Annotated in this window: 76 protein-coding genes and 1 riboswitch (2 of these 77 running past the window's edge); of the genes, 38 read left to right on the top strand and 38 right to left on the bottom strand. The window is 36.6% G+C overall.

All coding sequences use genetic code 11. The features are described 5' to 3' along the window. Both K4L44_08525 and K4L44_08530 read right to left on the bottom strand, forming a co-directional pair. Positions 1 to 384, bottom strand: the start of a protein-coding gene (locus tag K4L44_08525; protein ID QZE15861.1) for an HYR domain-containing protein. The gene continues 4,572 nt to the left of window position 1, outside the view; 384 of the gene's 4,956 nt are visible here — the first part of the coding sequence; the start codon lies at positions 382 to 384; its stop codon lies beyond the left edge, outside the window. An 878-nt stretch (positions 385 to 1,262) separates the two neighbouring features. Further along, entirely contained in the window at positions 1,263 to 3,488 is a 2,226-nt protein-coding gene (locus K4L44_08530) for a hypothetical protein (protein QZE15862.1), read from the bottom strand. A gap of 52 nt (positions 3,489 to 3,540) precedes the next feature. On the opposite strand from K4L44_08530, the gene K4L44_08535 reads away from it, so the two are divergent. Then, a complete protein-coding gene (locus tag K4L44_08535; protein ID QZE15863.1) occupies positions 3,541 to 3,978 on the top strand; it encodes a hypothetical protein in 438 nt (145 codons plus the stop codon). After that, positions 3,921 to 4,532, top strand: a complete 612-nt coding sequence (locus K4L44_08540; GenBank protein ID QZE15984.1) for an IS630 family transposase — start codon at positions 3,921 to 3,923, stop codon at positions 4,530 to 4,532. Before K4L44_08535 ends, K4L44_08540 begins: the two co-directional genes overlap by 58 nt. Before the next feature lie 531 nt (positions 4,533 to 5,063). Here the strand turns inward: K4L44_08540 and K4L44_08545 are convergent. Then, the gene (locus K4L44_08545; protein QZE15864.1) at positions 5,064 to 5,513 is read right to left on the bottom strand and encodes a hypothetical protein; all 450 of its coding nucleotides are present in this window, start codon (positions 5,511 to 5,513) and stop codon (positions 5,064 to 5,066) included. Positions 5,514 to 5,640: 127 nt separating this feature from the next. Next, positions 5,641 to 10,653: an HYR domain-containing protein gene (locus tag K4L44_08550; GenBank protein ID QZE15865.1), complete on the bottom strand. Its 5,013-nt coding sequence runs from the start codon at positions 10,651 to 10,653 to the stop codon at positions 5,641 to 5,643. 299 nt (positions 10,654 to 10,952) lie between these two features. Next, positions 10,953 to 11,197: riboswitch (cobalamin riboswitch) on the top strand. A 169-nt stretch (positions 11,198 to 11,366) separates the two neighbouring features. Here K4L44_08550 and K4L44_08555 point away from each other — a divergent pair. Genes K4L44_08555 through K4L44_08595 form a run of 9 tightly spaced genes read left to right on the top strand, consistent with a single transcriptional unit; the run spans position 11,367 to position 19,648 of the window. Next, positions 11,367 to 12,842 (top strand): cobyric acid synthase, encoded by a 1,476-nt coding sequence (locus tag K4L44_08555; protein QZE15866.1) that lies wholly within the window; start codon positions 11,367 to 11,369, stop codon positions 12,840 to 12,842. Between the two features lie 6 nt (positions 12,843 to 12,848). Further along, on the top strand, positions 12,849 to 13,877 hold the full coding sequence (locus tag K4L44_08560; GenBank protein QZE15867.1) for an aminotransferase class I/II-fold pyridoxal phosphate-dependent enzyme: 1,029 nt from the start codon (positions 12,849 to 12,851) through the stop codon (positions 13,875 to 13,877). Then, positions 13,864 to 14,814, top strand: a complete 951-nt coding sequence (gene cbiB / locus K4L44_08565; GenBank protein QZE15868.1) for an adenosylcobinamide-phosphate synthase CbiB — start codon at positions 13,864 to 13,866, stop codon at positions 14,812 to 14,814. Before K4L44_08560 ends, cbiB begins: the two co-directional genes overlap by 14 nt. Continuing rightward, complete coding sequence (gene cobT, locus K4L44_08570) at positions 14,811 to 15,884, top strand: nicotinate-nucleotide--dimethylbenzimidazole phosphoribosyltransferase (GenBank protein QZE15869.1); 1,074 nt, start codon at positions 14,811 to 14,813, stop codon at positions 15,882 to 15,884. Before cbiB ends, cobT begins: the two co-directional genes overlap by 4 nt. Before the next feature lie 11 nt (positions 15,885 to 15,895). After that, positions 15,896 to 16,660 (top strand): adenosylcobinamide-GDP ribazoletransferase, encoded by a 765-nt coding sequence (locus K4L44_08575; GenBank protein QZE15870.1) that lies wholly within the window; start codon positions 15,896 to 15,898, stop codon positions 16,658 to 16,660. Between the two features lie 12 nt (positions 16,661 to 16,672). Then, positions 16,673 to 17,260 carry an alpha-ribazole phosphatase family protein gene (locus K4L44_08580; protein ID QZE15871.1) on the top strand — a complete coding sequence of 196 codons (588 nt, stop codon included), beginning with the start codon at positions 16,673 to 16,675 and terminating at the stop codon, positions 17,258 to 17,260. Between the two features lie 8 nt (positions 17,261 to 17,268). Continuing rightward, on the top strand, positions 17,269 to 17,778 hold the full coding sequence (locus tag K4L44_08585) for a bifunctional adenosylcobinamide kinase/adenosylcobinamide-phosphate guanylyltransferase (protein QZE15872.1): 510 nt from the start codon (positions 17,269 to 17,271) through the stop codon (positions 17,776 to 17,778). 6 nt (positions 17,779 to 17,784) lie between these two features. Further along, positions 17,785 to 18,348, top strand: a complete 564-nt coding sequence (locus tag K4L44_08590; GenBank protein ID QZE15873.1) for a cob(I)yrinic acid a,c-diamide adenosyltransferase — start codon at positions 17,785 to 17,787, stop codon at positions 18,346 to 18,348. A gap of 4 nt (positions 18,349 to 18,352) precedes the next feature. Next, on the top strand, positions 18,353 to 19,648 hold the full coding sequence (locus K4L44_08595; GenBank protein QZE15874.1) for a cobyrinate a,c-diamide synthase: 1,296 nt from the start codon (positions 18,353 to 18,355) through the stop codon (positions 19,646 to 19,648). A gap of 296 nt (positions 19,649 to 19,944) precedes the next feature. On the opposite strand, the gene K4L44_08600 is transcribed toward K4L44_08595, so the two are convergent. The 3 genes from K4L44_08600 to K4L44_08610 form a co-directional block, all read right to left on the bottom strand. Beyond that, positions 19,945 to 20,445 (bottom strand): sigma-70 family RNA polymerase sigma factor, encoded by a 501-nt coding sequence (locus K4L44_08600; GenBank protein QZE15875.1) that lies wholly within the window; start codon positions 20,443 to 20,445, stop codon positions 19,945 to 19,947. 1,582 nt (positions 20,446 to 22,027) lie between these two features. Beyond that, on the bottom strand, positions 22,028 to 22,480 hold the full coding sequence (locus K4L44_08605) for a DUF4293 domain-containing protein (protein ID QZE15876.1): 453 nt from the start codon (positions 22,478 to 22,480) through the stop codon (positions 22,028 to 22,030). Positions 22,481 to 22,593: 113 nt separating this feature from the next. Next, positions 22,594 to 23,406, bottom strand: coding sequence for a prohibitin family protein (locus K4L44_08610; protein QZE15877.1), 813 nt, complete (start codon positions 23,404 to 23,406; stop codon positions 22,594 to 22,596). A 185-nt stretch (positions 23,407 to 23,591) separates the two neighbouring features. Here K4L44_08610 and K4L44_08615 point away from each other — a divergent pair, with 185 nt between their 5' ends. Further along, entirely contained in the window at positions 23,592 to 24,467 is an 876-nt protein-coding gene (locus K4L44_08615; protein ID QZE15878.1) for a nucleoside phosphorylase, read from the top strand. Between the two features lie 129 nt (positions 24,468 to 24,596). On the opposite strand, the gene K4L44_08620 is transcribed toward K4L44_08615, so the two are convergent. Then, positions 24,597 to 25,325, bottom strand: a complete 729-nt coding sequence (locus tag K4L44_08620; GenBank protein QZE15879.1) for a sulfatase-like hydrolase/transferase — start codon at positions 25,323 to 25,325, stop codon at positions 24,597 to 24,599. A gap of 50 nt (positions 25,326 to 25,375) precedes the next feature. Between K4L44_08620 and K4L44_08625 the strand changes: the two genes are divergently transcribed. Further along, entirely contained in the window at positions 25,376 to 28,363 is a 2,988-nt protein-coding gene (locus K4L44_08625) for a pyruvate, phosphate dikinase (protein QZE15880.1), read from the top strand. Between the two features lie 150 nt (positions 28,364 to 28,513). On the opposite strand, the gene K4L44_08630 is transcribed toward K4L44_08625, so the two are convergent. After that, positions 28,514 to 28,720, bottom strand: a complete 207-nt coding sequence (locus tag K4L44_08630; protein QZE15881.1) for a hypothetical protein — start codon at positions 28,718 to 28,720, stop codon at positions 28,514 to 28,516. 479 nt (positions 28,721 to 29,199) lie between these two features. On the opposite strand from K4L44_08630, the gene K4L44_08635 reads away from it, so the two are divergent. The 11 genes from K4L44_08635 (at position 29,200) to K4L44_08685 (ending at position 47,638) form a co-directional block, all read left to right on the top strand. Then, complete coding sequence (locus K4L44_08635; protein ID QZE15882.1) at positions 29,200 to 29,667, top strand: hypothetical protein; 468 nt, start codon at positions 29,200 to 29,202, stop codon at positions 29,665 to 29,667. 265 nt (positions 29,668 to 29,932) lie between these two features. Then, the gene (locus K4L44_08640; GenBank protein QZE15883.1) at positions 29,933 to 32,467 is read left to right on the top strand and encodes an AAA family ATPase; all 2,535 of its coding nucleotides are present in this window, start codon (positions 29,933 to 29,935) and stop codon (positions 32,465 to 32,467) included. A 35-nt stretch (positions 32,468 to 32,502) separates the two neighbouring features. Continuing rightward, the gene (locus K4L44_08645; GenBank protein QZE15884.1) at positions 32,503 to 36,030 is read left to right on the top strand and encodes a DEAD/DEAH box helicase; all 3,528 of its coding nucleotides are present in this window, start codon (positions 32,503 to 32,505) and stop codon (positions 36,028 to 36,030) included. Positions 36,031 to 37,635: 1,605 nt separating this feature from the next. Then, positions 37,636 to 38,043 (top strand): helix-turn-helix domain-containing protein, encoded by a 408-nt coding sequence (locus K4L44_08650; GenBank protein QZE15885.1) that lies wholly within the window; start codon positions 37,636 to 37,638, stop codon positions 38,041 to 38,043. 237 nt (positions 38,044 to 38,280) lie between these two features. Continuing rightward, positions 38,281 to 39,285 carry a hypothetical protein gene (locus K4L44_08655; GenBank protein ID QZE15886.1) on the top strand — a complete coding sequence of 335 codons (1,005 nt, stop codon included), beginning with the start codon at positions 38,281 to 38,283 and terminating at the stop codon, positions 39,283 to 39,285. Positions 39,286 to 39,478: 193 nt separating this feature from the next. Beyond that, on the top strand, positions 39,479 to 39,781 hold the full coding sequence (locus tag K4L44_08660) for a helix-turn-helix domain-containing protein (protein QZE15887.1): 303 nt from the start codon (positions 39,479 to 39,481) through the stop codon (positions 39,779 to 39,781). Positions 39,782 to 39,788: 7 nt separating this feature from the next. Continuing rightward, positions 39,789 to 41,096, top strand: a complete 1,308-nt coding sequence (locus tag K4L44_08665) for an AAA family ATPase (GenBank protein ID QZE15888.1) — start codon at positions 39,789 to 39,791, stop codon at positions 41,094 to 41,096. Beyond that, positions 41,080 to 41,757 carry an HNH endonuclease gene (locus K4L44_08670; protein ID QZE15889.1) on the top strand — a complete coding sequence of 226 codons (678 nt, stop codon included), beginning with the start codon at positions 41,080 to 41,082 and terminating at the stop codon, positions 41,755 to 41,757. The genes K4L44_08665 and K4L44_08670 overlap by 17 nt, the downstream gene beginning before the upstream one ends. 574 nt (positions 41,758 to 42,331) lie before the next feature. Beyond that, positions 42,332 to 43,237 carry a DUF4007 family protein gene (locus K4L44_08675; GenBank protein QZE15890.1) on the top strand — a complete coding sequence of 302 codons (906 nt, stop codon included), beginning with the start codon at positions 42,332 to 42,334 and terminating at the stop codon, positions 43,235 to 43,237. After that, entirely contained in the window at positions 43,224 to 46,466 is a 3,243-nt protein-coding gene (locus K4L44_08680) for a hypothetical protein (GenBank protein ID QZE15891.1), read from the top strand. The genes K4L44_08675 and K4L44_08680 overlap by 14 nt, the downstream gene beginning before the upstream one ends. 2 nt (positions 46,467 to 46,468) lie before the next feature. Further along, positions 46,469 to 47,638, top strand: a complete 1,170-nt coding sequence (locus K4L44_08685) for a phosphoadenosine phosphosulfate reductase family protein (GenBank protein ID QZE15892.1) — start codon at positions 46,469 to 46,471, stop codon at positions 47,636 to 47,638. A gap of 398 nt (positions 47,639 to 48,036) precedes the next feature. On the opposite strand, the gene K4L44_08690 is transcribed toward K4L44_08685, so the two are convergent. The 8 genes from K4L44_08690 to K4L44_08725 all read right to left on the bottom strand — a co-directional run bounded on the left by K4L44_08690 (position 48,037) and on the right by K4L44_08725 (position 55,987). Continuing rightward, positions 48,037 to 48,573, bottom strand: coding sequence for a hypothetical protein (locus K4L44_08690; GenBank protein QZE15893.1), 537 nt, complete (start codon positions 48,571 to 48,573; stop codon positions 48,037 to 48,039). Positions 48,574 to 48,577: 4 nt separating this feature from the next. After that, positions 48,578 to 48,826: a hypothetical protein gene (locus K4L44_08695; protein QZE15894.1), complete on the bottom strand. Its 249-nt coding sequence runs from the start codon at positions 48,824 to 48,826 to the stop codon at positions 48,578 to 48,580. Positions 48,827 to 48,862: 36 nt separating this feature from the next. After that, positions 48,863 to 50,758 carry an AAA family ATPase gene (locus tag K4L44_08700; protein ID QZE15895.1) on the bottom strand — a complete coding sequence of 632 codons (1,896 nt, stop codon included), beginning with the start codon at positions 50,756 to 50,758 and terminating at the stop codon, positions 48,863 to 48,865. 4 nt (positions 50,759 to 50,762) lie between these two features. Continuing rightward, a complete protein-coding gene (locus K4L44_08705; GenBank protein ID QZE15896.1) occupies positions 50,763 to 51,038 on the bottom strand; it encodes a hypothetical protein in 276 nt (91 codons plus the stop codon). A 3-nt stretch (positions 51,039 to 51,041) separates the two neighbouring features. Beyond that, positions 51,042 to 53,279, bottom strand: coding sequence for a DEAD/DEAH box helicase family protein (locus K4L44_08710; protein QZE15897.1), 2,238 nt, complete (start codon positions 53,277 to 53,279; stop codon positions 51,042 to 51,044). A 403-nt stretch (positions 53,280 to 53,682) separates the two neighbouring features. After that, positions 53,683 to 54,597 carry an IS3 family transposase gene (locus K4L44_08715; protein QZE15985.1) on the bottom strand — a complete coding sequence of 305 codons (915 nt, stop codon included), beginning with the start codon at positions 54,595 to 54,597 and terminating at the stop codon, positions 53,683 to 53,685. Continuing rightward, positions 54,540 to 54,857, bottom strand: coding sequence for a transposase (locus K4L44_08720; GenBank protein QZE15898.1), 318 nt, complete (start codon positions 54,855 to 54,857; stop codon positions 54,540 to 54,542). Before K4L44_08720 ends, K4L44_08715 begins: the two co-directional genes overlap by 58 nt. A gap of 353 nt (positions 54,858 to 55,210) precedes the next feature. Beyond that, entirely contained in the window at positions 55,211 to 55,987 is a 777-nt protein-coding gene (locus K4L44_08725) for a transposase (GenBank protein QZE15899.1), read from the bottom strand. Positions 55,988 to 57,284: 1,297 nt separating this feature from the next. On the opposite strand from K4L44_08725, the gene K4L44_08730 reads away from it, so the two are divergent. Together K4L44_08730 and K4L44_08735 are read left to right on the top strand one after the other, a co-directional pair. Next, complete coding sequence (locus K4L44_08730; GenBank protein QZE15900.1) at positions 57,285 to 58,037, top strand: hypothetical protein; 753 nt, start codon at positions 57,285 to 57,287, stop codon at positions 58,035 to 58,037. Continuing rightward, positions 58,030 to 58,800 carry a DNA/RNA non-specific endonuclease gene (locus K4L44_08735; protein ID QZE15901.1) on the top strand — a complete coding sequence of 257 codons (771 nt, stop codon included), beginning with the start codon at positions 58,030 to 58,032 and terminating at the stop codon, positions 58,798 to 58,800. Before K4L44_08730 ends, K4L44_08735 begins: the two co-directional genes overlap by 8 nt. Positions 58,801 to 59,414: 614 nt before the next feature. Here the strand turns inward: K4L44_08735 and K4L44_08740 are convergent. The 6 genes from K4L44_08740 to K4L44_08765 form a co-directional block, all read right to left on the bottom strand. Then, a complete protein-coding gene (locus tag K4L44_08740; GenBank protein QZE15902.1) occupies positions 59,415 to 59,606 on the bottom strand; it encodes a hypothetical protein in 192 nt (63 codons plus the stop codon). Positions 59,607 to 59,822: 216 nt separating this feature from the next. After that, positions 59,823 to 60,941: a cysteine desulfurase gene (locus K4L44_08745; GenBank protein QZE15903.1), complete on the bottom strand. Its 1,119-nt coding sequence runs from the start codon at positions 60,939 to 60,941 to the stop codon at positions 59,823 to 59,825. 287 nt (positions 60,942 to 61,228) lie between these two features. After that, on the bottom strand, positions 61,229 to 61,822 hold the full coding sequence (locus tag K4L44_08750) for a hypothetical protein (GenBank protein ID QZE15904.1): 594 nt from the start codon (positions 61,820 to 61,822) through the stop codon (positions 61,229 to 61,231). 1,023 nt (positions 61,823 to 62,845) lie between these two features. After that, entirely contained in the window at positions 62,846 to 63,394 is a 549-nt protein-coding gene (gene yfcE / locus K4L44_08755) for a phosphodiesterase (GenBank protein ID QZE15905.1), read from the bottom strand. Positions 63,395 to 63,414: 20 nt separating this feature from the next. Further along, positions 63,415 to 64,119, bottom strand: a complete 705-nt coding sequence (locus tag K4L44_08760) for an SAM-dependent methyltransferase (GenBank protein QZE15906.1) — start codon at positions 64,117 to 64,119, stop codon at positions 63,415 to 63,417. A 154-nt stretch (positions 64,120 to 64,273) separates the two neighbouring features. Continuing rightward, positions 64,274 to 65,446: an MFS transporter gene (locus K4L44_08765; protein ID QZE15907.1), complete on the bottom strand. Its 1,173-nt coding sequence runs from the start codon at positions 65,444 to 65,446 to the stop codon at positions 64,274 to 64,276. A 288-nt stretch (positions 65,447 to 65,734) separates the two neighbouring features. Here K4L44_08765 and K4L44_08770 point away from each other — a divergent pair, with 288 nt between their 5' ends. Further along, complete coding sequence (locus K4L44_08770; GenBank protein ID QZE15908.1) at positions 65,735 to 66,979, top strand: permease; 1,245 nt, start codon at positions 65,735 to 65,737, stop codon at positions 66,977 to 66,979. A gap of 1,200 nt (positions 66,980 to 68,179) precedes the next feature. On the opposite strand, the gene K4L44_08775 is transcribed toward K4L44_08770, so the two are convergent. From K4L44_08775 to K4L44_08785, 3 genes are all read right to left on the bottom strand, one after another. Then, positions 68,180 to 68,557, bottom strand: a complete 378-nt coding sequence (locus K4L44_08775) for a pyridoxamine 5'-phosphate oxidase family protein (protein QZE15909.1) — start codon at positions 68,555 to 68,557, stop codon at positions 68,180 to 68,182. A gap of 15 nt (positions 68,558 to 68,572) precedes the next feature. Next, entirely contained in the window at positions 68,573 to 69,031 is a 459-nt protein-coding gene (locus tag K4L44_08780) for a DUF1847 domain-containing protein (GenBank protein QZE15910.1), read from the bottom strand. A gap of 320 nt (positions 69,032 to 69,351) precedes the next feature. Next, entirely contained in the window at positions 69,352 to 69,567 is a 216-nt protein-coding gene (locus K4L44_08785; protein ID QZE15911.1) for a DUF5320 domain-containing protein, read from the bottom strand. Between the two features lie 282 nt (positions 69,568 to 69,849). Here K4L44_08785 and K4L44_08790 point away from each other — a divergent pair, with 282 nt between their 5' ends. The 5 genes from K4L44_08790 to K4L44_08810 all read left to right on the top strand — a co-directional run bounded on the left by K4L44_08790 (position 69,850) and on the right by K4L44_08810 (position 76,373). Beyond that, positions 69,850 to 70,053 carry a hypothetical protein gene (locus K4L44_08790; protein ID QZE15912.1) on the top strand — a complete coding sequence of 68 codons (204 nt, stop codon included), beginning with the start codon at positions 69,850 to 69,852 and terminating at the stop codon, positions 70,051 to 70,053. 441 nt (positions 70,054 to 70,494) lie between these two features. Then, complete coding sequence (locus K4L44_08795; GenBank protein ID QZE15913.1) at positions 70,495 to 71,805, top strand: TolC family protein; 1,311 nt, start codon at positions 70,495 to 70,497, stop codon at positions 71,803 to 71,805. Between the two features lie 5 nt (positions 71,806 to 71,810). After that, positions 71,811 to 73,064, top strand: coding sequence for an efflux RND transporter periplasmic adaptor subunit (locus K4L44_08800; GenBank protein ID QZE15914.1), 1,254 nt, complete (start codon positions 71,811 to 71,813; stop codon positions 73,062 to 73,064). A 12-nt stretch (positions 73,065 to 73,076) separates the two neighbouring features. Beyond that, positions 73,077 to 73,757, top strand: a complete 681-nt coding sequence (locus K4L44_08805) for an ABC transporter ATP-binding protein (protein ID QZE15915.1) — start codon at positions 73,077 to 73,079, stop codon at positions 73,755 to 73,757. A gap of 276 nt (positions 73,758 to 74,033) precedes the next feature. Further along, the gene (locus K4L44_08810; GenBank protein QZE15916.1) at positions 74,034 to 76,373 is read left to right on the top strand and encodes an ABC transporter permease; all 2,340 of its coding nucleotides are present in this window, start codon (positions 74,034 to 74,036) and stop codon (positions 76,371 to 76,373) included. A gap of 179 nt (positions 76,374 to 76,552) precedes the next feature. Here the strand turns inward: K4L44_08810 and K4L44_08815 are convergent, their stop codons facing one another. From K4L44_08815 to K4L44_08830, 4 genes are all read right to left on the bottom strand, one after another. Continuing rightward, positions 76,553 to 77,209 (bottom strand): hypothetical protein, encoded by a 657-nt coding sequence (locus K4L44_08815; protein QZE15917.1) that lies wholly within the window; start codon positions 77,207 to 77,209, stop codon positions 76,553 to 76,555. A 265-nt stretch (positions 77,210 to 77,474) separates the two neighbouring features. Further along, positions 77,475 to 78,101 carry a hypothetical protein gene (locus K4L44_08820; GenBank protein QZE15918.1) on the bottom strand — a complete coding sequence of 209 codons (627 nt, stop codon included), beginning with the start codon at positions 78,099 to 78,101 and terminating at the stop codon, positions 77,475 to 77,477. Between the two features lie 10 nt (positions 78,102 to 78,111). Next, positions 78,112 to 78,939, bottom strand: coding sequence for a hypothetical protein (locus tag K4L44_08825; GenBank protein QZE15919.1), 828 nt, complete (start codon positions 78,937 to 78,939; stop codon positions 78,112 to 78,114). A 154-nt stretch (positions 78,940 to 79,093) separates the two neighbouring features. Continuing rightward, a complete protein-coding gene (locus tag K4L44_08830; GenBank protein ID QZE15920.1) occupies positions 79,094 to 80,335 on the bottom strand; it encodes a hypothetical protein in 1,242 nt (413 codons plus the stop codon). Between the two features lie 781 nt (positions 80,336 to 81,116). Here K4L44_08830 and K4L44_08835 point away from each other — a divergent pair. Next, positions 81,117 to 91,442 (top strand): T9SS type A sorting domain-containing protein, encoded by a 10,326-nt coding sequence (locus K4L44_08835; protein QZE15921.1) that lies wholly within the window; start codon positions 81,117 to 81,119, stop codon positions 91,440 to 91,442. Between the two features lie 6 nt (positions 91,443 to 91,448). After that, the gene (locus tag K4L44_08840; protein ID QZE15922.1) at positions 91,449 to 92,123 is read left to right on the top strand and encodes a T9SS type A sorting domain-containing protein; all 675 of its coding nucleotides are present in this window, start codon (positions 91,449 to 91,451) and stop codon (positions 92,121 to 92,123) included. A 417-nt stretch (positions 92,124 to 92,540) separates the two neighbouring features. Here K4L44_08840 and K4L44_08845 read toward each other — a convergent pair whose 3' ends face one another. The 7 genes from K4L44_08845 to K4L44_08875 all read right to left on the bottom strand — a co-directional run bounded on the left by K4L44_08845 (position 92,541) and on the right by K4L44_08875 (position 101,762). Continuing rightward, positions 92,541 to 92,711: a hypothetical protein gene (locus K4L44_08845; protein QZE15923.1), complete on the bottom strand. Its 171-nt coding sequence runs from the start codon at positions 92,709 to 92,711 to the stop codon at positions 92,541 to 92,543. 326 nt (positions 92,712 to 93,037) lie between these two features. Then, positions 93,038 to 94,021, bottom strand: coding sequence for a transposase (locus K4L44_08850; protein ID QZE15924.1), 984 nt, complete (start codon positions 94,019 to 94,021; stop codon positions 93,038 to 93,040). 1,214 nt (positions 94,022 to 95,235) lie between these two features. Beyond that, complete coding sequence (locus K4L44_08855; protein ID QZE15925.1) at positions 95,236 to 96,831, bottom strand: alpha-L-fucosidase; 1,596 nt, start codon at positions 96,829 to 96,831, stop codon at positions 95,236 to 95,238. A 529-nt stretch (positions 96,832 to 97,360) separates the two neighbouring features. Continuing rightward, a complete protein-coding gene (locus tag K4L44_08860; protein QZE15986.1) occupies positions 97,361 to 98,605 on the bottom strand; it encodes an IS66 family transposase in 1,245 nt (414 codons plus the stop codon). 3 nt (positions 98,606 to 98,608) lie between these two features. After that, positions 98,609 to 99,523, bottom strand: coding sequence for an IS3 family transposase (locus K4L44_08865; GenBank protein QZE15987.1), 915 nt, complete (start codon positions 99,521 to 99,523; stop codon positions 98,609 to 98,611). After that, on the bottom strand, positions 99,466 to 99,783 hold the full coding sequence (locus K4L44_08870) for a transposase (GenBank protein ID QZE12701.1): 318 nt from the start codon (positions 99,781 to 99,783) through the stop codon (positions 99,466 to 99,468). The genes K4L44_08865 and K4L44_08870 overlap by 58 nt, the downstream gene beginning before the upstream one ends. A 269-nt stretch (positions 99,784 to 100,052) precedes the next feature. Then, a complete protein-coding gene (locus K4L44_08875) occupies positions 100,053 to 101,762 on the bottom strand; it encodes a sulfatase-like hydrolase/transferase (GenBank protein ID QZE12702.1) in 1,710 nt (569 codons plus the stop codon). Positions 101,763 to 103,202: 1,440 nt separating this feature from the next. Here K4L44_08875 and K4L44_08880 point away from each other — a divergent pair. After that, positions 103,203 to 110,657, top strand: coding sequence for a T9SS type A sorting domain-containing protein (locus K4L44_08880; protein QZE12703.1), 7,455 nt, complete (start codon positions 103,203 to 103,205; stop codon positions 110,655 to 110,657). Between the two features lie 247 nt (positions 110,658 to 110,904). Here K4L44_08880 and K4L44_08885 read toward each other — a convergent pair whose 3' ends face one another. Beyond that, on the bottom strand, positions 110,905 to 112,170 hold the full coding sequence (locus tag K4L44_08885; GenBank protein QZE12704.1) for a transposase: 1,266 nt from the start codon (positions 112,168 to 112,170) through the stop codon (positions 110,905 to 110,907). A 440-nt stretch (positions 112,171 to 112,610) separates the two neighbouring features. On the opposite strand from K4L44_08885, the gene K4L44_08890 reads away from it, so the two are divergent. The 3 genes from K4L44_08890 to K4L44_08900 form a co-directional block, all read left to right on the top strand. After that, on the top strand, positions 112,611 to 113,750 hold the full coding sequence (locus K4L44_08890) for a universal stress protein (GenBank protein QZE12705.1): 1,140 nt from the start codon (positions 112,611 to 112,613) through the stop codon (positions 113,748 to 113,750). A gap of 198 nt (positions 113,751 to 113,948) precedes the next feature. Continuing rightward, positions 113,949 to 114,779 carry a prephenate dehydratase gene (locus K4L44_08895; protein QZE12706.1) on the top strand — a complete coding sequence of 277 codons (831 nt, stop codon included), beginning with the start codon at positions 113,949 to 113,951 and terminating at the stop codon, positions 114,777 to 114,779. A 49-nt stretch (positions 114,780 to 114,828) separates the two neighbouring features. Beyond that, positions 114,829 to 115,343, top strand: partial view of a flavodoxin gene (locus K4L44_08900; protein ID QZE12707.1) — the 5' portion only. 10 nt of this gene lie beyond the right edge of the window; the window shows 515 of its 525 coding nt (coding positions 1–515); its start codon is at positions 114,829 to 114,831; the stop codon falls past the right edge of the window.

Here is a 115,343-nt window from a genome sequence, read left to right on the forward strand (position 1 = left end):
AAAGTCACTCTCTGCGGTTAGCACAACTCCTTTATTCGAAAGGACTTTCCCTCGATTTCCAGGCTTTACAAACAGAGGATATTCTCCTGTTCCATACACAAAGTCTTTGATATAGGTATCAAATTTATACAAGCCAGAAGTACTACTAGAGAGTCCTACCACCGTATCAATAGGAGTTCCATCACCCCGTTTTATCAATACATCGAAAGGAGTAGGATTGTTGGTGGAGAGATATAAAGTAAAATAACCTTCCACATCTCGTTTGTATTTGGTTACGTTTCCATAAAATGGAGGTATATAATGAACTTTAGAGAGCTGGCATAGCCCTAAAAAAGTATTAAACAAAAAAAACAAAACAAAGGAAATCTTAATCGATCTTCTCATACAATAAAATAATTAGACAACTTTTAAACCAATAACCTATAAGTATAAGAAGTATTAATGGAATAATAAACAGGAGTACTGTTATTTAGAATCCCACATATCTTGTGGAGAAATATACAAGGAGATACAAACCACACAAATAATTATATATCAAACCATTACAATAACAACATATCCTACACAACACTCTTGCTAATCTCAAACACAGATGGAGAACAGGTAACATAAAGGCAGATACACCGAAGAACTATTTTTTAAAATATATTCTTTCTTTTTTGAATAAAACAGCAACAAATAACTCCTATACTTTCACCCATCATGAACAAGTAATCATTCATCAAATCATTAAATATAGATAAATACAAATAGTTAATTCAAAGAATATATAAATGTAATCAAACGTTATAACATCGAGTTAAACATAGTACTAGTTGTGAAAAAAGAATAAATAACAATACTCTCAATAAAGGGTATGACCTAAATTCACCTCCATATTTATCATTTTTTCAATAGGATTCATTGAATAAAAATCACAACGCAAACTTTCAATGAAAAGAACTTTTCGTCACGAATTGATTCAATGCATTTAGATCTCTAAACAACTGTACTTAGAAATAGATAAGAAGACAAAGATTTTGTTTAGCTCCCCCCTTTTGACTAAAAACTAGATATTTCATTCCTAGACTATTGGTACGAGTATCTTGACCGATTGTTGTTTGATAGGAGTAAATCGAATCATCCCAGGTATCGCATGAAACACGATAAAGATAACAGACGAAGACTAGAAACAGTCATAATCACATAATGATCAAGCATGTACTTTTTTGAAACAACACTTGAGAACAGACAGTATAAAATTACCAGTCCTTTGATAATCGTTAAAACATAATCCTTAAAGGGCGTGGTTTCCCTTTTACATGATATTGGATTACATTAGACTCAAAGGTTGTGGGCACTGCATCCGTTCCTTTAACTTGGACTTGATACGTCCCTGCACTCATTTCAGGAAAAACGGCACTATAATAGGGGTTTTCTGTCGTTGGGGCAGTAAATAAAATATCGCTTCTTTCGACAGAGTTAACAAAACAAAGAAGAGAAAGAGAGGGACTTCCATCCGTGATATTTAAGACTAACTCTCGACTATTTCCTTCACAATAAGAGGCCTCAGTGGCTCCACTACCATCAGATAAATTTAAAACCACAGGATCATTATCGACAATAGAGATCACACTACTAGCAATACTTAGTTTGGCAAGACTGTTATTGGCAATACGTACGGTGAAAGACTCTGGTGCTTCGTGTGTCGCATCATCTAACAGATCGATTTGAATGGTTTTCTTTATCGAACCACTAGGAATCACAAGATGAACCAATGATTCTGCAAACTGAAAATCATTCCCTTCTATCGCTGCCCCCTCTCCAACTATTGGCTCCAGAATTAGATCGAACGACAAATCACTCGAAAGAGATTCAGACAATACCACGTCAAAATCAATAGTGGTTCCCTCTACCCCACTGAGGGTACTAGAAGTTCCCAAGCAAGCCGACAGAAATACCTTATCAGACTGATAGATCTTTGGTGTTTCACCATCACACCCATAGGCAGCATCTACATAGTAAAGGCCACTCGATGACGGGGTAAAACTAGATGCAGTTTCCCCAACAATTGGATTGTCATCTTGATACCATGTGTAACTCCAACCATGATGAGGATTTTGAATCACTAAATCGACATTATCAGCACAAGCCTCTACAGCCCCTTCCAATTTAATATAAGGGTTTAAAATAGGACGAATACCGAATCCTGAAAAATAACCAGCAGCACCTATATTGCCACTCACGATGTAAAGAGCGACATTCACAGGATCTTGATTGCTATTTTCAACTAGAAAATTATCATTCGTTGTCACCTCATAAGAAAAAGTGTACCATCCACTAGTGCCTACAGAAACATAATCGGCATCAACTAAAGGGACTCCATTAATCTCGACAAACTTACTTCTCGTCGCCCCTTTGATCATGGCATTGATCGTACTAGTATTCGGATTTTCAAGCTCTTTCGCAGAAGGAATCGTCACCTTCCATCCTGTAGAACATTTCAGTGGAGGAATAAAGCTCATTCCTGTTGTTTGGGATTTATCGGGAGCTCCCGATATAGTTTGATAGGCATATATTGGCTTGGATGAAGTAAGATAGATCGCAGGAAGCAGCGTGGTTATTGCACCATGTTGCTCATATATTTCAGAACCTAATCGCAAATAGTCCCCCTTCTTAGAAATGGTATGGTGCACAGTTGTTCCATTTGACTCATATTCGACGACCGTATTATCCTCTGTTGCAATTAAAATAACACTCTCCCCCTTTGCAGTATTTGATCCATAAATCCCCTGCCCTTTGATAAAGATATACTTGTCTCCGATCACTTCTGCAGGGACAATTTGGTCGAAACCAATATCTCTCGCTTTTCCACTGTGAGGACTCGCAGACCATGAACCACTATTCACTACAACAGGTTTGGAAGAGGTAACCTCTGTTCCACTAGGCGAATCAAAATCATCCCCTAGAGACAACGAAGTACTGGCAATATTATAACCTAAGGTCACCGTCTGACCACTATTTAATGTACATTGATATCCAGAAGTCATATCACCGGTCCATTCAGTTTTCTTATTTTCTGAACCACTAAACCAATCAAAAGTGTCATTATGTACTCTAACAACAGTACCGTCTTCGGTAGCCATAATGGAAAAAAAGTTTGAATTATTGTCCTTATGACCGGAAAATACATTTCTCATAAAACCTAAAAAGAATTGTTTTCCAATTCCAACCTCTCCTTTGGAAGTCAAACTTGCTCCTTGATTATTGGTCTCAATACGAACATTGACAAAGAACTCATGATCTCCCTCCACAAATAAACCTTTATTGTCCTTCACGACACCTCTATCCTCTTGTAAAACAAATAAACGTTGTTTCAAAGAGTGATCTTGAAGATACTGTAGGACGGTATTGGGAACGGTATAGGATTTTGACTCCGTGGAAGACAAATCATGAATCGTAATAATTTCGTTTCTCTGACCATCACGAATAGTTAAGTAAGTCCACATAATTACAGATAGTTTTTTTTCATGATTAAAATAGATGTTGTTTCTTTGAGACATGCGATATATAAAGTTAACACAGGATGCAGTTCTAAAACTAACTGCTCTATATGAACATTCAGACAACAAGGTGGAAAGAATGCGTTCACATTGCCTATTACTGTCCAATAGTCACTATTCTATGGTTGATATTTCAAGGATAATGGGAATATCTGTCATTACAGTATCACGTCTATTTGACAAGTGGTTAGAATATAATTTTGATGCACTTAGGATTAAACAAGGAAGAGGAGCAAAGTGTAAATTAGCTGGATTCGATGATATAATCAAAGATTTAGTAAAAACAAATAATCGTAATCTATCTTATATACTTCATCATTTGAAAGAACATTATAATCTTACCATTTCAAAAGAGACTTTAATACGTTTTTTAAAAAGATCGGGTATGTATGGAAACGAGTCCGGCGATCACTCAAGACAAAACGGAATGATATAGACTTCCAACTAAAGCAACATCAACTAACAGAATTACGTAAGTGTGAGGATTCAGGATACTTAGATTTATATTTCGTTGATGAAAGTCACTTTAGTCTAACTCCTTATGTTCCATATGCATGGCAGGACAAGAAGAGTCAAATATTACTTCCGTCATCAAGAAGTAAAGCTCTTAATGTTATAGGAGCAATGAATCGTAAAAATGAGATATTTTATGAAGTACATGAAACAACAATTAATAGTGATATTTTGATCTCATTTATAGATAAGTTATGTAATCAGATAACAAAGAAAACAATACTAGTCCTTGATAATGCGCCTATTCATAGATCCAAAAAATTTAAAGCAAAAATAGAAGAATGGAATGCTTTAGATCTTTATATCTATTTTATTCCTCCATATTCTCCAGAACTTAATATCATAGAAATACTTTGGAAACACATCAAATACTTTTGGCTTGAGTTTAAAGCATATGAAAGCTACAATTCTCTGAAAAAATGTCTATTGGAAACACTAGGAGCATTTGGTTTAGAACATACCATTAATTTTGCATGAGTACTTACATCAAAAGGAGTCGATTCATTGGTAGAAAAATATAGCGTAAAGTGTCCTTCGGAATCTGAATTACCATAAACAGTTCCGTAAAAAGGAGGAATATAGTGTATCTTCGACTGCTGCCCTTTCACTAGATAAGAAAAGAGAGATAGGATAAGCAAGATCTTTACTTTTAAGGTCATATTTCCACTAACATTAATTGCCACAAATCAAAGATATTAAATCTAACAATACTATTTTATTGTTAAATACAATAAAAGATTATTTATATATATTTCACAAACTAACCTTAGAGTAATAAGAATGTTTAACTTTAAGTTAACATAAAAACAAACCGCTTTTTGAATTAAATAGAGCAATCATATGGAAACCAATTAGTAAGCCCAACATAGCAGTATACTAGCAAATAAAAACACATATAAACCATAACATACCAACACATTAACTATCTCATAGAGATAAATTTGAATACATTCAATACAGACGTTTTCATTTGGGATTTATCTCTTTTACAGGGCTTGTTCATGAAATTTAAGCAGCGAAGACATCGTGTATTTTATCAGTATTGTGCACAAGTTCTTCTCTTAAAATATTTAAGTTGTTGTAACTATTTATTTCCATTAACTTACTGCATATAAATAACATAATAGAGGATATCGATTTTTGCAATCCATGATCTAAAGACTTTAATTTGTCTTCTCCAAAATTAACATCACGAATACGATTCATTATTTCTATTTTCCAATGACCTCTAATAGCTCCAGCAATTTCATCGATTTTCCCATTATAATTTGTGATATAATATCGTGTTTCTGTACTCCTTTTATCTCTCTTTACATTATAACTCTCTCTTGTCACTTTAATCATATTACATATGCCACTATTACACCATCTAGGATCTAACATTTCTGTATTTATTGGGTATATTTCGTACTTCCTAGAGTCTATTCTTCCATGTGACTTGTCTATTTCTGTCATCATATCATCTACTTTTATATGATTGGATGGAACAATAATGATATAAAATCTCTCATTGAGAATCAAAAAGAGGAGGTGTCTATCGTTATCCAATAAACACCTCCTCTTTAAAAAACAGGAAGAAGCCCCCTTAGTCTTCTTTAATTTTAAGGCTATTTGGCTTCCCTTTCACATCGATTGGCAAGGAGTCTGATTCAGAAATAGTGCCACTCTCATCGGTCACTTTAACCTTTATTTGATGATCTCCTTTCGGAAGATGAAGCCAAAGCGCACTATAAACTCCTTTCGCATTCTTGCTAAATATGACATCGGGGAACAACAGCCCATCCAAATAAAAAGCAATGGTAGTGTTTCCGATACCTCCTTTAATATCCACTCCTAGCTCGCAACTTTCGCCCTCACATAACACCCTTGAACTCTTTTCTATAGATAGTTTTGGGGTTAACTCCATAATATGAATCGTAAAACTTATCTCTTTTCCTCTATTACCAGAAGCATCCGATGCTTCAAAAAGTATTAAGTGGGATCCGATACCGAAGCTACTTCCACTAGCAGCTCCAGAAGTTCTTGTCGGTAGTATTCGACCACCACAATTATCTAAATACATTGGGGTATTATAGAAAACTTCCCTTGCAGTGGCCCCTTTGGGAATACTATAGGTAAGATCCTCTTGTACAAACCCATCTAATTTTGGGGTAATGGTATCCTTAACAGTAATATGAGTAGAGCAACGACTACTTGCTCCGTTGGTATCAGTGACAACCAAGGTAACAGGAATATCCACTCCCAAATAGTCACAATTTAATACCACACTGCTTTGCGATCCCCATAGACTAGATTCTATCTTAAAGTCAAGGTCATCTCCATCCGGATCAGTAGAACCATTATCTAACAACCTTGCCTCTAAGACAGGATTTCCGCTTTTCGATAAATAGAAATCACGGACAGTCCCACAAACAGCCACAGGGATTCTATTGGTTCTACTAATAACAATCGTTATCCTTCCTACATTAGAGGTTTTAGATAGCTGTCCATCGAAAGCCAAGTCTTTAATTTGATATTCCACAACCACAGTCTCTTCGACACCATCTACAGGGGTTATCTTCAACAGTCCTTTTTCATAAGATACAGCTGCAGCACCACTTTTGGACACAATTGCAAAACTCTCTTTATCTATTGTAACCACTCCATCTCGATCTATATCATTTTGTAGAGGATCGATGGAAACTGGTGTCTTGTCATTTGTACTTATATGATCATCCACCACCTTTGGTCTAAAGTTATTATAATAACGCACAGAGACCTGACACTTGGCTGTCGAAGTTTGGTTGGACTGTTTTTGATCGGTTATTTTGTAGGTAAAGTTTTCATGTGGGATTGTAGGACTCAAAGCATATGTAGAAAAAAACTGTGCATCTGGTTCATATTCAAAAGTTCCATCTGAATTTAATTTTAAAGTCCCATGACGAACATCCTCCACCAAGGATACTGTCACCCCATCCCCAGTTTCTTCATCATTAGCTAAAACATTTGCAGATAATTTATGATAATCTAGTGAAGTTCGTTCTGAAATAGTATACATATCATCAATAGCTACAGGAACATCATCGACTTCTTTTACTGTAACAGTTACTGTAGCATTGCGAGTGCGATCCCCATCCGCATCAAAGAAATAGTACGTCAAAGTGTGGGTACCAGAATAGTGAGCTGAAGGGGTATACTTGAAATTTCCAGTCTTCCGATCAAATTCTATTTCAGAATCAGGGAAATCATAGCTTACAATTTTATAACCCTGAATTGGGATATCTCCTGGAGAATCATTTTCAGCAAAGGAGAAGCTTAGACTTTTTCCCTCATCTATACTTTTATAATCATCACGCGCGACAGGTGTCGAATCGTCATCTTCAATGACGGTTGTAAAGTTTGCATTGGGTAGTTCAACCAAAGAACTTGTGGTTGCAACACTTGCATAAAACATCTCATCACCCTCCTCTTCTGTATCCTGTATTGTTGGAATCGTAAAAGTGGCAGAAGTAGTCCCTCTAGGAATCGTTAATGAGGTGGTAGAAACTCTATAATCCTCACCTTTTTTGGCTGTGCCATCTAAATATCGAACTTGTACTGCCACATCTTGATCTACAGCGGAAGTTAAAGTGAGAGTCACTGTAATAATATCCCCCTCTTTTCCCTTCACTTCGGAGGCAAAAGTTAATTGCGGTTTGGCATCTGTATCAATAATAAACAGTGACACTTTACGATCATTCACTTGGGCCAAAGGACTGTCATCAAAAGTAAAATATAGCTTCTCCTGCGGCTCTTTTAGGCCATCTTCAAGAGTTGTTACTTCTGCAGTTCCTTCCGTGGCACCCTTAGGAATTGTAAAGGATCTTCTCGCAATGGCAACATAATCAGCGCCAGCGGTTGCAAAACCCTCGTCCGAAGAGGTCTCTGTTGCATAATGGCTAATATAGGTCGTATCCATCGGATATTCTAGGCGATATCTAATTTGTAAAGGTTCTCCCTCCCTTGCAGTCAGCACACTACTTGATGTCACATAAAACTGAGGTTTTCTTTCATCATCGACAATAGAAACCTGCTTTTCTCTCATCGCAGACAAAGAAGCTTCTACCACATTAGATAGACGTATTCCAAACGTCTCAGAAGACTCCACATCATAAAGCGCATCATTTAATACTCTGAAGTGAATCTCTTTCTCTTGTTCTTCTGGAGCAAAAGAGAGTGTCCCATCTATCGCTTGGTAGTCTTCTCCACGTTTTGCAGTTTTGTCTACAAAGGCATAGTCTACTGATATAGCATACCCACTCTTCTCTGCAAGCCGTATTTTCACAGTAATATCTTTACCTTCTGAGCCATCTTCATTAATCCCATCTTTCCAAGCATCATCCTCTAATTCCATCGTAAAAGTGGGTCTATTTAGATCATTATCTTTGATGGTCACCAAACAGGTTCCAATATTAACCTTGGCAACAGAGCATCGGGTAACACGTATGGCAAAAGTCTCATCAGGCTCTCGCATTGCGTCGTCTATCAAGTCAAATGAGATGGTCTTGGTTGTTTGATTTGCAGGAATCGTTAGCCCAGTAAGCGTTCCGATCACTTGAAAATCTTTTGTTCTTTGAGCAGATCCCTCTCCGGTAGTAGTCACCAACTCTAAGTCATAAGAGACATCTACAGGAATCGACTCAGAAAGAGAGACATGGACATCCAACCGCTCCCCCTCTTGTGCACTCTTAGAGGCCTCAACACTCAAACAAGGAGACAAAAATATAGGATCTGAAGGATATGTTTTAGAAGCCTTCCCATCACAATCTAAGATAGCCTCTACAGCATAGAAGCCACTCCCCGTGGTTGTATAACTAGGATCTTCAGCTCCAGCAATAACAGACTCATTCTTATACCAACGATAACGCCATCCAGGCTGGTTGTTTGCAACGACAATGCGTGTATTGGTACCACAGCTTTCCACCGCCCCATCTACTGCAAGTTCTGGCACCGTAAGGGGGCGTGTACCAAATCCAGAATAATAACCGGCAGAACCAACATTCCCACTCTCCCCATATAGTGCCACATTAATAGGATCCATATTAATATTCTCGATTACATAATCGTCATTCTTGTCGATATTATAAGAGAAAGCAAACCAATTGTCTACCCCCCCAATATTATAATACGTGATATCCGCAGGATCCACCTCTGAAGAGGAATTACGAATACGCAAGGATTTACTTTTTGTGGAACCTTTAATTACAGTATTTAGTCTTTGATCCTTATTTCTTCCTTCTCCTTCTGCCGCTCGGGCAAGTGGGATAGTAACTTTATAGTCAGAAGTACACTTTAATGGCGGGATAAAACTCATTCCATTGGTCTGTGGAGCCGTACTAGACCCTGTCATCGTTTGGTATACATATACAGGTTTGGTGGATGTGAAGTAGACTGATTGTCTTAAACTTGTCTTTTTTCTTCCATATATCTCAAAATCGAAAAAACAGGCATCTCCTTTATTATCAAAATGATGTGTTTTAAAAGGTTTCCCTTTATTATTATAGAATTTTACTTCAGTATTGGCTTCCGTGGCTATAACCATCACGTTTTCACCATGTTTTGTTTTATCCCCAAGCTCTCTATCTTTCCAATTCAATCTTTTATCTGTACATACATTCCCCTGGCCACGAACCAAGATATACTCAGATCCAACAATATTAGATGGAACAATTTGGTCAAATCCGATATCTCGTCGTGTATCATTATAGGTACTAGATGCCCATGATCCGGTATTCACGACAATAGGCTTGGTACTCTCAATCTCTGTTCCATTGGGAGCATCAAACTCATCACCATAATTGTAACTACCACGATAATTACTGGCATCATACCCCAAAGTAATGGTCTCTCCTTTATTAAAAAGGCGAGAATACTTATTTCCCCCTAAATTTGTCCAACCATCTAAACTGTTTTGATTTCTAGTAAACCAATTAAAATCTCTATCAGATATTGTCAATTCGGTGTTATTCTCCAATGCAATCATGGAGATAAAATGAGAGTTATTATTGTTATATGGAGAAAAGACAGATCTCATAAAACCTGCAAAGAAATGAGTTCCTGCTGCAATCATTCCTTTTGAAGTAAGACTTGCTCCTTGAGCTCTAGTAACAATACGCAAGTTCACAAAAAACTCATGATCCCCTTCTAGAATCAACCCTTTATTTTGTAATACCTTTCCACGATCGTTTTTCTTGACAAAAAGAGGCTGACTTAGAGATTCTTTTTTCAAAAACTCATATATCAAGGTAGGCACCTTATAAATATCAGAATTACTAGAAGAAAGTCCTTTAATTGTTTTTAAAACGGTTCCATCTCCACCACGAATGATTACATCAAATGGAGTAGTCTCGTTAGTAGATAAATAGATGGTAAAGTACCCCATAGAATCATATCCATCTGCAATATTCTTTTTAGCGAACTCTTTATCATATCTAGCTTTTTCGTTAAATCTAACATGATCATCAATAGAAACATTACCATAAAAAGGAGGAATATAGTGTTTTTTAGACAGTTGTGCTTTCCCTTCAAAATGAAAACATAGAAGTAGTATCAATAAAAGTGAACGAAATATAGTCTTCATGAATATATAATATGTTAATAAACCTCGACAAATATACATATTTTAATTAATTGATCTTGAAGGGCAAAAAAATCATAACAAATAGATCATGATAAACAGAAAAACAACAAACATTCGCATAACAGTTTTTTGATATGCATTAAGATAGTGACATGATGTAGTCAAGGCTATTTCCATCGATAAACAATGACTAAAATACAATAGAAACAAAAGAGCTTCTCTATTAAAGATTTCATTCAGGAGAAAGAGAACTGCAAACCTCTATTTGGCAATCATTTTAAAATTATGAATATAAAATGAAATATCTTTCAAAATAATTTTACCATCTTTGCAAGCAAGATAAAGGGAATTTGGAGTCAATACAGTTTTAACCGATTGATAAGCCAAAGCTGTTCCCGCAGCCGTAAATCTCAAAGATATCTGTGGACATTTCACCATAGATAGACACTTTCCTTGTTACATTCACGCCACTGTCCAAAGAGATGGGAAGGCAACAGGAAAAAGAGAGAAAGCCGGAAGACCTGAATCTTAATAATACAGTTATAAATTTAACTCTCGGGAGCTAGAGTTACTTTGTCCTTCTATATCTCTTTCTGGCTGGTCGAGAAAAAGAGAGTTGATCTCTTTTGCATCTCTACCCTTTTGCCGAATCTATTCATATTGATTGACAACAGTTCTCTCACTCCTACTAATGTCTGAATATAATTTACAGGATGAAGAAGTTAAGACCAATTATGTTGGTAGGCACGGGATCTGATGTCGGGAAAAGTATTGTAAATACAGCCATATGTAGAATACTCCTTCAGGATGGATATTCTCCTGCACCATACAAAGCACAAAATATGTCGCTCAATAGTTTCGCAACCCCTGATGGTTTCGAAATTGGTAGAGCACAAGCAGTACAGGCTGAAGCTTGTAGGATTGATTGCAATACGGATATGAACCCAATACTACTCAAACCTTCAGGCGAGAAGATGTCACAGGTAGTACTCAATGGGAAACCGATAGGTAATAGATCGGCTATAGAATATTTCAGAGATGGAAACAATAAGATTCTAGAAGAGGCTGCCCACGCTGCATTTGACAAGATCGCATCTCAATATAATCCTATTGTTCTAGAGGGGGCTGGTTCTATTTCGGAACTGAACTTACGTCATCGTGATATGACCAATATGGCCATGGCAGTCTATGCCGATGCAGCCACATATCTTGTTGCAGATATTGATAGAGGGGGGGTCTTTGGTAGTGTATATGGATCCATAGCACTTTTATCTACTGAAGAGAGAGCACAAATAGAAGGTATTATAATCAATAAGTTCAGAGGAGATATCACCCTTTTTGAGGAGGGACGCAAAATACTTCATGAGATCACTGGGGTGCCTGTCGTTGGGGTAATTCCTGCATACAAAGACATATATATAGAAGAGGAAGATTCCGTTTCACTTGCTTGTAAAGCCAAATATGCACAAGATGGGATGGTAAATATCGCAGTGATCCTACTGGATAAGATGGCCAACTTTACCGACTTCTCTGTTTTGGAGAGAGACGAGAGAGTAAATCTGTTTTACACAAACAACTTATTAGAGATTGACAAAGCAGATATTATCATTATTCCTGGATCGAAAAACACCCTAGCGGATCTGCAAGAGTTAAAAGAGAATGGGGTCGCAAAAGCAATTGTTGCAGCTCATCGCAATGGCAAAAGTGTCATTGGTATTTGTGGTGGATACCAAATGATGGGGCTAAGAATTCATGATCCAGAAGGTATTGAAGGCTCTATTGCACAACTCCCCGGTTTAGGGCTACTAGACATAGAAACCACCATGACGAATGAAAAAGTGACCACCCAAACGACCTTCCGATACAAACACTATGATACGGATTGTCATGGCTATGAAATCCATATGGGACGCGCTTCATTCGGAGAACAGGTATCTCCATTGAATCAGACACAAGAGGGACAAGAAGGAGTCATGAGCTCTGACAGATGTTGGGGTAGTTATATTCATGGAATCCTTGACAATCCAACAGTAATAGAAGATATTCTATCGCCTTATGTCGCAGAAAAGAGAGAAATTGAAGAGGATTATGCTACTTTTAAAGATCGACAATATGACCTTCTTGCAGATCATTTTAGAGAGTATCTAGACCTAGAGACAATATATAAATCAGTAACTAAAGAGAAGTAAAACACCATGCATTACGGTCACGGAGACGATAGTTATCGATTCGAAAAGGAGATTGTTGCCAACCATAGCACCAATATTTGGCCCAAAGGACCATCGAACGATCTCTTAAAACACCTTCAGCAAAACTTACATCTCATAGGGAGTTATCCCGAATGTTTTTCGGAGAGTCTGACTCAGAAATTGTCAGTAGAAAACAAAGTACCGATAGTGAATATTGGGGTGTTTAATGGTATCGCTGAAGCAATATACCTTATTGCTCAAAGCTACAGATCATGTCGGTCGATGATCGTGACTCCCACATTTTCTGAGTATGAAGATGCGACATCCAAATATTCTCACCAGATTACCTATATAGACGAGAATTCTTGCATAGAGAATACGATCTGTGGGCAAGATATTGTATGGATATGCAATCCAAACAATCCCACTGGAAAACTATATCCACAAGATATTTTATCCCAATGGATTGATCGCCATCCTAATACTCTCTTTGTGATAGATGAGGCTTATATGGATCTTGTCTATCCTTCACACTCCTTGGTAGAGAAGGTGCCAGCGTGCAAAAATCTAATTGTAATGCATAGTTTGACTAAGAATTATGCCATCCCAGGATTACGCTTAGGGGTGGTTTATGCATCCCAGGAGATATTAGAGCGGTTGCATGAGTTTCGTCCCCCATGGAGTGTCAATAGTATTGCAATAGAAGCTGGAAAATATCTAGTGGATCATCCGCCGTATGATAAGAATCAACTTCAAGAGTATCTTGAAGAGAGCAAGCGACTACAGCAGTTACTGAAACGGATCGATGGAATCAGCTTAATAGAGGGAGAGACAGGTTTCTTTACCCTAAAGACCCCTATAAAAAGCGATAAATTAAAATCTCTACTCATCACGAAATATGGTATTTTGGTTCGAGATGCATCCAATTTTAGAGGACTAAGCCCCTATCATATTCGGATCGCATCCCTGAATCGAACAAAGAACCTAAGATTAATCCAATCATTAACAGAAATACTAGATAATGATGAACATTGATATCATTCCTGTGATCATTCCTATCATGGCGTTGCTACTAGACTACGCACTAGGAGATCCTACTGGAATACCTCACCCTATCGTATCCTTTGGTAAAGCCATCTCTTGGGGAGAGAAGCGATGGAATAGAGGTAAAAATAGAGTATTGAAAGGGGGTGCCATGATTATAGGCTATTCCGCTATCTTATTTATTCTTTTGTTTACGATCTCTACGCTTCTGAAAGTCTATTGTCCTTGGGGTTATCTGATCTTTGCCACCTATTTCGTATGGATGGGGATAGCAAATAGAACCCTAGTAAAGGAGGGCAAAGCAGTCATTAAAAGACTAGACAACGAAGGGCTAAAGGCAGGACAAGAGCAATTAGCACGAATTGTAGGAAGAGACACATCCGTTCTTTCCGAACAAGAGATACGTCTTGCAACGCTAGAGACGCTCTCTGAAAATCTGAGTGATGGTGTGGTAGCCCCACTATTTTGGTACGCACTGCTTGGAGTACCTGGTATTATGGGATATAAACTGATTAACACCTTTGATTCGATGGTAGGATACAAAAACCATCGATATCTTCGTTTTGGACGTATTCCTGCCCAACTAGACGATATTGTAAATTATATACCAGCCCGCATCACCGCCTTTCTCATGTACCTAACGTGTGGCAAAACCAAGGTAGCCAAATCGATAAGGAAATATGCAAAGGCACATGCAAGTCCCAATGCAGGGTATCCTGAATCTGCCCTTGCTGGGATCCTTCAATGCCAATTTGGTGGACCCCATGAATATGGAGGAGTCATGGTAGACAAACCATTTATTGGAGACACTCATAAAAAGATCACAACCAAAGATTTAGAGATAACTTGCCGTGTGAATCACACTGTTTTTTGCATGACAATATCAATCATTATAGTTCTTGAAATTTTAAAGATAACCCTATTATGAAACCTAGCAACTTAAATATCAGCCCTGTCTCTAAAGAGATGGCAAATGCGCTTCGAGAGAAGCTTGATCAAAAAGCAAAGCCTATCCGTTCTCTTGGAAAGATGGAAGATATTGCATTGCGCATTGGATTGATCCAAAACACTCTGACTCCTCAACTGAATAAACCAACCATGTTTACGGTTGCTTCCGACCATCATGTGTGTGAAGAGGGTGTGAGTCCATGCCCCACAAAGATGACCTGGCAACAGTGTTTAAATTTCCTTGAACTAGGGGGTGGTATTGGTCTTTTTTGTAAGATGTATGGGTTCGATCTAAAAGTGGTGGACGCTGGAGTAGATTTCGATTTCGCCCCACACCCTAGATTGATTAATGCAAAAGTAAGAAAAGGATCTCGCAACATTCTTCATGAACATGCTATGACGATGAAGGAGTGTATGGAAGCCATCGAGAATGGAAGAAAAATGGTCAGAGAGTCTGCCAAAGAGGGGGTCAATGTCGTAGGATTTGGGGAGATGGGAATCGGAAATACCACCCCAGCCTCTGCCCTACTGTCGATCTTTACAAAGACAGACATCAAGGATTGTGTAGGACCTGGATCTGGATTAGATTCTAATGGGGTTTCGCACAAAGCCAATGTGATTACACAAGCATTCGAGAAACATGGTATCTCAGAAGATCCAATAGAGAACCTTGCTCGCTTTGGGGGTCTAGAGATCGCTACAATATGTGGAGGAATGCTTGAGGCAGCAGCACAAAAGATGGTGATTATTACCGATGGATTTATTACGACCTCAGCACTACTGGTTGCTTCAGAAATATATAAAGAGGTTTTAGACTATGCTTTTTTCTCCCATCAATCGGATGAGCAGGGACACTGCCTCATGATTGATCATATGCAAGGAGAGCCAATCCTAAATATGTCATTCCGTTTGGGAGAAGGTACAGGTGCCGCATGTTGTTACCCTATAATAAAAGGTTCGGTGACCATGTTGAACGAGATGACCACCTTCGAAGAGGCACAGGTTTTTAATACCGCAACTGCGAAGGTAGCTGCTTTTGAAAGTCATTAAACAACGTAGTTATGATTAAAACAGAGCTTTATCGCTTTCTTACTGTGTTATCCTATTTTACAAGAATACCAGTACCGAATTATCCATATAATCCAACCCACCTCTCTAGAGGGACAAGATATTTCCCATTTGTAGGTCTTATTGTTGGAACTATCGCGGCTTTGGTGGTCGCAATAGTGACCCAAATAGGACTAAGCCACGCTTTGGCTATACTTCTGAGTATGATTGTCTCCATTTGGGTTACAGGTGCATTTCATGAAGATGGATTTGCGGATGTATGCGATGGATTCGGTGGAGGATGGACCAAAGAGAAGATATTGACAATCATGAAAGATTCTGCAATAGGAGCATATGGAGCCATAGGAATCATGCTACTACTGGCATTAAAGTTCCTTCTACTTCGAGATCTGAACCCATCTACCCTATTACCTATATTAATCATGGGACATACTTGGAGTCGATTTAGCTCTGTTGCAATCATATACACCAGCATCTATACAAGAATGGACGACAGTTCGAAGTCAAAACCTTTGAGAGAGAATCGTATTTCGATAAAAGAGTTACTCATTGCATTCTCATTTACACTCATCCCTTGTATCTTTGTACCATGGCAGATGGTTTTATCCATGACAATACTTCCCTTCATAACCTCTTGGTTGTGTCGCCGATTCTTTTATAAATGGATCGGTGGATATACAGGAGATTGTCTTGGAGCCAACCAACAGCTTGTAGAGATAGCAATCTATTTATCTGCCGTATTATTTCAAACTATTTAGAATAAAAAAGAGATGAAAATAACGATTGTAAGACACACCCCACCAGAGGTGAAAGAGGGAGTATGTTATGGACAGACGGATCTTCACGTAGACCCTACATTCAAGAGTCACCTAGATCAAATTCAGTCCATGATTACCACAGACGAAAACACCCACTTCTTCACCAGTCCCCTGACTCGTTGTAAAGTGTTATGCAAAGCCATTGCTGGGGCCGATGCAGAGATCGTAGAAGACGATCGTTTGATGGAGCTTGATTTCGGCTCTTGGGAAAACAAAAAATGGAGCAACATTCCTGCGGATCAAATGCAAGAGTGGGGAAAAGACTATCTGAATAGCAAGGTGCATGGAGGAGAATCCATGATAGATCTAAACGAAAGAGTCACTGCATGGTGGAATGAATTGATCGAAAAACATTATAACGAAGAGGACGAAGACACAAACATTGTCATTTTTACTCACGCTGGAGTGATTCGCTCCGTTCTTCATATTCTACTGGAGATGCCTCTAAAAAAAGCATTCTCACTTGTAGTTAATTATGGTGGTATGGTCGAGATAAAAATGCTGGACAAACAGAATGCACAAATTGAATTTAAAAGATAATAGAGCCAATGGCTAAAATTCACTTTATTACAGGAGGACAACGTTCTGGCAAGAGTTCCTATGCACAAACGCTTGCCCTAGAGGCCTCTTCTAATCCAATCTATCTTGCCACATCTCGCATTTGGGATGAAGGACATAGAGAACGTATCGAAAGGCACCAGCGAGATAGAGGGGACGAATGGACCAATATCGAAGAGGAGAAGTATCTTTCGCAACACAATCTTCATGGTCGCGTTGTATTAATTGACTGTGTAACCCTTTGGCTTACAAACTTCTTCTTCGATCTCGAGAGCAATATCGAAGCATCTCTACAAGAGGCACAAAAGGAGTTTGACAAACTAATACAACAGGATGCTACATTTATCATTGTTAGTAATGAGATTGGCTTAGGCGGACATCCAACCAATGAGATACAGATGAAATTTACAGATCTGCAAGGCTGGATGAATCAATATATTGCCAAAAGAGCCGACCAAGTGACGATGATGGTCTCAGGCATTCCAATGAAAGTAAAATAGATACTTATGAGAATATATACAAAAACAGGCGATCAAGGAGAGACAGGAATATTTGGAGGAGACCGTGTTCCAAAAGACGACCTTCGCATTGAAACCAATGGAATCTTAGATGAGGCCAATTCTCAGATTGGATACCTGAGAGCAATGCTTGGAGAAGCGCACGATTGGCAAAAGAACTTACATCGTATTCAGAGAGATCTAATGTGTATGATGTCACATATTGCAACACCTGCAAACTGTACCAAGAAAAATATGAAACCCCACCCTGAAGATGGTGCTGACTTTTGTGAGAAATGGATCGAAGCACTACTAAAAGAGCTGCAAGAAGAGAAAGACTTCTTTCTTCTTCCTGGGGGCGACACCATATCTGCTACATGCCATTTGGCACGTACTAAGATACGCACTGCAGAACGTCGTCTTGTAACCCTATCAAAGGCAGAACCTAAACCAGTATATATTCATGGTTATCTAAATAGACTTTCAGATCTATTCTTTGTCCTAGCCAGAGTACAGATGAAAAAAGCTGGTGTGAAACCAGAGAAATTCGCATTATTAAGAAAAAAGGACTAAAATTATGGCATCATCTTTCGTTATTGCAGCTCCTCACAGTGGAAGTGGTAAAACAACCATTACCCTAGGACTCCTAAGGGCATTGCACAATAAGGGTAAAAAAGTTCAACCGTTTAAGGTAGGGCCCGACTATCTAGATACCACACACCATACGATAGCTGCACACCATACGAGTTATAACTTAGATCTTTTTATGTCTACAGAGGAGCATGTAAAGTCTACCTACCAGACCCACCAATCGACATCAGATGTGGCCATCACGGAAGGGGTCATGGGACTTTTTGATGGTGCAAAGAAGATGCAAGGAAGTACTGCCGCAGTAGCAGAACTACTCGACCAACCTATTGTTTTAGTCATGTCGGGAAAAGCGATGGCTTACTCTGCAGCACCACTTCTCTATGGACTTAAAAACTTCTACAAGAATATCAAAGTGGTGGGAGTTATATTTAATTTCGTAAAGACTGAAAGTCACTACCAGTTTCTTAAAGAGGCAGCAATAGATGCTGGTGTCACCCCTCTTGGGTATATCCCGCCAAACGAAGAGATACAGATATCTTCAAGACACCTAGGTCTTTCCATTGATCAAAAAACAGATTTCGACACACTTGCAAATAGTGCAGCTGAACATATTAGCAAGCATCTAGACCTTGAGAAGCTGTTGGAGATAACCCAATGCAGTACCCCTAGTCAAATTCACTCTCCTCAACCTAAGAATGAGAAGAAAGAACAGGTTATTGCTGTAGCAAAAGATGAAGCTTTTAACTTTATATATCCAGCAAATATTGCCCAATTATCAGAGAACTATCAGGTTGTATATTTTAGTCCAATACACGACAAGAAACTTCCTAAAGCAGATGCAATATACATTGCTGGAGGATACCCTGAACTATTCTTGGATTCGCTTTCACAAAATATAGAGATGAAACAAGAGATACGTCATTTTATCGAGCAAGAGGGGAAAGTATTTGCAGAATGTGGGGGGATGATGTATCTAGGAGAAGAGATTATTACCAAAGAAGGAAAGCATTATCAAATGTGTGGGATATTTCCCTATTCCACCACGATGCAAAAGATGAAACTACACCTTGGTTATCGAGACATTACCTACAACAAGACTAAAATCCGTGGTCATGAGTTTCATTACTCTCAATGTATTGAGCATAACCAAATCACTAAAGTAGGGGAAGTATATAATGCTCGAGGAGGAAAAGTAGATACTCCGATCTATCAATATAAAAACTGTCATGCGACCTATATTCACCTATATTGGGCTCATCTAAAAGATCTTTGGGTTCTTTAAAATAGATTTAATACTCTATTAAATACTCTTATTGGGGCATAGAGACGCTTTCACATTCTCTAAAAGGATAAATAAAAAGGCTCTCTTTCTTTAAGATAGAATGATGCCTATACGGGGAATACAGAACAAATAAGAAGATGCCCAATAGCTTAAAAACCATTGGGCATTTCTATATACTCGAACTAAATAATTTTCAATATTAAACGAATATACACAACGTACATTAGACTCTAAGTACATTCAAAAGGAGATTCACCTTGATTCTAAGTAGTATAAAATGATTCTTTCATTTTATACTATGCTCTTCTTTGAATCTGTTTGCTTAGATGCTTACGAGCAAAAAATATCCGACTTTTTACGGTACCTAAAGGTAGGTCCATCTTTTCAGCAATCTCTTTGTATTTATAACCTTGAATAAATAACAAAAAAGCATCTCGAATACCCTCTTTCATCTCCATGATCAATTTGTGAATCTCTTGGATACTCATCAACGTCTCTTGATCTTCATGTCCAGAAGAGCTTAGATTTCTGAAATAACTATATTGATCCGTATCGAAAAAGACTCTTTGGGTTGAATTTCTTCTATAATTATTGATAAAAGAGTTACGCATAATCGTAAAGACCCATGCTTTAAAATTTGTATTGGTACGATATTGTCCCTTATACTTCCATGCCTTTAAAAAAGTCTCCTGGATAAGATCTTCAGATCCTTGATGACATTTCGTTAATTTCAATGCAAAGTTATATAGATGTGGCCTCAATTCTACTAAATTCTGTTCAAAGATTAAGTTCTCCATAGTCTAAGATTTAATATAATAATTGTGTTGTTGTCATTCGTTTCACTGTCTCTAATACAATCAATTACACGACTTGTTTCAATTGCTAATGTTAAAAAAAAAGACATTTTTTTAAGACTTAATTATCTCAACATAAATTTTTAAGACCATTAGTCATGAATAAAACACTAAATCATATTTTTTCAACCTATATATAAATAGTCACTTAGAGGAGTATAGATGTTCAACAAAAAAAATTGCCCATAACAAAAAACATCGATAAATAAGGAGGTTACACGAATGAAGTGCCTATATTAGTAGGAACAAAACATCAGACTCTTGAGGATACTTTTAAGAAAACAATAAGAATACTTTAACATACTTTCTGAGTATAATCTTTTTAACACATAGCAATGATAGGTCGTTATTTTTTGTATATAGATAATAATAAAACAGTAGTATCAAACAAGTTAAAAAGAACAAGAAAAAAAATCACTACAAAAAACTCAATATTTCAACGACAACTCATTAATAAGACGACTAATACATAACGTCAAAACACTTATCATAATCAAGTAGCATCACTGTGTTCATTATTTAAAATCATGAACACTATTTGCAATCATGTAAAAGGAATATTGCAGTGCACCAATTTGGTGGAACAATCTTTTATCAAGTTATGAAAGCATAGAATAAGCGTGTCAATACACTCTTTAGTGTCCCTATAGAACAGTATTTAATTAACACCTGATTGTCCCCTATTTTGTCCATAAACTACTCATATCTAATTCATGCTTCAACCACCGAATCGATGGAAAATCGGTGGACAAACCATGGAGCAAGGATGGACAAACCATGGACAAAGTACGAATGAAACCATATTCAACTAGTTTTCATCGCATACAAATACCCTGTCATCGGATGACAAACAAGACAGAAAGAGGTAGGCACTAGCCTTAAATATACCATTGAGAGTAAATGTTGGAATAAAATAAAAGCAATATTAAATAAAAGAAGAGACTTATGAATGGAACAATAAAACCTATATAAGACTCTAACTTAAAAATATATTACATATTTTCTATAGGAGTCTCTACGATGGATACAACAATTATTGACATGGCTATTTATTGCGACAACTCCTGTACTTCGAAAAAGGTCCCTGAGCCTGTCGAAGGGCTCAACAACCAAATATCGAAAAAGGTCCCTGAGTTTATTGAAAGGTAATAACCAATCACTCCTGTACTTCGAAAAGGTCCCTGAGCCTGTCGAAGGGCTCAACAACCAAATATCGAATGGCTTCATGATTATACTAGACTCGTGCAATATATACCGTATCCAATATATGGTAACAATCAACAGAAGCAGGAACTTCCTATCTCCCAAGAGTTGAAGCATCGATTGGGTGATTTTAAATAGTATTGCTTTATCCATGTGCGAACATCAAAAAACATCGCCTAATCAGATATGAAAGCCTTGTTCTATGATATTTACAGATACCACACCGTAAAACAGCATAAAAAAAGTGCTTATTGTATGATATGTCCCAAAGACAATTCACACAATAAGCACTTTAATAAAATATGGTTTCTATAGATTCGATCTATCGAATACGATCCGCAGCTCGAACCAATGCTTCATCACGACCAATACCACGAATAGCCAAATAGTCGAAAATAAAGGATACCAATGGAAAGGCAATCACATGATTTAGAGAGAAATCTCCATCAATAAGGGTGCTTACAGAGTATGCATAAAAATAGATCACCCCCATCAAACCTAGCTTCAGAATCATATTAATTACAGTCATTCGAATCTGAATCACTCTTTTCTTATACATAAAGATAGTTACCAACGAAAGAAGAATGATCAATACGACAAAACTAAGAAGGGGAATCATCGATGCTCCAGAAATCTCCAACTGAGGAGTCACTCCTGTTAGATACATTTCATAAGTTGCGCTGGCCCCTTTTAACCATGCCAAACATGGAAAAAAAAGACTCGCCATAAACAGTGCAGAGACTAAAAGAAATAAACTCTGTATTCTTTGAATCATAACAAAATACTTTACATGTTTTCTCCTCCCTATTCGATAGAATAAGGAGGGTATATCTATTGTTTGTTCAAATGAACAAATAAAATCTATATTTTCCGAGGAACAAGGCTTATTTAATTACCCAAGATTAGAGGTAATCCATCTTTTCCACTACCAACAATAACCACCTTGCTATTTGAACTTTTTGACAACTCAAGAGTCGCTTCAATACCACGTTGCTTCAGTACATTTTCTGATAATGATCGACTAATGATATCATTATATCGAGAGATACCTTCTGCTTCAATTCTCTTTCTTTCTGCCTCACTCTTCTCACGCTCCAATTTAAATCGGTAAGCCAAAGCCTCTTGTTCTTGCTTCAATTTATTCTCAATAGCCTGCTTGATCTGCTCTGGCAAGTTGATAGAACGAATCAACAAGGCACGCATTTCAATATGATTTTTGTTTAGCGACTTCATCGACTCTTCAATGATAGACTTTTCCACTTCACTTCTTTTGGTAGAGTAGATCTCCTCTGCAGTGTAACGACCCGCTACCTGTCTCACAGTAGATCTTACCTCTGGAACAACCAATTGGTCGATATAATTACTTCCAAAACGCTCATGTAGATATCCAATCTCATCGTAAGTTGGATTAAAACGTACAGAGACATCAATATTTAAAGACAAACCATTCTTATCCAATACATCTAATCTCTCTTCCTCTTTTTGTTCTTTCACATTATAGACAGAAATAGTGTTCCATGGTGCCTTGAAGTGAAAACCTGGTTGAAGAATATTCTCTCTATCTAAACCAGATGAGTAAGGACGAAACATTACCGCTCTCTCTCCTGGATTTAAAGTAAAGAATATCTGACTACCAAATCCCACTAATACAAGAAACACAACTCCAACAATGACCCCAAGGGTTAAACCTTTCTTATTCATAGCAAAATATTTTTCTTAATAACTCAATAAATTAACTCTAATAATCAAAGATACATTAATTATCTCAAAATAAATACATGTAAATAAATCATAAAATTATTCAGAATAAAAATTTACTTTTATAGTCTTTCTCTAAAAAAATTGAGGAAATCATTTTTACAACAAGAAATTAAATCTACATAATTATGAAAATTTTTAAGCCATCAGAACTTATCATCAACACAGATGGTAGTGTTTTTCACCTACACCTATTTCCAGAAGAGATTGCAGACAAAATCTTATTAGTAGGAGATCCAGGTAGAGTAAAACTAGTAGCTAGTTTCTTTGAATCTACAGAATTTGAAAGAGAGAACAGAGAGTTTTTCACTATCACAGGAAAATACAAAGGAGAAAGATTTACGGTTGTATCTACTGGTATTGGTACCGACAATATCGACATCGTAGTAAACGAATTGGATGCATTGGCGAATATTGACTTCGAAACTCGCACTGAGAAGGCAGAAAAGCGTTCACTTACACTTGTTCGTATGGGAACATCGGGAGCACTTCAGCCAAATATCCCCGTAAACAGCTTTGTTCTCTCTAAGACAGCAATAGGGTTTGATGGACTATTGAACTACTATGCATATGCAGAGAAGATTACAAACATCGAATTCGAAAATCAATTTATGGAGTATACCTCTTGGAATCCTCGTCTTACTACGCCATATGTAGTAGATGGATCGGAGGATATTTATCAAAAGATGGCCTCTTCAGAAACAGTAGAAGGAATCACCATCTCTGCTCCTGGATTTTATGCTCCTCAAGGAAGAGAACTTCGTGTACCTCTTGGAGACCCAGAACTAAATGACAAGATCGGTTCTTTCCGTTATAACGATAGAGCGATTACCAATTTCGAAATGGAGTGTTCTGCTATCTATGGTCTTTCAAAACATATGGGACATGAAGCGATGACCATCTGTACTATTATAGCAAACCGTGTTCGTAAAGAGGCAAATGCCGATTATAAATCACGTGTAAAAGAGATGATTTCCTACACATTAGAGCATCTTAAAGCCTAATAATAAATCTATCCAACAATTAGCCCCAACGATCCTGGCTATTGTTGGATAGATTCATTTATAGAAAAAAGTAAAACTCCTCCCTCTTCTCTCTACGCTACGACATAACTCATAGGATAGTTTGTACTCTTAAAAACAAACCTTTGCCCCACTATCGGTAGCAAAACCTTTCATCTCCTGGGTTAAGCGATTCACGACCCCAGGATGGGCTTTAGCGATATTAAACTTTTCACTAGAATCATCCGCAAGATTAAACAGTTCCACCCCGTCTTTAGAGGTTATCCTACACTTCCATGCCTCATCACGTACTGCCTGTAAAGAATCCGCTTTCACAAAAAAGAATGGTTTAGAAGCAATGTCCCCTTTCCCAGTCAGTCCATCCCAAATATACTGACCATCTAACGTCAAGTTTTTAGGAATATCCACTCCTGCCACACGCAAAATAGTAGGGAACAAATCCAACGAAGAGGTTACATCATCAATAATCTCCCCCTTTAAAACAATATCAGGCCATCGAACAATGGCAGGAACACGAAAACCACCCTCATAAGTAGAAGCCTTACAACCTCGAAATGCTCCTGTAGAGCCAGCATCCGTTATTCGTATGCCATTATCAACAATTCTTGGAGGAAGATCTTGCCAAGGCCCATTATCGCTTGTAATTTTTATCTTTTTAGAAGAAATATATCTTTTGTAACGAAACACCTCCATTTCATCGCAATAAGAAAAAACAGACACTCTTTTGTCGAAACAACACCCCAAAGTGCAACCATTCCACAAAACATAAGAGATAGAAGAATAGGCAATTACCCCATCCTCTTCTAATGAACATAGGAAAATATAAAATCTATCGAACAAAATTTATGATTTAATCATTAACTTTAAGCAACGATTAAAGCATAGAAATTATGACGGATTTTCAGAAAATACCACTTACCTCTATATATAAGAGACAGAAATCAGACCGAGACATCTTTCAAGAACTGATGCCAACAAAGGTTAAAGAAATTCTAGTGGTAGCCACCGTTTACGATGCCTACTCTATTGTGAGAGAGGGACAATTTTCAGACAAGATATTTGGAGAATATTTACAACTGAACCTATATGCCTCCCCTCGATTCTCCTCGGTTAACTCCCAAGAAGATGCGCTTAACATCATCCATAAGAAACACTTCGATATGGTGATTATCATGGCTGGAGTCGACAAGAAATCATCTCTCGAAATTGCAGAGAATATTCATTTTGCAAAAAGCAGACTTCCCATTCTAATGCTGGCAAACAACAACCATGGATTAGAAGACCTACAAAGGGAAGTAGCAAAAGTCCCTGCTATCAATCGCCTCTTTGTATGGAACGGAAACTCCAACGTATTTGTAGCAATGATCAAATATGTAGAGGACATGAAAAACGCAGCCAGAGACACCAAACTCGGTAATGTCCGAATCATTCTTTTGGTGGAAGACTCCGTAAGATACTACTCTCGCTATCTGCCAGTACTCTATACTGCAATCATGACACAAACACAAAACCTTGTCAGCGAAGAGTCGTCAGACGAACTACATATGATCCTCAAGATGCGTGCACGTCCAAAAGTACTACTAGTAAGTACCTACGAAGCCGCAACTAGAATCATCGACCGTTATAGCGAAAACCTTTTATGTGTTATCTCTGACGTCAAATTTTCTCGTAAGGGAATCGATGACGAAGATGCAGGAGTCGAACTCCTAAAAGAGGCACGCAAGAAACTGAAATACTCTATTCCAACCCTACTTCAATCACACGATCCTTCCAATAGAGAAAGGGCTCAGTCTATTGGAGCCAATTTCATTGATAAGAACTCAGAAAAACTCTCATTAGAGATCATGAAGTTTATCAATGACAAACTAGGGTTTGGAGACTTTATATTCAGAGATTCCAATGGAAAGAAAATCGGAATAGCAACCGACCTCGATGAGTTCCAAGAGCTACTGGAAAAAGTACCGAGCGAATCACTGATCCACCATGCAAAGCTCAATGCCTTCTCCTCATGGATGATGGCAAGAGGAGAGATCAATATCGCAGAGCAACTTCTACCCTATAATATCGAGGACTTCCCAACACCAGAAGAGCTACGTGCCTTTTGTACCGAAGTATTTGAGGAAGCCAAACAGAAAAAACACCGTGGTCAGATTATTAACTTCTCCCCTAAATTATGCACTGGGAATCGTTATATCTTAAGAATGGGTAGAGGTTCCCTCGGAGGAAAAGGAAGAGGATTGGCATTTATCTCCAATATGATCGAAAATATCGACTTCAAACATCTAATCAAAGGCATCAATATACGCCAACCGGCTACTTCAGTCATTGGTGCTGTGGAGTTCGACCGATTTATTGAGATGAACAACCTCTATGACGACATCTATCAAGATTCCTCACCAGAAGAGATACGTAAACTCTTTCTTCAGGCAGAACTTAGTGTAGTCCTTAAAGACAGACTATACAACTATCTAAAGGAGATGAAAAACCCATTGGCTATTCGTTCCTCTGGGCTCTTCGAAGACTCTCTATTGCAACCATTCTCAGGAGTCTACTCTACCTATCTTATTCCGAACAATCACACCAATATCACCGAACGCTTAGAACAACTTTGTAAGGCAATAAAATTGGTATATGCCTCTATCTTTACAGAAACAGCAGGCTCCTATTTCCATGCAGTAAACTACAAAATAGAAGAGGAGAAGATGGCTGTTGTAATCCAAGAGGTCGTAGGACACAACTACAACAACAAGTTCTATCCAAACATCAGTGGAGTAGCCCAATCCTACAACTACTATCCCTTCTCCTACATGAAACCAGAAGATGGGTTTGCAGTGATCGCAGTAGGACTAGGAATGCATGTCGTAGGAGGAAACAAAGCCTTCCGTTTCTGTCCAGCCTACCCGCGTCTAATCAACGGCTCGGTACAAGACCAGATGCGTGACTCACAAAAATTCTTTAGTGCCATCGACCTCTCTAAAACAGAGATCGACCTAGAAGAGAAAGACGAGGATGCTGCCATCCTTCATCTACGCATCAACGAAGCTGACAAAGACAACAACCTACAGCAGTGTGCTTCCACTTACAACCACGTCAACGATATGGTAGAGCCAGGCACATTCACCAAAGGGCCACGAATCATCAACTTTGCAAACATACTACAGTATGATTCCATCCCTTTAGCAAACACCATACAGCTACTATTGAATCTCTTTGAACAAGCCATGGGCTCGCCTGTAGAGATGGAGTTTGCAGTAGATCTAGAGAAGGGCGAACACAACAAACCCACTTTCTATATCCTTCAGATCAAGCCATTGATACAACAAGAGAAGACCTACCATATCGACTTGGACGACATTGATGAAGAGAAATTGATCATGAAAGCCAAAAAAGGAATGGGAAATGGCAAACTAGAACATATTCAAGATATCATCTATATCGATCCCGAACATTTCGACAAACTCTCTACCAAAGAGATGGCTGCAGAAATACGAGAGATAAACAGGCAGATGGTAGAACAAAACAGAGAATACATCCTAATAGGACCAGGACGATGGGGAACCAGAGACCCTCATACAGGGATCCCTGTACTATGGGCTGATATCTCCAATGCCAAAGTAATCATCGAAGTAGGCCTACCAAACTTCCCTCTCGATGCTTCGCTTGGCTCACACTTCTTCCATAATGTCACCTCGATGAATGTAGGATACTTCTCAATCCCTTTCCAAAGCAAAGATACCTATATAGATCTTGACAGAGTAAAACAGATCTCTAAGATCACCTCTCATGGAAAATTCACTCGACATGCATATCTCGAAAAGGGAATCACCATCTTAATGGATGGAAGCAAACAAACCAGTGTAATACACATCAAAGAGTAAATATCAGACCCACAATACCAAGAAAGGGAGTGTCCAATACGACACTCCCTTTCTTATCAATAAGCCCACACCAACCTTTACCCACATTATTTCAGAACCATACAGATCCAAACAACCTAAATTCACACCGCTACCATAGAGAAAACGTCACTACCTTGTCTCCAAACAACAGACACACACATAATCATTTGCTTTATCTATATCTACAACATTCATAAGCCAATAACCTAATCCGATCGTATATCTCTCATCTTCATCCTTAACGAAATCCATACCTTCCATGGTCTTAGCATTTTTCTTTTGAATATCCGATCTATCAAAAAGAATGTACTCTCCATCATGAATTGTATCTGCCATACAATCCATATGGCCTCTAAGATGCTTTAAGAAAAAACCTTTCTTATTTTAATCATTCCGAAACCTTTTGGTTGTTTGTCTATGGAGTCTCCTATAGCTGTTGCTATTTAATTGATAATAACAGACTCTGTCTTAAAAATACCTATTGTAATCTCGCGAGTACAACAAAATTATAGTTTGGTTAAATGTCTATTTAATTTACAAAATTATAGACTTAGCTTATTCTGTATTTGTTCTATATCTGTTTTGTAAGTATCTTGGTCATAAGCTAAGTTATAAATATTTGTATTTACAACACTTAAAATAATATTTTTAATCTAGTGTTTCTTGTCTTTAGAGACTTATTATATCATGAATGTCAAATGTTTACAACAACAATACGACTTTTCTATGGAGGTAGTAAAATTGTATGATTGGTGTTTATTCGATCAACAAAATGTTAAGTAAGATTAATTGACATATTAAGCACATAAAAATTTATGAAAATAGAAGATTTTAAAAATAGGGTTGACTTATCTATCCGAAGAAGGAGATATTATAGTGAAGATTGTGGATTCGTTTCGTGTCCGGAGTGTGGGTCTCCATTAATAGAGGATAGTTGTACTGTAATAATTGCAGCCAAATCAGATACTGATGAAGGTGAATTTATGAGTAATATGACGGGGAGTCACTTTTGCAATTCTTGTCCCGTGGTAGTATTCGATTCTGAAAAAATAGAAGAAACGGTGAGGTATGGAATAAGAGGTGATTCAAATCTGAAATACGAAATTGGCGGAATAGTTGATTTCAATGCTATTCCCAAAGAAAAGAGGCATCTTGAAATAGGTGTAGACGATAACCCAGTACCAGTAGTTGATTTTTTACCAGATCTAAATACTACAACAGTTAAGTCTGAAAAGAAAATTGGCAGAAATACCCCCTACCCTTGTAGAAGTGGCAAGAAATAAAAAAGTTGCCGATTCAAACCATGAAATAGAAACGGAGGTTCATGTTATTTACAGTACAGAGTACGAAACAATAAATTTATTTGATATTAATTCTTCTAAAAAAGCATTTGGAGACAAGATGGTTTGAGCCATCTTTCAGTATTTTTATAGTGATTGAAAACCTGCTGTAGTGATGGATTGGATCAATGTGTTTTAGAACAGAATAAAAGAAAAGGACAGCCCAAGCAAATGGGTTCTTTAGGCAAGATTAAGCCAATATATCAATATGGATAAACTCATAGGAATCATACAAAGAGTAACGTATCACAACCAAGAGAATGGTTGGACTGTACTTAAGGTAAGTCCGTTGGATAAACCGCATGAGTTAATAACAGTAACAGTACATCAAGCCAATGTATTTGCCGGAGCTACCATGGAATTTGAAGGCGAATGGACACAGCACCCAAAATATGGCGAGCAATTTAAGTCGACGAATACTTTTGAACGAAAACCTGCCAGTGCATCTGCATTAGAAAAATATATTGGTTCAGGTTTAATTTATGGAGTTGGCCCTAAAATAGCTAAGCGTATTGTAAAATATTTTGGAAAAGATACTTTGGATGTTTTTGAAGAAGATATTGAACGCCTTACCGAAGTTACAGGAATAGCACAAGCAAAACTAGACCAAATTAAGTCGTCATGGATTGAACATCGGGAAATAAGAAATGTCATGTTATTCCTACAAGAGTATGGTGTTAGTACTTTGTTTGCAGTTAAAATATTCAAAACTTATGGTAATGATGCAATAAAAATACTACAGGACAATCCTTATCAATTATCGAAAGATATTTATGGTATAGGATTCTTTTCAGCTGATAGAATTGCCTTAAGCATGGGCATTGAAAAAGATAGCCCCAAACGAATGAAAGCAGCTATTAGTCATGTTTTAGCAGCAAGTAGAGAACAAGGGCATTGTTATTTAGAGCTAGAACATATTCAGAAAAACGTTGAAACCTTACTGGAAGCAAATTACTCAGACCTGTTGGTAAGTGAAATACAAACCATGGAACAGGAAAATGATTTAAAGGTCAGGTTAAAAATAGAAAATGAGGCTCATATCAAATGTTATTACTCAAAATCACTCTATTACGATGAGCTACAGACCGCTGATATTGTAAAAACATTTTTATCAAAAATAGTAAGTGTCGATGTGGTTAGAGTAAAAACATGGCTGAACCTTTTTAATCAAAAACAAGAGTTCCCCTTAAGTGATGAACAATTTGATTCAGTATTAGGAGCCTGTCAACAATCATTCTCCATATTAACAGGAGGTCCAGGATGTGGTAAGACCACCACCACGAAGGCATTAGTGAGGCTCCTAAGAGCCATGAAAAAGCGGGTGATACTTGCTGCACCAACAGGAAGAGCTGCGCAACGCATGAGCGAAGTTATTGGTATGGATGCGCAAACAATTCATCGCTTATTAGTGTGGCAACCACATACTGGTCAATTTAAAAAAAATGAAGAAGAACCCTTAGAAACTGACTTTGTTATTATTGACGAATGCTCAATGTTGGATATTTCTATATCAGCATCCTTATTAAAAGCCATTCCTCTAACGGCACAAGTACTATTTATTGGCGACCCTAATCAATTGCCCTCTGTAGGTGCAGGGAATGTACTCAAAGATTTAATAGAAAGCGCTAAAGTACCGTGCTTTAACCTAAAGAAAGTATTCCGACAAGCACAAGAAAGTCATATAATTAAGTTCGCACATCAAATAATTAAACGACAAATACCTAAAATAGAATCACCAATTAATTCCCCCAACATATGGGACGGAAACACCGATTGCATGTTTATTGATTCGGAAGAAGCTACTAAAGAGCAAATGCTTTTTATCAAGAAGATTACGCAATCGATGAAATATGTAATTCAAAATGAAGGTGTGGCATTTGTAAGAGAAAAAACACCTGATGATATAGATGACAACTATAAATCGGTAATACAGGAAGATGACATTTATATAAAAAACACCTCTGAAACTGAAATTGAAGAAATTAGAAAACGTGGAGTCCGTTCATATATTTTCAATGTGCCAAATGATTATTTGCATACCGACATTCAGTTGTTGCTAAAATCTAACAATCATGCTTCTGCTCTAAAAAATATTATCAAAAGTATTCATCCCTGGTCTAGTTTAAATTACGGTTTCGTTGCTTCTGAAATGGTTGTTAGGCTTTATTCAAAAACAGTAAGAGAACGCCTCGGGGCAAATATGGAAGTCCAGATATTAACGCCAATGACAGTTGGCAGTATGGGGGCTCGTAACTTAAACCAATTGGTGCAAACCACTTACAATCCTCATGATGAAAACAAAGCGAACTTGCAGATTGGAGACCGTATATTTCGAATTGGAGACCGTGTAATTCAGCGCAGAAACAACTACGACCTTGAAGTTTTTAATGGTGATATTGGGCAAATTGCATCCATTGATAATCAAAACATAACAATAGAAATAGCTTATAGCTCTGGAGGAACAACAAGAAACGTTCATTATGAGAAACAAGATATTCTTGACCTTGACTTAGCCTATGCTATTACCATTCACAAATCTCAAGGAAGCGAATTTGATGTGGTTATTATACCGATAGTTTTGCAGCACTTTAATATGCTGTATCAAAACCTAATATACACCGCATTGACACGTGCGAAAAAGATGGCAATATTTGTAGGAACTAGAAAAGCGCTTGGGATAGCGGTTAGGAATATTGATAACCGCTCCAGAAAAACAATGTTGAAAACGATTATTCAAGAATAACTCAAATAATAATACAGCTCAAATCATATAAAATTATGGCACAGCAATTTGGCAAAACATGGTGGGGAGAACACTTTTTACAAGCATTAACAGATATTGACTATTCTAATAGGTTACCCCGTGGTAGAAGATATGCCCGTAATGGTTCTGTGAAGGAAGTTACTTCTGTAAACAATAGAATTAATGCTAAGGTTAAAGGAAGTACACGTACTCCTTATAACGTTGATATTACTCTTCCAATATTTACAAAAACAGAAAAAACAGCGTTAATAGAGGCTATTACGCATAACCCATTGGTTCTTTCTCTTTTACTAAATCGGGAGTTACCACATGAGCTGAATGAAATTGCACAGAAGCATAAAATAGCAGTTTTTCCAAATACATGGTCTGATTTTGATATGGAATGTTCCTGTCCCGACTGGGCAGTACCTTGTAAACATCTAGCCTCAGTAATATATATACTTTCTGCAGAGATTGACAGAAATCCATTTTTAATTTTTCAATTACATGGACTAGACATACTGAAAGAGCTGACAAAATCAGGAATGACACTTAATGAGGAGATGAGTATTTCAAGTTTTGAACAACTATTCCTTGATAAACCTCTTGAAGTGGTAGAGGAGAATCATATTAAGGATGATCATTTTGATCTTTCGAAAGTGATACCGCAAACAGAGAACCTATTATCGCTACTCGAGACCAAAACTGTTTTTTACGACAAACCTTTTATTCCCATATTGAGCAAAAAATACAAGGCTGTAAGTCGTCATTCTAAAGCATTGCTGAATCAAGATGTTGTAATGTTCGAGCCGAGAGTTTTTGACAGTATGGAAAAGTTGGAGTTCTTTATTAATGATGACACCTCTTTTAAAAAAGTCATATTTCATTCCGATAAAGGAGATTTGACTTTTGAAGCATCAGATGATGGTTTGGATTCATTGATTAACTTTTTAACCCGCTTACCAAAAAAACACGAACAACGTTTCTCTAATGACTTAAAGATTTTGTACCGAGCATATCATTTAAGTCTAAAATTGGCTGAATGTGGAGCTTTCATTCCTCAGCTACTCGAATTGAAGAAGAAACAGAATGTGATCCGATGGATTCCGGCCGTTATTAATGAGGATGTAAATGATTTGTTTGACACCTTAGTGAAAGATATATCTCAAGAATTGGTACAAGTACAAATCAGTGCAAGAAAGAGAAAATATCTATCCGCTCGTGAGCAGAGCATAACGCTTGTCTCTCTTTTTTTAACTCACTTTATAAAGGAAGTAGCACCTGTTTCAAATCGGTCATATCAGGGTACTGAATCTAAAATAGAACAATTATTCTTCAATAATCACAAGCATTCATTTACAGAGCTTAGTGAAAACCAAATCCCAGAAGCCATACATCAATACCTTCAACGGTTTCACCTAAGCGACAAAAACTATGTACCATTAATTAAAATAGAAGATAATGCGGAGGAAAATACCTTTGACCTACAATTATGGGTTGAAAACCGTAAAGATTCCATGCAAGAACCATTAACCCTCCATAATTTCATTAAAGATAAAACATATAATAAATTCAAAGCCTCATTGTTTCAATCACTGGCAAGCTTATCGAGAGATTTCCCTGCCATAAAACCACTGATTTCTTCTTCGGGTACAGAACAATTAATATTTGATGCAGATAGCTTTGCTGAAGTATTGTTAAGAATATTGCCCTTGGTTAAACTATTGGGAATCCGTATTTTATTACCAAATTCGCTAAAAAGCCTTGCTCGACCTAAGGCATCATTAAAATTAGACAGCAAACAATCCGATTCTACAGGCAAGAGTTACATGAATCTTAATGAAATGCTTCAATTTGAATGGCAAATAGCTATAGGAGATAAAACCATCCCGATTAGCGAATTTAAAAAATTAGTTAGGAATGTATCCGGAGTAGTTAATATCAAAGGAGAATATGTGCTGATTGATCACAAAGAGATTCAAACACTACTGAATAACTTGGATGAAGATAAAGAACTGTCTCGTGTTGATTTACTTCAATCTGCCCTATCAGAGGAATATCAAGAAGCAAAAATCACACTTTCACCAGCTGCCCGGAAGATTGTAAATGAATTATTACAGAGTGAACAAAAAGTAATTCCGAAGAATTTAAAAGCGACTTTACGTCCATACCAGGAGCGTGGATATCAATGGTTATATAACAATAGTAAAGTAGGATTTGGAAGTATTATTGCCGATGACATGGGACTGGGTAAAACTCTACAAGTCATTAGTTTGCTACTGCAATTTAAACACGAAGGTCGTTTAGATAAGAAAAAAGCTCTAATTGTTGTTCCTACCACTCTTATTACGAACTGGCAAAAAGAAATTGAACGATTTGCACCGGAATTAATTCCACATATTTATCATGGAGCAAAACGTGAATTTAAAACAACAGATTGTGATATGGTAATTACCTCCTATGGTATGTTGCGCAGTGATGCATCCAAATTTCAAAAGGTTAAGTGGGAAGTGTTGGCTATTGATGAAGCTCAAAACATAAAAAACGCAGGTACTGAGCAGACTAAAGCAGTTAAGAAATTGAAAGCAGATGTAAAGATTGCAATGAGTGGTACACCTGTTGAAAATAGATTGAGTGAATACTGGAGCCTATTCGATTTTGTAAATAAAGGCTACTTGGGCTCAGCCAAATATTTCAAGAAAGCTTTTGCATCTCCAATTGAAAATGACAACAACAAACAGCAACTTGAACTATTCAAAAAAATAACCGACCCCTTTATACTTCGACGTTTAAAAACAGATAAGTCAATTATAAATGATTTACCCGAAAAAATTGAGCATGACTGTTTTATTCAGCTCGCTAAAGAACAAACTGCACTCTATCAGAATGTAGTGAATACCATGCTTAAATCGCTTAATAATACCAAAGAAAAATCAATAGAAAGAAAAGGTTTAGTACTTAAAATGATGACAGCCTTGAAGCAGATATGTAATCATCCATCTCAATTTCTTAAAAAAGAAGATGATAGGGTTGAACTATCAGGGAAAACCGAAATGCTGTTACAACTACTCAGATCAATATATGAGAATGATGAAAAAGTATTGATTTTCACTCAATACAAAGAAATGGGACAGATACTTACTCGTATTCTGGAAGATGCTTTTGATACCAAGCCTCTATTTTTACATGGTGGTATTGCTCGTAACAAAAGAGATGCTTTGGTTGAAGAATTTCAGAACAAGAGCCATAAGAAAATCTTTATTATTTCAATAAAAGCCGGAGGCACGGGCTTAAACTTAACAGCAGCGAACCATGTTATTCATTACGATCTTTGGTGGAATCCCGCAGTTGAAGCTCAAGCTACAGATAGAGCTTTTAGAATTGGTCAGAAAAAGAATGTAATAGTACATCGCTTAATTTCTAAAGGGACCTTTGAAGAAAAAATCAATCAGATGTTACAGGATAAAAAACACTTGGCTGATTTAACTGTAGCAACTGGCGAAAAATGGATTGGTGACTTATCTAACACAGAACTTAAAAACCTTGTTAACATGAATGGTTAGGCAAATGAAATATATCTAATTATTTGCAGACTGTGTTTTGTCGTAAAAACTTACGAAATCGTCAACAATAAAACGCCGTGATAATATTGGAATCAAAGCTTGTTCATAAAAAAAAGATCACCTCTTTTGTTCATTTCTCTACTCATCCCAGTAGATGGAATTATACTATTAGACCGTTTTAATCTGTGCAAAACAGCTAATATCACATGAGAGGAGGTGATATTCGAATTATTATTCATCTTATGAACAAGCCCTGTACAAATACCTAAGTATAAAAAAATATTTTTCTTTTTCACATGAATAATCTCTCTAAGATATGTAATAATACACTTCTTAGAGAGGTTTCATTAGAAAGCATCTACTCATGACATCACAGCTCAATGATAGAGAAGATTCATCGGAAAATAAACTCAAAACTGAAGCTTTCGGAGAACATTTCTATTCTCTTTCCCCCTATTAAGCCAACAAAATATTCACAGCTTCAAACCACACTATCTAGACTAAATAAAAAAAGCAAAAATGAGAGAGTATATATTAAGGGTATATAACACGTAGAAACCTTATTTAGAATCATTGATTTAGAATCATTTTCTGTACCTCATTTTTCTTATAGATTTTAGTCGTAGCGTAACTTCATAGAGACAACCCTTGTTCTATCCTTTGTTGCTTCAATTTTTTGCGCCCGACATAGTTTCGTTTATACGCATCGAATATCATACCCCACGACCCCAAAGACAACGAAAAATTCTGTATTGCCCATAGTCTCGTGCAATATCTTCTCCATCGATATTTAGATTCCTCCATTTCGATATTTAGGTTGCTGAGCCCTTCGAAGCACAATAACCCCATCGATATTTAGATTCCTCCATTTCGATATTTAGGTTGCTGAGCTTGTTGAAGCACAACAACCACCAGTCAAAGCACTGCGATCTTTTTCGATGCACAAAACCACACCACATGATCGTATCAGAACCATGCAAATACGACATATTGTCGCAACAAATCGGTGCCACAATAATCGTGTATCAATAACCGATGCTGCAACACATGGGAATTAGGAAGCTCCTGCTTCGGTTGGTTGTTACCGTATGATGGATACGATTGATTTTACGTGTATTGCACAAAATCTCGTGCAATCTATCTCAAGGAATACCACCTACTCACCCGATCCTTTGGACTGGAAAACGAAACGCGCTAAGAACTTTTATTCTCGAAATAAAAAAATTAGAAGGAGTAGAATACCAAAAAAGAAACTTTTGGGAGAAAGTAAGCATACTCTTTCGGATGGATGGAAACAAATTGATCAATACCAAGAAGATTGTTAAATGCCGACAATCTACGCTTCAATCCAAAATAATGAATATCGTTACACTTCTCGACACCCCCATTTTTCATAGCAAATAAAAAGACGAGTGATAACACAAAAGACGAGTGATAAAAAATTTTATCGCTCGTCTTTTATCTTTTAAAAAACCTACAATACCTCCCATCCAACATGACCCATTCCCAATTGTAAAAAAAACTTAAAAGACGAGTGATAAAAAAAAACATTAGAAAAATATTTTACCTCAAACTACCTTTGATCCAAAACAAAAACCCATCATCATGAGAGAGTTAGAATCCCAAAAGGAGAAACTCCAAAGCACAAATTGGAACCAATCGAAAGGAGCACCAACACAGAGCCTCCAAACAGAAAAAAGTATCGACAAAACAGCAACAGAACCAACCATAAAACAACAAATCCTTCAACTGCTTCATACCATCACACACCACACACAGGTTCTCGTTCAAGAGTTAGAGAAGCCAATCAAAAGGCAACCCACACAACAGAACCATAGCCAATGGCTCGACACACCAGAAGTAGTCAACCAACTACATGTATCAGCCAGAACCATACAAAGGTATCGATCCAAAGGCATCCTTCCTTACACCAAGATAGAGGGAAAAATATACTACAAACAAGAAGAGATAGAGAAGATATTAGAAAACAGATATCGTAGAATACAGAAGTAAAAACCGTGAAACATTGCTGGTAGCGATGAGATTCGACGGCCATAGTAGGATTTCGACTCCTACCCTCAAGCGCAGGATAGAGTGGGGTGAAAAGGGCGCCCCCGTTGCACCAAAAAAAATAGGCTAATCCCCTAGGTAGCATCCAACTTCTCCTTTGGAACGGCCCAAAAGCGTCCAGGCTCACCGCAATAGACGGACATACTTCAAACAAAGAGAAACATGAAAAAACGAAAAGTCATGAAAAAAGAACAAATGATATATCTCGACATCATCGAAAAGTGTCATCAGAAAAAAGCACTTCCTGCACTTCAGCTCTATATGTTGCTAAAAAAAAGAAAAGAGGTGACCTTCAACACCCGCAAAATACTCCAACTGATCCATCAACTGATGATCTCCATCACCACACTCTATCGTCGCATTCACACCCTGCAAAAACTAGGCTTTATCACTCCTATAAACAAGAGTCCAAACTACTATCACATCCACAACCAGAAACATATTCTCATACACCACCAACTACGTTTTCGTAGCACCAAACTGGTATGGGAACACGAATACAACATCCTCCATTTCCAGACGATAGCCATCACCGCCATGCTATTTCATGTCGCCTTCAAAGAACGACTTCAAATCAAACATCTTCAAACAAAAAAGATCCGAGATGAGATACAGAAGCACACCATCGACACCAAGGAGACGGGACGAATCATCACGCAGGGACCTTACCAACTACCGAGCCACGACTACAGCAAATCGCTCCATATCTCCTCCGCGCAATACTATCGCTATCGCAAAGAAGCAGAGCGAAAAGGACTACTAGAGGTGACCCATCAAAAGAGCGTCACCTACCTACAACTACATCCTCACACAAGAGAGAATAAAGGCGATTTAGGGCATTTTAGCAAGACTCCCTACCAAACACACCTTCAATCACATAAAACCGCTAAAAAGTCCTCTAAACGCAAAATAGCAACCTTATCTAATGAGAGGGACCACCACCCTCAACAAATTCACCGTATACCTCCCCTACGCTATGCGCTTCCTCTTCGGACGCAACCGCAAAGAGTAAAACAATCCCTTCTTCGAATCAAAAGAGGGGCTTCTGCACAAAATCCCATAGCAAACACTAAAAATCAACAACGCGATATCAGACCACCACATCCAACAGCAATACAAACGATACACATGAAATTAAACAATACACGACAACCAAAACATTGTGATCCTTTCAACTCTTTCTAAAACAAAAACCCTTTTACATAAACAGGATTAAATCCACGACACACCCTAAAGAAGGACCCAATAAGCCTATTGTGAACTATTAAAACATTCGGTCTAGATAGGATATCCACTAATAATAAAGCCATCAAAAAACAAAAAAAACATCTAATTTTATCTATATTTGACCATATTAGACAAGTCAATCAGAAGAAAGATGATAATAGGACAAAAATTAAGAAAATTAAGAGAGGATAATGGATTACTTCTACGCCAAATCGCTGCTGAATTAGAAGTAGACACTGCATATGTAAGCAAGATGGAACGTGGTGAAAAAAACATCAAACGAGAATTTATAATCAAGCTTGCCTCCATTTACAATATCAATTCTGATGAACTAATAACACTTTGGCTTGCCAATCAAATAAATGAGATTATTAAGTTTGAAGAAATGGGTTTAGATGCTGTTAATTATATCAAAGTATTTATTGAAAACTCTAATAGTCATACTTTAAAATAATAAAGACATGATAATTCAGGAATTAATTTTAGAAAACTTTAGAGGTTACAAAGAAATAAAGATTCCTCTTCATGATAGATTCAATTTAATTATTGGAGACAATGGAAGTGGTAAAACAGCAATTCTTGAAGCACTTACTGTTGCAATGGGTTCCCTGTTTCTTGGAATTCGTGATACAGATTCAAGACATATCTTATCCAAAGACATACATATCAACACCTTTGAGGATTCAGAGGAATTCGGATGGCCAGTTTCTGTAAGTGCTAAGGGAATTGTGAATAACAAAGAGATATCTTGGAAAAGAGAATTGACTAGTTTCAAAAGCAAAACCTTAGCTAGAGGAGCAATGCCAATAAAGAAGATTGGTTCTGAATACGATCAGAGTATCCGCAATAATGAAAAAATCATACTTCCTGTTTTAGCCTATTATGCTACAGGTAGATTATTTGACGAAGCAAGAGATGTAAAAGAAAAAGAGAGCAAGAATCCACAAATTGCTTCAAGATTGAGAGCTTATAATCAATGTCTAAAAGCAAAAATGACCTTTAAACAGTTCATTAAATGGTTTAGAGGTAAAGAACTTGCTAAAATTCAAAAAGGGACATCGGACATCAACTATTCAGTTGTAAAAAATGCAATCATTAGTAACATTCCTGATTGTAGCAATATCTACTTTGAATTTGACCCAGATAAGCCCAAAGGTTTGAAAGTTGTTTTTAATGATGGACGAATACTCCCTTTTTCCTACTTAAGTGATGGTACACGTAACTTCTTTGCATTAATCGCAGACATAGCCTATAAATGTGTCACACTAAATCCTCACCTAAAAGAAAATGCTTTAATAGAAGCTTCTGGAATAGTATTAATAGATGAACTGGATCTACATCTTCACCCTGATTGGCAAAGAAAAATCATTGTAGGACTAAAAACTACTTTTCCCAAAGTTCAATTTATAACATCCACTCATTCACCATTTTTAATTCAAGAAACAGAATCAAACCAATTAATTAAATTGAAAAACAACTCCATAATCTCCATTAGTCAAGCCAATAATTTGAGTATCGAAGATATAGCTGAGGAGTTTCAGGAGGTTGAAAATCCACAATGGAGTAAAAGTAGACAGTACATGTTTGAAGTAGCCTCAAAATATTATAAGGCAGTAAAAGAGGGCAAGGATACACCACAGATGAAAAATGAGCTAGACATGGCTATGAAACCTTTTGCACAAGACACTGCATTATATGCAGTTATTGAACAAGAAAAAATAAAAGCGGAATATAAACAAAGCCAGAATAAAAATGAGACCCGTAAATAAAGGAGATGCCCCAAAAGCATATACAGACTATGGCAAGGCTAGACACGACTTAGCTAATATTATAGGCTATTACTGCTCCTATTGTGAAATGAAAGTTTATAATAGTATTGAAGTAGAACATATACTACCCAAAAATCAAGGAGGGGCACCACTCAATTGGTCAAATTTCTTACTTTCCTGTAAATATTGCAATACGATTAAGAGTGACCACAATCAAAATTTATCAGACTATTTATGGCCCGATCTTGACAACACGGATCTCGCATTTATTTATTCCGAATCGGATACAATTGAACCCAATGCAAATTGCAGTGCCCAAATACAGACATTGGCACAAAACTGTATTGATTTGATGGGATTAAATCGATATCCTGGTGGACCCAACCAACCCACATTTGCAGACACTAGGTGGCGTTCACGAAAAGAAGCATGGGATTTAGCACATGAATCATACAATGATTGGATGGAAGCCCCAATAAATGCAATGGCAAGATCCATAGCAAAAATATCGCTGAATGGTCATTACTCCATTTGGATGGAAGTTTTTAAAAATGAACCTGTAGTAATTGGTGAAATAGATAACCTTTATAGAAAAAAAGGACTCTTCAAGAAATACAATGCAAACGGAACTAGAACAGTTAGAGCAGGAGCAAACATTTAATTAAAAGATACCAAATAAAAAGCCCAAGAAGTAGATCTTGCTGCAACCGTAGAGACAACGACATCACCTTAGATAACAATCTAATTAATAATACATTGTATATAAATGGTAAAACACTCAAAATAATATCAGACACAATAAAATCAAACCTTAGACACATTACTTTATTGTTCTTTTAATCGTAAATCAATCCATTGATTTATCTGAAATTTATCCCTCTTATATATTTCTTGCATTCAAGTCATAAATAAGAAACAGCCAACTATAAACAAATCTCTTTTAGTCCCTAATAGTCATCAATAACACAACAAACTTCCACAAAAAAACAAGATATTAATTACTAATTGTCAACACAATAACAAAAAAAACATCATTTTAATTGTAGATTACAAATATCATGTTTCATAATCACAATCAAGACTTATCGCGGGATACGCAAATTAAGTTACATCTTTAAAAAAAGGAGATAAAAATAAAAAAAACACAATATCGGAATGAAATACATCAATATAATTGATGAAAAAATCATAATGAGTTATCTTTACTGGACAATTTTATCCAGTAGACTTTTTTTATGACAAAATATACATTTTCAGGACACGAAACCTTTTATTGCCGACATTATTGGCTAAAAAAAGGAGTTGACTATGTTATACAGGGAAACAACTTCTCATCTCCGGATGCAGTAACAAAACTCGGTGTAGGAAAAAACATGGTGACATCCATTCGATTTTGGTTAAAATCATTTGGAATCTTATCTCATGACAAAAATAACATAACTTTTATTGGAAATTATCTTTTTTCTGAAGAAAATGGAAAAGATCCGTATTTAGAGGATATAAATAGTTTGTGGCTACTCCACTATCTTCTTATTTCAGAAAAAGCAGCATCTCTCTACGCTCTATTCTTCTTAAAACTACGTTTAGGAGAAAAAGAGTTTACAGACGAGAAGGTTAAAGATCTACTGAACCGTCATCTTAAAAAAGAGGCAATAGCACTACCTAATGAAAAGAGTTTGACAGCAGATGTAAAAGTACTTAGATCGAACTACCTACCACCAACGAACTCAAAGAATGTGGAGGATGATTTTTCAGGATTACTTCAAGATCTTGGCATTATAAAGCCACTCGGCACAAAAAAATATATCATTGAAAATCAACAACGTAAAAACCTATCAACAGAGATCCTAGTATATTCGATCATTGATCTATATGAGAACACACTTGCTTCTCAGGATCATAATCGCGGAGATTTCTCCATTAGTATCAATCAATTATTAAGTGATGAGCAGTATAATGTAGCAAAAATATTCTGTTTAAATGAGCAAGGGCTTTTAGACAAAATACAAGAACTCCAAAATGATTCTTTCTACAATGGGAAAATAACCTATAGTGAAAATGCTGGAATTCGAGAGTTACAAATAATCAAAGATCTTAAAAAAGAGGATATCTTAAACAAATATTACAATGGAGTCAAATAATTTTTCCCCTTCAATAAATATTATACGAGACCAAGAGAAAGAGCTTACTTATCACGTGACTCCAAATAGTTTAAGGATCGCGAACTCTATTGCATCTCAATACAAAAGCACAGGACACTGCTTTAATCTTATTGGTTCATATGGAACTGGAAAATCGAGTTTCTTACTTGCATTAGAAAGAGATCTTAAAGGAGAGAAGAGTTACTTCTTCAATACAACAAATGTTCTCGATGAATCTTTAACTAGTTACTATTTTATTAATATCATCGGAGGATACCAATCTCTAAAAACAGCCTTAGATAATGAACTAGAAATTGACTCAACGAAAGAGCCAGACAATACGATTGAACAGTTTCATTTATTTATTAAAGAGAAAAATAAAAAGGGCCAAATAGTAGTACTTGTAATTGACGAATATGGTAAGTTCCTCGAATACGCATGCAACAACAACACAGATGAAAATATCTATTTCATCCAACAAGTAGCAGAATGTGTTAATTCAAATGATCTCGACTGTCTGATGATCACTTCAATGCACCAAAACTTTAACCAATATGGGGCAAAGTTATCTGGAACATCTCAAAATGAATGGCAAAAAGTAAATGGGCGTTTTATTGACATTACCTTTAACGAGCCTATTGAGCAACTTATATACCTATCTTCTCAACAAGTACGATTACTGCAAAATAGTGATAATTCTATTGAGAAAACAGAGAAAGCAAACCAAGTTTCCATTGATTCGAACCTCTTCTTAAATAAAGGGACACTAGATATAGAAACAGGAAGATCTCTCTATCCACTTGATTTTGCATCCACCTACGTCCTCGCGAAAGCATTACAAGTATATGGTCAAAATGAAAGGTCTCTTTTTACCTTTTTAAACAAGGCTGAAGAAGGGTCTTTGATAGAATACATAGAAAAAGACAAAAGATACACATTAGCCAGTCTTTATAATTCACTTTTCGACCAATACTATAGTTTTATTATCAGTGGGAACAATCCATATAAAAGCTCGTGGGACTCTATTCGAAATGCATTAGAACGAATACAGAATACAGGTTATTCAAATGAATTACTACTTAGTGAAATAGTTAAAACGATTGGGTTACTAAATATTTTTGCATCTGCAGGCTCTCGCATTAACTCACCATTTTTAACAAAATATATTGATGGGTACAGTTCAAATGAAATAATGGATGCAATAAATTTCCTAGAAGGGAATAACATTATTCGATTTAGAGAATTAACCCAAAAATACATCTTATTTGGAGGAACGGATCTTGATTTTGAGAGTGAGCTAAAAAAAGCAAAACGAAAGATTGATACAAACATTCAAGTTGCCAATCACATCAAATCATTATATTCTTTTCCTTATGTATACGCTAAGGCAATAAGCTACCAGCAAGGAACTCCTCGTATATTCGGATATGATATTAGTGACGAACCAATAGATCATTTTGACCAGCCCCAAATAGATGGATTGATCAATCTAATCTTCTGCAAGCCCAAAGAGGTTGCAACTACGACATTAAAATGCAAAACGAAAAAAGGATTGCCTATTCTTTATGGAGTTTTCACCAAAACAAAGGAGATAAAAAATGTCATAGAGAATATCGAAAAATGCCGTGTAGTTAAAGAAGAGCATCATGAAGATAGGGCTGCGGTTAAAGAGCTCGATTTGATGATTACAACCTATGAACAAGAACTACAAAAACTGGTATTAGAAAACCTTGGAAGCAAAGACTCAGGTATTAAATGGTTTGTAAATGGAAAAGAACACAAAATTGAAACAAGTAGAGAACTAAACCATACACTATCTCGTATTTGTGAGAAAGCATACACAGAAACGCCTCACTTTGTTAATGAGCTTATTAACAAGCACAAAATATCGACGGCAATTTCGACAGCAAGAAGATACTATCTAAATGCTCTTTTAAAAAATCTAAACCAAGAAGATATTGGATTTGCAAAAGATAAATTTCCTGCAGAAAAAACAATCTATATGTCTCTTTTAAAAAACAGTGGTATTCATCGATATGCGAAGGATCAATGGATTGTAGGAAAACCAAAACAAGATAGCAATTTATACAGATTATGGTGTAAAACAGAAGAAATATTAGACAGTACAAAAGATGAAAAGATAAATCTCTCCATCTTTTATGACGAACTTTCCAAGGCTCCATACAAGCTAAAAGAAGGGTTTCTAAACTTCTGGATTCCTACGTTCCTTGTTCTTAAACAAGATGATTTTGCACTCTTTAATGATAAAGGTTATATACCATTTATAACTATTGAGGTACTAGATCTGATACACAAAAAACCATCTCAATTCGACGTAAAGGCATTCTCATCTAACGGTATAAAACTTGATCTTTTAAACACCTATCGCGATCTAATTCAGAAAGAGACCAAAGGAGAAGCAAAACGAGGAGTTTATATTGATACGATTCGTCCCTTAATCAAATTCTGTAGGGAATTACCTACATTTACCCAAAGAAGCAAAAGGATGAGTCCTTCTGCTATTGGATTTAGAAATGCTATTTTAAATGCAGAAGATCCAGAAACAGCATTTTTCGAACAAATTCCAAGCGCTCTAGGATATAGTGGATTAGATCTTAGATCAGAAAATGTAGACTTGAAGGATTATTTACAACAGTTAAAGGATGCCATCAGAGAACTGAGAGAGTGTGAGTCCGAAATGATCTCAGAGGTCGAAGCCCTACTATTAAAAACAATGGGATTCAAAAAAGGAGAGAAATTCACTGTATACAAAGAACAGATAGACCAGCGATTCTCAACATTGGATAGAGATCTTCTTTTACCGCATATCAAGCGTTTGGTTAATAGACTCACAGCTCCTGTACCGAAGAAGACAGATTGGATTAAAGGACTATTCTCTGCAGTTATCGTTAAGGGTATCGACCAAATGAGAGATAATGATATAGCTCTTTTTATCAATAATTTTAAGAAATCATACAAAGATTTAGAACGACTTGTGGATATTCATAAATTGAATGATACAAGAAAAGACAAAGTAGTAATGATCGATATCATAAACCAAGATGGAGAGGCAAAAAAAGAACATATTGCTGTTTCTGATTTCGACACAAAAAAATATGAATCTTTTGATTTGGCATTAACGAACCTATTTTCTGAAGAGAACAAAACAGAGATAGACAAACAAATCATGAAACAATTTTTAGTCCGTAAACTACAAGAGATCTTATAAATATGACACAAGAGGTTAAACATGTCCTAGGAATTAGTGGGGGTAAGGATAGTGCAGCATTGGCACTATACTTAAACCATTTATATAGCAAGGAGGAGCTTCCTATCACATACTACACATGCGATACAGGAAGAGAGCTTGACGAAACCTATGTTTTAATTAGTCAACTTGAGACAGAACTTCAAAGCGAAATAGTAAAGTACCAGAGTGAAGATTATAAAAGTGCCAATGAAGACAATCCTTTTGATTTCTTTTGGAGAAAATATGGTGGATATTTGCCTTCACAAACAGCAAGATGGTGTACAAATACCATGAAATTAGCTCCCTTCGAAAAAGCGATCGGCGATACACCAACCATTTCATATGTTGGGATTAGAGGAGATGAAGACAGAGAGGGTTACATATCAACCAAATCAAATATTCAATCCATATTCCCATTTCGTCGTAATATTTGGAGTGTAGATGTCATTCGTAAGATTTTAAACAACAATTTAATCGAAGAACTAGTAGGGTATTATCAAGAACAACTCGAAGAGAATATGCTTGATAAAGCAATTGAAATATTGCGTACACCTCTCTCTCCAAGGTTAAAATTGGAAAAAAAACTTAATCTTCTTCTCGACTTAGATGTCATTGCATTCAATCATGTCGTATTCACTTGGTTGAAAACAACAGACTATCCTGTTGGCAAGTTGGATTATTTCCCGCTTATTGATAATGAAGAAATTATCAAACGTGCAGATGTATTTCAGATTATCGAAGATAGTGATGTAGATCTACCTAGTTACTACCTTCCTTTAGAGTATGAAGTCGATGGGGAGAAAGGTAAATATTTTCGTAGCCGTTCTGGATGTTTCTTCTGTTTCTACCAGCAAAAGATCGAATGGGTATGGCTATTAGAACAACACCCCCACCTCTTTAAGGAGGCGATGAAATACGAAAAAGATGGCTACTCTTGGATACAAGGGGAAAGCCTTGAAATGTTATCTCGTCCAGAAAGAGTCGAAGGAATAAAACGAGAACATCTAAAACGTATGAAACGAAAGTACCAAAACTTACAAACCAAAGTAAGCTGGCAAGACGATGTAATGGGGGTCAAAAAAAATGGAGAAGATTGGCTTGATGAGCTTCTCGATGCAGAAGGTGATGGATGTGCAAGCTGCTTCATTTAAAAATGTAATTCAAAATTTCCGTAAACATATAAATTACGGAAATTTTAATTGCTATTGTTTTATGAGTTTCTCCACATTTCTGAAATATCTTTCAATATCTGAAACTTTAACAGTTTATACCTCTCCTCACAAAAAGATATTTGACACTTTTCCGAATCAAAATTATCTTGTAATTTATTTGGAATAAAATGGCCTAAAAATATTGAATTTCCTTACATTGATTGTATCTTTTATAGATTATATTTTTAGTATTTTATATTACAGAACAAAACACAAAGACACATTATATGTTAAGGATTAAATTTTATAATTCAATAAAAGGGATCAAAATATTGTTTAGCAACAAAATTGTCGTTGAGCTCTTTATAAAAACAAAAAGTTCAACGATAATTAAAAAATCACTCTTCAGGTAAAGGCATAAAATTAAGAATCATATTCAAATAATTAACCTTGTCATTCAAGAATGACTTATTCTCATCATACATATCTTGAAGACGGATAAAACCAGCATTAGCATACGCCTCCATATCTTGACGTAAAGAAGTTACAGCACTGGTTATTCCTTTCTCATCTTGATTATCAAGATCTATAAAATCAATATCGCTTGTTGCAATTAAAGCCATAAACATATACTTCTGGATAATAGTATAGTTTTTTCTATCAAGGCTTTTGCCTCTTTTACCCCAATTTTTAATCTCATGACTAAAATTTATTTTTTCATCATCTTTCTGAAGTGGCACTTTATCCTTGGCATAATATCCTAAAAAGAAAGCATATATGTACAACTCATAATTCGTAACAAAAAGCTTACCAGACATTTCCTTGTTCTCTTCTGTACCTGTCATCTTAAACGCAAGTTTTTTGAAGAGAGTATCTTGATATATTTTATTATAATTGGGTTTTTTCGAAGCCCACATTGAAAAAAGTGTATCCATTATATTATAGCTTAACGATGATTGATTCAACAGTATTTAACACGGTATGATCTATGCTTTCATCAAGTTTAACCCAATAAGCTGTATCAGCATTTACATCTTTAAAATCTTCGTCTATTCGATATGTATTCCCTGATTTTACAATATAGTTTTTCATCAAAACGATAGATTGTTCAAAATTTTCTTTTGCTAAAGAGAAGAACTCAATAGATTTTGCATGATCAAACTCTGAAATAGGAGCGTCAAAGATCATAGGAAGGCTATCTCCCTGCTTTTTAGTCGAAAGAGCTTAGATCGCCATAAGGATTGACAAATTAACTGCCGTCTGGGTCGAACTACTCAAAGAGTGTGTAATATCCATATCAGAACCTTTATCCACTGTCTGGATTCTTATCGACTCATCATATTTCGATTTCGTTATCTTTATCTGACCCGTATACCCACTACTAGCAAGTCCAAATGAAGAATAATATTTATTAGCTTGATTTTGTAGATTTTCAAGGAACTGGTTAAATTTTTGCTCTTTAACATCAAAAGTAATCTCTTTCAAATCTCTAAGAATCTGATGTTTTAAGTTCTCGTCGCTTGTAAGATCTTCACGATTAATTTTGCCTAATAGCGACTCTGCATCCTCAAGAGATTTTTTACTATCATTGATTTTCTGCTTTTTATCTCTTATCTTCTTTTCAATACGTGGCAATTCGATCTTATATTGACGAAGACTTGTTGCTGCATCCATTAACCCTTCTTCTCCAACAAGACTCTTGCTTAGTAGTTTCTCTTTATCACCGTTTAAGATGTCTAATTTATCTCTAAGGTCTGATATCTCGTTCGAAAGCCGAGACAACATATCATTATTAAATTGTATCTCCTCAAAAAGTGATTCAACACTTTTTCGTTTCGGTAGAAACTCTTTTTTTAGATCTGTCAACTCTTCAATAAATTCATTTTTAAAAGCAGGGACCTCCTCTTCTTCTTCCTTCTCAATCGAATAGTGATTGATAAACTCTTGAAGTCGTGCATTCATAAATTCATATGCCTCTGACCCTTTAGGAGCAGTCCTATTACAGACTTTGCAAACCTCTTCATTTAGCATCTCCTCCATATGCTCTTGGGTAGGTGCACCAATAGGCAAAGGAGTATCAGATTTTGTCATCTCTGCAATTAAATCTCTTTTCCCTTTTTCTTCTCCTAATTTAATATCATGCTCTTTTGTTAGCTTTCTTTTTTTACGCTGTAGACTTGCCACTTTTTTCTCGAAATCTAGTTCAATCGGAGCAAAATTTACAAGTATCCACTTCTCATCAAAAAGCTTAACAATATAATCTTCTTTTAGTCTCAAATTAGTCTGCTTATCTCTAAGCTCTTCCTCGAGGACAGTAATTTTCTGATTTAAATTAGCAAGCTTAGGTCCCAATTCGATAGAGTCTAAATTATCCTCCATCAACTTTTCAATATTATACTTTTCAGAAACAAGTCCTTTGAGGTCTTGTTCTGCTCTATTTTTCTCTAACTGGGCCTTATCTCTAGCTTTAATTGCTCTTTCATATTTGTTTTGCTCTTTACGAGTATTCTTAATCTTTTTATCAAGCATTTTTTGGTTATCATTAAATGCCTTCTTTGCAATCTCAACATATGCATCTAGAGAACGGAAATTAGACAAAGCATTCACCAGGTTCTTCAACGCATCCTTATTCGTTTTAGGATCAAAAATATTCAGAGATCTTTCTCCTTTAAAAAGGGAGTATTTACGTAAAATCGGAGGAAATAATTCATCTATTAAGTCTTGTCCGTCAACAATATTTCTTTCACCTGAAATTCTTTCTTCTACAGTACCTTTACACTCTACCTTAGATAAGACAAGATTATTACCAGGTGCATCAATACTTACCTCAAAATAACGTCTAATAGAAAACTTTTTCTGATCTTTCTCACACTCTATAAGAACAGATACATCAAAACATCTTTTTAGATCTATCGCCTTCTTCGAGATTAAGTTTTCAAGATGAAACCTCTGACCTTCTTGGGCAAGAGATCCTGTAAAAAGCCAAAGAATAGCATCAAACAACTTACTTTTTCCATGTGAATTTGCAGCAACAACAACATTAAGACCTTTTGTAAACTCAAAAGTTTTAGTGTCATAGTAGCATTGAAAATTTTGAATTTCAATTTTATTTATGATCATAATACTAGCTGTTTAATTCTCTCAAAAGGTTACTAACTGCATCATCAACTCCTCGTTTATTAATCTCTACACTTCTCACCAACAACTTTACTGCGTTGATAATTGGTATATCAGGATGATTCGCATTTAATCTACCCTCTATGTAGGTAAATGAATCCAATCCTTGAGAAGATGCATTAAGATCTTCTCTATTCTTATCGTCTTTAACGATAATATTATAATTTGCTTTAATGAGAGGATGTCCCATTAAACTTACAAAAATTTCGTCGTGTTTAGCCATTGTTTATTTATCTTGAATATTTTCTTCTACAGTAAATAGGTTTATTTTAAAATGTGTACACACTTCTTTTAATTCATTAAAAGTGTGAAATTTATTCCGAGCCAAGAAAGAAAAATTGACAACTCTTTCTAATTCAGATTTAACTAGACTCTGTTGCATTGGAAACGTCGCATCAGAATGGTCTGTACATTCAGGAACAACAATTAGATCATGGATAATAGCTATATGTTTGTCTTTATGTGTCCGAAGAACACGCCCCCTTCGCTGTACAAACTGTTTTGGATTTCCCGTACTTGCACAGAAAAATGCGAGCTCTGTTCTTGGTACGTCTACACCTTCATCAAGACATTTCATTGAAGTAAGAACATCAATCTTTCCTTCCCCAAAATCCTTGAGAGTAGATTCTCTATTTTTAGTATCTGCCGTAAACTGATGTACAATAATATTTTTATTAATTGAACTAACAATCTTTGTATATTGATTTAGAAGTTTCAACTCTTCCATACTGTCATAACACTCATTCACGTCATTGTCACTATGAACTTCATACCCTTCGGGAACATAGACTAAAGAATATTTTAAGGAGTTACGTTTGCTGTATTCCTCTCTAGAAATCCTTTCAAACATTACTTTTTTATTCTCAGCCTTATGGATAATACGTTTCCTTTTAAGAAGTAGCATATCAACCACAGGATCCTTCTTAAATTTTCCAGTAGATCCATCAAAAAACTTATATAATTTTGTTGAAATTTCGGCATATTCTGAAAGCTCTTCTGAAGTTAAATAGACAACATGTGGAAAATAATCATATTGACATAACACGTCATTTTCAATTGCAGCCTTCATATCATATGAAAATGTATAGGGGGGATTAGATTCAAAAAACTCATTAATTTTTTTATTTCCTATCTCGTCATATTGACGATGTAGCGTTGCTGAAAGTGCGATACGATTCTGTATCTTAATACCAGAAAGAGACGTTAAAAACTGAGCAGAACCCATATTGTGAGCTTCATCAGCAATAAGCAAATCATTTTTAGAAAAAACATGATGAAAATTCTTGAATTTTTTACTTAAAAATGACTTATATGTTGTTATAATTACAAATGAGTGACTTGGATCAAGACGCCTTTGTAGAGAAAGCTTTGATAATTTTGGCATCCAATTTTCACCACTACAAACTTTAATAATATTTTTAAAATTAAACTGCTTACACTCCTTTTCCCATTGTTGTATTAATGCAATAGAAGGCACAAAAATGAGAGCTTGATATTTTTGATTAATTTGATATTCATTCAGCAAACAGTTTAAAGCAGTAATTGTCTTTCCAGTTCCTGTGGCCATAGCAAAAACACCTTTTTTATCATTCTTGCACCATGCTTCATATGCCTCTTTTTGATACACTCTAGGGCCTTGTGGAAATGGAAATCTAGGAGATGTTTGATAAATTGCTATCGTCTCATTTAGTTGATCGAACTTATTCTCTAATAAATGGTCATTTTCTACTTCACTATAAAATTCTTTTAATAGTGATTGCTCCTCAATCATCAATTCTTCCAGAGTCATTTTGCTTGCTCCATCGACAATAGCCTCCTGAACACTTTCTGGATCTAGGTATTCTAAAGTCTCATCCATTTCACCAAACACTTCATCAAAATACTCTTGTGTCTCAACCACAGAGTTCGCATCCACTTTGCTATTCCAACTTTGCTTAACTGAGACCTCCTCAATATTTCCTAATATTCCTTGTGCAGTAAAATTACATGATCCTTTAAAAGCAACTTTATCATTGCCATCACTAAAAACTCCAGATTTCACATGCATGATCCCCTTTGTGTATTTTGGACGGACAATCTTTATATTTAATCTATCGTTTGCAATCATCCATGAAAGACAATTAAGGGTATGCTTACCAGGATGAGAAAGAGATCTTAGATCGTCTATAATTGTAAGAATACTTCTCGATTTTAAGCTTTTGTCGGCAAAACCATCTATAATAGCGCCCTTATCATCAGAAGACAACACATCATTGATAACCATTCGCATTTTACCACCTTCTATTAAAAAAGGAACAAACCCTAAAGCCAAAGCATTCAAAGCTGTTGAGGAGAAATATCCCAAAAGAAGGTCCAATGATTTGGATACTCCAAAAGCATCAACAAAAAAATGGACAGGTGCATAATATCGGTTAGATCGATACTCACAAGTAGCTGGATATGTAATATTTTTTAAACTCTTCATTATATTCAAACAATTTTCTTTTAATTAATAGACCAAATTAATTACAGAACCTACTCTTAGTGCCTAAACCTAGTAAATGGAACAATAAAATAAGCTTATTTCTAGAATAACAGCTACTTAATTAAATCTCTAATAGCGTCTACCTGAAAAAGACACACTAATATAAATTCTTATATTTAAAAATACACCAAAATCGTATGTTAAATAAATAAAACTACACATACATGATTTATAAATTAGAAGCATTATTAATAAATACAATAATAAGCTACTAGATATACGGCACAATAGTATTATTCTATTGTGCATTCTATCCACACAAAAAAAATCTTGTTACGATAACTCTTTATTTTATATTTTTGTACAACAGGAGTGGATATGCAACAAAATATCGGACAATTAATTAAGCCACATTAAAATATTTCTGTTTCCCAAATTCGAGAGGAGTCAAATAACCAAGTGTTGCATGTCTTCTCTGTCTATTGTACCAAATTTCGATGAATTCAATTATGTCTATCTTAGCTTGGAAATGAGAGTGGTAGTGTTTATGATCAATCATTTCTGATTTGATAATTTTAAAGAAACTTTCTGCAACTGCATTATCCCAGCAGTTTCCTTTTCTGCTCATACTTTGTTTTATTCGATCTTTAACTAACTCATCTCGGAATACTTTTGCTGTATATTGTACACCTCTGTCGGAATGAAAAATCATACCTGGCTTGTTATCACGGTTTATTTTAGCCATCCTCCATGCTTTAATGATTGTACACTCCGTGGTCATATTATCTGAAAGAGACCATCCTATTACTTTTCGATCAAAAAGGTCTATTACCGTTGTTAAATAAAGCCACCCTTGGTCTGTTGGAACATAAGTTATATCAGAGACCCAAACTTTTGATGGTTCGTCAGGTGAAAACTTTCGATCCAAGTGGTTGTCTGATATTATATTTGAATGATTAGAATCAGTTGTTTGTACCTTATATTTCTTATTTACAATACTTTTAATGGATTCTTTTTTCATTATTCTAGCAACTCTATTTCTTGAAGTAACAACGCCTTGTACTCTTAATTCTGCTGTAATTTTATGACTGCCATATCGGTATTTAGATTGTTCGTATATTTCTCGAATACGAATAGTATCCTCCTTTATAGCAATGGATCTAGGAGCTTCTTCTCTTGATAACCAATCATAAAAACCACTTCGACTCACTTGCATAACACGGCACATATCCTCGACAGTAAATTCGTTGTTAAACGTTGCTATAAATTCATATTTGTGCTGTCGCTCTTGGAGAATATGCTCACTGCCTTTTTTAATATATCTCGCTCTATTTGTGTTTTACGAAGTTCTGCCTTTAGTTCAGTAATTTCTTCTTGTTCAGCAGTACGAACAGGATTACCGTTCCCCTTAAAACTATTCTCTTTGAATTGAGTCTGCTCACTAACCCATCGATATACCATTCTTCTATCAAGGTCCATATCCGAAGCAACCTCACTTGTTGATTTGCCACTAAGACAGAGGTTAACAACCATTGTCTTGAATTCTTTGTCGTAACGTTTTCTTTTTTTTATTGTCATGTTGTAAAGATAAGTGCTTTATCTAATTGTCCGAACAAATGTAGCACATCCAGAGAAACTCGCACATCATCAATATCGTATCTCCATAGATCAACCTAAACCATAAGGTCAAGAGGAAAGTACAAGTGGTGAGATAATTTATTTGCATAATTGTTAAAAGACATAGTTGTCTGTTAATATTATACTATTTTCTATATTTACAGTATATAGAACAACAAGTACTACATATCCATGAAAACACCTACCAATATAACCAAAGTCCATTTGATAGGAGCTGCCGATCGTATTATACGAGAAGAAATACCAAAAGAAGAACAATCCAATACATATGATGTATTTTATAATAATGCGAATCAAGGGTTCAAAACATAATTAAGAAACGTTGCAGTTAGTTTACCGAATGCATGTACCATTAATCCTTTTGTAGACCTTACTTTACTAGCTCTTTGTATATCTGTTTTTTCGATTAGCCAAGAGAACATTGCTTCAATAGGTTGTCTTATTTTAGATACAGCTCTATTATACAAATCATCTGCTGCTTTTATTCTTTGTTTGATTATCAAAGGCATCCCTTTTATTGCCTTAATAGGTGTCAACATTTCTGAATTATACTGACTCTTCACTTGTTGGTTAAATTCATTATGCATGTAAATTTTATCTCCGAAGAAGGTTCTGTTCCGCATCTCTGACCATCTCTCCTTGTAAACGACAATATCGTTCACAGATGCAGGGGTAAAAAGGACTTGCTCTGGAAATGGTAAAGCATCTTGTCGTCTTATCCCCAGCATATGAAGCTTCATGCCATAATAGTAAACTCCTTTCGTAGAGCAATAGCCTTTATTGGTTACTTCATTGGCCACCTTGCCTTTTCGTTTGCCAGAACACGTTATAATTGGCATCGAATCAAGTAAACATTGATCGATAATACAATCATTAGGCTGAGTGTCTTCAAGTAATAACTCAGACAATCTTGTAAAAGCTCCACCTAAACGATTAAGGCGATTACAAAATGCTTGATAAGATCCTAAATTTGGAAACCAGTCAGACAAGTAATCACATGCAAATTTATGAATCTGATTTATCTTGGTGTATTCTTGATATTGAACACCAAAAAGATATATTGTCATCACCTCTTGATCAGTAAAGCAAGGGGATTATTGTTACTAAATCGTTCACAATAATATCTTAACTCATCGAAGTAATAACAAATTAGATCGTATATTTTTATTAAATTGAAGTCCTTATCCTTGATTATCATATTTTAAAGTCGCTTTGAAAACAACTATAAGATACTGATTTTCAAGGATAAAAAACAATACAAACATCTAACATACAGGCAATTAAACCACTTGGCTAGATATGAAAACCAACTCTTGATTCGCATTAATAATTTAGTGTTATATGGTATTTTTTGATCAAAAGAACCTCCAAACTTTATGAGCAGCGTGGGACACAACCAAACTGCAGGCATTCCAAAGGAACACCCAGAGAGGTCGCCCTTTTGCAGTCTCTCTTTTTGAGTTGATGCAAGCCAAAGTAGATACTTCTCTAGAGTAGAAAGAGGATGATTTAGAAAGAAAGAGATCTCTTTCTTTCTAAATTCATGTTACATAGAACAAAAAAAACATCTCCCCACTTCCATCGTACAGAGTCTCTGTTTTTATTATTTTAGCGTAATGTTCGTTATTTCAGGAGATACCCTATGGCATCCCTTAAAGAGTCGTTTCTCTTGGGAATATTAAGTAGGATATCCGCTTTAAAGCCTCAAACATCTCCTCTAAGACATTATCTACCGCTTCGACGAAAGCATGTTCGCTATAAATATATTGGAGCTACTTGAAGCTCTAATATCATCTTTTACCCTATCAATCTTTTCTAGATCAAGGAGGTATTTTCTGATACGAATGGATGGTATTTTAAAAGGTAAAAGGGTCTCTAAAAAGAGCCTATGTTTGATTCTGATTCGCTTCTTAATTAACGCCACCAATTCATACAAACCTAAAGCCTAACAACTTACACCAACACCCACGATCAGTCCCACTCTACAGGCATGTTCTCTTCTATACACAAAGGAGACGGTTCGCTTCATAGACCTCTATTTCATTCGACAGAAGACCCCATTTAAATGTTCCCATATTTACAAAAATTAAGTACTGTCATATTTAGGCATACTTACTATTATGATTACTTTTGTCGCGATTTATATTTAACATATGCACCTTATATGGTTGCGTAAAGTAAGAGACAACGATACTGCATAAACATAAGGATAGAAATATGAGGGAAAGCACCACATCGTAATAAGCCATGCCATTGCAGTAAATGGCATGAAACAAAGAACCACAACAAATAATTCAGCACATCGACATAGGATGGCATAAACATATGGTCATCCATCATAAAAACACAAGAAATCCACTGTTCAACATGAAGCAACTCCTATTATTAATGCTCCTATCCTTTTCGGTTCTATCCTGTAAAGAACAAGGCCAAAGCAGAGATAAAAACATCATTATTGAAGATACCCAACAGATCATCTATACTGACACCAAAGCTTACATTCATACTGCCTACACCCATTTGACAGACTCGTTGGATAGAGAATCGGGCTTTCTAGGATGGAAGAATATTCGCGACTACTTTCAACTGGACGAGGTCTCGATGCAATCCAAAGTAGAGAAGATATGGTTTCACTTCTACGACCCAAAAGTGGTCAAAAAGATCACCAAATCAAACCTTGAAGATGCTCTGATCGCCAAGGGTGCACGAAAGCATCGGGTTCGTATTCATAAAATCGACACCAAACCAATCATCCATATTTATGCGCATAAGATTGTGGTCTCTGGTGTCTTTATGATTATCGAAGAGATCGTAGAGTACGTAATGGCCTATGGGATTGCCGTATTCTTTATTTTCATCATCATCTCGGCATACGTATTCTACCAATTCACTTTAGGAGGCTGGATTCGTTGGAGCAAAAAGAGACATGCCAAAGTGGATAGTATGACTCAAAACATATGGACATGGTCTCGTAGAGTCTTTGGCATCGTCTTCTTTATCGGAATGTTGTATATGGGAGATACTGCAAATACCCAAACTGAAAAATATATCACGAATAAAATACTTAAACAGGTTGAAACACAAGTAGCCTATCATTTGAAAGGAGATATCAATGAATAAAATAGTATGCTTCGCCATCATCATTCTGTTGGCCAGCTGTAAGACATCACTGAAAGAGGGAACGGAATATTTTACAAAGAATCCATTTAAGAAGACGGCTCGTCATGGGATGGAACGCGTCACGAAAGTGGGATTTAAATCGATAGACCAACTGATCCACTCCGGAGAGTATGTCATTAAAGGAGGCAAGAAACGCTTTAAAATTCTCAATAAGAGCGGGGATGAGCTCGCTTCGGTGATCAAAACGAGCAAAGAGATGCGGGTTAATGCTTCTTGGGTATCTAAAGGATCGAAAGCCCACTCCCTGAACGCTTTGTTAAATACCAAAAACCTGCTTCCTAACACTACCTATACGGCCAATGGAGCCAAATATATCACCGACGATCTATGTCGACCATTAGAGGCTTCGATCTCCTCTTTCGCGAAAGCCAATAGGGTCCCTAGAAACGCCAATATGCAACGCAAAGCTTTATACGATGCGATTGGTGCAGCGGAAGCAAAACATTACCAAGGGGGTCATATGATTGCCAATTCGTTGGGAGGGATTAGTGAAGGAATTAATATCGTCCCTCAATTTGAATATGTAAATAAAACAACCTTTTGGAAGGTGGAGAAGTATGTGTCGGAACATCGAAAATCGGTGAAACACTACAAAGTACGTAATATATATAAAGGGGACTCCAGAATCCCATACTCTCAAAGAATCACTTTTGAAATCAGAGGGAAAAAACACGCATACTTTATCCAAAATACTCAAGGCTGATACCGAGATACAAAGGGAAAGGAAGCCCAAAGACACAAAGATTCTGTCCACAGATTAACACAGATTTATTGTAAAGACACAAAGGGAAAGGAAGCCCGAAGACACAAAGATTCTGTCCACAGATTAACACAGATTTATTGTAAAGACACAAAGAGAAAAGAAACCACGAAGACGGGAAGGCACGAAGATTATTGCCACAGATCCGACAGATTAAACAGATTTCCACAGATTTTTTTAATGCGAAACATTTCCACCACATATTAGTATCAGAACCTCGCAAGTATGACGTGGTAGCTGCAAACCCATGTGTTTGCCCTCGTTGCGACAATATGTATGATATAATTAACATACCAACAAGTCGTCGTAACAAATCTCACTTCAATAATCGATGCGTCAACTCCTGGGAACTAGGAAGCTCCTGCTTCCGTTGGTTGTGACAATATGATGAAAACAATTGCATCATGGAGTATTGCACGAAGTCTCGTGCAATCTCGAAGCGGGAGCTTCGAGGCTCCCAGCTGTTGTCACAACATATCTCCAAACAACAAATTGTCACTACAAATCAGCATTCTAAAACTTGGTTGCAACATCATGGCAAACACATGGGTTTGCACCTACCATGCAACAATATTGCCACCACTTACACCACAATTTGCGTCGTCAATAATCGATGTATCAATAATCGATACTGCAACACCTGGGAGATAGGAAGCTCCTGCTTCCGTTGGTTGCAACGATATGATGAATACGATTGATTCAATGAGTATTGCACGAAGTCTCGTGCAATCTCGAAGCAGGAGCTTCATGGCTCCCAGCTGTTGTCGCTACAATTCAACACGCAACAAATTGAAACAACAATTCAACACACAACAAGATGGTTGCAACATCATGGCAAACACATGGGTTGGCAGCTACCATACAACAAATTGTCATCACAAATCGCTACAACAAATTGTCACACGAACCATCATCCTATAGGGTAACTCCCTATTCATAAATAATAGCTCTCCTTTATCAATGTACTATATCTTTTTAAAGGCCTCTTTTATCACCTCTAAGGCACTTTCTATCTCTTCGTGGGTAGTAGGTGACCCATAACTAAAACGCAGTGTGTTACCAGGATTAGGAGTCGACAGATGTAGGGCCTGAATGACACGGGATGCCGATACAATGCGCGCTTTGCATGCCGAGCCTGAGGAGAACGAGATGGAAGGACTCAACTGCTGTTTGAATCCCTGTATGTCGATATTCGGAAACAGGATATTCGACACATAGGGAGAACGCTTCGCTCCTTCTGCAATCACCTCAATATCTGCAATCTCCGAGAGCCCCTGCTCCATCTGTTGCTGTAGGCGTGCCACCTCTTGATAATGCGTATCTATCTGATCTTGAACAAAAACTACCGCCGTTTCTAAGGCAACAATCAATGGAAAAGGAAGCGTTCCAGCACGCATCCCTCCCTGCTGTCCTCCACCATGTATCAAAGGGGCATAACGCAAGTTACGTCGTGTGATCAAAGCACCGATGCCTTTAGGTCCATAGATCTTATGTGCCGAGATGGTGAAAGCATCCAACTTCGTATAATCAATAGGAACTTTCCCTACAGTCTGTGTCGTATCACACAAAAAGAGTGTTCCCTTTTCATGCGCAATATCGGCAATCTGTTCTACCGGATGCACCAACCCCGTTTCGTTGTTCACTCCCATCAACACCACAGCCAAAGTCTGGTCGTCAATCAAAGAAGCAAGTTCATATAAGTCGATCTCTCCATTCTGGTTGTTGCCAAGAAATACCACCTCTACCCCATAGCTCTCCAGCTCCTTACAAACCTCTATCACCGCACTATGCTCTGTACAGGAGGTGATAATCTTGTTTTTGGTGTTGTCAGGATGATTCACCAATCCCTTTAGTATCGTATTGATCGATTCGGTGGCACCACTCGTAAAAAGCACCTGATGGTCGGTAAGCCCAAAAGCTTGTAAAATATTCTCTGAAGCATCCGATATCTGTTGTAGTAGCTCATGCGACAGAAGAGAGTCGCCATTCGAAGGGTTCGCATACTGCTTAGAGAATGCTTCCTGCATTCTTTCTAACACCGTTGGATGCAATGGTGTAGACGCCGCATAATCTAAATATATCATATCTCTTGGATTGTTTTTATCTTTTGTTGTTTTGCTTATACTTCCAAAAGTAGTTAAAAGGGAAGAATATCATATACGAAAGATCCACAAGATTATAAGGAAGATACGAAGGGAAATGAAGCCCAAAGGCACAAAGACACGAAAATTAGGTCCACAGATTCACCAGTAGAGTAGAGCTGTGAGTGCAATAATAGATGCACTCCAGCCCCCTCATCAATCCGTACGTGCGGTTTTCCCGCATACGGCTTTCCTGTATATTTCGTCTAAAGCATTCACAAATAAGGTCATCAAGGATGGTATTCGGTAGGATCGATTAATCCGTAGTAACGAACTAATGTCTCAAAGGCATTAGGTCCATAATGCCTACATTTTCGTTGACTTTTACGTCGATAATATCGAAACAGTTTCTGACTTAAGTAGTATCGCAACTTGCGCTTACTTAATGAGGTATTCGTAACTCCTCTTATTTCATAGTAATTAATCCAGCCTCTCACTAAGCTATTTAGTCCTCGTACCAACTCCGTGGGGTTTTTATGTCCATGCCTTTTTAAATAATCTGATATTTTCCCTCGTAGCTTTTTTTCTGAATCAGAGTTCGGTACAATATTTATATACCGGAGATCTCGTCCATAAAGATCTTTATCATTACGAAACGTAAAGCCTAAGAACTTAAAACTAGCCTCTTTCGAATCAATATGCTTGGTCTTTTCAATATTTATGATCAAGTCCATTCTTGTCAAAAGATGATGAAGTTGATCCTTAACCTCTGTTGTTATGATCTTGCCCATCAGAACAAAGTCATCCGCATACCTTATCATTTTTACGCCTGAAACTCCAAAAAGACTTTGTCTATTATTGACTATGCGATCAAGTAAATTCATATAGTGGCCAACAGTGGGGATATTACGCCGCCTTGTGGGGTGCCTAAATGTATGGTTATATTGACTTATCTCCTTCACTATGCATATTATTTTTTCGTTATATATTCATTCAATTGACAAACAATAGATTGTATTGCTTGAGTAGTTAAATTAAATTCATCTATTTAGGTGAATAATCGTACAGTCAAAATCACAACTTACCAAACACATGGGTTTGCACCTACCAAACAACAAATTGTTGTAACAATTAGCCACGTCAATAATCGATGTATCAATAATCGATGCTGCAACTCCTGGGAGTTAGGAAGTTCCTGCTTCCGTTAGTTGTGATAATATGATGGATACTATTGATATTAAGAGTATTGCACGAAATCTCGTGCAATCTCGAAGCGGGAGCTTCGTGGCTCCCAGCTGTTGTCGCTACAATTCAACACGCAACAAATTGAAACAACAATTCAACACACAACAATATGGTTGCAACATTATGGCAAACACATGAGTTTGCAGCTACCAAACAACAAATTGTTGTAACAATTAGCCACGTCAATAATCGATGCTGCAACCCCTGGGAGTTAGGAAGCTCCTGCTTCCGTTAGTTGTAACAATATGATGGATGCTATTGATATTAAGAGTATTGCACGAAGTCTCGTGCAATCTCGAAGCGGGAGCTTCGAGAATCCCAAGTGTTGTCACAACATATTATCACAACATTTTGAAACCACAAAACCCCACAAATTATATCGACATATTCACCACATAGGGGCATACCCTTATGATTGCCCTTATATGCGAGAATCGCATATAAATGGATCATTTTCACTACGGGTTTCCTAGTAGGTTCCGATACCCTTTGGTTACCCTTCCGTTACCCTTTGGTTACTCTAGGAGTAACCAAAGGGTATCCAAGCCCTATCGGAAGGGTAATCTTGGTCTATATCATGTAAAGGATATTTGGGGACAAAAAAAGGATCTCTTTTAAAGATAAAAGAGATCCTTCCATAGTATCACCTAAACGATAATCAATTAGTTAATGATATTCCACTCATAAACCTCAAGCAGTTCATGATCTAAGGTCTTTAGCTCTACCTTAAAATCTCGGATCACAGCATAGGTTCCTACGCCATATTTTCCTTTTGGCATCGAGATAGAACCAGGATTCACACAGAATGTCCCCTCTTTGATTTGACATAGAGGCACATGGGTGTGTCCACTAAAGACCCATCGATGATTTGAGGTATCGATATCTTCTAGGTGACCGTGTGTCGCGATACAACGTGTATTATGCCATTCGAATTCACAATAATCCTCTAGTATTGGAAATCGTAGCAACATCTGGTCTACTTCGCTATCGCAGTTACCACGACAAGCATGGATCACGGGTGCATATTTATTTAGAATCTCTGCAACCCCTGCAGGATCATATTTCTTTGGCAATGGATTACGAGGGCCATGATACATCAAGTCTCCACAAAGAACGACTTGAAATGACTCGTTTTCTCGTTCCAACATCTGATCAATCTTCTGTAGAGCCTCGATATCCCCATGAATATCCGAGAAGAGATACATCTTCATAATGAAACTATTTATGTAGATTAAAACTTATGGATGATAAAAATAGTTGGACGTTTGTGTAGAGAGGGTTTATTTTTTCTCCAGCTCTCCACAGAAGCAGTCTTGATGAACTCACTCTCTAGGGTAATATCGCATGCTACACATATTTGTGTCTGTGGAGCACAAGTAGACAACATATCCTCGAACATGGTATCGTTACGGAAAGGAGTTTCGATAAACACTTGAGATTGGTGTTCTTGAAAAGAACGACGCTCTAACTGCTCTATTCTCTTTACTCTATCAGGCTTCTTCATTGGAAGATAACCATTGAAAGCGAAACTTTGTCCATTCATTCCTGAGGCCATCATAGCCAACAGTATAGAAGAGGGACCTACTAATGGTTCAACACGATATCCTTTTTTATGAGCCAACTGAACAACAGAAGCTCCAGGATCGGCAACACCAGGGCATCCAGCTTCCGATATGACTCCTACATCCTCTCCTTTTGCAAGAGGCTTAATCATCTCTTCAATCTCCTTGGTTTTGGTTCTTTTATTCAAGACATAGAAAGTCAAAGTATCGATATCTATCGCTTTGTCTACTCGCTTCAAAAATCGTCTCGTGGTACGAACATCTTCCACGATAAATACTTTCACTCTCTTGATGATCTCCTGCACCTCCAACGGAATTACTCCGCCAACAGGGGTAATCCCTAATGTATTAGGAATCATATACAATGTTGCCATACGCTTTATACAAACATTTCTTGTGATTAAAATGCGAAGATACAGGTTTTTTTAACATCCAAAAAGTTAATTCTCTCTTCTATGACAATGGCAAGTAAATTTAGGGATAAACCGTCTCATTAATGCGACACATCTCTTGTCTTTTAACAAAACACTACGGGGCACTATTTTTGATACGACACGACTCTATCGACAAGACAATCACTCCTAATATGGCTATAATAATCCCCATACTAATCAAAGAGTATTTCAAACCGTAGTGGTCTGTAATCCCTCCTAATAGAGGTCCCAATAGCGCAAAGAGGATTCGTATCAGGAAGTTACGTATAGAAAGGACAGTAGCACGAACCTCCGAGGTGGTCTTCTCATTGACCATATTCTTCAATGTCGGGGTTGCTACTCCTCTAATAAGATAGAACATCACAACAAATGCAAAAGCAACCATCCCCTCAATAAAACCCATAAAGAGATACCCAAGCACGATACCGACCAAGATAAGGATAGAGATGGTTTGTGATCGAAAATATTTTTGAATATAGAAAGCTCGAATACTTCCCCACGCAACGAGTAGGTTCAATCCAGTCCACCAAATACCATATTGTGATACAGGAATATCTTGTGCCTTAAAAAAGAGCTGTATCATCCATGCCATGGTTAGGGTAGCCGTTCCAATGAGAGAGGAGAAGAGCAAGGCATTTCGCAAAGCATAATCTTTGGTGAAGGAGTATTTCACCACTCCTACGATATCCTTAAAAGAGGCTTTTCTGTTTTGGCTAGTAGACTCTGGCTCTTTCAAAAGAAGTGCAGCAGGAACACCAACAAGTGCGACAAAGGCTTGGCCTATCATCGGGTAACGAAAAGAGTATATTGCCAATAGACCTGCTAGTATCCCAGCAACGGCCTCTAAGAGATTTCCCCATGAGGTGATACGGCCTTCCAGTTTGAGGTAATCCTCTGTTCGTCCTTGATCTTTTAACGTGTCGTACAACAGGGCAGAATCGGAGCCAGAGATACAGCTTTGCCCTACGCCCAAAAAGATCTCTGCGACCACAAAGAACCAAAAACCAGAGAAGAGGGCATAACAACCATAGCCTAAAGCCCCGAGTATCGTACCCAAGATCAAGGCATTCCTTCTCCCCCACACATCCGAGAGATATCCAGAGGGGATCTCACAGATCACCACCATCACCGAGTAGAGCGCCTTGAGGATAAAGACTTGCTGCACATCTAGATGTTCCGACTCATAGAAGAGCATGATCACAGGCATGGCCAACATAAACCATTTGGCTGCCTTCACGATATATAGATTGAAGATATTATTATGCATGGGAGCGCTTTTCATTCCGAAGCACAAAGATAAAAGCTTCCTTCAGAATGGATCGTTTTTCTAACTATTTTTCCTTATGTCTCTCATTAAATTAATCTATCCCGACTAAGCAAAAGATATGTTGTGAATTACTTGCTGTTAAAAAAGAACAAAAGCACTGTTTTATACAGTCTAAATAAGCTATAAATAAGAGACCTCTATTGTGTAGTAAAACAAAGCCCAATATTTTTGCAGTGATAAAAGAAAATGTTTATTGCATTTAGCACCCATATATTAAAACTTAAGATTATGATGTCCTATATAACCAAGTTCATTAGCGAGTTTTTGCGTCTCTTTAATGAGATGTCCTTATACCTAATGATTGGCTTCTTCTTTGCAGGTTTGCTTCACAACTTCTTAAAGAAAGAGAGTGTGGTGAAATATTTAGGAAAGAACTCTAAAAAGTCGGTAATCAATGCCGCTCTTCTAGGGGTACCGCTCCCGCTCTGTTCCTGTGGTGTGATTCCGACAGGACTCTCTCTATATAAACAGGGTGCCAGCAAAGGAGCGACCAACTCTTTTCTTATCTCTACCCCACAGACAGGAATCGATTCATTCTTAGCAACCTTCTCTCTGATGGGTTTTCCTTTTGCCATCTTTAGAGCCATCGCGGCTTTTGTAACAGGGATCTTCGGAGGGGCTGTTACCGAGATTGTAGACAAAGAGAAGAATGAAGGCCATACCCAGGTTGAAGAGGAAGAGACACCAAAGAGTTTGAAAGAGAAAGTGGTCGGCACTTTTCGTTTCGGGTTTATCGAATTCCTAGCAGACATTTCTAAATGGTTGATTATCGGACTTATTCTGGCTGCTCTTATCAGTACGATTCTTCCGGATAACTTCTTCGGAGAGCTATCCTTCTCGCCTCTTGCCAACATGTTGATCGTACTGCTTGCATCCATACCTCTCTATGTTTGTGCTACAGGATCGGTACCTATTGCTGCGGTTTTGATTATGAAAGGACTGACTCCTGGAGCTGCTTTTGTCTTTTTAATGGCAGGCCCAGCAACCAATATCGCTACAATGGTAGTACTTTCAAAAACCATCGGAAAGAAAGCGACCGTTGTATACCTGCTATCTATTACGCTTGGTGCGATACTCTTTGGCCTTACCATCGATTATCTTTTGCCAGCACAATGGTTTACATTTGCGATGACACATGTAGGACACCATCATGAGACTGGATCTATAGTGAAAATCCTCTTCTCAGTTGTCTTTGCAGCACTGCTTCTTCGTGTCTATCTAATGAAAGCAATTCACTATTTTAAGCAGAGAGCCAAAGCAAACCAAAGTTACAACAACAGTTGTGAATATACCATCTCTGGTATGGGTTGTAATAAGTGTAAAACAAAAGTAGAGACGAACCTTCAAGAGATCGAAGGCGTAGGTTTGGTGGAAGTAGATTTGAAGACAGGAAAAACGGTGGTCAAAGGAACAAATTTGTCCACAGAAAAGATAGAACAGAAGATCGCGGATTTGGGATATAAATTTAAATAGTATAGAACGTGATTGCTTAATTCTTTAGTGTAATCATATTCCAAATCGTAAAAAGCGATAATCTATCCATGCCAAGATCTAAACAAATAGGTCTTGGCATTTTTTTTATGTTTTGACTGGTCGTAGGGGATGCCAGTTTTGAAATATCGATGGTGGATGTTCTCATTGATTGACGTGACAATTTGTTGTATGGTAGCTGCAAACCCATATGTTTGCCATGTTGTGTCAATCAAGTTTTGGGGTGTTAATTTGTTAGAGCAATTTGTTGTTTGGTGATTTGTTGTGACAACACCTGGGAGCCTCGAAGCTCCTGCTTCGAGATTGCACGAAACTTCGTGCAATACTCATTGAATCAATCGTATTCATCATATCGTTGCAACCAACGGAAGCAGGAGCTTCCTATCTCCCAGGTGTTGCAGCATCGATTATCGAAATACCATTTATTGACATGGAGAATTGTAGTGGCAAATTGTGGTAACAATTTTTTGTATGATAGCTGCAAACCCATATGTTTGCCATGTTGTGTCAATCAAGTTTTGGGGTGTTAATTTGTTAGAGCAATTTGTTGTTTGGTGATTTGTTGTGACAACACCTGGGAGCCTCGAAGCTCCTGCTTCGAGATTGCACGAAACTTCGTGCAATACTCATTGAATCAATCGTATTCATCATATCGTTGCAACCAACGGAAGAAGGAGCTTCCTATCTCCCAGGTGTTGCAGCATCGATTATCGAAATATCATTTATTGACATGGAGAATTGTAGTGGCAATTTGTGGTAACAATTTGTTGTATGGTAGCTGCAAACCCATATGTTTGCCAAGATGTGTCAATCATATTATTTCCATATTTGTAATCGTAGTTTATTGAGAAGTCATTTTGTTGTATGCCAACATATTGTCCCAATGAGGGCAAACACATGGGTTTGCAGCTACAACGATGATTTTGCAAGGTTCTGATATATCCAACAATGTGGTTGTCATTTATTGCAACACGTTTGAAATGAACGACTTAATGCAACATTTTTGGATATATTGACGAATTATTGGGGGTGCCTTTTTGTTTGTGAAGCAAACAATTATAACAAATGATATACAATGATTTATATGCGATTCTCGCTTATGAGGGCACCCACAAGCGGATGCCCCCATATGGACTTTGTAGATTGTTCTAAATCACCTATTGTAGTCACCAAGATAAGTTCTTAAGCAATTTTCTTCGCTCCAGAATAGATCTCTTTTACTTCAATAACTGCAACACCAAAGCCTGGTAAGTCAGATCTGTTCCATCCTTTCATGTCGTCAAACTCCGCCCCTTCTGTTTTGTATGATATAGTACCTTTTAGTTGATACGATTTATTGTTCTTGGTTATAAAGAGCAAAGTAGCTTCACTACATGAATTGATGTTTTCGAGGGTCTTTTGAAATTTATTGTTGGCAATCAACACTTTATTCTCTCCAAATAAAGCGACTTGGGTTGCATATATTGAATTGGGAATTCCTGTTTTTGAAATGGTAGTCAAAACAATAGCGGCTTGCTTATTTAACCACTCCTCTTTTATAATTTCTGGAATTATGATCATTGTAATATATTTAAGTTATTTAAGTTCATTGATTACTTGCATTGGGTTGTGCTTATTGGTAAAATCCTTATCCAAAAGGTTCGTAACGAAGGCATCGGAATGTTTACTAAAGATCATATCGTGTCCCACACACAACCCCATCGAGATATTCAGTTCTGTGTGAAGATGATTCAAAAAAACAGCTTGTCCTAAGGGGTTACACAATAAACGTCGACTGTCTCCTCCTAGAATATTGCTTTTGCATAAGTTTCCATATTTGCAATCGACAATAAACACCTCAAAGAATTGAGATAGATAATCACATATTACTTTTGCTTCTTTGGTAAAAGTGATACAATGCGCAATTCCAATACGCTCAAACTTCATCTGTTGTGCAAAGTTTTTTATCTCTTCGATACGATTGGTTCGTAGCTTAGCGCAATCAATATTAGATTGCATCATAGCTTTATGTTGATCGGTGTATAATTCAGTCATTAAGTAATTTATTAGTTAAAGTATGATTAAAAGGTTTTGTGCTAACAGCTTTCTTTTACATCTCTCCATTCCAATAATAATATTGTTTACTTCTAGTATTTGCGTAGCTTATCTTCCACTTTTTACAATTATATGACAACAGTTATTTTAATGGCGCACTACAGTTTATCATAAGGCCCTACTATAAATCATATAAAAGGTCGTTGTACCTATTTTATATCAGTACTAGAGAGATAAAATAAGATGTGTACAAACGACCTTCATGACTAATCATTTACATGAATAGTCCATGCAACTTTAATCAACTAAATATGTAGAAACTAAGATTTATTTCGTCCGAACCCCATTCTTCTGCCTTGTCCTCTATTATCAGAATTTCCATCTTCGACATTTCTGCATCTTCTTCTACCTCCTCTACGAGAGCCCTGTGTGGCTTCTTGAGTATCTGGATTCAGGTTGTTTGCATTGCATCGACCTAATCCTCTTCCTGTTTGTAGACCTTGTCCTTTAGGACCTTTACCGTTTAAACCTGGCATGATTACCTCCTTTTTTGTTTTATTAATACTATTATTTATCACTATGTGCTTCTTGATTTATCATCCCTATATTAGAATAAGAATAGCACCTCTTCAGAAGACAAAATACTTTAGTAAACAAAATCTATAATAAAAGAAGGAGTAACTCCTTTTGTAAACATTACCTAAACTATTTTCCCTCCCATGCCTCCCTACGGAAGCTTTGAATATTATCTATAAATATTCAATTGAGAATATTCTCACTACAAAAGTAATGAGAATATTCTCAATTAAAACTATTCTTTGATTAAATATGTAAAACAACTCTTATTTAGAAAAAAGGGGTTGGGATATAGTGTGGCTGCAACCAACGAAAGCAAGTGGATTGGAGTATCGATGGGTGAATATTGTCTTTTGGAGATGTGGAAATTTGTTGCAACAATTTGTTGTGTTGTAGCTGCAAACACATGTGTTTGCAGCTACAACGATGATTTTGCATGGTTCTGATACCAATATGTGGTGGAGATATTACGCATTAAAAGATCTGTGGGAATCTGTGGGATCTGTGGAAATAATTGGTTCCTGTGGTTCGACAGGTGGTTATTGAGCTTGTCGAAATACAGCAACCTAATTGTCTAAGGACTTCGTGCAATACTCATTGAATCAATCGTATTCATCATATCGTTGCAACCAACGGAAGCAGAAGCTTCCTAGTTCCCAAGTGTTGCAGCATCGATTATTGATAGACCATTAAATTGACATGGCAAATTGTGGTGGTAATTTGTGGTAAAAATCGTTATGGCAATTTGGTGTAAAATAATTAGACATCTAGTGTCTAATTATTTTACACTACAAGATACATATCAAAACATCTTAACCTTCATTATCAACACCTTATCTACTTTGGCACGCCAATTGAATTATTATCTACAAACAACAATAAAAAAAATGAAATATATCGTAATCATATGGCTGTCCACCCTACCCTTTCTCTCCATTGGTCAGAAGTCATGGGATCTCAAAAGATGTATCACCTATGGGTTAAAACATAATGCCAATATACAGATTGCTTCGCTCGAGATGAGAAAGAGAGAGGCTGATTATAAGATGAGTAGAGAGGCTCGACTTCCAGACCTATATGGGTATGCAGATATGCGTTCTGACTATGGGCGTAGTATTGATGGGAAGACCAATCAACTGAGTAATACGCACAACTATAGTAGCAACGGAAGTATCTCCACGAGCATCGTGTTGTTTGAGGGGTTTAGCAGAACCAATGAGATCGCCTACAACCGATACAATGTGTTGCAAGGATATGATGAGAAACGACATATTGAGAATCAGACAGTTTCCACCATCATCAAAGCATACTACCAAGTGTTGATGGCATCGCAGATGAAGGTAATGGCACAAAAACAGAAAGGGATTAGCAGCAAGTTACATGCAGATATGCAGCAATTTGTAAAGGTAGGAAGAGAGTCGAAAGTGAAAGAACAGAAGCTCTATGCCCAGTACCTGTCGGATCAAAGTAAATATGTAAAGGCAGCTACACAAGAACAGATTGCAAGGAACCAGCTACATCAGATACTCTCTTTAGATCAATCGATTACCGTAGATGATGAAACTTCTAAAAACAGACTATTCACATTAGATAGCATCGTCTCTCCCTCCTCTAACTTGGCAGACCTTAGTAGTTGTATGCACCAAATTGAGATGGATAAGAAGTATCTTAAGATGGTCAAAGGAAAGAAGTTTCCAACCCTTACTTTTGGCGCATATTATGCGACAAACTACTACTATTCAAACAAAGAAGGGGTAAAGAATGACCCCTTTATAGAACAGATAAATAACAATCAAAGTCAACAACTTTATTTAAAGCTATCGATCCCGATATACGACAAGGGTCGTCGCCGTAGGAATGTGAAGAGAGCGAAGATTCAGTTGTCGATGGATCAAACTTTATATAAAGAAAAAGAGCGTGTTACTCGCCAGATAATCAATGACACGTGGGAACAGCTAAAAAGCGATCGAGAGAGATACAATGCAGCACAAGCACTCTATAAGCATAGCATTTTGGAGCTAGAAAGAGTGCAGAAAGAGATGAAGGTTGGAATGGTCAACCCTCAAGATGTGGCACTGGTCAAGCAACAGTTTGCAGAAAGTTGGGTTGATATGATGCAAGCAAAATATCAAGTAGACATACAACAGATACTATTGAAATATTACCAAACAGGGGATTGGAGTTTTATCATCAAATAAACATTATGGATCGCACAATAGAAAAAAGATGGAAATGGAAGAAGCGTCATATATTTATTCCGCTGACCATCGTATTGGGAGTGTTCACCGTATATAGGGTACTTTGGGGATCACACCTGAATGTTTTCAAGGAGAAGAGAGATCGAGTAATCACTTCGCAAGTAGTACAAGGCAGCTTTAACGACTATATTTCGGTCCATGCCAAAGTAGTCCCTATATCAACCATTATACTGGATGCAAGGATCGGAGGAAGAGTAGAATCTAAGTATGTAGAAGAGGGGACGATGGTAGAGAAAGGAACGGTGATTCTCAAGATGAGCAATCCCGATCTACACCAGAGCATACTGAATAGCGAAGCCCAATTGGCAGAGAAGAGTAATTTCCTTCGCAATACGATGGTGACGATGGAACAGGAGAAATTGAATATCAAAAAAACACTTCTTACCTTAGAGTTTGAAATAGTCAACAAGCAACGCCAATGGGAACAAAATAAATATCTGTTTCATGATAGTTTGATCTCAAGAAATCAATATCTTGAATCAAAAGAGGCTTATGATTTTGCAGTCCGAAGCTTCCAACTCTATAAGGAGAGACAATATCAGGACTCCATCTATCGTACCAATCAATTAGTGCAGATGAAGCATAGTCTTGAAAATATGAAGGAGAATTTGAAGCTAGTGCAACAACACAAAGAGGCGCTGAATGTAAAAGCACCGATATCAGGACAGCTTACGACTTTGGATATAGAGGTGGGACAGTCTGTAATGAAAGGAACCACCTTGGGACAGGTGGATATTCTTAGTAACTTTAAGTTAGAAACATTGATTGATGAACACTATATCGACAAAGTGCAAGTGGGGCAACAAGCCTCTTTAAAACGTGGAGAAGAGACCTTTCCCCTGAAAGTAAGAAAAGTATACCCTGAAGTGAAGGAGGGAAAGTTCAAAACGGAGTTAGTCTTCACCCAAGAGAAGCCAAAGAGATTGAGAACAGGACAATCCTACTATATAGATTTGCAGTTGGGAGGTGTAAAAAAGTCGCTACTAATAGAAAGAGGTCCCTTCTACCTCGATTCTGGTGGCAACTGGGTATATGTTTTATCGGAGGATGGCCATAGCGCAGTGAAGAGAGAGGTGAAACTTGGAAGACAAAACCCCAAATACTATGAGGTAGTAGCAGGTCTAAAAGAGGGAGAGACCATTATCATATCTCCATACCAGAAGTATGGAAACAGTCAACTATTAAAACTAATAAATTAAAAAAACATTCCTATGATACAGATGAAATCAATCCACAAAATATTCCGTACTGAAGAGATCGAAACCGTAGCACTCAATAGTATTGACTTCCATGTTACACAAGGAGAATTTGTAGCCATCATGGGTCCTTCGGGGTGTGGAAAATCTACCCTGATGAATATATTAGGACTCCTAGATAACCCTTGCGATGGGAGCTACCTGCTTAAGACAGAAGAGGTGTCTAAGCTAAACGAAAGAGAACGCACCAAACATAGAATAGGAAAGATCGGTTTTGTGTTTCAGAACTTCAATCTCATTGATGATTTGACTGTGGAAGAGAATGTAGCACTTCCATTAGAGTATCTTTCCTGTTCGAGATCCGAACGCAAACGCATGGTCTCAGAACTCTTATCTCGCATGAATATTGCCCACCGTGCCAAACACTATCCCAAACAGTTATCAGGAGGACAACAACAGCGGGTTGCGATAGCCAGAGCTGTGGTCGCTTCCCCCAACCTTATCCTTGCCGATGAGCCGACAGGAAACCTCGACTCGAAGAATGGAGAAGAGGTGATGTCACTTCTTACAGAACTTCATAAGGAGGGAACCACGGTGGTGATGGTCACCCACAACGACAGAGATGCAAGCTATGCAGATCGCGTAGTACATATGTTTGATGGAAAAGTGGTGGTAGAGAAATACAAGGAGGTGTAAGCCCTCCTCTGAAGACTTCGATTATGAAAAGAATGATAACGCAATTTATCAAGGATTTTAAGAAAGATATACTCTCAAACAGCATAAGCATTATTGGACTATCCATCATTCATAGATCGAGATATCACAATGATCTACCTTATCGTTGCAGGGATCGTGGTTCTGACCACATTAATAACAGTTTTATATCAGGGTATTAAAGCTTCGAAAACAAATCCGATAGAGGTATTACGTTATGAATAACGATGGGGTTATTTCAATGAAAAAGATATTACAATGACAAAAAATAAGATAAAACATATCATACAAGACTATCAAAAAGAGTCGTTAACCAATAGCATAAATTTGCTAGGAATGGCTATAGGCTTGGCTGTGGTCATACTCATTGGCTGGTGGACCGTCATGGAGTTTAGTTTCGACCGTTTTCATGAGGACTATAAAGAGATCTACTTGGTTAAAACAGAAGGGGTGTATAACGAAAAGAGGGATGTAGACATCTCTGTACCTCCTAGTTTCTCCACAGAAGTCCCAGGAATGTATCCCAATATTAAAGCGTGTGCCACCGTCTTCAACGATGGAGACAAAATACTTGAAATAGACAACAAACAGTTCTATCAAAATGGTATTGGGATGGTCTCCAACAATTTCTTTACATTCTTTCATTTTCCACTACTATATGGAGATCCCAAAACATGTTTAGACGACCCTAATAATATTGTGATAGATGAAGTACTTGCATTAAAGCTCTTTGGCACGAAGAATGCGGTAGGAAAAAGAATTCGTTTTCAAGGCAATACTTTTCATGTCTCAGCAGTCATGAAGGAGATGCCTGTGAATTCAAGTATTCGTTTGCATTTGGTGGGGTCAACGGACTATGTATATAAACTATATCCATGGGCTCGAACCACTTGGTCTGGATTTGATAGGTTCTACACCTTCTATAAATTTACTCCAAACACCAACAGGGAAGAACTAGCAAATAGCATTACCCAAAAGATTTATGAGAAGGAGCCCGATGATAAGAAGTACCAAGTGAAAGCCTCGTTTCAACCCATAGAAGAGATGCATCTATATGGACCTTCAGAACAATATCGTCAACTGTTTGCAATCATGGGGGTTGCTGCGATCATCTTTATCATCTCATGCCTTAACTTTTCGAACCTCTTTATGTTTACTGCATTATCGCAACAAAAAAGCATTGCGATACGACGTATTCATGGCGCTTCGACATTCTCTATCATCAAGCTTCTCTATCAAAAATCACTCTTTTATGTGTTCATCTCTTGTGTGGTAGGGGTTTTTATCTCCATATGGATGACCACTACCTTTAATGAATTAATGAGCACAAACCTATATTTCGATTTTGCCAATCCAATACTCTGGGGCTTTCTTTTGATCGTGATCGTAGTTGTCAGCACGCTATGTATTCTATATCCAGTATGGCAAATATTACATGGAAATGAGGTGGATCGCCTCAGAGGACAATCTACAACCATTGGAAACAAAAAGGTACAGAAGATCTTTCTCGTTTTGCAATTTACGGTATCCATCGCGCTATTATCGTTTGTGATACTGGTTCAAAAGCAGTTTGACTATCTTGATAAGAGAGAGAATGGTCTAAAAAAAGAGAATGTATTGATATTTCATGCACAAGGAGAGATTTCGAATAAGTATGAACTATTCTCTCATTTGGTGAACCCGAAGAACAGCAATACTCGTATCTGTTATTCCACAGCATCTCCGGCATCGTGGAATGATGGAGTCATGGTCTCTCCTCTCAATAAACCAGAGGAAGAGATACATACAGAATATGTTTGGACCTCAAAGAACTATTTTGATTTCTTTGATATCCATGTAGTTGGCGATTGCTTTAAAAATACAGGAACGGCAAATGAGTTGGTGGTATTAAATAGTACAGCTGTGAAACGATTACACCTTGTCGATCCTATTGGAAAGAAATTGAAAATAAACGACAAAACCGTAATTATCTCAGGTGTAACAAAAGGAGTTCATCGAGATCCATACCAAACCGAAGATTATCCTATAGTCTACCGACACATTCCTGAAAAGAATATCAACACCTATGATTATATCATGGTGCGAACTAAAGATGAAAAAAAGGCAAGTATACAATGGGTAGAAAAACAGTGGCAAGAGATTAATCCAAATATCCCATTCCGATATCAATTTATATCAGAGGCCTTTAAATCCAAATATTCGCATCTAAATAATCTAACTAAATTGATCAATACACTGATGGTCATTGCCCTTATCATCTCCCTGATTGGAATGTTTGCTATTGCAAACTTTACCATTCAGAGTAGAACCAAAGAATTTGCGATACGTCGTGTCAATGGAGCCTCAACAGAAAAGATATTTGTATCGCAGGTGATCGACTTTATGATTCCTATATTTGGATCTTATCTGCTCTCGATCCCTCTATTTCTCTATTTTGGAGAGCTGTTTCTATCTCTATTTGCATTTAAAGTATCTATCGGAGTAGCAAACTATCTTATTCCTTTCATTGCAGTATTGATCGTTTCATTTATAGCTGTGTTGTTCCAATGTATCAAAGCATCGAGAACAAATCCTATCGAAGTACTTCGACATGAGTAATGCAAGTATAGAGCTCACTGATGGCAAACCATTCTGTTAGTCATCAGTGAGCGCTATAACTTCTCTTTTTTATGTAACCATCGCATCCTTTGACACTTTCCCTTTATCACTCCATTATACGATCATTTCGCCACTAATACTTTTATTGAAAACCGTCGTTTTGTGGATAGAAGCATAGATTACTCTTCTACTGGAAGCATACAGTACTCTTTGACACACTCTTCTAAAGGTATCTTTTTGACAAGCAGTCCATTAAGAGTATCCTCATAAGCATCCAACTCCAATATAATGTCATTTTTAAATTGTTTTACAAAGCTCTCTATGATCTTCATATGTTGGTTGTTCTCATATTCATTGGTGTAAATCCGCTCTAAGAGATATTCATAATATTCTATTACATTATACTCTTCGTCATTGTAACTTCCATCATATCTCACCTCTATATAAAGAAAATTGGCTTGATGACTACTATCGCCCAAACTACTATTGCCCAGACTACTATAGTTGCGAACCTCTATCACATCCATATCTATACCCCAACGATACGAGAGCCCTGAGTCTCCCCTATAAGAATTCAGCTTATCACTTGCTTCTTTCACTTTGAGAGCCATGACCATGGGCACAAGCATGAACAGCATAATTCCCATAAGAATGAAATCATTGGGAATCTTTCTCAGAGTATTATCGAAGTATATCATGGCAATGATAAATAGAAATATTCCTGAGAATATGAATATTCCCACAAAACACCCTTTACGATTGACCTTCTCTAAGAGTTCTAGTCGACGCTCTTCTGAAGAAGCTCTAAGTTCTTCTTTTTCGCTCTCTGTCAACATATATCATTATTCGTTTAGTTAGAAAAAACAAAATTATCTATTGGTATTGTATAGGCTTATCGAAATATTACGGGAGCATTACAACAATTATCGTTTTACATTGATGTTTCAAAACAAATCCGATTGATGGGATACAACATGAAATGCAGAAGTATTAAAAACGAATGTGGGCAAACAGTACGGATCTACTATAAAATCAATAGAATAGGATGAATGCTCTAATACGATAGCATAAAAGACGGGACTTTCATTCTATTTTAAAGCGTCATAATCGTTTTTTAAAAGGTAGTTTACAGTATTTTTTTACACACCATTCTAAGGGAATTTTTTTTACTTTTACCTGAATTACTGAATCATGATAAATATTCACTTTCAAGATGGCTTGACTTCTAAATTGGGTTAAAAAACGCTCTATGGTCTCTAGATGTTGGTTATTCTGAAATTCATTGGGATAAATCTGCTCAAAAGCATATTCATAATCTTTAGCCCTTCGGTCTAAGCTATAAAGCTTCACATAAAGAAAATTGGATTTGTTGCTGTTGTTCTCTTTCCTGCTATAATTACAAACACTAAACTCATCGGCATGGTCTAACGAGATATATCTAACTGCCGAATATCCTTGACCAGATTTTGCTTCTTCCTTCACTTTTAGAGCAGGATACATCATACACACGAAGCTCACAATAAATAGAGGGCATAACAAAGTTTCTACCCAAGAGGGAAGACTTTTCAGAAAATCAACGGAATGAATCGCTCCTGATATCAATATAAAGAACCCAAAGATAAAATATATCGTCAGAAAGAATACTTTTCTATTTGCCATCTTTAAGTTCTTTAATCGCTTCTCGACCGACTCTGGACTCAGTTCTTCCATTTCACTCTCTGTCAGCATAATATAGAGATTAATGTTTATACTTTGTTTCTGTTTTTAAATACTTAATGTAAAAAGCGTTCGAAGCGATATCTTTGAAGTGAGGCATCTTATACATACTTTTTTCGCCACAATATTCTTCATATTCCATTTCAAACACATCCGGCTTAGGTAAGTTTACGATCTCCTCCACATAAAAGTTGTTATTCAATCTTATTGGAGTTTTAGAGTCTTCAATATAATATTGAAATCTATTTTCAAAAACAATAGGGCTGTTATCGGCATCAAAAGAGAGTGCTTTTACTTTATTATGAGAAGGGAATTGCATCAATTCACAATCTCTGAAAGTGGTATTTCGTAGTGTAAATTCTGAAATAGTTCTACTCGTGTTTGAAGGAATACATAATATGTCAGTTTCTTTATATACTATTAAGGAAGAAGAGCCCTTAAGAACACTTGTACTGTTTGTTAGTATCATCATATCTGATTGCTTTGTTTCAGGTACATAGGAGTTCTTATAGTTCGCAACACTTTTCTTGGAAGAAACATGCGTATTGGCATAGCAGTAAGACCTATTTTGATAATAATCGTAAGCTTTTCCATTCAATACAAAAAAACATTTTGACTTATCAAGATAGATGTCCTTATCCGTTTTATTAAATATCTCAAATAACACTCTACCTCCTTCTGACCAAAGATCATAACGAACAATACAATTTTCGTCTTCAAATACAAGATCCTTTTCATCATTAGAATTAGAGGTTGTCGCTTTTACTTTATATAGTTGATAGAACTCTTTATTACATGAAGTGAAGGTTAGGGATATAATCATGGCTAACACAATACTGTATTTCATCATCGCTAGTTATATTTTATTGGTTCTTTCTTATTTGAAAAAGATATTGGATCTTACTATGTAAGAGTTATAAATGACCCAATCTTCATAGGACAACATTCTCTATTAAATAAAAAATGCAAGAAGGTCATTCCCTCTTGCATTCCATAACTTCTTATTAAGAAGGAAAACTTACGCTTAGGATATCCCCACAACGAACACTCCTAGAATAGGACTCTTTGGTTGGAAAAAAGAGGTAACCACTGATCTGTTTGATTTCGATCTTCACCTTTCCAAATGGGACATTGATCATCATTTTTTGTTTGCCACCAACTCTATAGCTTATTTTATTTCCATTAGAATCCGTAACTGTTGCAGTATAGGGGTTAGAAGAAGTACAATTAAGCACCAAGTTCTTCTTAAAAGAGATAGTCTGCTTTTTGGTTTCAGTTCCATCGATCTTTATCACATATACTGACTCTTCAGGAGTAACACACCCTTCTCCTTTGACTGCTGTTAGAATGTATTCTCCTGGTTCTATTGCATCAAATAATACTTCATTGCTCGTCGACACTTTTTTATTGATATCTTTTGCCATTAAAGTTTTTAATGTAAACTGAATAGACTCAGGATAATTTGTATCTAAATATAGTTTCAGTTTTCCTAACTGTTGCTTGATTTCAGCTTGCTGTTTCTCTCCATTTAGCACTAATGCTGCGGACTCGTAGATACATTTATCACCCAATGTAGCTACAACATCTTTGTATATCGCAACAAATATATATTCGTTGGAAATGGAGATCGATAGATCTTTAAACAGAGCATGCCCTTGTGCATCTGTTTTTGCGGTAGGGAAAGCACTTAAAATACTTGTTCCCATACTAGCAAGCAGTTCGTCTGTGGATTTCCACAGCCATTTATTAATAGCATATACAGCGATACCAGCAGCAGGTTTTTCTCCTTTAAGAACCGTAATCGTCACATCATAGACCTTCTCTTTTGGTAATTGGATGACTAGGTTATCATCTTGTTTGCCAATACTTACTGTTTGATCCGCTTCTTTGATGATATTGTAAATCTCATTCTCCTTGTGATGTACACTAAGATAAACCGTTTTGTCCGTATAATCTGAAACATCCAATGTTAAATTTCCATTTACATCCACAGGCTTTATAAACTCATAGATTTTCCCATTCTTTTGCTTTCTAAGCGAAATATAGATATTAGAATAACTACTTCGACCGCTCAAAGCAATACTCAATTTAACCTTTGTTTTAGGCTTACTTGTAGGAGAAACAGGCGTTACAGTTGTAGTCGTTGTAGTAGAAGATGAAGAAGATTGTTTGGTTACTACAAGTCCGTCGTCTTTGCCGCATGAGAAACTTAGCAATACAGCAAGTAAAAGAATAATTTTTTTCATATCATTTTAGAAATTAAAGGTACTACCCCCCTATCCCCATCGTCCTATCGTCACTGCAATAGAGAGTTATCCTCTCATTTACAATAAGAATAGAATATTGATTACATGACAAGTAGGCTAGACTATAAAAAGGAGTACAAATGTACATATTATATGTAAAACACAAGCAGAAATAATAAACCTATTTTAAAATATAATATAAAATATTCACTATCACTAAAGATAAAGTATAACGCTTTGTCCCCATCAGTACAAGAACTAGTAAAACACCTCATTTAATTAAACGATAGAGAATCGAGATTCAGGAAAATATTATTTATCTACCAAACCTAAAGAATCTTGTAACTTAACGTGGTTTCAAGCGACAAATGCAACTATTCTATCCAAATTTAACTTTTTATAGACCTCAATAGGCTTATTGTATTTTAGTTTTTTTCGAGGTCTATCGTGGATTCAAGTCATAAATGCAACGATATATTCTAAGTAGGAGTATCTAAGAAAATCTCAATCTCCAGAAAGATTATGCTAAAAATAAAAGCAATGCATCAAAATATATACGCAAAAGATGGATGAACCTCAAATAATAAAAGAAAGTATTTCTACTCATCATAATATTTGAAACTCATTATATCATGTACCGTAATTGTACCTTTTCTCAGAAGCATAAATTCATTATAACATATTATCTTTAATGATAATTAAGTGTTCTTGTAATTTTTGTATTTAGACGACATAATAAACATAAGAATACCATTAATCATTAAAAACCAAAAGGACAAACATGAAACAAAATCTACTATTATTTTTAACCCTATGGTGTATGCTCTGTAGTGCATTAACATCGAGAGCACAGGTCCCTGCATTCTCTACAAATCCCACTTGTTTGGATGTTGATTATGCGAATGATAAATTAACAATAGATGTACGTGCGGTGAGTAATGTGGGAGACGACGAAGTGTTAGACTATCTAGCACTCTATTGTGATGGAAAGCAAATACTTAAGCTTCGTCATTTTGGTGACATGGAATACTATGAAACTAATCCTCTATTTAAGTATAATAGAGTTACATATATAGATGCTTACGGTGGAGGTAAATTGGGCTATAATGAACAACGAGGATTTTTTCTTCTTCAGAAAGGAGACCAATGGGCTTCATCTAAATTAGATTGGGAATCAGTGGGCTTTACCTCTAGAAATGTAGAAGGCAAATCTGGAGATGGAAAATCCAATGATGAGATTAATATAAAAATATCCCTGCCTAAAAGCTTCATTCCTAAAGAATGGAGAGGTAAAAAGAAATCGTTTTCTGTCTCTTGGCGTTGGTTGGAGTATGATTCGAACGGAATCAATGAATATATTTATACACCAAGTAAAGGAGGTGCAAATAAAGAGACTAAAAACATCTCTTTTCCATCCTTCGAACATCCATACCCCGCCGTCCAAAGTGAAGAGGATATTGTGGACAACTTTATTGAGAAAGAGAGCATCTCTGAAGATGGGAAAAATTTGCTTTTTGATATCCTTGTTTTAAATAAAAACATAGAAAATAGCAACACGAATGATGTTGTGCTACAGAACACTAAAGTTGTAGTAGATGAACATGAATTGTTTAAACTCTCTAAGACCAAAACATACACAAAAGGACTGACTTTCAAGAACAATATCTCTTCCAATGCGAAAGAAGTATATGTAAATACCAAGATTGGATTCCTGGAAGACAGTTGTACATTCAAACTTTCAAGTGGAAATTCTGAGGTAAAGATAGTAAAAGTCGAGAAGCAAGTAGTTGATCCGTATCTAGATCGTTTGAGAGTTACAGTATCTGTACCCATATCATCGCTTGATAATAATATACGAGGTAAAGAATCGACCATTAAAGCAATTTCTAAGATTCAAAGATATGATACAAAATGGTACGACAATGAACTTCTTTACAAAGATGTAGACGTAGAGAACACCAACTATTATATTCCTCATAATGTGGACCTATTCAAAGATTTGACATACTCTTTAAATAAGGATAAAGGAGAGATTGTGATCAACTTATTTGAAAAAGACTCCTTAAACTCAAGCATGTATGCTCAATATGCTGATATGACAATCTCTTTAGGTCTCAATAATAAGATGAAGGAGTTCAAGATAAATACATCCCAAAAGAATGATACGATTAAGATTAGACGAATCATAGAAAACCATAGAACTAGACTTTCCGCAACGATAGCTTATATAGATACCACATGGTGGGGTAAAGATATAGATCTCCATATAAAAGGAAATTTTCAGTATAAAGTGAAAGAAAATTCGGCGGGGTCTTTTCAAGTAGATCACATGATTCATGGTTTTCATATTGCTCCATTAAAACTATATGTTCACAATATTCAAGCATATCGCAACTGTGCTACAGGAAACAACGATATTTTCATCGGATGGGGTAATGTTGAAGCCAATAACGGAGCTATAAATGTTGATATTACACAGATAGACAAAGATGACAAACCTATAGAAGAGGAAGTTACGAACATTTCGGATGCGAATTACACTAAATCAACCATATTAAAGGGGGTCTCTTTTAATAGCGACAATGAAGCATATTTTAAAATTGATTTTAAATTAAAACAGAATGCAACATCTCCTCCATATATTGTTTCGTTCAAGAAGACTGTAAAGATGGTTTTTGATCCTAAAATTTGGGGAGTGGACAAATACTTTGAAGCATCTAAAGGGAGTAGTAGAGAGAATGTAAGACTTTCTTGGAGATATGATAAGAGCTCTATCAAAAACTTTCAAATTGTACGTATTAACCCTACAAACAATAACGAAAAGAAAACTTTTGATTTAATAGATAGCAATGCTCGTAGCTTTGTAGATAATACTGCCCAACCAGGAACGTTTTATAAATATCTGATCTTTGGTCTATCTGCTTGTAATGATATGACAGACACGCTTTCTTCGATTGGATATAGATCTGTGAAAGGCTATATTTCAGGTACATTATCTTATGACTCTGGTGCACCGGTTGAAAATGTAAGTGTTTTGGTGACACAAGAATCTAAGCTTATCTCTTATGGATTGAAAAGAGTGGCTTCATCAAATGTTGGAGAGAATCCATCTGTAAATACAGAAGAGCTGTCAGAAGAAGAGAATGGCTCCCTTTTTTCAACCAATTTTAATGCTTCAAATTTCACTTTATCTCCTGAAGATAATACAGAGAATATTAATGAGGAAAAAGGGATAAATAGTTTTTCTGTCGGAATGTGGTATAAGGTTTCTAGTTATTCTAATAATACGATACACTTCTTTGGATTCTCAACAGAAAATTCTGAGAATATCTTTTCATTGAACTATAAAGATGGATTTAAATGTATTATTGGAAGTCAAAAGAATTCAGTCGATATTATTTCCAATAGTTCTCTCTCTCTAGTTACAGGAGAATACAAACAACTGTTTTTTGTATATGATGCCTCGATCAAAACATCATCTATCTATCAGGATGGTGTAAAAGTTGCTAGTCTCGAAAAAGAATTGACAATCCCAAGTTACTATCGCTCTATTCATGCCTCTTTTGCGGACAATATTGAAGGGGTTGATGAAGTTTCGGTTTGGAAAAAAGCGATATCTGAAGATTGGATACATCAAAACTACAATAGATATCTTATTGGCAACGAAGAGAGTCTTATAGCATATTATCCTTTTAGCGAAGGGGTTGCATCTATAAATGGTGAAATAACATTGGAACAAGCATATGACTATTCATATCATAATAGTGTATATAATTCGCAACATGGAGTACTTGGTAATGAAGCAGCATTTAGTGGTCATGGCCCCTCTCCAACAGTATTAAACTATAAAGGAGTTTCTGATAAATATGGTAACTATTCGATTGTATTTCCTTTCACAAATCAAAGTGAAAGAATTACACTTACTCCAAGTTTCGGCAACCATATATTTACTCCATCACAAAAAAATGTCTTTATTTCAAGTTCTAATATTGTTGCCAATGGTCAAGACTTCATTGATAAAAGCTCTTTTCAATTTAAAGGAAGGATCCTTTATGGTCAAAGTCAAAAGATGAACATTGAGAATATGTTTATTGGTTCGATTAATAATGTCGACAAAGATATCACGAAACAGAGTGAGAACTTATACAATAGTTATCTGTGGGGTGAACATGTATACAGTAAGGGAGAATATCTATATGATGCTTCACAAAGACAACTAAAAGAGTATACTTACAAGGTTCCGGTGAAAGGTGTAAATATCTATGTGGATAGTAAAATGGCTGTAGATAAAAATGGAAATCCTATTAAAAGTGATGAAAAGGGATGTTTTAATATTACAGTACCTGCAGGAGAACATTATATCACAGTAGGAAAATCGAAACATCATTTCATCCATCAAGGACGTTTTCCTGCTGCGACAGAGGATAATCCATATAAAAGATATGATTTTCAATCTGATTTTATCAATCCAATCACCTTTATCGATACCACTACTGTTACAGTAATTGGTCGTGTTGTTGGTGGAACTACTGAAGGTAATAAACGCCTTGGTTTTGGGCAAGATAGATATGCCGTAGATGACAAAAAGAAGAGTGAACTAAAGAGAGTTCATGAAACTTCAATTAACAATATTGGGGAGGCGATAGTAAAGTTCACACTTTTGAATGATGGAGATATTAATAAAAAGTTTACACAATGGATTCAGACCAATAGTACTACAGGAGAATATTCTCTCTCCATGTTTCCTGAAAACTATGTAGAGGATGCTGTTTACATGAAAAGTATGGTAGATGAGGAGTTGCAAAATTCTACTTATCCTGACGGGTATACTCCTTTTGAAGGAACATCTTTCAACAAAATGTTAAACCTTACTTCAAGCCTTGTACCTACAATCGACGTGGATACTTTATTTGAGGTTAATGGCAATGTGTATCGAATTGATAGCGTAGTGTACAATGCGTCTCGTAATTTTGTGTACCAAAGTACACCTCAACTAGATGTTTTTCCTACCAATGGAGATATATGGGGCTTGAATAGAGTATCATATAGTAAACTAGCCACAGAAGCGGGAGAATCTGATATTGAAAAAGATACACTAACCACTAATTTTAAATATCCTGTATATAGATATAAAGATAACAGCTCCTTCAGTGTACGAGTCTTTGATAAATATTATTTACCAAATGAATCGCCAAAGGAACAAAAAGAGAGCATTAATCCATATCGTCAAGGAAAATTAGTTGTACATAATACAATTGCTGAATCGAGAAAAGATGAAACAAAAAATGTAACCAAGGATGTCACCACATTCTCATTTGTTGTTGGAGCGCCAAACTTCAAATCTCCTTATACTAGGACAATAGGTATTAAGTTTCTTATGAATGATGTTGAGCTAAATTCATGGGGATACGATACATCGAAGTCGATCATTGAGGAGCCAGAAGGGAAGGTCGTATGGAAAGGTATTGTTCTTGGAGCGAAATCTACTGAAGGCTCTAGTGTACTGACAGCAGGACCAGAAATTCCAACCATGATTTTAAGAGATCCTCCTGGATCCAATTCATATGCTACTCTTGAGAAGGGAACAACCTTTACTTCAGAAACCTCTTTTTCTGCTGGCTATAGCAGTGAAACAAGTAGTACGTTAACGATCTCTTTAGGTCCTGATGCTAAAATTCCTTTTCTTGGAACTGAAATTGATATTACGGATGATATTGAGATGGGATTAACGACTGCTTTGAGTATTAACTCTTCTGGTTCGTTCTCATCTTCTTATACATTGAATAAAACTTGGACTACCAATGACGACCCTGCATATGTGGGGGCTCAAGGAGACCTGTATATTGGTGAATCTTACAACCTTTTGTTGGGCAAGAGTACCGCGTTACAGTTCATAGATAGTGCTACCGAAGGAGAGGATCCTAAATTAGAGTTAAAATCAAGAGCCTCTTTCAATGTAAATAAGTCAGGGACGACCAATTTTATCTATTCGCAGTTTTATCTTTTAGAATCTCTGATACCTACCTACCATAAGTATGCCAATGGTACGCTTGAACTGCCAAAAGATGATACCCCATCAGAAAAGTATAATGTGGTAGAGAAACGAGATGCTGCATGGTATGGGGAGCAGGCAACTCTATGGGAGGATATCATAAAGAGAAATGAGGAAGACAAATATCTTGCAAGTAAAGGAGATTTGTATAAAAGAACGAAGAATAGCATTAAAGATCAAATTGCAGCTATTAAAAAAGATTTGCAAAAGTTGAACGATGATAAAAAAGATGAATCTAAAGATTGTAAAGAGATTGATGAAGAGATAAGAAAGCTTGAGAACAAAAAGAGAAATTTGGAGGATAGAATGGATCGTCTTCGTAAAGGAAGCAAAGATAACATTTCATTTGATGCTGGCGTTGGAAGTTATGAAGCAGCCAAGACTGTCTCCACAATGACCAATGCCTCGATAGAGACATCTATCTCTTTGTCGGCATCTGCTTCAACAACCTTAGGCCTAAAAGTAGGCGGTGTGGGTTCTAATCTTAAAATCAACACAACAAACTCATTATCCGCATCATATAGTGATTCGAATGGACATGAGGAGACCCGAACAATATCGTATGTATTGAAAGATTCCGACCAGGGAGATAATTTTAGTGTGGATGTACATGATAGTGCAGATGGCAATGGACCTATTTTCATTCTTAATGGAGGAACTTCAAAATGCCCATATGAACAAGCATATAAAACTCACTTCTTCAAAAAAGATGGTGAATTTGTAACTATTGGTAAAGGAACATGGGCAAGAGAAAGCGTCAAGCTTTCATACGATCCCAAAGACGATAAGAATCAAACTCTCTCTTTGAATGACATACCTACCAATATGGTTAAATCTATTCCGATCTATATGATTAACGACAACCCAGCTGGAGCTGAGGGGGATTATTGTATTGAAATAGAACAAGGGTCCAACCCACATGGTTTGATCGTAAAGATGGATGGTTCTAAAATAGGACGTACTTTTTCTATGGATGCCAATGAGTGGTTGATGAAAACAATTACAGTAGAGCGTGGAGAAGGGGAGATTTTCGATTACGATGATGTGAAAATAGTTTTACACTCTATTTGTCAATATGGTAATACAAACCAAGAAGACATCGCATCAGTGATTTCTCTCTCGGTTCATTTTCAAGAGGCTTGTTCCGATGTTTCGATGGTTGCTCCAGCAAACAACTGGATTGTGAACAGTCATAACAAGGATGGACTACAAATTAAACTAGGTGACTTCGACGCTACTTTAAGTAAATTCCAAAAGTTTGTGTTGCAATATCGTCAAGGTTTAAATGGAGAGTGGATGAATATTCACACATTCTTTAAGAATCAAGAATTGCTTGAGGGTGCAAAACTATCAAATGGTATGGGAAGTGTAATCCCTGAAGGAGCTTCCACCTTAGAGTATACTTGGCCTATTCAGAATAGTGAGCGTGCGGAAGGAAATTACCAATTGCGTACTTTATCTTATTGTGAAAATAATATCTCTAACAGCTCAGAGGTGCTTGATGGAGTTAAAAAGATGAAAGTTCCTGTTGTATTTGGTACGCCGCAACCGAGTGATGGAATTCTTTCAATAGGCGAGTCGATGATGGTTTCATATACGGATGATGTCGTTAATGGTAGTCTTCATGCCACAATGTATGGAATGTTAAATAATACGATGTCTACTGCTGAGCAATTTCATGCAGTCTCTCTTCAGTTCAACGGTCCAGAAGTAATGAGCATCTCCAACCCTCACTTAAAAGATGGTTTTGCGATGGAATTTTGGATAAAAACGAATCAAGATGTCGATGGAGGAACTATTATCCTTCAAGGCAATCAAGATAGTTTTGATCAGAAAGTGTCGCTGAATAGTGATAACTGTGTGGAGTGGAAGTTAAGAGATCCTTCAAAAAAAGGAGACGATGCGTTTGTGGTAATCACTGCAAAGGAGCCTTGCAGCAAATCTTCATTCAAACGATACGCTCTTGTCTATGATAATAAATTAAGGGAGATGCGTTTATATGTGGATGGAAAATTAGACGTTCGTCAAGAGTCTATAAATATTCAATATGACTCGGATCGTAATATCGCCCTTGGAGAAGGATTGAAAGCTCAACTACATCATCTTCGTTTGTGGAGTGAGCCTATCGATGAAGTGAGCTTAGTAGAGACAAATTATAAGACGCTAAATTCAAGCACAAATCATTTATATGCTGCTTATCCAATGGATGAGGCATCTGGAGTTGTAGCGCACGATATTGTAAATAATAATCATGCATCAGTAACAGACAATTGGAGCCTCGCACAACAGGGATATAGTTGGAAATTTGATGGTAGTCATGCTCTCAGTATGGATCTAACAGAAGATATCTTGACAACAAAAGATAACTTTACACTTGAGTTCTGGTTCAAAGGAGAAGCACAGAGTGCCACACTATTTAATTTGATTAACGAGCGTACAGGAGATAGACGCAGTGATTGGGAAATCCAAAGTAAAATAGATGGAACATTACACTTCTTTTATAATGATAAGGATTATCCAATTTCAACCACTCCATTACTAAATAATCAATGGCACCATTTAGCAATGACCTTGGATCGAGCCAACCAGTTAAAATTCATTATCGACGGAGAGGTTCGTTATTCGAATTCTGAGGTGTCAGATATGGGTATCTTTTTTGGACCTACTGCATCATGGGGTGGAAAACGTTCCATGAATGATGATTTCACCTACCAAACAAATCATTTTTTCACTGGAAATATGGACGAAATACGATTGTGGCGTGGTGCTCGTAATGTAGAACAAATTCGTGCGTTTAGTTTCCTTAGGATGAATATGAAAACTCCTGGTTTAATTATGTACTATCCTTTCGAAAAAATATCCACTGCAGTTGGTGCTACGATAAATCCTTCACTATCCTCCGGGCTTTTGAATGATCCAATATTAAAGAATAATGGTTCTGATAGTTTTGACCATTATGATGTTCCTAAAATAATTCTCAATTCACCAAAACAATCAATTGATTGTGATTGTACGGTACGTGAAAATAAAGTTGTGGTGACACCTCCTGAAGGGGTCTCTTTACTAAAATTACAAAATCAAACATTCGAGATGTTTTTGGATGGCGTATATGATAAATATGGAAACCAAGCTTCGCCAACCTATTGGACTGTTCATTATGATATTAATAGCTTAAAGTGGAATATAGACAATGATAATATCGAAACCACCCGTGGAGAAGCGTATAGTGTAAAGTATAAGATCATAAATCGTGGGGCTACTAAATATAGCTTTACTATTGATAATATACCTTCTTATATAACAGTATCTCCTTCTAGTGGCACTGTTGCCGCAAATAGTTCGAAAGAGGTGACTGTATCTATTTCCGAAGATGCCAATATTGGAATCTCAGAAGAGGAACTTTTTGTTGTCGGTGAGGATGGAATGCGTGATGCTATTAAGCTGAACGTGAACATTAAGGAGAAAGCACCTGAATGGAACGTCAATGTAAAGGACTATGAATTCTCTATGAATATCGTAGGTAATATTATAATCAATGGCGTAACCTCACGAAACGTAAACGACAAGGTTGCTGTATTTGTTGGGAACCAATGTCGTGGTGTTGGAGAGATGACTTACAATAAAGAGCTAGATAGCTATCTTGTCTTCATGACTGTGTATTCGAATATGACTGATGACATGAAAGAGCCAATTCATCTCTTATTGTGGAATGCTTCCGAAGGTCGTATCATGGACGATATTTCACCAATGGATATGATATTCGAAATCAATGCAGTGAAAGGAAGTGCTAAAAACCCTATTCCATTGGAGGCGACAGATATATATCAAAACAGATATGAATTTGCTGCTGGTTGGAATTGGATGTCTGTAAACTTATTAGAAGGTAACACCTCTGATATACAAGAGATATTTAAGGATGCAACGTTGAATGTGAATAACCAGATTAAAGGTCAAGCTTCATTGCTTCAATATAATGAAGAGCACCGATGGGAAGGTAATATTTCATTCTTAGATGCAGATAAGATGTATATGGTTAAGTTAAATAACCCTGCTACAGTTACCATCAAAGGGAAACCTGTGTCTATAGATAAATCTATTGCATTGAAAAATGGATGGAACTGGATTGGTTATTATCCATCATACAATCTACCTATAAATAATGCCTTAGAAAACTATGTGGCAAATACTAGTGATGTGATTAAGACACAAGACCAGTTTGCAATATATGAAGAAGGTCTAGGATGGATTGGAACATTAAAAACAATGCGACCAAATAGAGGTTATAAGTTGAAGTGTTTAGGGGACGATGCAAGACTAAAATATCCGAGAAGATCTTACTCACATAACGCTTTACATAAGTCCGCCATGATATCTAAAGATTCAGAAATGAGTTTAGGATTCGGTATGCCTTGGACATGGTCTTTTAACAAACATGATTATAGTTCAAACATGAATGTGATTGCGGTTGTTGATGGACAGAAGATGATACAAAAAGGTGTGCACCTAGGTGCTTTTGTTCAGGATAAATGTGTTGGCGTTGCTGAGGGTGTTCGTGTCGGTCTACTCTCTGACACCTATTACTTTATGACTATCATGGGAGACATTACTCCAGAAATAGTCGAATTTCGTATGATCGATGGAATAACAGGAGAGAACTATGTTGCAAAAGAGAAAGTAACGTTCTCTAACAATCAAGTTCTTGGAAACATATCTGAACCTGTTACTCTTCATATGAAAATAGACAATAAGGATAAAAATATACAAGATAACTCCCTAAGAGAAGATGCGCTTCGTTGTTATCCTAATCCATTGCGTTCCGTTTCCAATATCGAGTATACGGTCTATGAAAGCGGTTCTATCATGCTTCGTGTAGTGGATATGCAGGGACGTGTAGTTTCTACATTATTAGAGCGTAATAATGATAGTGGAAAATACCATTTAGAGTGGGATGGAAAAGATGCCAATGGCGAGAGTCTTCCTTCTGGTGTGTATATCTTACAATATCTTGAGGGTGGTAGCACCAAAGATATGGAAACCATTCATATCATAAGATAAAATGCTATGTATAGATTAATAGTAATAATAGCACTACTCTTCTCTTTGAGAGGAGTAGCTGCTCCTCCAAACTGGACAGTACAGATTCATAAATTCGAGTTCTCTATGACTATGATTGGAACTGTGGAGGTGGATCATATATTTATGACGCAAAAAGACGATATGATTGCTGCGTTTGTTGGAGATGAATGTAGGGGCGTGTCGAAAATATATGTAAGCAGTGAAAAACATGTAGCATATATGATAGTATATGGTAATATATCCTATGATGATCCCGATAAAGTTCATTTTAAAGTATATGATTCTAATTCCGATCGTGTCGTTGATATGAATAATTTGATTGACTTTAAGATCAATGGTATTTTTGGATCTACTCCAAATCCATACCTTTGGAGTAATACAGAGCAAGCTACTAGCTCTGAGGACAACTCTTTCATACTTGAAGCATTCCCAAACCCTTCTGTTCATGAAGTACATATTAAACTTAAAAATATAGAGAAGAAAAATGTCTCTGTAACCTTGTTCAATTCAGAAGGTATAGAGATGAAACGATCGTCTATCGATTATTGGAATGACAATATTACGATAGATGTTTCTTGGCTGCCTTCAGGGGTCTACATTATCGTGCTTGAAACATTAGGATTTATAGATAAACGAAAAATTATTGTACAACGTAAATAAGTTTTTTACAAACTTTAAAAAGGACTAAAGCTAGAGGCAGAGATCATAGATCTAGGTCTCTAGCTTTTTTATAAAAACGTAATCTGTTATCCTTTTGCATAAAACCCATATTCATTTACTAACTTTTTGAGCATGATGTCTTTTAAGCAGAAAAAAAATATTAATATAATGCGTTCATTTAAAAATACGATTCCAACAGGTCACTCTTTTATTTAAAGAATATATCTATTTATCACATCTCTATAAGAATGATTTTCACCTCCTTTATCTTTACAATGAATAAAAGGGGCAGACGGTGTACCATTAATCTCAAAAGATTGAACATTTAATGTCCCCTCTCCTTTTATAGCAATATCCAATACTGCATTCCCAAAATAAACATCTCTTGAGGGAACCTCTCAAAATCGTTTTTTCAAATTAATGCCTGTATCTCCATAGAGATAAAAAAATACAATCTATTTCTGTCATCACATAATCTACTTTTAAATGATTGGATGTATGTACTAAGCCATCCTTTAATTTCTTCTGATCAGACTTCATTTGAGTTAAATAGAATGGATCAATCCATAAATTAAGTGGATTAAGCATATATTTTAGTCAAACGATATACGAAAAAAGCGGTATCAGTTGCACCTCTTTCTGTAGTTCTAAAAGCTTATATTTTGCATTAAATGATTCCATTAAAAGCATTCGTGCTTCTATTATATATCGAGCATTATTTGTGCCCTTTGTTATTACGATATTTATAGTCGACAAATTAAGTAATATCCATACCTTCACTGTATCCCATACACATCCATACACCGTAGAGACATACTCACTTAAATACCAAATTTAGATTGTTAAAATTTGTATACGTATATTAATCTCGTCATATTTTATGTTAGTTCATTTATTTCCTAATTATTCTAAATTCAGACAGCGTCACGCAGTCTTGGATCTTTTACTGCATGACCTATTTGATACTCCTTATTATCCCTAATAAGCGCATATGCAATACGTAACATTTTATTGGCAATATTGGTCATAATAACAAAATGATGTTTCCCCTCGAGCTTTTTTACATGTTTATAATATCTCATTTTAGGGTCATGCTGAGATGCTACACTTGCACTCATAAAAAACTGTGTTTTGAGGTCTTGATCACACTGTTTGCTTGTTCTTGACTTCTTATTAACCGTTCCACTTTGATTCTGATATGGCGCAACTCCTGCAAATGCAGCCATCTGTTTTGCATTACAAAGACGTGTAAAACCTCGAGTCTTAACCAATAACATTGTTATACTCATTAAACCAAAACCAACAATACTATCTAGAATCTTAAAGTACCTATTTAACTCAGAACAACTCTTAATACAGTTCTTCATTTCACGCTCAATTAGTTTCACTTTTTTCTTGGCATTCTTTATTTCATCCTTGCAATAGGTGCAGGCAAAAATAGATGACGATGGATATTGATTTCTAGCTTCCATCTCATTTTCAAGTGTTTGAATGTATTTCATTGTCTTCTGTCGAATACTCAATAAACGAGAGAGTTCTTCAAAAACGACAGAAACTTTCTTCTCCCATCTTAATCTATCAGTGAAACGTAAAGCGTATTCCCGAATAATCAAAGAGTCCACTTTATCATTTTTAGTTTTGATGTTTTTGAATGCATTACGAACATAATATCCTGATAAAACTGCTACTGGAATGTCCATCACTAAACAAGAATGAATTAGTTTTTGACCATAACTACCAGTGTGCTCTAATACAACAGCTGCATCTTTAGATAGTGAACCTAGAAACTTAAAAATTGCAGGGAAATTGTTTGTAATCGTTTTGTAAATAAGTTTGCCATTTCTTGAAAAACATACATCAAACTTTGCTTTTGCCATATCAACTCCATATATTTCCATGATCATATATTTTATGATATCCGCATGAGTGGTTTTCGTTATTCCTGGGTTTAAATACCCTACATACTCATTAACTTTTTCTCATTAAATCTGTGTTCCCGAAGTCTCTAAAAAACTTTTTGCTTGACAAGGCAGAGGGTTAATGCACAGAATGGATATCTTGTTAGATAATAGGGGAAATTAACATTCCTCTATTATTTTATCAACTATTATCTATGTGTACAAAGGAATAACAAGGCACTGCCTTGACTAGGGGCATCAGGACCAGTCTTTGGGTCGACTGGCATACTGAATGTTATATATCAAACCAATATCCTATGAACTGTTGTTGATTTGATTTAAGTTTGTTCTTGCATTCAAGGTCTTGGATGTCGTCTAATTGTATGATATGACACAAGGCAGTGTCTTGTCTCTACGAATGCAGATACATATCATTTGAAATCAGAAATATTGTAGTATATTATTCTCACGGTATCCCATATATGTCCACTTACTGATCCCGTATATATCTCTACGGAGGATGCAACATGTTTGAAATGTATTTCGAAAATATCTGAAGAGGAGATATTTTCCATTTAGTCCATATCCTCATTTTTCTTAAACAAGTTACTGGTCCACCAAAATATTGCCTGTTCCAATAGAATCGACTATTTTGGTGAATATTAACAACAAATTTTCTGAATTGTGCATTGCGCCTAGTGGTATCTTTGCCTTTTCAGGTAATTCAAGAATATGATCCTAAACAATGCTCTTTTCACTCTCATTTGTTCCATCACAAAAAACCAATAACTGTTGTATAGTGTTCTGTCCAAATAGAATAGACAATACTTAAAACTAGAGATAAATGCCAATTAGTATTTTCTTTTATTAACTCTTCTAAATCACTATATTCAAGGTCAACTCTGGTATTTCATGTACATTATAAAAGACGTGAGAAATCCTTTATAAGATACTGAACATCAGTGATTTTTGCAAGAAAACTCACATTAATCTACTGATATTCAAGCAGTTGTTTTTTGTTATGTACTATAAATTATTTTACAATGACATATCTGATAACAGATAATTTAAGTATCATAAAAGTCAACAAATATTATCACGTTTATCAAGATTACCCACTAAAATTTGGAAAAAACCAGATTTCTATAAGCACTTTTTATTCCGTAAATTTTATTAATAGAATCATAAACCTTCAATATTTCATTTATTTCAGATTAATCAACTCCTTTAATCTCAAATACCGTTACAAAATTAGTTGGTCGATGATTAGGGACATTTAAAATCAATCCATCTTCTTTCTGTTGATAATCGACCTTCTTTCTAGCCCCTAACATCTTAATAGATTTAATGTGACCAGGTTGTTGTTTAGAACTGGTTCCTAAAGATGGTATTTTGATTTGTCCTTTTTGGGGATTCAGTACAAACATATAGAGCGTTCCTTTTTTTGTAGTAAAGCGAACTTCATTACTATGAAACATAGGACTTGCAATGGTTCTTTGATTAAACTGGTCATTTTGGAGCTGTTTCTTTAACTCTTTCGCATCAACCTCCCTAATATTGTCACTATTCGCATGATTCGCATCAGATCTCAGGTTATCACCATATATTTTCCAAGGCTTACAAGCATAAATAGCATCCCCATTTATTTTCATCCATTCACCAACCTTATCAAAGATCTCCTTTTGGTCTTTTGGCATAGTGCCATCAGGAAGCAATGCAATGTTGAGCAGTAGATTTCCATTTTTACTATTCACATCGACTAAGGTCTCGATAACGGTTCGTGCATTATGCTTATTAGGTCTGTCTTTTTTATAGAACCAACTATTTATAGAGAGAGTACCTTGCCAACGTTTTGGTAAAATTATACTAGAACCACCTTTTTCAAAATCTTTAATCGTAGAGGGTTCATCAGTAAATTTACCACATACTATAGCATTAAGTTTACCATATTTCTTTAATTTATAATTATAGAAATCAGTGCACACCTCTTTTCCATATTTACCATAAGGGAAATCATGTCCATCAAACCACAACATATCTACATCATACTTTGTAACGAGTTCTCGATGTCTCTTTACCCAAGTCTCCTTCATCTTTGTTTCCCACTCTGGAGTCCTCTTTTCAGGGGGCAAACCATATAAGTTCGCTGGATCTAACCCCTCCCACCACTTACCAATGCCATCTGCCTTAGTCATATGTCCATCATAAGGTACTCCTTTGTATGGCCCTGTCTTATCCGCACCAAAAGCAGGTAACCACCATTTGAGAAACCGATCGTCATGGGAACTTACACCAAAAGGCAATCCATATTTTCTTGAAGATTTTTCGAATTCACCAACGATATCTTTATGAGGTCCAACATTCACGGAGTTCCACTCAAAATAAGTGGAATTAAAATTATCAAACCGGTCATGATGGTTTGCTAATATCATAAAATATTTAGCTCCAATCTTTTTAAAATACTTTAATAGTACATCAGTATCTAGATTTTTCGCTTTCCATTCATTCAATACATCTTTATATCCAAATTCAGAAGGATGACCATAGTGTTCACAATGATACTTATACGCATTCTTTCCCCACAACTGCTTCCCAACATCAGGCATATATAAATGTCGGGCATACCATCCCCCACCCATTTCAGGTTGAACCTGTGCACCCCAGTGGGCCCAGACTCCAAAACCTGCATTTTCAAACCATTGAGGACACTCAAATTCATTCTTCAGTTCCTCCCAAGTAAGTTTTTTTTCTTGTGCAGAACCGATAAGAAATACGAATAATAATAAAATTGTACTTGCTATTTTTTTCATATCACTATCCAATCTTTTATATTTATTTAAAATCTTATTAAAAGAAAGATTGATTGTAAGACAAAAACAATCGAATACCCTGTGTATTGATATATATTATATTTTACAAACATCTTACACTATAAATCTTGAAATAAAGGAATTAAGTCATTCACAACAGACCTAAACATTTGTATTCATCATAAATATAATCATTTAAAAATGTTAACAAAAGAAAAACAACAATTAGCATTTATTAGCAATTAGATGTTTACATATACTTAACAATACTTCGGTAGTTTTTAGGCAACACTAGTCCCATATAATCGCATCTCTTTGACCGCCTTTTGTATTTTCTTTAAGTTTGTACTTACACTGAACTTAGATAAAAATAGATTTAGCATTAACTCATTGAAATTTATTGTTTTGATCTTCTTTAGAGAGAAAGGTGTTTGTACTTGATTTCGAGTAACTACTCAGCTTCATTTATAGTTTAGCCTCCATTCGCTAAAGAATGGAGGTTCAGAAAATATATAATGTGTAAATTATTTTATTGCCAACTGACCTTAAGATGGTTTTGAGATAACCAATGAGCAATCATTCTCACTACACTCTTTCCTTGTTTTTTAAGTGTATCAACAATAGAGCGTAACATGGCATACCTTTGGGCTCCTTCTTCTGTTCGATAACCTGCAGATACTTTTTGTTTTATTTTAATATTACGTATTGACCTTTCGGATGCATTGTTGTCAAAAGGAACTTCGTAATACTCTAAGAAAGTAAACACACTATCAATCCTTTTAATTAATCGACTCCGTAATGTCTTGATCTCATCTAGCTGATCGTCATACTCGTCATTTTCCAACAGTAATAAAAGCTGTTCTTTAAATATTGATTTTTCTTTTAAAGGATATTGGTTCTTGGCTGATTCTCTCTTTAATTTCATGGCTTTATAGAATATATTCAAAATATCCTCTGCCCAACTGTTATTCGTTTGTTGTTTAATGTAGATTAATTCTCGTTGTAAATGTGCTAAACATAGTTGATAATGTTTGGCTGGAGTTTTTAATTGTGAAGCATAACAGTCACTGACTAAGGTCGCATTAATAAATCCTTTTTTAAAGTTTTCTACAACAACTTTATACCCTCTAGACTTGTTGGCTGTAATGAATGTTACCTCAGGATTTTGCCATACCCACATCCACCCTTTGCCTCCATTGATCTTGCAACCTGTTTCGTCTGAGCCAACTACAGTGGATTTGGATATCGATTCACGAAGTGATTCATATAAAGGAGTCATCACCTCTTGAGCTTTATTTAAAATATTAGTAATAGTCCCATCTCCAATTTTAAATGATGTTATCTCTTCCACTAGTGAACCAATACGGTTTAAAGGGATATAATGTTCAACATACAAGCTTACAATTAGTGATCGTAAATGAGAACCGTATTGGACAGGTGCTTTTATATTCGAGGGCATAGAACCTTTGTGTAGTTGACCACAACTGCATCTATTTTCATAAAGACGATGCTCAGTACAGATTTGTTCAAGAACAGGTGGTATGTCAAAAACCTGACGTTTGCATAACAAGCTAGCGTCTTCTTGATTTAATGTATTACCACACTGACATGTCGATGGAGGATAATATGACTCTATGCTTGTTGGAAAATCACTCTGTTGTAATGTCGATCCTTTATGTTTGGGTTGACCTCCGGGTTTCCTAGTGGATTTATTTCGAAGTGATTGATTTTTCTTTACTGTATGTAATGGATATGCAACAAAATATCGGACAATTAATTAAGCCACATTAAAATATTTCTGTTTCCCAAATTCGAGAGGAGTCAAATAACCAAGTGTTGCATGTCTTCTCTGTCTATTGTACCAAATTTCGATGAATTCAATTATGTCTATCTTAGCTTGGAAATGAGAGTGGTAGTGTTTATGATCAATCATTTCTGATTTGATAATTTTAAAGAAACTTTCTGCAACTGCATTATCCCAGCAGTTTCCTTTTCTGCTCATACTTTGTTTTATTCGATCTTTAACTAACTCATCTCGGAATACTTTTGCTGTATATTGTACACCTCTGTCGGAATGAAAAATCATACCTGGCTTGTTATCACGGTTTATTTTAGCCATCCTCCATGCTTTAATGATTGTACACTCCGTGGTCATATTATCTGAAAGAGACCATCCTATTACTTTTCGATCAAAAAGGTCTATTACCGTTGTTAAATAAAGCCACCCTTGGTCTGTTGGAACATAAGTTATATCAGAGACCCAAACTTTTGATGGTTCGTCAGGTGAAAACTTTCGATCCAAGTGGTTGTCTGATATTATATTTGAATGATTAGAATCAGTTGTTTGTACCTTATATTTCTTATTTACAATACTTTTAATGGATTCTTTTTTCATTATTCTAGCAACTCTATTTCTTGAAGTAACAACGCCTTGTACTCTTAATTCTGCTGTAATTTTATGACTGCCATATCGGTATTTAGATTGTTCGTATATTTCTCGAATACGAATAGTATCCTCCTTTATAGCAATGGATCTAGGAGCTTCTTCTCTTGATAACCAATCATAAAAACCACTTCGACTCACTTGCATAACACGGCACATATCCTCGACAGTAAATTCGTTGTTAAACGTTGCTATAAATTCATATTTGTGCTGTCGCTCTTGGAGAATATGCTCACTGCCTTTTTTAATATATCTCGCTCTATTTGTGTTTTACGAAGTTCTGCCTTTAGTTCAGTAATTTCTTCTTGTTCAGCAGTACGAACAGGATTACCGTTCCCCTTAAAACTATTCTCTTTGAATTGAGTCTGCTCACTAACCCATCGATATACCATTCTTCTATCAAGGTCCATATCCGAAGCAACCTCACTTGTTGATTTGCCACTAAGACAGAGGTTAACAACCATTGTCTTGAATTCTTTGTCGTAACGTTTTCTTTTTTTTATTGTCATGTTGTAAAGATAAGTGCTTTATCTAATTGTCCGAACAAATGTAGCACATCCAGTTACATCGGTTGATGTAAATGGGATGCACTGTTTCAGATATCAAATGATATGTTTCAGCAACTATCGATATATATATCGGATACGACATCGATTGATGTAAACGGGATGCACTGTTTCTGACATCAAATGATATGTATCTGCAACCGTAGAGACAAGGCACTGCCTTGTCTAAAATCATGCAATCCAACGATATTCAATACGTTGAATCCAGAAATTTAGTGGATTACCTCTATATATTTGTCGTGAGGAGGCATCCACTTCTTTAAATAAGAACTATCTTTTTTCACATTTTGGGGATAACCATAATGGGTGAATACAATAGGATTGTCTGCTTTTCCTTGAACATCTTTGAAAGAGATTGGAGTAAAGATGTTTGCATTATATTTAATTTTCACCGTATCACCAGGAAGCAAAACGACCCTCTTAAAACGTTCCAAACTTTTCAACGCAGTCTCTTTGGTAAACCCTCTGTTCTCATCACTCCCATTCACTGGATCGATATAGTAGGTATTTCCTATTCTCTTTTTATTTACCCAACGTTCGGGATGCAGTTTGTCGTACTCCTTTCCATGATGCAATCCGATAAAAACAGGATCTTTCAGTTCTGATTGCCAACCATCTACACGATTCTTTAAAGCATCTCTTTCTTGATCCGAAACATTATTCAATGGTGTGGTCTCTCCAATATCCTGCTTTAAATTATAGATCTCTTGTGGTTGATCTCCTACTTTGATAATCTTCTTATCTCCACAACGCAAAGCATAAGAGCCAGTATCAAAAGTTCTCCATGCCAACTGCTCATGAGGCACCCCTCTCTTCTCTCCTGTAATGTAGGGAACAATATTTACCCCATCCAATGGGTTCTTTGGTTTGGCACCAGAATAGACCACAGCAGTAGCGAAGATATCCAACGAAATAACTGGTTTATCATATACCTGTCCTCCTTTGATCTGTGCAGGCCATCTCATGGCAAAAGGCACATGTACTCCCCCTTCGTATAGCGAACGTTTTCCATCGCGCAACACCCCATTATTGGAAGCATTATGCTGTTCTGGGCCACCATTATCTGAGAGAAAGAAAACAATCGTATTGTCTTCTATGCCCTTCTCTTTTAACTTCGCTAGAATGCTTCCAACCCCATCATCGACAGCACTAACCATGGCAGCATACGTACGACGCTTACGATTTTTGATATGAGTAAAACGATCCATATATTTCTTGGTTGCCTGAAGTGGCACATGCGGAGCATTATAGGCTAGATATAGAAAGAATGGCTCTTTTGATGATTTATCGATAAAAGAGACTGCCTCTCTTGACAGGGCATCCGTTAGATACTCTTTCTCTCTTACACGCTCCCCATTATGAAGAATCTTCGTTCTATAAGTTGCAGATTGCGAATTGACATCCAGATAGTCATCTATATTTAGATTCTTTGGAAAATACATATGCCCTCCACCAAGAAAGCCAAAAAACTCATCAAATCCGCGACTACGTGGATGTAATTCTGGTGTCGTTCCCAAATGCCATTTACCAAGCGCCATCGATCGATACCCCTCTCTTTTTAAAGTAGCAGGAATCATCTCTTCGCTTAAAGGAACCCCTTGATTGGAATCATTCGGTGTAAACAGCGGATTGCGACCAAAACCAAATCGTTCTTGATAACGACCCGTCAAAAGCCCCGCCCTACTTGGACCACAAACACTATACGAAACATATCCATTGGTAAAACAGACCCCTTCGTTGGCTACTCTATCTATATTGGGAGTAGGAATATCTTTACACCCATTGAAACCCACATCTTGGTAACCCATGTCATCGGTCAAGATCACGATTACATTGGGACGTTGTTTGGCCGGTTCAGTAGATTTGTTACATCCCACTGCCCCGAGCAAAAGCATCGGAACTAAGTTCTTCATTAAATTCATCTGATTGTGTCTATTTTATGGTTTATTCATCTTCATGAGAAGAGACGACCTCTTCATCATCATTTAGTTCATTTTCATTCGTCATACTCCCTAAACACTGCAAGTCAACGAATAAGGGTTGATGCAGAGAGAATTGTACTAAAATACGCATATTCTAAGCCAAGAACAATTCTATACCTCAATATCAATTGGCTACGCTATCGAAAAACGATAAATCTTAAACTTATATATCAAATACATTATAAAGAGCTTATCTTAAAAATAGGCAGATCCACTTCATCATGATAAAATAATTATAATAAGACTTAGAAATAACGAGATCCAAAGCCACAGGGATGCCATTCTTATGGCATGATCCATTCGTTATTTTAAATCACTTACACACTTTTTGAAATAGTGCCCTAACAGAGTTTTTGCTCCTCTCTCCTTCCTGTTTGAAAGTGGATTGATTCTTACTTTGACCATATAGTGCTCATATCTCCTCCATGGTTCATTCACCGAATCGATGGAGAATCGATGGAGAATCGATGAACAAACCATGAACAAACCATGAACAAACCATGAACAAACCATGGACAAACCTACTAGGAAACCACTACCAAACACGAATAAATGGGTGTCCACAGATTTCACAGATTATCACAGATGCTATCTATGGATTGTGACAACGATGTTCTACTGTACTGATAACTTAGAGATTAAACCATAACAAGCCTACTTGAGAAACACTACCAAACACGAATAAATGGGTGTCCACAGATTTCACAGATTATCACAGATACGATCTATGGGTTGTGACAACGATGTTCTACTGTACTGATAACTTAGAGATTAAACCATAACTTTAGCACAAACCTCAAACAAACTCCCTTAATTTCAATAAATATTAAACTCTGGCTATAAAAACCCGAAAAACAAATAGCTACAAAAAAAGAGTTCACGGTGATGGTTCTCAATCTTGTGGGTAGTAGTAGGGATGCTTGTTTTATTGCTAAAGAGTCTGATGAACACTCTTGTAATACGACATTGAGTTCGTGAGTTTCATACATCGTATAAAACTCATTTCAGAGTAATGGCAATCCTGTTCAGACAGAAAAAGAAACAAGAATCTCACAACACGAAAAAGGGTAAAGCAAATATGTATGGAACGAAACATCTTAATAAAAGCCATCCACATATTCTCTTAGAACAATAGCGAACTGTTGCTTCTTCGTTAAATTTTATTAACATTTATATCCATTTCTAACAACACAAACATAATATAAAAACATGGTCTTTTATAAATATACCCCACAGCTACCCCCTCATAAACCGATGACGAACAATACAATATACCATAAAAAAACACGCTAAAATAACACCATATTCATTTTGAAAAGAGTTATTTATGGTATAACTTTAATAATAATATTTAAAATATGTTTTTATAACTTTAATCTTATGAAACAAAAATTACTTTTAACTACCTCAATTCTAATTATGCTGATGCTATTTTCTAGCTCCCTGTTCGCAGAGACGACGGCAGCAGCAGCCTACGCTGGAGGGGATGGTACTAGTACAGACCCTTATCAGATTGCGACACTAGCCCAGCTACGTCGTCTCTCTGAAACAACAGCAGACTGGAGCAAACACTTTATCCAAACGGCAGATATAGATGCCAAAGAGACCAACACATGGAATGTGGGAGATGCGGATAAGAATGAAACGACACCTGATGTTTTTATGGGGTTTTATCCGATAGGGGATTCTAATTTTAATTCTCCATGCAGAGAAGCGATACCATTTACAGGAAACTACCAAGGAAATGGTTATACCATTGACAATCTTTATATTTATAGACCAAAGGAGAATTTTGTAGGGTTATTTGGCTCTGTCAATCGTTATTCAAACAAAATCCAGCACCTCGCTGTAACCAATGCAAATATAACTGGCAATCATAAAGTTGGTATTATTGCAGGAGAATCTAGATTTACTAAAATATCAAACTGTTATACTACAGGAGAAGTCGCGGGAAATAACAATACAGGAGGACTTGTAGGTTGGTGTGGTTATGCAGAAAACTGTTACAGCACTGCATCAGTAAATAGCGATTCTTACAAAAAAGGATCATTAGGAACTGCTTATGCTGGGACAAATTTAGACTATCATACCCATTGTTACTACCAAAGTACAACGGGAGAGAAAGATTCTTATGATAAAAGTTATGGATTTCCAAGAACTGCAATGCAGATGGGCGTGATCTCTCAATATACAAATTGGGATATTGAAATAGACAACACATTAACAAAAGGGGCGCCTCCTATACTCAAAAAGGGGACTACCAAATGGGTGATGAATCCATCAGAGACGATTAACCTAACTCTTAACATTATGTGTGAAGGAGTTGCTGTTCCTAATGCCGCCATAGAGTATTTTGGAACATACACCTCTGATGAGACAGGACAAGTAACAATAGAAGTCCTTCCTAATAGTTCTGTGAGCTACAAAATAATGGCTTCTGGATACCAACTATCAGAGGGTAACATAGAGCTTTTAAACGAGGATATTACCAAAACAATCATTTTAACCAAATCTTTTGATGGTGGAGAGGGTACTTTAGAAGATCCATTTCAAATTCATACTTTAGACCAACTACGTAATCTATCAGAAAACTATTTAGATTGGGATAAATGTTTTATCCAAACGGCAAATATCGATGCCACAGAGACCAACAAATGGAATGAGGGGGATGCAGATAAGAATGAAACGACACCTGATGTTTTTATGGGGTTTTATCCGATAGGGGATTCTAATATTAATTCTCCATGCAGAGAAGCGATACCATTTACAGGAAACTACCAAGGAAATGGTTATACCATTGACAATCTTTATATTTATAGACCAAAGGAGAATTTTGTAGGATTATTTGGCTCTGTGAATAATAGATCAAACAAAATCCAGCACCTCGCTGTAACCAATGCAAATATTACAGGTAACGATAATGTTGGTATTATTGCAGGAGAATCTATAGAGACTGAAATATCAAACTGTTATACTACAGGAGAAGTCGCGGGAAATAACAATACAGGAGGACTTGTAGGTTGGTGTGGTTATGCAGAAAACTGTTACAGCACTGCATCAGTAAATAGCGATTCTTACAAAAAAGGATCATTAGGAGTTGCTTATTGGAAGACAAATTTAGACAATCATACCAATTGTTACTACCAAAGCACAACGGGAGAGAAAGATCCTTATAAGGAAAGTTATGGATTTCCAAGAACTGCAATGCAGATGGGCGTGATCTCTCAATATACAAATTGGGATATTGAAATAGACAACACATTAACCAAAGGGGCTCCTCCTATACTCAAAAAAGGGACTACCAAATGGGTGATGAATCCATCAGAGACGATTAACCTTACTCTTAACATTATGTGTGAAGGAGTTGCTGTTTCTAATGCTATCATAGAGTGCTTAGGAACACACTCCTCTGATGAGACAGGACAAGTAATAGTACCAGTCCTTACGAATAGTTCTGTGAGCTACAAAATAATGACTTCTGGATACCAGTTATCAGAGGGTAACATAGAGCTTCTAAACGATGAGGTTACCAAAACAATCACTTTAACCAAATCTTTTGATGGTGGAGAGGGCACTTTAGAAGATCCATTTCAAATTCATACTTTAGACCAACTACGTAATCTATCAGAAAACTATTGGGATTGGGATAAATGTTTTATACAAACGGCAGATATCGATGCGTCTGCCACTAATACTTGGAATATGGGAGATGCGGATAAGAATGAAACGACACCTGATGTTGCTATGGGATTTTATCCGATAGGGGATTCTGATTCTAATTTTCCATGCAGAGAAGCGATACCATTTACAGGAAACTATCAAGGAAATGGTTATACCATTGACAATCTTTATATTTATAGACCACAGGAGAATTTTGTAGGGTTATTTGGCTCTGTGAATAATAGATCAAACAAAATCCAGCACCTCGCTGTAACCAATGCAAATATAACGGGTAATCGAAGAGTTGGCATTATTGCAGGAGAATCTATATCTACTAGGATATCAGACTGTTACACTACAGGAACAGTTGTCGGAAACTACAATACAGGAGGACTTGTAGGTAAATGTGGTTATGCAGAAAACTGTTATAGTACTGCAACAGTAAATAGCTCTTCTAACCAAAAAGGATCATTAGGAGTTGCTGTTTGGGAGGCAAATTTAGACAATCATACCAATTGTTACTACCAAAGTACAACGGGAGAAAAAGATCCAAGTTCCCAAAGTTATGGAGAGCCATTAACCGAGCTTCAGATGAGGACAGAGAGCAGTTTTATCAACTGGGACTTCGTAGAAGAGACCACAAATGGTGAAGAGAGTATCTGGGCAATATCTCCAGCAGAAAATAGTGGATATCCATATCTCGCACGTGGCAGATCTGTCGTGAACCTGGCGCTGAAAAGAGTAAAGACTACTTTTAAAGTGGGACAACAGTTTCCTTTAACTTCGATCTCTGGTGTTTCGAACGAGACGACCCCCATACTCGCCTACAGGTTGCATAATGGGGAGACACCAAACAGCTGGAGTAGTGATGCTCCTACTCAGACAGGAGTCTACGATGTGAAGGTCGATGTGGTGGCAACAGAACATTTTCTTGCTGATGAAGTTATTCTTGAAGAAGCTTGGACTATAACTAAAGGAAATCCAACGATCTCCTTCAACAACATCAAAGAGAAGACGTTTGGTGATTCTGACTTTGATCTTACAGCGACCACCAATGGTGACGGAACGATAAAATATGTTTCAAGCAACAACGAGGTGGCAACCATCAATGGCAATACCGTGACCATCGTAGGTGCTGGAACTGTAAACATCACGGCGTCTTGTGATGCGACAAAAAATTGTTATGCAGCAACAGATGTGGTTCAAGAATTGGTAGTTAATAAAGCAGTATCAACAATTACCTTCAACGACATCGATGAGAAGACGTTTGGCGATGCTGACTTTGACTTGACAGCGACTATCAATGGCGACGGAACGATAAAATATGTTTCAAGCAATAGCGAGGTGGCAACCATCATTGGAAATACCGTGACCATCGTAGGTGCTGGAACTGCAAACATCACGGCGTCTTGTGATGCGACAACGAACTATCTGGCAGCAACAACAACGCAAGCATTGGTCGTAAATAAAGCGGTATCTACAATTACCTTCAACGACATCGATGAGAAGACGTTTGGTGATGCAAACTTTGACCTGACAGCAACTACCAATGGAGACGGAATTATAAAACATGTCTCTAGCAACAATGAGGTGGCAACCATCAATGGGAATACCGTGACCATCGTAGGTGCTGGAACTGCAAACATCACGGCGTCTTGTGATGCGACAACAAACTATCTGGCAGCAACAACAACGCAAGCATTGGTAGTAAATAGTGCTGTATCAACAATTACCTTTAACGAAATCGATGAGAAGACATTTGGGGATGCAGACTTTGACCTTACAGCGACCACCAATGGAGACGGAACGATAAAATATGTCTCAAGCAACAGCAAGGTGGCAACCGTCATTGGAAATACCGTGACCATAGTAGGTGCTGGAACTGCAAACATCACGGCGTCTTCTGATGCGACAACGAACTATCTGGCAGCAACAAATGTGGTTCAAGAGTTGGTAGTAAATAAAGCAGCATCAACAATTACCTTCAACGAAATCGATGAGAAGACATTTGGTGATCCTGACTTTGACCTTACAGCGACCACCAATGGAGACGGAACGATAAAATATGTCTCAAGCAACAGCAAGGTGGCAACCGTCATTGGAAATACCGTGACCATAGTAGGTGCTGGAACTGCAAACATCACGGCGTCTTCTGATGCGACAACGAACTATCTGGCAGCAACAAATGTGGTTCAAGAGTTGGTAGTAAATAAAGCAGCATCAACAATTACCTTCAACGAAATCGATGAGAAGACATTTGGTGATCCTGACTTTGACCTTACAGCGACCACCAATGGAGACGCAACGATAAAATATGTTTCAAGCAACAGCGAGGTGGCAACCATCAATGGCAATACCGTGACCATCGTAGGTGCTGGAGCTGCAAAGATTTCTGCTTGTTGTGATGCGACGACAAATTATTTGGCAGCAACGGATGTAGTTCAAGAGTTGGTAGTAAATAAAGCGGTATCTACAATTACCTTCAACGACATCGATGAGAAGACGTTTGGTGATGCAAACTTTGACCTGACAGCAACTACCAATGGAGACGGAATTATAAAACATGTCTCTAGCAACAATGAGGTGGCAACCATCAATGGGAATACCGTGACCATCGTAGGTGCTGGAACTGCAAACATCACGGCGTCTTGTGATGCGACAACAAACTATCTGGCAGCAACAACAACGCAAGCATTGGTCGTAAATAAAGCGGTATCTACAATTACCTTCAACGACATCGATGAGAAGACGTTTGGTGATGCAAACTTTGACCTGACAGCAACTACCAATGGAGACGGAATTATAAAACATGTCTCTAGCAACAATGAGGTGGCAACCATCAATGGCAATACCGTGACCATCGTAGGTGCAGGAACTGCAAACATCACGGCGTCTTGTGATGCGACAACAAACTATCTGGCAGCAACAACAACGCAAGCATTGGTAGTAAATAGTGCTGTATCAACAATTACCTTTAACGAAATCGATGAGAAGACATTTGGGGATGCAGACTTTGACTTGACAGCGACTACCAATGGCGACGGAACGATAAAATATGTTTCAAGCAATAGCGAGGTGGCAACCGTCATTGGAAATACCGTGACCATAGTAGGTGCTGGAACTGCAAACATCACAGCGTCTTGTGATGCGACAACCAATTATTTGGCAGCAACAAATGTGGTTCAAGAGTTGGTAGTAAATAAAGCAGCATCAACAATTACCTTCAACGAAATCGATGAGAAGACATTTGGTGATCCTGACTTTGACCTTACAGCGACCACCAATGGAGACGGAACAGTAACATTTGCCTCAAGCAACAGCGAGGTGGCAACCATCAATGGGAATACCGTGACCATCGTAGGTGCTGGAACTGCAAACATCACAGCGTCTTGTGATGCGACAACGAACTATCTGGCAGCAACAACAACGCAAGCATTGGTCGTAAATAGTGCTGTATCAACAATTACCTTTAACGAAATCGATGAGAAGACATTTGGTGATCCTGACTTTGACCTTACAGCGACCACCAATGGAGACGCAACGATAAAATATGTTTCAAGCAACAGCGAGGTGGCAACCATCAATGGCAATACCGTGACCATCGTAGGTGCAGGAACTGCAAACATCACGGCGTCTTGTGATGCGACAACAAACTATCTGGCAGCAACAACAACGCAAGCATTGGTAGTAAATAAAGCGGTATCAACGATCAATTTCAACGAAATCGATGAGAAGACGTTTGGCGATGCTGACTTTGACTTGACAGCGACTACCAATGGCGACGGAACGATAAAATATGTTTCAAGCAATAGCGAGGTGGCAACCATCAATGGCAATACCGTGACCATCGTAGGTGCTGGAACTGCAAACATCACGGCGTCTTGTGATGCGACGACAAATTATTTGGCAGCAACAACAACGCAAGCATTGGTAGTAAATAAAGCTGTATCAACGATCAATTTCAACGAAATCGATGAGAAGACGTTTGGTGATGCAAACTTTGATCTTACAGCGACCACTGATGGCGACGGAATTATAAAATATGTCTCTAGCAACAATGAGGTGGCAACCATCAATGACAATACCGTGACCATCGTAGGTGCTGGAACTGCAAACATCACGGCGTCTTGTGATGCGACAACCAATTATTTGGCAGCAACGGATGTGGTTCAAGAGTTGGTCGTAAATAAAGCGGTATCAACGATTACCTTCAACGAAATCGATGAGAAGACGTTTAATGATGCAGACTTTGATCTGACAGCGACCACCAATGGAGACGGAACAGTAACATTTGCCTCAAGCAATAGCGAGGTGGCAACCATCATTGGAAAGACCTTAACCATCGTTGGTGCAGGAACTGCAAACATCTCTGCATCTTGTGATGCGACATCGAACTATCTGGCAGCAACAACAACGCAAGCATTGGTAGTAAATAAAGCATCATCAACAATTACCTTCAACGACATTGATGTGAAGACGTTTGGTGATGCAAACTTTGACCTTACAGCGACCACCAATGGAGACGCAACGATAAAATATGTTTCAAGCAACAGCGAGGTGGCAACCATCAATGGCAATACCGTGACCATCGTAGGTGCAGGAACTGCAAACATCTCTGCTTGTTGTGACGCTACTAAAAACTGTTGTGCTGCAAAGAGTGTGGTAAGAAAACTTGTCGTAAGAAAAGGCAAGGGGGATATTACATGGGATATCGCAAATTCCTCCATCCAAAAGAACATCGAAGATAAGCCATTCGATCTCTCGAAAGCATGGTCTAACATAGAAGAGGCGATTATCGTATACACTTCAAGCAACGAAGAGGTAGTATCTGTTATTGACAACACCGTAACCATCGTAGGTTTGGGAACTGCAACTATCACAGCAAAAGCAACGGCCAAAAACTATAATGATGCAACTGCTACATTACAGGTGGTGGTGACCAAAGCGACTTCAACACCTAAGACAGAGAAGTCTAATTTCATCCTATACCCTAATCCAGCAACGGATTTTATTACCATAGAGGGGGATGCGAAAGATGATATCACCATATTCTCAATCACAGGTGTCAAGATGAAGATTGTTTACAATAAAGGAAGAATAGATGTGAGAGATCTTCCTCGAGGAATCTATTTGGTGAAATACCATAATGAAATATATAAGATGGTATTAAAATAAGAAGGTCATCTTTAAGGTTCATATCGAGAATAATCTTACGATAGATAGAACGCTAATTCGATCTTTCTATCGTCTCCTAGAGAAACACCTGCAGGAGTAAGAGAATTCTTAAAAAGATAGAGACCATAAATAACTTAGAGCGTAACAGATTCTGTTGCGCTCTTTTTTTAAGACACTATCTAGTTGATAAAAAAAAGATTTAGTTGTGCAACATTTGTTTGTATTTGGCTACCTCCCGTTTTTTTAGTCAGAAATCTAGATTGAGTCTCATTTGTCCTACGTCTACTTGTGTCTGTTTACTCTGTATTATATGTTTTGTGTAAACATTTGCCAATAAAATTTTAATTATCGTACTTATCTTATAATAGATAAAATTTCTGAGTTCAGATACCTTGTTTTTATCAAGTATCTTAATTTTGCTATCTAGCAACAACCTTAGATGCATGGACTCTAATGTGTTATAAAGGATTCCCATTGCAATGGTTAAAATTGCCAACATGCATTGCAGTCCATCAAACTTCTTTATTTGTATATTCTCTAAATCATAGCTTGATTTGATATGTCTATGGTATTCTTCTATTTTCCAACGAAAGCCATATGCTTGAAAAGCTTCACTAATAACTTCTGTTATTGTATGCTTAGGTGAGTTGGTTAATAACCAACATTTCCCTCCTGATTTGCGTTTTGTAGCAACAAGCCATAGCTCAAATTCCCTCTGCTTTATTCTATATTTAACCTTAACAGCACCACACTCAAAGTTTATCTTTTTACTTTTGTTTTTGCCTCTTTTATTGGCAGTTAATTCCATGAAGAATGGAATCTTTTTCCCAATTGTAGATACAGTAGTTTCTTTGCCTTTGTATATTAATTTGGTATTCTTTTTCAATCTGATTATGAAGTTATTTTGTTGACTAACAACATAATCCTTAATAATCTGACGATCAAATCCTCGATCAAACACACAAGTTACATTCTTTGAAATAGCATTATCTACTTCTTTTAATGCTTCGATTGCTTCATTATTTTCACTCTTGGCTCCATGATCGAAACTGTACAGCTTATTATACAAAGGTGTCATCTTATTGGCCTTATCAATATGTACAACATTCATAAGCCAATAACCTAATCCAACCTTATTTTTCTCATCTCCATCTTTTACAAAATCCAGACCTTCCATGGTCTTAGCATATTTCTTTTGAATATCTGATCCATCAAATAGAATGTAGTCTCCTTCATGAATTGTATCTGACACACAATCCATATGGCCTCTAAGAAGTTTTAAAAAGAAACCTTTTTTATTGTAATGATTTCGAAGCCTTTTGGTCGTTTGTTGTTTGTCTATAGAATCACCTATAGCTGTTGCTATTTGATTGATAATAACAGACCCTGTCTTAAGAATACCTGTTGTTATCTCACGTGTACAACGTAATTCTGGTTTGGTTAAATGACTATTTAATTTACAAAAATATAGACTTAGCTTGTTCTGTATTTGTTTTGTAAGTATCTTGTTCATGAGCTAGGTTTTAAATGATTATGTTTTCACACTTAAAATAACATTTTTAATCTAGCTTTCCTCGTTTTTACACATATATTATATTGTGAATGTCAGATACTTGCAGTAATAATACAACTTTTTTCGGGAGGTAGTCAAAATATGAATAGTCGACCTTTTCTCATTTAAATAATTCATGAACAAGCCCTGCAAACATAATTACATCATTGAATGTTGTACGAATTCTTTCATAAAAAAGAGCACGATAAGATTCATTGAATCTATATTCCATACTTATTTTTGCTAATTTGCATTGGAAGCCTATCACTTTTTACACATCATAAATCCTTTTTTTTATTCTAAAAAAAGATACCCTTGATAGTATAAACTAGGCTAAACGCTAAACAAAAAGGGTTCTTATTGGTTTATTATAATAAAAAGTAACCTTAAAAAAGATGGCTATGAACGATGGTAATTCATTGGTAGCAGTTGCGAGATACACCTACCTACACAGAGCTTATTTGGCTAAAGGATGGCTAGATTCAATGGGAATAGCCAACAGTATCATCCATCAAGGATTGGACTATTCCATTCACACAAATGTTCCCAACGGAATAGAATTATTGGTTTATGAAAAAGATTTGGATAAAGCCAAAGAGGTCTTAGAGAAGATGGGAAGTGTTTATGAAAAGAAACAGGAGGATGAGGTCACACCAGATTATCAAATAAATAAAATATTGGTACCTATTGACTTCTCAAAAAACTCTTATAATGCGGCCAAATATGCACTCCATGTGGCAAACAAAAAACATGCAGAGATCACTTTCTTTCACACCTATTTCAATCCTATTATTAGTCCATTAACCTATGAAAACACCTATTCATTTTCCAGTTCGGTTAATGAAGCTTTGGCTGACATTGAAACCAATGCCACCAATAATATGAACCAATTTTTGGAGAAATTAAAGCCTTATATCGCTGAAAATAACTTGAATCATCTTCAGATACATACAGACCTTATTGGAGGTATTGCAGAAGAGACCATTATCGATTATGTAGAAGAGGTGAATTATGACTTAATTATAATAGGTAATAAAGGCCGAAGCAATAGTGATTATTGGTTTGGAAGTGTCACTTCTCATATTATTTCAAAGGCAAAAGTTCCTGTGATTGCGATACCTGAAGACTCTTCCTTTATCTCTGAGGAGAAAACAGTTGTGTATATTACTAATTTTGAACAGTCCGATTTTATTGCACTGCATAAGTTAATCAACATCTTTTCACCAAACAAGAAGAGATTGAATATAAAAGTGTTACACATAAACGACTCAGAGAATCCAGAAACTTTTAATGTTACAGAAACACAAAAATTTGAAGAGAAGATAGATGCTGAGTTTGGAGAGTTTGTTAAGATCCGATTCTATACAAAAGGTCATGAAGATATCACAACAGTACTTGATCGCTTTATTAAAGAAGAGAACTGTGATCTAATTGCCATGACGATGCATCGTAGAAATATCATCACCTCTCTTTTCAATCCAAGCAAAACGAAGAAAGTACTATTTCATACAACCAAACCATTGGTTGTGTTCCATACTTAGAGTATAAATATGGTGAAGCTGTGTTATGTAAATATTAAATATAGAGATATAGTTCATTATACACAGCACAGCTTCTCTCATATTTTATACATTACCTAATGACATTTGTCACATACGACTCCGTTCTTTTGAAGTTATGTTACACTACGAATTTCGGAGAAAACAGATGTCTTTCGTGTAATACAATGATATAAAAGAATGAAGAGAGTTTCTATACAAGGGATAAAAGGATCGTTTCATGAAGATGCGACATTAAAATATTTTGAAGACAAAGAGGTTGAGATCATCGAATGCTCCACATTCAAAGAGGCCGTAGAGTTGGTTGACAATGATAAAGTGGATCTATGCGTGATGGCTATAGAGAACTCCATTGCTGGAAGTCTATTAGGAAACTACTCCCTGATGCGCCAATATCATCTAAGAATTATAGGAGAAGTCTATTTACATATTGAGATGAATCTTTTAATGAATAAAGGTTCGATATGTTCAGATATTAAAGAGATTCACTCTCATCCTATAGCACTGAAACAGTGTATAGAATTTATTCAAAAAGACTTTCCAGATGCAGTACTTTTAGAAAAAAGTGATACTGCAGGAGCAGCCAAAGCACTAAGAGATAGCAAAAGAAAAGATGTTGCAACCATTGGTAATGTTCGCACATCGGAACTTTATGATCTAAATATCATGGAAAAAGGGATAGAGACCAATAAACGTAATTACACTCGATTCTTGATCTTAACGAAGAAATCTAATGGAATTGTATCAAGTAACAAAACATCGATCTGCTTTGAATGTGGACACTACCATGGTTCGTTAGCCAATGTTTTAATGATTTTCAGTGAATATGAAATTAATCTTACAAAGATTCAGTCGATCCCAATATTAGGACGACCTGAAGAGTATTCTTTTCATGTAGATTTAGAATATGACAATAGAGAAAAATACGAGAAGGCCATACATAAAGTTCTTAAGAACGTTAGTAGCCTCTCTATTTTAGGAGAATATAAGAAAGGAGCAATGCCTAGATAGTTAACTAGCTACTCCTAATTCCAAAGTAACTTACCTTAAACATTTATTTATGAATAAAATTGCCCTAGTTTATGGTCCTCAAGGAGGAGCTACTGAAAAAGTTGCAAATATAATCGCCCAGAAAATTGGGTCGAAAAAAATTGATATTATTCCAGTTAAAGAAGCAACACAACAGAAGCTATCATCTTATCAAAATATGATATGTGGGACAGCAACCATAGGAGATGATACTTGGGATCAGAACTTTAAGAAGGATGATTGGTCCAACTTCTTTCCCATCCTACACGAAATGGATTTAAGTCATCAAACAATTGCTTGTTTTGGGCTTGGGGATCATATTACCTATGCTGCTCATTTTGTAGATGGCTTGGGTAAGTTGGTACATAAACTAGAAGAACAAGGAGCAAGTTGTATAGGAGGAGTTGATATGAGTGGTTATGAATTTACGCACTCAGAAGCGATAAAGGGAAAAACTTTTGTTGGACTTCCATTAGACGAAGACTTCGAAGCAGAAAAGACAGATGAAAGGATTGAGAATTGGCTCAAACTTATCCTGCCAATTTT

Source organism: Prolixibacteraceae bacterium (assembly GCA_019720755.1).
In the GTDB taxonomy this organism is placed as follows: domain Bacteria; phylum Bacteroidota; class Bacteroidia; order Bacteroidales; family Prolixibacteraceae; genus Halosquirtibacter; species Halosquirtibacter laminarini.

Bases quoted from the DNA above. Each gene is read 5' to 3' on its own strand.
- K4L44_08850 (QZE15924.1), bottom strand. From the start codon at position 94,021: ATGGAAATATATGGAGTTGATATGGCAAAAGCAAAGTTTGATGTATGT.
- K4L44_08805 (QZE15915.1), top strand. From the start codon at position 73,077: ATGATACAGATGAAATCAATCCACAAAATATTCCGTACTGAAGAGATC.
- K4L44_08840 (QZE15922.1), top strand. From the start codon at position 91,449: ATGTATAGATTAATAGTAATAATAGCACTACTCTTCTCTTTGAGAGGA.
- K4L44_08535 (QZE15863.1), top strand. From the start codon at position 3,541: ATGCGATATATAAAGTTAACACAGGATGCAGTTCTAAAACTAACTGCT.
- K4L44_08680 (QZE15891.1), top strand. From the start codon at position 43,224: ATGGAGTCAAATAATTTTTCCCCTTCAATAAATATTATACGAGACCAA.
- K4L44_08670 (QZE15889.1), top strand. From the start codon at position 41,080: ATGAGACCCGTAAATAAAGGAGATGCCCCAAAAGCATATACAGACTAT.
- K4L44_08875 (QZE12702.1), bottom strand. From the start codon at position 101,762: ATGAATTTAATGAAGAACTTAGTTCCGATGCTTTTGCTCGGGGCAGTG.
- K4L44_08650 (QZE15885.1), top strand. From the start codon at position 37,636: ATGAGAGAGTTAGAATCCCAAAAGGAGAAACTCCAAAGCACAAATTGG.
- K4L44_08640 (QZE15883.1), top strand. From the start codon at position 29,933: ATGGATAAACTCATAGGAATCATACAAAGAGTAACGTATCACAACCAA.
- K4L44_08825 (QZE15919.1), bottom strand. From the start codon at position 78,939: ATGATGAAATACAGTATTGTGTTAGCCATGATTATATCCCTAACCTTC.
- K4L44_08885 (QZE12704.1), bottom strand. From the start codon at position 112,170: ATGAACAAGATACTTACAAAACAAATACAGAACAAGCTAAGTCTATAT.
- K4L44_08705 (QZE15896.1), bottom strand. From the start codon at position 51,038: ATGGCTAAACACGACGAAATTTTTGTAAGTTTAATGGGACATCCTCTC.
- K4L44_08605 (QZE15876.1), bottom strand. From the start codon at position 22,480: ATGATTCAAAGAATACAGAGTTTATTTCTTTTAGTCTCTGCACTGTTT.
- K4L44_08785 (QZE15911.1), bottom strand. From the start codon at position 69,567: ATGCCAGGTTTAAACGGTAAAGGTCCTAAAGGACAAGGTCTACAAACA.
- K4L44_08750 (QZE15904.1), bottom strand. From the start codon at position 61,822: ATGAATTTACTTGATCGCATAGTCAATAATAGACAAAGTCTTTTTGGA.
- K4L44_08870 (QZE12701.1), bottom strand. From the start codon at position 99,783: ATGACAATAAAAAAAAGAAAACGTTACGACAAAGAATTCAAGACAATG.
- K4L44_08700 (QZE15895.1), bottom strand. From the start codon at position 50,758: ATGATCATAAATAAAATTGAAATTCAAAATTTTCAATGCTACTATGAC.
- K4L44_08775 (QZE15909.1), bottom strand. From the start codon at position 68,557: ATGATCATAATTCCAGAAATTATAAAAGAGGAGTGGTTAAATAAGCAA.
- K4L44_08770 (QZE15908.1), top strand. From the start codon at position 65,735: ATGATGTCCTATATAACCAAGTTCATTAGCGAGTTTTTGCGTCTCTTT.
- K4L44_08740 (QZE15902.1), bottom strand. From the start codon at position 59,606: ATGAAGCTCCTGCTTCGAGATTGCACGAGACTTCGTGCAATACTCATT.
- K4L44_08710 (QZE15897.1), bottom strand. From the start codon at position 53,279: ATGAAGAGTTTAAAAAATATTACATATCCAGCTACTTGTGAGTATCGA.
- K4L44_08625 (QZE15880.1), top strand. From the start codon at position 25,376: ATGACGGATTTTCAGAAAATACCACTTACCTCTATATATAAGAGACAG.
- K4L44_08690 (QZE15893.1), bottom strand. From the start codon at position 48,573: ATGGATACACTTTTTTCAATGTGGGCTTCGAAAAAACCCAATTATAAT.
- K4L44_08675 (QZE15890.1), top strand. From the start codon at position 42,332: ATGACAAAATATACATTTTCAGGACACGAAACCTTTTATTGCCGACAT.
- K4L44_08795 (QZE15913.1), top strand. From the start codon at position 70,495: ATGAAATATATCGTAATCATATGGCTGTCCACCCTACCCTTTCTCTCC.
- K4L44_08730 (QZE15900.1), top strand. From the start codon at position 57,285: ATGAAGCAACTCCTATTATTAATGCTCCTATCCTTTTCGGTTCTATCC.
- K4L44_08665 (QZE15888.1), top strand. From the start codon at position 39,789: ATGATAATTCAGGAATTAATTTTAGAAAACTTTAGAGGTTACAAAGAA.
- K4L44_08845 (QZE15923.1), bottom strand. From the start codon at position 92,711: ATGCTTAATCCACTTAATTTATGGATTGATCCATTCTATTTAACTCAA.
- K4L44_08800 (QZE15914.1), top strand. From the start codon at position 71,811: ATGGATCGCACAATAGAAAAAAGATGGAAATGGAAGAAGCGTCATATA.
- K4L44_08895 (QZE12706.1), top strand. From the start codon at position 113,949: ATGAAGAGAGTTTCTATACAAGGGATAAAAGGATCGTTTCATGAAGAT.
- K4L44_08545 (QZE15864.1), bottom strand. From the start codon at position 5,513: ATGATGACAGAAATAGACAAGTCACATGGAAGAATAGACTCTAGGAAG.
- K4L44_08555 (QZE15866.1), top strand. From the start codon at position 11,367: ATGAAGAAGTTAAGACCAATTATGTTGGTAGGCACGGGATCTGATGTC.
- K4L44_08655 (QZE15886.1), top strand. From the start codon at position 38,281: ATGAAAAAAGAACAAATGATATATCTCGACATCATCGAAAAGTGTCAT.
- yfcE (QZE15905.1), bottom strand. From the start codon at position 63,394: ATGAAGATGTATCTCTTCTCGGATATTCATGGGGATATCGAGGCTCTA.
- K4L44_08835 (QZE15921.1), top strand. From the start codon at position 81,117: ATGAAACAAAATCTACTATTATTTTTAACCCTATGGTGTATGCTCTGT.
- K4L44_08610 (QZE15877.1), bottom strand. From the start codon at position 23,406: ATGAATAAGAAAGGTTTAACCCTTGGGGTCATTGTTGGAGTTGTGTTT.
- K4L44_08645 (QZE15884.1), top strand. From the start codon at position 32,503: ATGGCACAGCAATTTGGCAAAACATGGTGGGGAGAACACTTTTTACAA.
- K4L44_08635 (QZE15882.1), top strand. From the start codon at position 29,200: ATGAAAATAGAAGATTTTAAAAATAGGGTTGACTTATCTATCCGAAGA.
- K4L44_08720 (QZE15898.1), bottom strand. From the start codon at position 54,857: ATGACAATAAAAAAAAGAAAACGTTACGACAAAGAATTCAAGACAATG.
- K4L44_08575 (QZE15870.1), top strand. From the start codon at position 15,896: ATGATTAAAACAGAGCTTTATCGCTTTCTTACTGTGTTATCCTATTTT.
- K4L44_08820 (QZE15918.1), bottom strand. From the start codon at position 78,101: ATGCTGACAGAGAGTGAAATGGAAGAACTGAGTCCAGAGTCGGTCGAG.
- K4L44_08880 (QZE12703.1), top strand. From the start codon at position 103,203: ATGAAACAAAAATTACTTTTAACTACCTCAATTCTAATTATGCTGATG.
- K4L44_08760 (QZE15906.1), bottom strand. From the start codon at position 64,119: ATGGCAACATTGTATATGATTCCTAATACATTAGGGATTACCCCTGTT.
- K4L44_08830 (QZE15920.1), bottom strand. From the start codon at position 80,335: ATGAAAAAAATTATTCTTTTACTTGCTGTATTGCTAAGTTTCTCATGC.
- K4L44_08745 (QZE15903.1), bottom strand. From the start codon at position 60,941: ATGATATATTTAGATTATGCGGCGTCTACACCATTGCATCCAACGGTG.
- K4L44_08685 (QZE15892.1), top strand. From the start codon at position 46,469: ATGACACAAGAGGTTAAACATGTCCTAGGAATTAGTGGGGGTAAGGAT.
- K4L44_08695 (QZE15894.1), bottom strand. From the start codon at position 48,826: ATGATCTTTGACGCTCCTATTTCAGAGTTTGATCATGCAAAATCTATT.
- K4L44_08585 (QZE15872.1), top strand. From the start codon at position 17,269: ATGGCTAAAATTCACTTTATTACAGGAGGACAACGTTCTGGCAAGAGT.
- K4L44_08580 (QZE15871.1), top strand. From the start codon at position 16,673: ATGAAAATAACGATTGTAAGACACACCCCACCAGAGGTGAAAGAGGGA.
- K4L44_08530 (QZE15862.1), bottom strand. From the start codon at position 3,488: ATGTGGACTTACTTAACTATTCGTGATGGTCAGAGAAACGAAATTATT.
- cobT (QZE15869.1), top strand. From the start codon at position 14,811: ATGAAACCTAGCAACTTAAATATCAGCCCTGTCTCTAAAGAGATGGCA.
- K4L44_08815 (QZE15917.1), bottom strand. From the start codon at position 77,209: ATGTTGACAGAGAGCGAAAAAGAAGAACTTAGAGCTTCTTCAGAAGAG.
- K4L44_08615 (QZE15878.1), top strand. From the start codon at position 23,592: ATGAAAATTTTTAAGCCATCAGAACTTATCATCAACACAGATGGTAGT.
- cbiB (QZE15868.1), top strand. From the start codon at position 13,864: ATGATGAACATTGATATCATTCCTGTGATCATTCCTATCATGGCGTTG.
- K4L44_08560 (QZE15867.1), top strand. From the start codon at position 12,849: ATGCATTACGGTCACGGAGACGATAGTTATCGATTCGAAAAGGAGATT.
- K4L44_08765 (QZE15907.1), bottom strand. From the start codon at position 65,446: ATGCATAATAATATCTTCAATCTATATATCGTGAAGGCAGCCAAATGG.
- K4L44_08550 (QZE15865.1), bottom strand. From the start codon at position 10,653: ATGAAGACTATATTTCGTTCACTTTTATTGATACTACTTCTATGTTTT.
- K4L44_08890 (QZE12705.1), top strand. From the start codon at position 112,611: ATGAACGATGGTAATTCATTGGTAGCAGTTGCGAGATACACCTACCTA.
- K4L44_08855 (QZE15925.1), bottom strand. From the start codon at position 96,831: ATGAAAAAAATAGCAAGTACAATTTTATTATTATTCGTATTTCTTATC.
- K4L44_08660 (QZE15887.1), top strand. From the start codon at position 39,479: ATGATAATAGGACAAAAATTAAGAAAATTAAGAGAGGATAATGGATTA.
- K4L44_08630 (QZE15881.1), bottom strand. From the start codon at position 28,720: ATGGCAGATACAATTCATGATGGAGAGTACATTCTTTTTGATAGATCG.
- K4L44_08590 (QZE15873.1), top strand. From the start codon at position 17,785: ATGAGAATATATACAAAAACAGGCGATCAAGGAGAGACAGGAATATTT.
- K4L44_08735 (QZE15901.1), top strand. From the start codon at position 58,030: ATGAATAAAATAGTATGCTTCGCCATCATCATTCTGTTGGCCAGCTGT.
- K4L44_08595 (QZE15874.1), top strand. From the start codon at position 18,353: ATGGCATCATCTTTCGTTATTGCAGCTCCTCACAGTGGAAGTGGTAAA.
- K4L44_08780 (QZE15910.1), bottom strand. From the start codon at position 69,031: ATGACTGAATTATACACCGATCAACATAAAGCTATGATGCAATCTAAT.
- K4L44_08810 (QZE15916.1), top strand. From the start codon at position 74,034: ATGACAAAAAATAAGATAAAACATATCATACAAGACTATCAAAAAGAG.
- K4L44_08600 (QZE15875.1), bottom strand. From the start codon at position 20,445: ATGGAGAACTTAATCTTTGAACAGAATTTAGTAGAATTGAGGCCACAT.